General features: G+C 73.3%; 111 protein-coding genes, 1 tRNA gene and 2 pseudogenes (1 of these 114 cut by a window edge). 69 read left to right on the forward strand and 45 right to left on the reverse strand.

From position 1 onward, the window contains the following. The first annotated feature begins 248 nt into the window (after positions 1-248). Positions 249-1,556 (forward strand): acyltransferase family protein, encoded by a 1,308-nt coding sequence (locus tag O2W18_RS10755; RefSeq protein WP_269187521.1) that lies wholly within the window; start codon positions 249-251, stop codon positions 1,554-1,556. 51 nt (positions 1,557-1,607) lie between these two features. Here the strand turns inward: O2W18_RS10755 and O2W18_RS10760 are convergent, their stop codons facing one another. From O2W18_RS10760 to O2W18_RS10770, 3 genes are all read right to left on the reverse strand, one after another. After that, complete coding sequence (locus tag O2W18_RS10760; protein ID WP_269187522.1) at positions 1,608-1,781, reverse strand: hypothetical protein; 174 nt, start codon at positions 1,779-1,781, stop codon at positions 1,608-1,610. After that, the gene (locus tag O2W18_RS10765) at positions 1,778-3,058 is read right to left on the reverse strand and encodes a glycerophosphodiester phosphodiesterase (RefSeq protein ID WP_269187523.1); all 1,281 of its coding nucleotides are present in this window, start codon (positions 3,056-3,058) and stop codon (positions 1,778-1,780) included. Before O2W18_RS10765 ends, O2W18_RS10760 begins: the two co-directional genes overlap by 4 nt. A 64-nt stretch (positions 3,059-3,122) precedes the next feature. After that, positions 3,123-4,019: a MerR family transcriptional regulator gene (locus O2W18_RS10770; RefSeq protein WP_269187524.1), complete on the reverse strand. Its 897-nt coding sequence runs from the start codon at positions 4,017-4,019 to the stop codon at positions 3,123-3,125. 164 nt (positions 4,020-4,183) lie between these two features. On the opposite strand from O2W18_RS10770, the gene O2W18_RS10775 reads away from it, so the two are divergent. From O2W18_RS10775 to O2W18_RS21725, 3 genes and pseudogenes are all read left to right on the forward strand, one after another. After that, the gene (locus O2W18_RS10775; protein WP_269187525.1) at positions 4,184-4,984 is read left to right on the forward strand and encodes a tyrosinase family protein; all 801 of its coding nucleotides are present in this window, start codon (positions 4,184-4,186) and stop codon (positions 4,982-4,984) included. A 10-nt stretch (positions 4,985-4,994) separates the two neighbouring features. Beyond that, a complete protein-coding gene (locus O2W18_RS10780; protein ID WP_269187526.1) occupies positions 4,995-5,516 on the forward strand; it encodes a hypothetical protein in 522 nt (173 codons plus the stop codon). A gap of 301 nt (positions 5,517-5,817) precedes the next feature. Beyond that, positions 5,818-6,006: pseudogene (locus O2W18_RS21725) on the forward strand (helix-turn-helix domain-containing protein); the annotation flags it as partial. 143 nt (positions 6,007-6,149) lie between these two features. Here O2W18_RS21725 and O2W18_RS10785 read toward each other — a convergent pair. The 3 genes from O2W18_RS10785 to O2W18_RS10795 are packed head-to-tail and all read right to left on the reverse strand — an operon-like array spanning position 6,150 to position 6,929. Beyond that, positions 6,150-6,317: a hypothetical protein gene (locus O2W18_RS10785; protein WP_269187527.1), complete on the reverse strand. Its 168-nt coding sequence runs from the start codon at positions 6,315-6,317 to the stop codon at positions 6,150-6,152. A 28-nt stretch (positions 6,318-6,345) separates the two neighbouring features. Then, positions 6,346-6,546, reverse strand: coding sequence for a DUF6186 family protein (locus O2W18_RS10790; RefSeq protein WP_269179302.1), 201 nt, complete (start codon positions 6,544-6,546; stop codon positions 6,346-6,348). Beyond that, the gene (locus O2W18_RS10795) at positions 6,543-6,929 is read right to left on the reverse strand and encodes a hypothetical protein (RefSeq protein ID WP_269187528.1); all 387 of its coding nucleotides are present in this window, start codon (positions 6,927-6,929) and stop codon (positions 6,543-6,545) included. Before O2W18_RS10795 ends, O2W18_RS10790 begins: the two co-directional genes overlap by 4 nt. Positions 6,930-6,988: 59 nt before the next feature. Between O2W18_RS10795 and O2W18_RS10800 the strand changes: the two genes are divergently transcribed. After that, on the forward strand, positions 6,989-7,648 hold the full coding sequence (locus O2W18_RS10800; RefSeq protein ID WP_269187529.1) for a CPBP family intramembrane glutamic endopeptidase: 660 nt from the start codon (positions 6,989-6,991) through the stop codon (positions 7,646-7,648). A gap of 210 nt (positions 7,649-7,858) precedes the next feature. Here O2W18_RS10800 and O2W18_RS10805 read toward each other — a convergent pair whose 3' ends face one another. From O2W18_RS10805 to O2W18_RS10820, 4 genes are all read right to left on the reverse strand, one after another. Continuing rightward, positions 7,859-8,599: a LuxR C-terminal-related transcriptional regulator gene (locus O2W18_RS10805; protein WP_269187530.1), complete on the reverse strand. Its 741-nt coding sequence runs from the start codon at positions 8,597-8,599 to the stop codon at positions 7,859-7,861. 101 nt (positions 8,600-8,700) lie between these two features. Next, entirely contained in the window at positions 8,701-9,051 is a 351-nt protein-coding gene (locus O2W18_RS10810) for a DsrE family protein (RefSeq protein WP_269187531.1), read from the reverse strand. Between the two features lie 333 nt (positions 9,052-9,384). Then, on the reverse strand, positions 9,385-10,047 hold the full coding sequence (locus O2W18_RS10815; protein WP_269187532.1) for a response regulator: 663 nt from the start codon (positions 10,045-10,047) through the stop codon (positions 9,385-9,387). Further along, positions 10,044-11,183: a sensor histidine kinase gene (locus O2W18_RS10820; protein ID WP_269187533.1), complete on the reverse strand. Its 1,140-nt coding sequence runs from the start codon at positions 11,181-11,183 to the stop codon at positions 10,044-10,046. Before O2W18_RS10820 ends, O2W18_RS10815 begins: the two co-directional genes overlap by 4 nt. A 173-nt stretch (positions 11,184-11,356) precedes the next feature. Here O2W18_RS10820 and O2W18_RS10825 point away from each other — a divergent pair, with 173 nt between their 5' ends. Both O2W18_RS10825 and O2W18_RS10830 read left to right on the forward strand, forming a co-directional pair. Further along, positions 11,357-13,516 carry an MMPL family transporter gene (locus O2W18_RS10825; RefSeq protein WP_269187534.1) on the forward strand — a complete coding sequence of 720 codons (2,160 nt, stop codon included), beginning with the start codon at positions 11,357-11,359 and terminating at the stop codon, positions 13,514-13,516. A 432-nt stretch (positions 13,517-13,948) separates the two neighbouring features. Further along, on the forward strand, positions 13,949-15,166 hold the full coding sequence (locus O2W18_RS10830; protein ID WP_269187535.1) for an MFS transporter: 1,218 nt from the start codon (positions 13,949-13,951) through the stop codon (positions 15,164-15,166). Positions 15,167-15,951: 785 nt separating this feature from the next. Here O2W18_RS10830 and O2W18_RS10835 read toward each other — a convergent pair. Further along, entirely contained in the window at positions 15,952-16,623 is a 672-nt protein-coding gene (locus O2W18_RS10835; RefSeq protein WP_269187536.1) for an NADPH-dependent F420 reductase, read from the reverse strand. A 1,016-nt stretch (positions 16,624-17,639) separates the two neighbouring features. Here O2W18_RS10835 and O2W18_RS10840 point away from each other — a divergent pair. The 5 genes from O2W18_RS10840 (at position 17,640) to O2W18_RS21730 (ending at position 23,006) form a co-directional block, all read left to right on the forward strand. Next, the gene (locus tag O2W18_RS10840; protein ID WP_269187537.1) at positions 17,640-18,815 is read left to right on the forward strand and encodes an ABC transporter substrate-binding protein; all 1,176 of its coding nucleotides are present in this window, start codon (positions 17,640-17,642) and stop codon (positions 18,813-18,815) included. Between the two features lie 141 nt (positions 18,816-18,956). Continuing rightward, the gene (locus O2W18_RS10845) at positions 18,957-19,832 is read left to right on the forward strand and encodes a branched-chain amino acid ABC transporter permease (RefSeq protein WP_269187538.1); all 876 of its coding nucleotides are present in this window, start codon (positions 18,957-18,959) and stop codon (positions 19,830-19,832) included. Next, positions 19,832-21,643, forward strand: coding sequence for a branched-chain amino acid ABC transporter ATP-binding protein/permease (locus tag O2W18_RS10850; protein ID WP_269187539.1), 1,812 nt, complete (start codon positions 19,832-19,834; stop codon positions 21,641-21,643). Before O2W18_RS10845 ends, O2W18_RS10850 begins: the two co-directional genes overlap by 1 nt. Continuing rightward, on the forward strand, positions 21,640-22,362 hold the full coding sequence (locus O2W18_RS10855; protein WP_269187540.1) for an ABC transporter ATP-binding protein: 723 nt from the start codon (positions 21,640-21,642) through the stop codon (positions 22,360-22,362). Before O2W18_RS10850 ends, O2W18_RS10855 begins: the two co-directional genes overlap by 4 nt. Before the next feature lie 116 nt (positions 22,363-22,478). Further along, positions 22,479-23,006 carry an alpha-hydroxy-acid oxidizing protein gene (locus O2W18_RS21730; protein WP_442929134.1) on the forward strand — a complete coding sequence of 176 codons (528 nt, stop codon included), beginning with the start codon at positions 22,479-22,481 and terminating at the stop codon, positions 23,004-23,006. Here the strand turns inward: O2W18_RS21730 and O2W18_RS10860 are convergent. The 3 genes from O2W18_RS10860 to O2W18_RS10870 form a co-directional block, all read right to left on the reverse strand. Further along, entirely contained in the window at positions 22,915-23,934 is a 1,020-nt protein-coding gene (locus O2W18_RS10860; protein WP_269187541.1) for a hypothetical protein, read from the reverse strand. The two genes, O2W18_RS21730 and O2W18_RS10860, sit on opposite strands and share 92 nt — an antisense overlap. Next, a complete protein-coding gene (locus tag O2W18_RS10865; protein WP_269187542.1) occupies positions 23,931-24,539 on the reverse strand; it encodes a TetR/AcrR family transcriptional regulator in 609 nt (202 codons plus the stop codon). Before O2W18_RS10865 ends, O2W18_RS10860 begins: the two co-directional genes overlap by 4 nt. A 657-nt stretch (positions 24,540-25,196) precedes the next feature. After that, a tRNA-Leu gene (locus tag O2W18_RS10870) sits at positions 25,197-25,281 on the reverse strand. Between the two features lie 86 nt (positions 25,282-25,367). Here O2W18_RS10870 and O2W18_RS10875 point away from each other — a divergent pair. Both O2W18_RS10875 and O2W18_RS10880 read left to right on the forward strand, forming a co-directional pair. Beyond that, positions 25,368-26,690 (forward strand): M20/M25/M40 family metallo-hydrolase, encoded by a 1,323-nt coding sequence (locus O2W18_RS10875; RefSeq protein WP_269187543.1) that lies wholly within the window; start codon positions 25,368-25,370, stop codon positions 26,688-26,690. A gap of 4 nt (positions 26,691-26,694) precedes the next feature. Further along, the gene (locus O2W18_RS10880) at positions 26,695-27,519 is read left to right on the forward strand and encodes an SDR family oxidoreductase (protein WP_269187544.1); all 825 of its coding nucleotides are present in this window, start codon (positions 26,695-26,697) and stop codon (positions 27,517-27,519) included. Positions 27,520-27,525: 6 nt separating this feature from the next. Here the strand turns inward: O2W18_RS10880 and O2W18_RS10885 are convergent, their stop codons facing one another. After that, complete coding sequence (locus tag O2W18_RS10885; RefSeq protein ID WP_269187545.1) at positions 27,526-28,266, reverse strand: GAF and ANTAR domain-containing protein; 741 nt, start codon at positions 28,264-28,266, stop codon at positions 27,526-27,528. Positions 28,267-28,404: 138 nt separating this feature from the next. On the opposite strand from O2W18_RS10885, the gene O2W18_RS10890 reads away from it, so the two are divergent. After that, complete coding sequence (locus O2W18_RS10890) at positions 28,405-29,361, forward strand: NADPH:quinone oxidoreductase family protein (protein ID WP_269172809.1); 957 nt, start codon at positions 28,405-28,407, stop codon at positions 29,359-29,361. A gap of 61 nt (positions 29,362-29,422) precedes the next feature. Here O2W18_RS10890 and O2W18_RS10895 read toward each other — a convergent pair whose 3' ends face one another. Further along, the gene (locus O2W18_RS10895) at positions 29,423-29,626 is read right to left on the reverse strand and encodes a DUF5703 family protein (protein ID WP_036332716.1); all 204 of its coding nucleotides are present in this window, start codon (positions 29,624-29,626) and stop codon (positions 29,423-29,425) included. A 147-nt stretch (positions 29,627-29,773) separates the two neighbouring features. Here O2W18_RS10895 and O2W18_RS10900 point away from each other — a divergent pair, with 147 nt between their 5' ends. Then, positions 29,774-30,028: a hypothetical protein gene (locus O2W18_RS10900; RefSeq protein WP_269187546.1), complete on the forward strand. Its 255-nt coding sequence runs from the start codon at positions 29,774-29,776 to the stop codon at positions 30,026-30,028. A gap of 66 nt (positions 30,029-30,094) precedes the next feature. Here the strand turns inward: O2W18_RS10900 and rpsD are convergent, their stop codons facing one another. After that, positions 30,095-30,700: a 30S ribosomal protein S4 gene (rpsD, locus tag O2W18_RS10905; RefSeq protein ID WP_269187547.1), complete on the reverse strand. Its 606-nt coding sequence runs from the start codon at positions 30,698-30,700 to the stop codon at positions 30,095-30,097. A gap of 68 nt (positions 30,701-30,768) precedes the next feature. On the opposite strand from rpsD, the gene O2W18_RS10910 reads away from it, so the two are divergent. Then, positions 30,769-31,563 carry a DUF2470 domain-containing protein gene (locus O2W18_RS10910; protein ID WP_269187548.1) on the forward strand — a complete coding sequence of 265 codons (795 nt, stop codon included), beginning with the start codon at positions 30,769-30,771 and terminating at the stop codon, positions 31,561-31,563. 48 nt (positions 31,564-31,611) lie between these two features. On the opposite strand, the gene O2W18_RS10915 is transcribed toward O2W18_RS10910, so the two are convergent. From O2W18_RS10915 to O2W18_RS10925, 3 genes are read right to left on the reverse strand one after another with little or no spacing between them, the layout of a single operon-like run. Next, positions 31,612-31,878, reverse strand: coding sequence for a GlsB/YeaQ/YmgE family stress response membrane protein (locus tag O2W18_RS10915; protein ID WP_197058299.1), 267 nt, complete (start codon positions 31,876-31,878; stop codon positions 31,612-31,614). A gap of 57 nt (positions 31,879-31,935) precedes the next feature. Next, positions 31,936-33,876, reverse strand: a complete 1,941-nt coding sequence (locus O2W18_RS10920) for an AAA family ATPase (RefSeq protein ID WP_269187549.1) — start codon at positions 33,874-33,876, stop codon at positions 31,936-31,938. Positions 33,877-33,879: 3 nt separating this feature from the next. Continuing rightward, a complete protein-coding gene (locus O2W18_RS10925; RefSeq protein WP_269187550.1) occupies positions 33,880-34,860 on the reverse strand; it encodes an aldo/keto reductase in 981 nt (326 codons plus the stop codon). Between the two features lie 161 nt (positions 34,861-35,021). Between O2W18_RS10925 and O2W18_RS10930 the strand changes: the two genes are divergently transcribed. From O2W18_RS10930 to O2W18_RS10960, 7 genes are all read left to right on the forward strand, one after another. Continuing rightward, the gene (locus O2W18_RS10930) at positions 35,022-35,855 is read left to right on the forward strand and encodes an undecaprenyl-diphosphate phosphatase (RefSeq protein ID WP_269187551.1); all 834 of its coding nucleotides are present in this window, start codon (positions 35,022-35,024) and stop codon (positions 35,853-35,855) included. 106 nt (positions 35,856-35,961) lie between these two features. Beyond that, a complete protein-coding gene (locus tag O2W18_RS10935; RefSeq protein WP_269187552.1) occupies positions 35,962-36,663 on the forward strand; it encodes a histidine phosphatase family protein in 702 nt (233 codons plus the stop codon). Positions 36,664-36,673: 10 nt separating this feature from the next. Beyond that, positions 36,674-37,225: a DUF3090 family protein gene (locus O2W18_RS10940; protein ID WP_269158438.1), complete on the forward strand. Its 552-nt coding sequence runs from the start codon at positions 36,674-36,676 to the stop codon at positions 37,223-37,225. A 12-nt stretch (positions 37,226-37,237) separates the two neighbouring features. After that, positions 37,238-38,116 carry an SCO1664 family protein gene (locus O2W18_RS10945; protein WP_269187553.1) on the forward strand — a complete coding sequence of 293 codons (879 nt, stop codon included), beginning with the start codon at positions 37,238-37,240 and terminating at the stop codon, positions 38,114-38,116. Between the two features lie 69 nt (positions 38,117-38,185). Next, entirely contained in the window at positions 38,186-38,572 is a 387-nt protein-coding gene (locus O2W18_RS10950; protein ID WP_269187554.1) for a VOC family protein, read from the forward strand. A 68-nt stretch (positions 38,573-38,640) separates the two neighbouring features. Beyond that, a complete protein-coding gene (gene mshC / locus O2W18_RS10955; RefSeq protein WP_269187555.1) occupies positions 38,641-39,924 on the forward strand; it encodes a cysteine--1-D-myo-inosityl 2-amino-2-deoxy-alpha-D-glucopyranoside ligase in 1,284 nt (427 codons plus the stop codon). After that, a complete protein-coding gene (locus tag O2W18_RS10960; protein ID WP_269187556.1) occupies positions 39,921-40,970 on the forward strand; it encodes an HD domain-containing protein in 1,050 nt (349 codons plus the stop codon). The genes mshC and O2W18_RS10960 overlap by 4 nt, the downstream gene beginning before the upstream one ends. Positions 40,971-41,028: 58 nt before the next feature. Here O2W18_RS10960 and O2W18_RS10965 read toward each other — a convergent pair whose 3' ends face one another. Beyond that, the gene (locus tag O2W18_RS10965; RefSeq protein WP_269187557.1) at positions 41,029-41,160 is read right to left on the reverse strand and encodes a hypothetical protein; all 132 of its coding nucleotides are present in this window, start codon (positions 41,158-41,160) and stop codon (positions 41,029-41,031) included. A 269-nt stretch (positions 41,161-41,429) separates the two neighbouring features. Here O2W18_RS10965 and O2W18_RS10970 point away from each other — a divergent pair, with 269 nt between their 5' ends. The 5 genes from O2W18_RS10970 to O2W18_RS10990 all read left to right on the forward strand — a co-directional run bounded on the left by O2W18_RS10970 (position 41,430) and on the right by O2W18_RS10990 (position 44,800). After that, entirely contained in the window at positions 41,430-42,536 is a 1,107-nt protein-coding gene (locus O2W18_RS10970) for a Tn3 family transposase (protein ID WP_269187558.1), read from the forward strand. Then, positions 42,526-42,912, forward strand: coding sequence for a Tn3 family transposase (locus tag O2W18_RS10975; RefSeq protein WP_269187559.1), 387 nt, complete (start codon positions 42,526-42,528; stop codon positions 42,910-42,912). Before O2W18_RS10970 ends, O2W18_RS10975 begins: the two co-directional genes overlap by 11 nt. Positions 42,913-43,041: 129 nt before the next feature. Further along, a complete protein-coding gene (locus O2W18_RS10980) occupies positions 43,042-43,509 on the forward strand; it encodes a nuclear transport factor 2 family protein (protein WP_269187560.1) in 468 nt (155 codons plus the stop codon). Positions 43,510-43,605: 96 nt separating this feature from the next. Further along, positions 43,606-44,208 (forward strand): TetR/AcrR family transcriptional regulator, encoded by a 603-nt coding sequence (locus tag O2W18_RS10985; protein WP_269187561.1) that lies wholly within the window; start codon positions 43,606-43,608, stop codon positions 44,206-44,208. A gap of 127 nt (positions 44,209-44,335) precedes the next feature. Continuing rightward, a complete protein-coding gene (locus tag O2W18_RS10990; protein ID WP_269187717.1) occupies positions 44,336-44,800 on the forward strand; it encodes a recombinase family protein in 465 nt (154 codons plus the stop codon). A gap of 132 nt (positions 44,801-44,932) precedes the next feature. Here the strand turns inward: O2W18_RS10990 and O2W18_RS10995 are convergent, their stop codons facing one another. After that, entirely contained in the window at positions 44,933-45,793 is an 861-nt protein-coding gene (locus O2W18_RS10995; protein WP_269187562.1) for a PAC2 family protein, read from the reverse strand. A 213-nt stretch (positions 45,794-46,006) separates the two neighbouring features. Between O2W18_RS10995 and metH the strand changes: the two genes are divergently transcribed. After that, the gene (gene metH / locus O2W18_RS11000; protein WP_269187563.1) at positions 46,007-49,801 is read left to right on the forward strand and encodes a methionine synthase; all 3,795 of its coding nucleotides are present in this window, start codon (positions 46,007-46,009) and stop codon (positions 49,799-49,801) included. A 26-nt stretch (positions 49,802-49,827) separates the two neighbouring features. On the opposite strand, the gene O2W18_RS11005 is transcribed toward metH, so the two are convergent. Both O2W18_RS11005 and O2W18_RS11010 read right to left on the reverse strand, forming a co-directional pair. Beyond that, positions 49,828-51,189 (reverse strand): copper resistance D family protein, encoded by a 1,362-nt coding sequence (locus O2W18_RS11005; RefSeq protein ID WP_269187564.1) that lies wholly within the window; start codon positions 51,187-51,189, stop codon positions 49,828-49,830. Further along, a complete protein-coding gene (locus O2W18_RS11010) occupies positions 51,186-51,734 on the reverse strand; it encodes a copper resistance CopC family protein (protein ID WP_269187565.1) in 549 nt (182 codons plus the stop codon). Before O2W18_RS11010 ends, O2W18_RS11005 begins: the two co-directional genes overlap by 4 nt. A 353-nt stretch (positions 51,735-52,087) precedes the next feature. On the opposite strand from O2W18_RS11010, the gene O2W18_RS11015 reads away from it, so the two are divergent. The 3 genes from O2W18_RS11015 (at position 52,088) to O2W18_RS11025 (ending at position 54,429) form a co-directional block, all read left to right on the forward strand. Continuing rightward, positions 52,088-52,864 (forward strand): hypothetical protein, encoded by a 777-nt coding sequence (locus tag O2W18_RS11015; protein ID WP_269187566.1) that lies wholly within the window; start codon positions 52,088-52,090, stop codon positions 52,862-52,864. Positions 52,865-52,957: 93 nt separating this feature from the next. Then, positions 52,958-53,656 carry a class F sortase gene (locus tag O2W18_RS11020; RefSeq protein WP_269187567.1) on the forward strand — a complete coding sequence of 233 codons (699 nt, stop codon included), beginning with the start codon at positions 52,958-52,960 and terminating at the stop codon, positions 53,654-53,656. 35 nt (positions 53,657-53,691) lie between these two features. Beyond that, positions 53,692-54,429: an HAD family hydrolase gene (locus O2W18_RS11025; protein WP_269187568.1), complete on the forward strand. Its 738-nt coding sequence runs from the start codon at positions 53,692-53,694 to the stop codon at positions 54,427-54,429. 56 nt (positions 54,430-54,485) lie between these two features. On the opposite strand, the gene O2W18_RS11030 is transcribed toward O2W18_RS11025, so the two are convergent. Beyond that, positions 54,486-55,442 carry a RecB family exonuclease gene (locus O2W18_RS11030; RefSeq protein ID WP_269187569.1) on the reverse strand — a complete coding sequence of 319 codons (957 nt, stop codon included), beginning with the start codon at positions 55,440-55,442 and terminating at the stop codon, positions 54,486-54,488. 82 nt (positions 55,443-55,524) lie between these two features. Between O2W18_RS11030 and O2W18_RS11035 the strand changes: the two genes are divergently transcribed. Next, the gene (locus O2W18_RS11035) at positions 55,525-56,472 is read left to right on the forward strand and encodes a tRNA (adenine-N1)-methyltransferase (RefSeq protein ID WP_269187570.1); all 948 of its coding nucleotides are present in this window, start codon (positions 55,525-55,527) and stop codon (positions 56,470-56,472) included. Positions 56,473-56,614: 142 nt separating this feature from the next. Further along, the gene (gene arc, locus O2W18_RS11040) at positions 56,615-58,405 is read left to right on the forward strand and encodes a proteasome ATPase (protein WP_269187571.1); all 1,791 of its coding nucleotides are present in this window, start codon (positions 56,615-56,617) and stop codon (positions 58,403-58,405) included. A gap of 48 nt (positions 58,406-58,453) precedes the next feature. On the opposite strand, the gene O2W18_RS11045 is transcribed toward arc, so the two are convergent. Next, positions 58,454-59,302 carry a hypothetical protein gene (locus tag O2W18_RS11045; RefSeq protein WP_269187572.1) on the reverse strand — a complete coding sequence of 283 codons (849 nt, stop codon included), beginning with the start codon at positions 59,300-59,302 and terminating at the stop codon, positions 58,454-58,456. A 43-nt stretch (positions 59,303-59,345) separates the two neighbouring features. Here O2W18_RS11045 and dop point away from each other — a divergent pair, with 43 nt between their 5' ends. The 7 genes from dop to O2W18_RS11075 all read left to right on the forward strand — a co-directional run bounded on the left by dop (position 59,346) and on the right by O2W18_RS11075 (position 66,361). Further along, entirely contained in the window at positions 59,346-60,851 is a 1,506-nt protein-coding gene (gene dop / locus O2W18_RS11050) for a depupylase/deamidase Dop (RefSeq protein ID WP_269187573.1), read from the forward strand. Positions 60,852-60,947: 96 nt separating this feature from the next. Continuing rightward, positions 60,948-61,157 (forward strand): ubiquitin-like protein Pup, encoded by a 210-nt coding sequence (locus tag O2W18_RS11055; protein ID WP_269167072.1) that lies wholly within the window; start codon positions 60,948-60,950, stop codon positions 61,155-61,157. 238 nt (positions 61,158-61,395) lie between these two features. Next, positions 61,396-61,890, forward strand: a complete 495-nt coding sequence (locus O2W18_RS21735) for an endonuclease domain-containing protein (RefSeq protein WP_442929135.1) — start codon at positions 61,396-61,398, stop codon at positions 61,888-61,890. A 182-nt stretch (positions 61,891-62,072) separates the two neighbouring features. Then, complete coding sequence (gene prcB, locus O2W18_RS11060) at positions 62,073-62,915, forward strand: proteasome subunit beta (protein WP_269172783.1); 843 nt, start codon at positions 62,073-62,075, stop codon at positions 62,913-62,915. A gap of 3 nt (positions 62,916-62,918) precedes the next feature. Next, positions 62,919-63,836, forward strand: a complete 918-nt coding sequence (gene prcA, locus O2W18_RS11065; protein ID WP_269187574.1) for a proteasome subunit alpha — start codon at positions 62,919-62,921, stop codon at positions 63,834-63,836. A 59-nt stretch (positions 63,837-63,895) separates the two neighbouring features. Beyond that, complete coding sequence (pafA, locus tag O2W18_RS11070) at positions 63,896-65,254, forward strand: Pup--protein ligase (RefSeq protein WP_269187575.1); 1,359 nt, start codon at positions 63,896-63,898, stop codon at positions 65,252-65,254. A 363-nt stretch (positions 65,255-65,617) separates the two neighbouring features. After that, positions 65,618-66,361, forward strand: a complete 744-nt coding sequence (locus tag O2W18_RS11075) for an SDR family oxidoreductase (RefSeq protein WP_269187576.1) — start codon at positions 65,618-65,620, stop codon at positions 66,359-66,361. Between the two features lie 118 nt (positions 66,362-66,479). Here O2W18_RS11075 and O2W18_RS11080 read toward each other — a convergent pair whose 3' ends face one another. Then, positions 66,480-67,598 carry a DUF3866 family protein gene (locus O2W18_RS11080; protein WP_269187577.1) on the reverse strand — a complete coding sequence of 373 codons (1,119 nt, stop codon included), beginning with the start codon at positions 67,596-67,598 and terminating at the stop codon, positions 66,480-66,482. A 75-nt stretch (positions 67,599-67,673) separates the two neighbouring features. Between O2W18_RS11080 and O2W18_RS11085 the strand changes: the two genes are divergently transcribed. From O2W18_RS11085 to O2W18_RS11120, 8 genes are all read left to right on the forward strand, one after another. Next, the gene (locus O2W18_RS11085; RefSeq protein ID WP_269187578.1) at positions 67,674-68,651 is read left to right on the forward strand and encodes a helix-turn-helix transcriptional regulator; all 978 of its coding nucleotides are present in this window, start codon (positions 67,674-67,676) and stop codon (positions 68,649-68,651) included. Then, the gene (locus O2W18_RS11090; protein WP_269187579.1) at positions 68,648-69,613 is read left to right on the forward strand and encodes a helix-turn-helix transcriptional regulator; all 966 of its coding nucleotides are present in this window, start codon (positions 68,648-68,650) and stop codon (positions 69,611-69,613) included. The genes O2W18_RS11085 and O2W18_RS11090 overlap by 4 nt, the downstream gene beginning before the upstream one ends. A gap of 51 nt (positions 69,614-69,664) precedes the next feature. Beyond that, complete coding sequence (locus O2W18_RS11095) at positions 69,665-69,871, forward strand: hypothetical protein (RefSeq protein WP_269187580.1); 207 nt, start codon at positions 69,665-69,667, stop codon at positions 69,869-69,871. A 103-nt stretch (positions 69,872-69,974) separates the two neighbouring features. Next, complete coding sequence (gene tatA, locus O2W18_RS11100; protein ID WP_269172774.1) at positions 69,975-70,301, forward strand: Sec-independent protein translocase subunit TatA; 327 nt, start codon at positions 69,975-69,977, stop codon at positions 70,299-70,301. A gap of 43 nt (positions 70,302-70,344) precedes the next feature. Further along, entirely contained in the window at positions 70,345-71,256 is a 912-nt protein-coding gene (gene tatC, locus O2W18_RS11105; RefSeq protein ID WP_269187581.1) for a twin-arginine translocase subunit TatC, read from the forward strand. Between the two features lie 16 nt (positions 71,257-71,272). After that, the gene (locus O2W18_RS11110) at positions 71,273-72,229 is read left to right on the forward strand and encodes a diacylglycerol/lipid kinase family protein (RefSeq protein WP_269187582.1); all 957 of its coding nucleotides are present in this window, start codon (positions 71,273-71,275) and stop codon (positions 72,227-72,229) included. A gap of 9 nt (positions 72,230-72,238) precedes the next feature. Continuing rightward, positions 72,239-75,064, forward strand: a complete 2,826-nt coding sequence (locus O2W18_RS11115; RefSeq protein WP_269187583.1) for a DEAD/DEAH box helicase — start codon at positions 72,239-72,241, stop codon at positions 75,062-75,064. Between the two features lie 504 nt (positions 75,065-75,568). Next, complete coding sequence (locus tag O2W18_RS11120) at positions 75,569-75,838, forward strand: DUF4333 domain-containing protein (protein ID WP_269187584.1); 270 nt, start codon at positions 75,569-75,571, stop codon at positions 75,836-75,838. Positions 75,839-75,847: 9 nt separating this feature from the next. Here the strand turns inward: O2W18_RS11120 and O2W18_RS11125 are convergent, their stop codons facing one another. Then, positions 75,848-76,756 (reverse strand): 5'-3' exonuclease, encoded by a 909-nt coding sequence (locus O2W18_RS11125; RefSeq protein WP_269187718.1) that lies wholly within the window; start codon positions 76,754-76,756, stop codon positions 75,848-75,850. A gap of 75 nt (positions 76,757-76,831) precedes the next feature. Between O2W18_RS11125 and O2W18_RS11130 the strand changes: the two genes are divergently transcribed. The 4 genes from O2W18_RS11130 to O2W18_RS11145 are packed head-to-tail and all read left to right on the forward strand — an operon-like array spanning position 76,832 to position 79,979. Next, positions 76,832-77,983, forward strand: a complete 1,152-nt coding sequence (locus tag O2W18_RS11130; protein ID WP_269187585.1) for a M24 family metallopeptidase — start codon at positions 76,832-76,834, stop codon at positions 77,981-77,983. Continuing rightward, a complete protein-coding gene (locus O2W18_RS11135; RefSeq protein WP_269187586.1) occupies positions 77,958-78,440 on the forward strand; it encodes an Lrp/AsnC family transcriptional regulator in 483 nt (160 codons plus the stop codon). The genes O2W18_RS11130 and O2W18_RS11135 overlap by 26 nt, the downstream gene beginning before the upstream one ends. Before the next feature lie 56 nt (positions 78,441-78,496). Then, positions 78,497-78,832 (forward strand): cupin domain-containing protein, encoded by a 336-nt coding sequence (locus O2W18_RS11140; protein WP_269187587.1) that lies wholly within the window; start codon positions 78,497-78,499, stop codon positions 78,830-78,832. A 46-nt stretch (positions 78,833-78,878) separates the two neighbouring features. Further along, on the forward strand, positions 78,879-79,979 hold the full coding sequence (locus O2W18_RS11145; protein ID WP_269187588.1) for an Rv2578c family radical SAM protein: 1,101 nt from the start codon (positions 78,879-78,881) through the stop codon (positions 79,977-79,979). Positions 79,980-79,992: 13 nt separating this feature from the next. Here the strand turns inward: O2W18_RS11145 and O2W18_RS11150 are convergent, their stop codons facing one another. After that, positions 79,993-80,838, reverse strand: coding sequence for a hypothetical protein (locus O2W18_RS11150; RefSeq protein WP_269187589.1), 846 nt, complete (start codon positions 80,836-80,838; stop codon positions 79,993-79,995). Positions 80,839-81,005: 167 nt separating this feature from the next. Here O2W18_RS11150 and O2W18_RS11155 point away from each other — a divergent pair, with 167 nt between their 5' ends. Further along, positions 81,006-82,163, forward strand: coding sequence for a carboxylate-amine ligase (locus tag O2W18_RS11155; protein WP_269187590.1), 1,158 nt, complete (start codon positions 81,006-81,008; stop codon positions 82,161-82,163). Positions 82,164-82,207: 44 nt separating this feature from the next. Next, positions 82,208-83,074: a lysophospholipid acyltransferase family protein gene (locus tag O2W18_RS11160; protein ID WP_269187591.1), complete on the forward strand. Its 867-nt coding sequence runs from the start codon at positions 82,208-82,210 to the stop codon at positions 83,072-83,074. Between the two features lie 3 nt (positions 83,075-83,077). Here the strand turns inward: O2W18_RS11160 and O2W18_RS11165 are convergent, their stop codons facing one another. The 3 genes from O2W18_RS11165 to O2W18_RS11175 all read right to left on the reverse strand — a co-directional run bounded on the left by O2W18_RS11165 (position 83,078) and on the right by O2W18_RS11175 (position 86,543). Next, on the reverse strand, positions 83,078-84,514 hold the full coding sequence (locus O2W18_RS11165; RefSeq protein WP_269187592.1) for a lipase maturation factor family protein: 1,437 nt from the start codon (positions 84,512-84,514) through the stop codon (positions 83,078-83,080). A 13-nt stretch (positions 84,515-84,527) separates the two neighbouring features. Beyond that, positions 84,528-85,040, reverse strand: coding sequence for a GNAT family N-acetyltransferase (locus O2W18_RS11170; RefSeq protein ID WP_269187593.1), 513 nt, complete (start codon positions 85,038-85,040; stop codon positions 84,528-84,530). 135 nt (positions 85,041-85,175) lie between these two features. Further along, entirely contained in the window at positions 85,176-86,543 is a 1,368-nt protein-coding gene (locus O2W18_RS11175; protein ID WP_269187594.1) for a KamA family radical SAM protein, read from the reverse strand. 130 nt (positions 86,544-86,673) lie between these two features. Here O2W18_RS11175 and O2W18_RS11180 point away from each other — a divergent pair, with 130 nt between their 5' ends. The 8 genes from O2W18_RS11180 to O2W18_RS11215 all read left to right on the forward strand — a co-directional run bounded on the left by O2W18_RS11180 (position 86,674) and on the right by O2W18_RS11215 (position 95,525). Beyond that, positions 86,674-87,705 carry an L-erythro-3,5-diaminohexanoate dehydrogenase gene (locus O2W18_RS11180; protein ID WP_269187595.1) on the forward strand — a complete coding sequence of 344 codons (1,032 nt, stop codon included), beginning with the start codon at positions 86,674-86,676 and terminating at the stop codon, positions 87,703-87,705. Then, positions 87,702-89,207 carry an amidohydrolase gene (locus O2W18_RS11185; RefSeq protein ID WP_269187596.1) on the forward strand — a complete coding sequence of 502 codons (1,506 nt, stop codon included), beginning with the start codon at positions 87,702-87,704 and terminating at the stop codon, positions 89,205-89,207. The genes O2W18_RS11180 and O2W18_RS11185 overlap by 4 nt, the downstream gene beginning before the upstream one ends. A gap of 22 nt (positions 89,208-89,229) precedes the next feature. After that, positions 89,230-90,816, forward strand: a complete 1,587-nt coding sequence (locus tag O2W18_RS11190; RefSeq protein ID WP_269187597.1) for a lysine 5,6-aminomutase subunit alpha — start codon at positions 89,230-89,232, stop codon at positions 90,814-90,816. Then, complete coding sequence (locus O2W18_RS11195) at positions 90,809-91,591, forward strand: OAM dimerization domain-containing protein (RefSeq protein ID WP_269187598.1); 783 nt, start codon at positions 90,809-90,811, stop codon at positions 91,589-91,591. The genes O2W18_RS11190 and O2W18_RS11195 overlap by 8 nt, the downstream gene beginning before the upstream one ends. Further along, positions 91,588-92,016 carry a hotdog fold domain-containing protein gene (locus tag O2W18_RS11200; protein ID WP_269187599.1) on the forward strand — a complete coding sequence of 143 codons (429 nt, stop codon included), beginning with the start codon at positions 91,588-91,590 and terminating at the stop codon, positions 92,014-92,016. The genes O2W18_RS11195 and O2W18_RS11200 overlap by 4 nt, the downstream gene beginning before the upstream one ends. Before the next feature lie 522 nt (positions 92,017-92,538). After that, positions 92,539-94,149 (forward strand): apolipoprotein N-acyltransferase, encoded by a 1,611-nt coding sequence (gene lnt, locus O2W18_RS11205; RefSeq protein WP_269187600.1) that lies wholly within the window; start codon positions 92,539-92,541, stop codon positions 94,147-94,149. After that, a complete protein-coding gene (locus O2W18_RS11210; RefSeq protein ID WP_269187601.1) occupies positions 94,146-94,949 on the forward strand; it encodes a polyprenol monophosphomannose synthase in 804 nt (267 codons plus the stop codon). Before lnt ends, O2W18_RS11210 begins: the two co-directional genes overlap by 4 nt. A 36-nt stretch (positions 94,950-94,985) precedes the next feature. Beyond that, positions 94,986-95,525 (forward strand): FxsA family protein, encoded by a 540-nt coding sequence (locus O2W18_RS11215; RefSeq protein WP_269187602.1) that lies wholly within the window; start codon positions 94,986-94,988, stop codon positions 95,523-95,525. A 104-nt stretch (positions 95,526-95,629) separates the two neighbouring features. Here O2W18_RS11215 and O2W18_RS11220 read toward each other — a convergent pair whose 3' ends face one another. From O2W18_RS11220 to O2W18_RS11235, 4 genes are all read right to left on the reverse strand, one after another. Then, positions 95,630-95,974 carry an RNA polymerase-binding protein RbpA gene (locus O2W18_RS11220; protein ID WP_036332628.1) on the reverse strand — a complete coding sequence of 115 codons (345 nt, stop codon included), beginning with the start codon at positions 95,972-95,974 and terminating at the stop codon, positions 95,630-95,632. Between the two features lie 194 nt (positions 95,975-96,168). Next, entirely contained in the window at positions 96,169-96,927 is a 759-nt protein-coding gene (locus O2W18_RS11225) for a thymidine kinase (protein WP_269187603.1), read from the reverse strand. Beyond that, positions 96,924-98,297, reverse strand: a complete 1,374-nt coding sequence (locus tag O2W18_RS11230; RefSeq protein WP_269187604.1) for an MFS transporter — start codon at positions 98,295-98,297, stop codon at positions 96,924-96,926. Before O2W18_RS11230 ends, O2W18_RS11225 begins: the two co-directional genes overlap by 4 nt. A 102-nt stretch (positions 98,298-98,399) precedes the next feature. After that, positions 98,400-99,176, reverse strand: coding sequence for a glycerophosphodiester phosphodiesterase (locus tag O2W18_RS11235; RefSeq protein WP_269187605.1), 777 nt, complete (start codon positions 99,174-99,176; stop codon positions 98,400-98,402). Positions 99,177-99,516: 340 nt separating this feature from the next. On the opposite strand from O2W18_RS11235, the gene O2W18_RS11240 reads away from it, so the two are divergent. Further along, positions 99,517-99,702 (forward strand): hypothetical protein, encoded by a 186-nt coding sequence (locus tag O2W18_RS11240; protein ID WP_269187606.1) that lies wholly within the window; start codon positions 99,517-99,519, stop codon positions 99,700-99,702. A 734-nt stretch (positions 99,703-100,436) separates the two neighbouring features. On the opposite strand, the gene O2W18_RS11245 is transcribed toward O2W18_RS11240, so the two are convergent. From O2W18_RS11245 to O2W18_RS11260, 4 genes are all read right to left on the reverse strand, one after another. Beyond that, positions 100,437-101,048 (reverse strand): TIGR03086 family metal-binding protein, encoded by a 612-nt coding sequence (locus O2W18_RS11245; RefSeq protein WP_269187607.1) that lies wholly within the window; start codon positions 101,046-101,048, stop codon positions 100,437-100,439. A 9-nt stretch (positions 101,049-101,057) separates the two neighbouring features. Further along, complete coding sequence (locus O2W18_RS11250) at positions 101,058-101,909, reverse strand: ArsR/SmtB family transcription factor (protein WP_269187608.1); 852 nt, start codon at positions 101,907-101,909, stop codon at positions 101,058-101,060. Between the two features lie 43 nt (positions 101,910-101,952). Continuing rightward, positions 101,953-102,507 (reverse strand): isochorismatase family protein, encoded by a 555-nt coding sequence (locus tag O2W18_RS11255; protein WP_269187609.1) that lies wholly within the window; start codon positions 102,505-102,507, stop codon positions 101,953-101,955. Between the two features lie 77 nt (positions 102,508-102,584). Beyond that, a complete protein-coding gene (locus O2W18_RS11260) occupies positions 102,585-102,941 on the reverse strand; it encodes a TfoX/Sxy family protein (protein ID WP_269187610.1) in 357 nt (118 codons plus the stop codon). A gap of 266 nt (positions 102,942-103,207) precedes the next feature. On the opposite strand from O2W18_RS11260, the gene O2W18_RS11265 reads away from it, so the two are divergent. After that, positions 103,208-104,998 (forward strand): glycoside hydrolase family 15 protein, encoded by a 1,791-nt coding sequence (locus O2W18_RS11265; RefSeq protein WP_269187611.1) that lies wholly within the window; start codon positions 103,208-103,210, stop codon positions 104,996-104,998. Between the two features lie 41 nt (positions 104,999-105,039). Here O2W18_RS11265 and O2W18_RS11270 read toward each other — a convergent pair whose 3' ends face one another. Both O2W18_RS11270 and O2W18_RS11275 read right to left on the reverse strand, forming a co-directional pair. Further along, entirely contained in the window at positions 105,040-105,822 is a 783-nt protein-coding gene (locus O2W18_RS11270; protein WP_269187612.1) for a hypothetical protein, read from the reverse strand. After that, entirely contained in the window at positions 105,819-106,724 is a 906-nt protein-coding gene (locus O2W18_RS11275; RefSeq protein ID WP_269187613.1) for an ABC transporter ATP-binding protein, read from the reverse strand. Before O2W18_RS11275 ends, O2W18_RS11270 begins: the two co-directional genes overlap by 4 nt. Positions 106,725-106,863: 139 nt before the next feature. On the opposite strand from O2W18_RS11275, the gene O2W18_RS11280 reads away from it, so the two are divergent. Further along, on the forward strand, positions 106,864-108,171 hold the full coding sequence (locus tag O2W18_RS11280; protein WP_269187614.1) for a sensor histidine kinase: 1,308 nt from the start codon (positions 106,864-106,866) through the stop codon (positions 108,169-108,171). Then, positions 108,168-108,839, forward strand: coding sequence for a response regulator (locus O2W18_RS11285; protein WP_269187615.1), 672 nt, complete (start codon positions 108,168-108,170; stop codon positions 108,837-108,839). Before O2W18_RS11280 ends, O2W18_RS11285 begins: the two co-directional genes overlap by 4 nt. 6 nt (positions 108,840-108,845) lie before the next feature. On the opposite strand, the gene O2W18_RS11290 is transcribed toward O2W18_RS11285, so the two are convergent. Together O2W18_RS11290 and O2W18_RS21740 are read right to left on the reverse strand one after the other, a co-directional pair. Next, a complete protein-coding gene (locus O2W18_RS11290; protein ID WP_269187616.1) occupies positions 108,846-108,998 on the reverse strand; it encodes a hypothetical protein in 153 nt (50 codons plus the stop codon). A 307-nt stretch (positions 108,999-109,305) separates the two neighbouring features. Next, a pseudogene (locus tag O2W18_RS21740) lies at positions 109,306-109,503 on the reverse strand (antibiotic biosynthesis monooxygenase); the annotation flags it as partial. A gap of 107 nt (positions 109,504-109,610) precedes the next feature. On the opposite strand from O2W18_RS21740, the gene O2W18_RS11295 reads away from it, so the two are divergent. Then, positions 109,611-110,330: a M50 family metallopeptidase gene (locus O2W18_RS11295; protein ID WP_269187617.1), complete on the forward strand. Its 720-nt coding sequence runs from the start codon at positions 109,611-109,613 to the stop codon at positions 110,328-110,330. Positions 110,331-110,377: 47 nt separating this feature from the next. Here O2W18_RS11295 and O2W18_RS11300 read toward each other — a convergent pair whose 3' ends face one another. Beyond that, a protein-coding gene (locus O2W18_RS11300) for a glycoside hydrolase family 65 protein (protein ID WP_269187618.1) crosses the window boundary here: on the reverse strand, positions 110,378-112,585 show its 3' portion. It continues 165 nt past the right edge of the window; 2,208 of the gene's 2,373 nt are visible here — the last part of the coding sequence; the start codon falls outside the window, past its right edge; its stop codon occupies positions 110,378-110,380.

Genomic DNA, 112,585 nt, shown 5'->3' on the forward strand with positions numbered 1-112,585 from the left:
GCGGCGACGCGCAGCAGCCTGGCGCCGGCCGACCGCATGGTCCCGCCACGTCGAGGCGCCCACCGGTGACGGGACGTGACCTGGCCGGCTGGGACATCCGCTGTGTGACCGCGCTGCGAACGCTCGTCGTGCGCGGGACGACGACTCGGTCCTGGCACCGAGTCGGGATGCCCAGCCATGCGGAGAGTGAGCCAATGCCATCGTCACGCGACGTCAGGCCGGTGGAGCGGGAGAGGCCGGGATCGACGGTGACCGCGGCGCCGGCGGTGGTGCCGTCCGGCGGTGACCTGCCAGGGCTCCCGCACGCCTGTGACCCGGTCCCGGCGGGCGACGTGCCCGGGACGCCGTCGAGCACCGACCAGTCGGTGCGGTCGACGCCCCGGCTGGTCGGCATCGACGCTGCCCGTGGCATCGCCCTGGTGGGGATGATCGCGGTGCACGTGTTCGAGGCGACCGACGCGGACGGGACGGCGTCCCTGGCCTGGACCCTGTCGGCCGGCAAGGCGGCGGCGCTGTTCGCCCTGCTGGCGGGGGTGGGCATCGCCTTCGCCAGTGGCGGCCGCCGGCGACGGCCGACGGGACGGACGTGGACGGCCCAGGCGGCGGCGCTGCTGGTCCGCGCCCTGATCATCGGCGCGGTCGGGCTGGCTCTCGGCCACCTGGTCCCGACGGACTCGGCCGGGGTGATCCTCCCGTACTACGCCGTCCTGTTCGTGCTGGCCGTCCCGCTGTTGTCCCTGTCCAGCCGTGCGCTGGTGGCGCTGGCGACGGTGGTCGTGCTCGCCGTGCCCGGGCTCAGCCATCTGCTCCGAGCCGGCACGGAACCGGTGGTCGTCCCCAACATGACCGTCACCGACCTGGTCGACCACCCGCTGCAGGCGCTGGTGGAGCTGACCGTCACCGGTCAGTACCCGGCGCTGGCGTGGCTGGCCTACCTGTGCGTCGGACTCGCCGTCGGCCGCGTCGCGCTCTCCAGCCGGGCAGTCGTGGGGGCGGTGATCCTGGTCGGTACCGCCCTGGTCGTCGTCTCGCTGACCGTGTCCTGGCTGTTGCTCGACGTGGTCGGTGGCCGGTCGCGGCTCGAGCAGGTGGCCCTGCAGTCGATGACGGCGCAGGAGTACGCCGACGTCACGACGTCCGGGTGGAACGGGACGACCCCGACGGACACCGGCTGGTGGCTGGCCACGATGGCGCCGCACTCCAGCACGTCGCTGGACCTCGCGCACACGATCGGCGTGGCGCTGGTGGTGCTCGGCGCCTGCATCCTGCTCGGGCGCATGACGACCACGCTGCTGCGCCCCCTGGCTGCAGCCGGGAGCATGACGCTGACCCTCTACTGCATGCACCTGGTGATGCTCAGCGCGCCTGCCGTCCCCGGTGGGCCGATCGGCTTCCTCGTGCAGGTCGCGCTGCTGGTGGCGTTCGCCCTCCTCTGGAGCCGCGACCACGCCCGAGGCCCGTTCGAGGAGCTCGTCGCCGAGGCTGCCGGCGCCGTTCGCCGGAGGGTGTTGGCCGCGCCGACGACGGGGCACCGTGGTGCCCACCGCAAGGGCTGAGCGCGGGGAGACGTGCCGCGGCGTGCTCGCACACCCGGCCTCCCCGTGGCCTCAGGCGCGCTCGTCCGCCTCGGCGGAGACGACGGCCTCGTCGCGACTGCGGAACGGCCCGGCGGTGCGGCCGTCCGCGCGGCAGGTCCACCGGTAGCCGTCCAGGGTCCGTTCGATGAGGTAGCCCTCGGGGTCGGCGGGGCCGTGGCCCGGGCGTTCCTGCGGGTCGGTCATGTGAACACCAGGTTCCTGAAACGGGCCCCGGCGAACGCGCTGCCGAGGTGGACGACGGGTACGGGTCGGCAGGCGGCGTCCGCCACGGTCAGCTTCTCGCCCCCGGCGTCCGTGCGCGCGAAGGAGAGTCCCGAGCGGGTGACGGTGATCTGCAGCGGGACGTACGAGCCCGGTGCCGGCGCCGTTCCTCCCGGCGCGGACGCCAGCGTGGTGGCGACGCCGTCGACGACCCGATCGACGTCCAGGTCGCCGTCCCCTCGCAGGAGGAAGCGATATCCGTTGGCGCCGGGGGACGAGGCGGACGACGGCCGGTACCGGTGGTCGTCGGTGCTCAGGAAGACGAACGCACCGCCCCTGCGGCACGTCCGGTCCACCCGGACGTCGAGGTCCAGCGTGAACGTCTCGGGGTCCGGCGGTGCGAGGAAGCCCAGGAGCGTGGAGTGGAGGGTGTCGGAGACGTCGAGGCCCCAGGACGCGTCGTCCGGGTGGAACCGGCCGCGGCTGGTGTCCGGCAGCATCCCGGGCACCCAGGTCCGATGCGCGAACAGGTCCGAGCCGCTGCGGCCCACGTCTCCCGCGAGGTAGAGGGGGTCGTCGGAGAAGATCGCGTCCACGCCGGCCGCGACGACGGCGTCCCGCTCATGTCGCCGGTTCACCGTGTAGGTCGCCACCTCGACTCCTGCCGCATGTGCCGCCGTGCAGACCGCCGGGGTGATGCGGCCCGCGGGCGGGCCGATCCAGCCGATGCCCTCGGCGGCGGCCCGGGCCGCGTCGGTGCTGCCCAGCCAGATGACGCCCCACCCCCGCGAGCGCGCCAGCCGGCAGTCGTCGAGGGCGAAGGACTGGAGCAGCACGGACTCCGGGCTGAACCCGTGTCGTTCGAGCGCATCGATCATCGGCCCCATCGCGTCGCTGCTCTTGGCCTCGGCGCAGAGGAGGACGCGGCCGACGAACTCGGTGAGCACCTCCTCGAACAGCGGCGGGCGCAGGCCGTCGGACCAGCCTCCGCCGAGGATGACCGAGGCGTCGATGTCGAGCTGCTTCCAGGTCACCGACGTGTGGTCGGCGACGTTGCCGCTGGAGGTGGTCATGCGGTCCACGGTGCCGTCGTGCATGACGCCGAGGCCGCCGTCGGCGAGCGTCACCACGTCCTGCTCGATGACCTCGAGGCCCTGGCCCACGGCGAACCGGTAGCCCTCCATCGTGTGCTCGGGCACCTGCAGGGACCCGCCGCGGTGCGCGATGACGAACGGCCGGCTCAGGTCGGCGAAGTCCACGCGCGACCTTAAGCCTGCCGCTCGTCATCGCGCGCCGGCGGCACGGTCACCGCACCCTGCTGCGTCAGGCGTTCGGCTGGGCGTCGAAGACGGTGATCGGTGGCGCAGTCGGTGTGCTGAGCGAGGAACCGGCGACGACCTGGCGTGCCGACTTCCCGACCATGGTCAGTCCCTCGCGAGCGCAGTGGTGCGCGAAGGCGAGCAGCTGCTGATGGTCGTGCGCGGCCTCCTGCACCAGGGTGCGCTCGGCGAGGCCGTCCACCGGGAAGGTGATCTCGAGCCGACGGGGGAGGGTGCCGGTGACGACGCCGACCTCGACACCGGACTGCTGCCGGACGCATTCGGCGACGTGCCGCCGTCCGGCAGCCGACAGGTCGGTGGAGCAGGGGCGGGCGATCACCATGGCTGCCTGCTGGGCGGCTGCCGGGCCGGTGGTCTCGGGGACTGCTGTCCACCGGTGCGTCGCCGGGGCCAGGCCCAGGTCGGTCAGGGCTTCCTCGAACGCGGCGTCGACCGCCGGCAGGAGGAGGGCTTGTGCACCGAACACCTCGATGCGCTCCTGGGCCTCGCCGGGGACCGGGAACCCGTACGAGACACCCGCCCAGGGCAGGGGTTCGGCCGGCGTGCTCCGGGCAGCCAGGCGTGCGGGGTCGGAGCGGCTGATCTCCTCGGCCACGTCGAGGAAGAAGTCCTCCATCGCTCGGAGCAGGGCCAGCTCCTGCCGTCGTTCGACGAAGGGGTAGTCGGCCCATCGCGTCAGTTCGGTCACCGGCACGTTCGCGCGGCGGAGGAGGTCCACCGTGATGCCCTGGCGCAACTGCGCGGGGGAGTAGCTGCGGTAGTTGGTCTGCGGGTCGACGGCGTCGGGGGAGAGGACCCCTCGCTCCCCGTACAGCCGGAGCGCCTTGGCCGACAAGCCGGTCAGCGCGGTGAACTCACCGGCGCTCAGATGGGTGTGCACGGTTTCTCCTGGCCTGGGTCGGGGACTGTCCTCAGCACAGCGTGGCCCCGGCCCCTGGGGCGAGGTCAACGACCGTGCCGTCGGGACCCGGCAGGTGATGGACACCCCGGCCGCCAGCGGCGACGATGGCCGCAGGACGGGAGCGATGCGGCGGAGGTGTGCCCGTGGGGCTGCGGAAGAACGCGGAGAACCTGACGCCGGCCGAGGTTGTCGACCTGCGCGAGGCGTTCCAGGCGTTCTACGAGATCGACGACGACCGCGGCTTCGGGTTCTTCGCCGGGATCCACGGCCTGCCGCTCCCGGTCTACTGCGAACACGGGACCGCACTGTTCCTGCCGTGGCACCGGGCGTACCTCTACCACGTCGAACGGGCGCTCACCGCCGCCCTGCGCCGGGCGCGGGGGGACGAGACGGTCGAGGTGGCTCTCCCGTGGTGGGACTGGTCGTCGGCGGTCTCGCACGACCGAGGCCTGCCCACCGCGTTCAGCTCGTCCACGGACGGCCCGACGAACCCGCTGAGCGCCGGCCCGGTCGTGCTCGGCCCCGACGATCTCGAACTCGTGCGGGAGAACCTCCCCGGCGCGATCAGCGAGGGCCCGGACCCCATCACGTTGCGCGACCCCGAGGAGCCCGACGAACTGCCGCGGGACCCGACCGTGCAGCGCGCACTGCGCGCCACGACCTTCACCGACTTCAGCCGGATCCTGGAGAGCATCCACAACGGCGTCCACGGCTGGGTCGGGGGAGCGATGTCCGCAGCGCCGACCGCGGCCTTCGACCCGGTCTTCTGGGCGCACCACTCGATGATCGACCGGCTGTGGTACCTCTGGCAGCTCTCCCCGCGCAACGGCGACCCACCGGCCAGGCTGCTCGACCGCGCGCTGCCACCGTTCCCCACGACGGTTCGCGAGACCCTGGACATCTCCAGCCTGGGTTACGAGTACGCCGCCCAGGTCATCGGCTGAGGAGGCTGCGATGGCGACGCTCGAGCAGGCACGCACCGGACGGGACGACCAGACCCGCGTCATCGACCTCGCCTTCCCCGGCGACGTCCCACCAGCGCCCTTCAGCCGCGCCGACCTGGTCGTCACCGGCGTCGACCACTCGAGCACGTCCTACGAGGTCCGGGTCTTCCTCAACGACCCCGACGCCACCGCCGGCACACCCCGGACGGCCGAGCATGGCTACGCCGGCCGGTACACCGTCTTCGGCCACGGCGGGTGCTACGGCGGCGAAGGGCACTGCGACGCCCCGGCCCCCGGCGAGGACCTCCGGCTCGCGCCACCGCTGACGTCCTTCGACACCTACGTCACCATCACCGGAGCGCTCCAGCGCCTCCTCGCCGCCGGCGACGCGTTGCAGACGATCACCCTGGTGCCGGTGTCCCTGACCCCACGCCGCGCCGACCGCGGCCCTGCCCCGGAGCTCCTGCACTTCGACGACCTGACCCTGCAGACCTACCTCACGGCGACCGACGCCGACCAGGTCGCCACCTGATCCCGCCAGCCAACGGACCGCCCGGGCGGGGAGTGACCCGCCTACTGCGTGGCGCCGTAGACGGCACGGCCCTGGACGGCGGATGTCCCTGTACCTCGACCACGGCGACGTCCTCACATCAGCCGGCACCGCCTCGGGCCTGGACGCCTGTCTGCACGTGGTCCGCACTCGCCTCGGCAGTGCCGCGGCCAACACGCTGGCCCGGCACCTGGTGGTGGCACCGCACCGCGACGGAGACCAGGCGCAGTTCGTCCAGCGGCCCGTGCCCGATCCGGGCGGGGGAGGCCAGATCGGCGCGACCATGGACTGGGCGCTGGCCAACCTCGACCGGGACCTGTCGGTCGACCAGCTGGCCGACCACGCCCGGATGAGCGGGCGCAACTTCACCCGCCGGTTCACCGAAGCGGTCGGGACCACCCCTGCCCGCTGGGTCCTGACCCAGCGACTCGAGGAGGTCCGGCGGCTGTTGGAGACCACGACCTGGTCGATCGAGCGGACAGCGCGCGTGCGGCTTCCGCAGCGCCGTGACCCTCCGCCAGAACTTCACCGCGGCCTACGCCACCACGCCGACGTCCTACCGGCAGCGGTTCCGCCTCTCCGACGGTGCGTGACGCGCGGCAGGTGGCTGCGCTGTCATCCCGCGCGTCGCACGGTCCGCACGCCGACGACCACCGCACCGAGGACGAGCGCCGCTCCCAGCCCCTGGAGGCCCGGTGAATCGTCGGCCCCGCCGAGGACGACACCGGCGAGGCCGAGGGCGATGACCAGGAGGACGACGGCGGCTACGAGCAAGGGCTTCACGGCACCATCCTCCCGAACATCGTGCGCATCAACGGGCCAGGAAGTGCACGCCGAGCCAGAGCCAGGTGAGCAGGACGACTGCGCGGCCGGGCGTCGTCCGCATGGCGGCGCCGAGAGCTCGGCCCGCGGTGGCCGGACCGAGTCCGAGCCGGGCGCAGACCTCGATCGCCACACCGACGACGAGCAGCCCCAGGAAGCCGGCAGCGCTCAGGAGGACGCCGTTGGTCATCGCTGTGGCCGGCGGCGCGGACGATCGAGCAGCCAGGCCCCGACGGCCAGCCAGCACACGGTGGCGGCGCCGCGCAGCAGCGGTTCGGCGAGGAAGGGATCCGCGAGATCGCTCGCCGTCGGCAGCTGGTCGTCGGCGAGGGTCACGAGTTCCCAGGACACGGCGGCGGTCACGAGGGCGAGCCACGGCAGCCCTCGTCGCCCCACCGGTGGAGCGGTCCGGCCCGACTGCCGGACCAACGCCACGACGACGACGGCGGTCCCGGCGGTGCCGATCACGACGAGCGCCTCCACCGACAGCTCGCCCCAGACCATCACAGCAGCGACGCAGGACAGCGCCATGGCCGCGAAGGTGAGCCGGCGCGCGAACGGGGAAGACCTCACGCGTGCATGTTCGCCCAGCAGGCCGCCGGGGCGCGCTCCTGTTCGCCGCCTCCGTCGCCGTGCTCCTCGCCGCCTGGAACAACGTCGTCATCACCCGGACGCCGGGCTACCCGCAGTCCTACGTCCCGGTCAACCTGGCAGCGACGGGCCTGCTGCTCCTGGGGGCTCGGTCCGTCGGCTTGACCTGGAAGGAACTGGGACTCGATCCCCGGAGGGCGCGGGCCGGACTGCGATGGGGCGGAGCGTGCTCCGCCGTGGTCGCCGCCGGCTACGCGGCCGGCCTCACGGTCCCGGCGCTCCGCCCCCTCCTGGCGGATGCACGGCTCGCCGGTGCCAGCTCCGCCGAGGTCGCCTATCAGGCGCTGGTCCGGATCCCGCTCGGCACCGTCCTGTGGGAGGAGACGGCCTTCCGTGGCGTCCTGCTGGCGGCGCTGATGCGGATCCTCTCGCCGCGTGCGGCCGTCGCGGTCTCGGCGGTCCTCTTCGGGATCTGGCACATCCGTCCCACGCTGAGCGCGGCCACGGCCAACGCCCTGACCGACGGGCCCGCGGGACTCGTCGTCGCCGTGTTGCTGGGATGCGCGTTCACGGCGGTAGCGGGAGTCCTGTTCGCCTGGCTGCGCCTCCGGAGCGGCAGCCTGCTGGCCCCCGCCCTCCTCCATCTGGCGACGAACAGTCTGGGTGCGCTGGCCGCGACCGCCGCCCATCGTCTGGGATGAGCCGCAGGGGGGCGTCTGCTGCGGCTCCTCCCGGACCGACCGGACGTACCGCAGCGAGGAACGACTGCACCCCCGCGGCCCCGGCTGACAGGGTTCGATCTGGTCCGAGGGGCGACTCCCTGCCTACGCACACGGCTACGGCCGTGATCCGCCCCGACCGATCCACCGGACCGTCCGCACGACCGGAAGCGCAGACCCGGGAGCGAGTCCTCAGCAGATGGGATCGATCAGGCCGTGCTGGATGGCGAAGCGTGTCGCCGAGGCACGGTTGGTGACAGCGCTCTTGGCGTAGATGCGCTCGATGTGCGTCGCTGCGGTCTTGGGTCGGATGCCGAGCATGCGAGCCACCTGGTTCGCGGACGCGCCTGAGGCGATCAGCACCAGCACCTGAGTCTCCCGTGCAGTCAGGCCTGCCGGCGCAGACGCTCGGCTCGATCTCCGGCCCACCGCGCTCAGCACGATCTCCACGGCGCCACTGTCCAGCCGACCGGCTCGCGCGTCGGCCCGCAGGTCGGCGACGACGTCCGTCCGCCCAGCGCGGTGGCCTCGGGACCCCCGTGCCGCTTCGGTTCTCCGCTGGTACGCATCGCCGGCGGCGATGAGGTGGCTGTACTCCGAGGAGAAGTCCACGAGCACGCAGGGGTCGTCGCCCACGGTCCAGGCGTCGTGGCCCGGGTAGATCACGACGGCATCGCCCTCGGCGACCTGGAACTCGGCATCCGGCGTGACCACCTGCATCCGTCCGGACACGACGTACAGCCGGTGCCCGGCTGCGCAAAGGGCCGTGCCGACGACGGGCTTGACGTCCTCCGCCCAACGCCAGCCCGGCTGCATCACTTCGCGGGTGATGGTCGTGACCCCGAACGACACGTCGGTCAGAGCGGTCCGCCCGACGGAGCGCGCTCCGTCCGGGATCCCGGGCCCGAGTGGACCGACATGGTCCTGCGGCACTCGGCCATGGTGACGGAGGTGCGGATGGCCGCGGGAGGAGTTCGCGCGCCTCGCTGCCACCGCAGCCCTCACCACCGTGTGCCGCCCGGGGCTGTAGCCGCTCAGTAGCTGAACGTCGTGGCGCCCTCGTCGCCGATCCATGCCCACATCGGCACCGTTCCCTGGGCCTCGGCTGTGTCGAGCAAGGGCGCCTGGTCCAGCCGCTTGGCGTTCAGGCAGATGGGGCACACGTAGTACCTGCCGCCGGCCGCCTCGTAACGCTTCATGAGGTCCGTCAGGGACGGGCAACCGTCACACGCGACGGCGACTGCGACACCGTCGACGGCGAGTCGGACGGCCTCCTTGGTGAGGAACATCAAGGTCGGCCGCCCCGATTCGGCGGCGCCCACCGCCACCAGGAACGCGACCGTCACCTTCTCGCTGTCCTCGAGTCCGGTACTGAGGCTGATCACGGCTCTTCCGGCCATCGCCGTCTCCTGTCCGCTCGGGGTCGGCGTCTCTGGCGTTCGGGGCGCCTGTCCGACCCATCCCGGACGCTAGGCGCCGGGCACGACCGGGACATCCGGTGTTCTCCCTACGACTGCCACCGCGCGGAGGCCATGTTCCCGGTCCTCCACGAGCTCGTGGGGGAGTCCTCGGCAGGCACCAGCAGGGACCACGGCCACGTGGTACCGCCGGATGTGTTGCCCTGCGAGACCGGTGGGAAGTCGGTCACCCCTCGGTGGGGCGAGGTCTCACCGCACACAGTCGGCGCAACGCACGCCGGAGAGGGCGTCGCCTGGCGTTCAGGCGCCCGGCTCGACGAGCCCCGCCTCGTAGGCGAACACCACCACCTGGGCGCGGTCGCGCAGGCCGAGCTTGGTGAGCACGCTCGACACGTGGGACTTCACCGTCGCCGCTCCGATGTACAGCTCGCGCGCGATCTCGGCGTTGCTCCGCCCCCTCGCGACGGCGGTGACGACGTCGCGCTCCCGGGCGGTCAGGCTCCCCAGCCGTCCCGCGAGGGCGGTGTCGGGCGAGCGCTGCGCCGCGAACCGCTCGATCAGCCGCCGGGTGATCGACGGCGCCAGCAGCGCGCCGCCGTCGGCCACCGTGCGGACGGCGACGACCAGCTGCTGGGGCGGCAGGTCCTTGAGGACGAAGCCGCTCGCTCCCGCGCGCAGCGCCCGGTAGACGTACTCGTCCGGCTCGAACGTCGTGAGGATGAGCACCCGCACCGCGTCGCCGAGCTCGGCGACGATGCGCGCCGTGGCCTCCAGGCCGTCCATCTCCGGCATGCGGATGTCCATCAGCACGACGTCGGGCCGGTGCCGGCGGGCGACGTCGATCGCCTGGACGCCGGTACCGGCCTCCGCGACGACCTCGATGTCGGGCTGGTGGTTCAGCACCATCGCGAACGCGCCACGCACGAGCGCCTGGTCGTCGACGACGGCCACCCGGATCGTCATGCCGCCCCGCCGTCGAGCGGCAGGCGGGCCCGCGCGGCGAACCCGCCGTCCGGACGCGGGCCGACGTCGAGGCTGCCACCGAGCAGCTGCGCGCGCTCGCGCATGCCGACGATGCCGTGGCCGGCGCCGGGCAGCGACGTCCCGCCGCTGCCGTCGTCGCTCACCTCGACGACGAGCTCCCGTCCCTCGGCCGTCAGCCGGATGCCGGTGCGCGCGCCCGGGCCCGCGTGCTTGACCACGTTGGTCAGGCACTCCTGGACGATGCGGTACGCCGACAGCTCCACCCGCGCGGGCAGCCCGCAGGTCACGCCGTCGATGTCCAGGTCGACGTCCAGGCCCGCCTCGCGCATCCGCGCCACCAGCGCGGGGAGGTCGACCAGGCCCGGCTGGGGCGTGGTGTCGTCCGCGACGGCGGACGGGCGCAGCACGCCGAGCAGGTACCGCAGCTCGTCCAGCGCCTGCCGGCCGGCCTCCTCGACCGCGCCCATCGCACGCGCGGCTGCCACCGGGTCGTCGGCCGCGACGGTCTTGGCCGCCCCGGCCTGGACGGTCATCAGGCTCACCCGGTGCGCGACGACGTCGTGCAGCTCGCGCGCGATCCGGGACCGCTCCTCGGCCACGATGCGACCCTCCCGCTCCCTCAGCTCGCGCTCCTGCACCACGGCGCGCTCGGCGCGCAGCCGCAGCCGACGTCCGACGTACCAGACCGCGAAGAAGATGACGACGCCGAACCCGACCCCGCTCCACGGGACGTCGCCGGTGACCCCGTCGAGCACGAGCACGACGAGCGCGACGTCCACCCCGACGTGTCCCCACCGCTCGACCGACCCGTAGCGCCCGAGGGCGTAGAGGGCGAAGAGCGCATGGCCGCCGAGGTCGGCGTGGCCGGTCCCGAGGGTCAGCGCCCACGCGGCGAGGACGACGGCGAGGACGACGACGGGTGCGTGGCGGCGCCAGTACAGCGCGCCGCTGCCGACGGCGAAGAGCAGCACGACCCAGAGCGGGACGTCGCCGAGGTCGCGCAGCACCCACGAGTCGTCCGGCCCCGTCGTGAAGAGCAGCGTGAGCACGAACAGCACTGCGGCCAGGACGGCGTCGGCCGCCCGCGGCCAGCGCGTGAACGGGCCGGGTCGCATGCGCTGAACGTAGGCGCGCCCGGCGCTGCTGTCGCCGGTCCGGAGACGGGCACCCGTCTCCTCCTCCAGGGGGAGACGGCGCCGCCCCGAGCCCGTCCCGCGCCGGGCGACGGCAGCGCGGCTCGCGCGGACAGTCCGAGGTGACCGCCTTCCACTGACTCCCTGGAGCGACCATGAACGGCTGGATCCGACGCATCGGCACCGCGAGCGCCCGCCGCCCGAAGCGGACGATCGGCGCCTGGGCCCTGCTCGCCGCGCTCGTCGTCGCGCTCTCGGGCACGCTCGGCGGCGCGTACCTCGATGACTTGACCGTGCGTGGCAGCGACAGCGCCGCCGCCACCGAGCTGCTCGAGCAGGGCTTCCCCGAGGCGGCCGTCGGCTCCGCCGTCGCGGTGTTCGCCGCGCCGGAGGGCGAGCTCCTCACCGGCTACCGGGACGACGTCGGGGCGACGCTCGTCCAGCTGCGCGCGGTGGAGCGCGTCACCGCGGTGACCGATCCCTTCGCGAGCGGCGCCGTCTCGCCCGACGGGCGGATCGGCTTCGCCGACATCGTCCTGGACGCGCCGTCCGGAGAGCTCGGGCCGGAGCCGGCCGAGGCGCTCGCCGCGGCCCTCGCTCCGGCGCGCGACGCCGGGCTCGCCGCTGAGGTCGGCGGTGAGGCGGTGTTCCTCACCACCGAGCCTCAGCCGTCGGGCGCCGAGGCGGTCGGCGTCCTCGTCGCGCTGGTCGTCCTCGTCGTCGCGTTCGGCACGGTGGTGGCCGCGCTCGTGCCGATCGCGCTGGCGCTGGTCGCGGTGGCCGCCGGGCTCAGCGGCATCACCGTGCTCGCCGGCGCGATGGACGTCTCCACCTCCGGGCCCGTGATCGCCGCGATGGTGGGTCTCGGCGTCGGCATCGACTACGCGCTGTTCCTGGTGTCCCGCTACCGCGAGAACCGGATCGCCGGCCAGGACAACGCGACGGCCCTGTCGGCCGCGATGGGCACCTCCGGCACCGCAGTGTTCTTCGCCGGCGTCACCGTGGTGCTCGCCATGGCCGCCCTCGTGCTGACCGGCATGGGCGTGCTCGCATCGATCGGCCTCGCGACGTCGCTCGTCGTGCTGTTCGCCGTGGCGACGGCGCTCACCCTGCTCCCCGCGCTGCTGTCGCTGCTCGGCGACCGCATCGACGCCGGTCGGGTGGTCGGACGGCGGCGTCCCGCGCGTCCCGTCGAGGCGACCGTCTGGTGGGGGCTGTCCCACCGCATCTCCGCGCGGCCCTGGCCCTACCTGGTCGTGGCGGCGCTGCTGCTCCTGATGCTGGCCGCGCCCGCGCTGTCGATGAAGACCGGCTTCCCCGACGCCGGCGACGCGCCGGTGGGCGCCACGCACCGGCAGGCGCACGACCTGCTCGCCGACGGCTTCGGGCCCGGCATGAACGCGCCGCTGCTCGTCGTCGCCGACCTCTCGGGCTCCAGGCTGGGCGTGGACGACGTCCCGTTGCTCGCCGAGCGCATCGCGGCCGACCCCGGCATCGGCTCGGTCGCCGAGGCGAGGCTCTCCACGGACGGCGACACCGCCGTGCTGACGGCGCTGCCGACCACCGCGCCGGCCGACCCGGCCACGGCGCAGACGCTGGAGCGGATCCGGTCCGGCGCGCCCGACGGCGTGCACGTGACCGGCCAGGCCGCCCTGGCCATCGACCTGGACACCTCGCTCAGCTCGACCCTGCCGCTGCTCCTGGGGTCGGTCCTGGCCGCGTCGTTCCTGCTGCTGGTCGCGGTGTTCCGGTCCGTCACGGTCGCCCTCAAGGCCGTCGTCATGAACCTGCTGTCGATCGGCGCGGCCTACGGCGTCGTCGTCGCGGTCTTCCAGTGGGGCTGGCTCGGCGGCCTGATCGGGCTCGAGAGCACCTACCTCATCGCCTCGCCGCTGCCGGCCATCTTCTTCGCCGTGCTGTTCGGCCTGTCGATGGACTACGAGGTCTTCCTCGTCTCGCGCATCCGCGAGGCGTACGACGCCACCGGGGACAACGTCGAGGCGGTCGCGCGCGGGCTGGCGTCCAGCGCCCGCGTCATCACCTGCGGAGCGCTCATCATGACGGCGGTGTTCCTGTCGTTCGTCGCGACCCCGGACCCGTTCGTCAAGATGATCGGTCTGGGGCTCGCCGTCGCCATCGCGCTCGACGCGACGCTGGTGCGCATGGTGCTCGTGCCGGCGACGATGGCGCTGCTGGGCAAGGCCAACTGGTGGCTGCCGGGGTGGCTCGACCGGCTGCTCCCCGTGGTGCGGGTGGAGGGCGAGGTCGAGGCCGCTCCCGCGAGCCCTGCACCGGTGCCGGTGCCGGTCGGCTGAGCCGGCGCGACATCGCACGGACCACGTCGCGGCAGGCCCGCCGCGACGTGGTCCGGCGCGATGTCGACGATCATGTCCGCCTGGCCGCCGACCGGTGTCGCCCGTCACGGCAGCGGGCCGTTCGCGGGACGATCCTCGTGCTCGTCCGTGCCCGGTGCCTGCTCATCGTCGGGCGCCTGATGTGGCAGGGTCGAGAGGGTGCCCGCTCGCTCGGGACGTGGTGGTGGACGGTCAGGTTCCCCGCTTCGACGCCGGACGAGGGGGACCATGAGCGGAGAGGTCATCCGGCACGTCGACGAACGCTGCGATGAGCCGGGATGGACACCGGCCGCATCGGAGCCGGCCCCGCCACCCGAGGTGCCGGTACCGGCCGTCCCGGTCCCGGGGAAGACAGCCCTCCCGGTGCCACCGGAGACCTCGCCTCTCGGCGCGATGGCGATCCTGCGGATCGGCGGCTTCCTGGTCCTCTACCTCAACGCCGTCGCGGTCTTCCTGGGCGTCATGGCGCAGGCGATCGCCCGCGGCTGGCTGGCGTACGAGCTGACCGGGTCGAACGCTGCGCTGGGCGGGATCCTGCTGGCCTTCGGCGTGGCCCTGCTGCTGGCCACCCCGTGGGGTGGCGTGGCCGCCGACCGGCTGCCCAAACGGCTGGTGCTGCAGCTCTCGGTGCTGCTGCTGGCGGTGTCGAGCGCCTGGATCGGGCTGGCCGTCGTCTTCGACGTCATCGCCTACTGGATGCTGGTCGGCGCGAGCGTGCTGCAGGCCGTGGGTTTCGCCCTGTTCGGTCCCGCCCGGATGGCCTTCCTCGCCGAGCTGGTCCCCCGCGCGTCGGTGCCGCAGGCCGTCTCCCTGCTGCTGGTCAATGCCGAGGTGAGCCGGGTGGTCGGTCCGGCGCTGGCCGGCGTGGTCATCGGTTCGGTGGCCTGGGGCGTCGAGGCGGTCTTCCTGTTCAGCGCGGTCCTGGCGATCGTCGGGATGATCCTGACCGCCGCCCTCCCGGTCGGGCGGCGCGGGGAGGCCTCCGGCCGGTCCCCACTGGGCGAACTCGCCGATGGCCTGCACTACGTCCGGCGGCACCCCGAGCTCGGCGCCCTGGTGTGGTGCGGCATCGGCGTCACGATGATGGGGATGCCCTACCTGGCCTTCATGCCGACCATCTCCGGCGACCTGTTCGGCCTCGGCTCGGTCGGCTACGGGGTCCTGTCGGCGACGTCCGCGGTCGGCGGGGTCGCAGCAGGTCTGCTCCTGGGACGGCACAGCTCATGGGTCCGGCAGACGCGGATCCTGGTGGCCTCGGGCGCCGTCTTCGGCATCGCCCTCTGCTCGCTGGCGATCGCGCCCAACGTCTACGTCGCGGTGGCCGTGCTCCTTGCCGTCGGCGCGGCGATGCTCGCCTTCCAGACCACCAACCAGTCGCAGCTCCTCGCCCTGTCCGACACGGAGTTCCACGGGCGCGTGCAGGGCCTGGTCATGCTCAGCTTCGGTGCGTTCGGCATCGCCGCACTTCCCCTGGGCCTGCTCGCCGACGTCGTCGGCTTGCGCTGGACGCTCGCCGGGATGGGCGCCGCAGTGATCGCTTTCGTGGCCGGGTACGCGGTCGTCAGCCGGCGCAGGACGACGGTCACGCACCGGTTGCCCGACCTGGCCTGATCGGGCGCGCCGCGGCGCACGGCGATCCGGCAGGGGAGACCGTCAGCGTCAGTCGACGCCGGGCAGGGTGGCGCTCCAGGACTCGGCTGTCCGGGCATCGGCGACCCGGTGCACCGCCGACCGGGTGACCACCTGGGTCTGCCCCGGCGCCGAGGTCCACGCCGGTGGTCGTGCCCCTCGTCCACACCTGACCCCGTCGGTCACCTGGTCGTCGACGGTGGTCGCCGCATCTGCCGGGACCTGCCGCCATGAGCTGCGGACCTCCTGCGTGGACTGTGCTCGGCTCAGCGACCGGGTCCCGGCGGGGAAGTGCCGCACAGGGCGCTGCGATGAGCTCGTCCATCACCGACAGGTCGCGCCGGTTCCACAGCCCGTCCCAGTGGCCGCGGACGATCGAGGTCACTGACTGCTGGTGCACGGCGCGCGATCGTAGAGCCGCGACGCGACGGCACGGACGGCGGTGGCGGGGAGGACGAGACCGCCGTCGTCGGCGCGATCGGGGCAGTGCTGCGGTTGGGCAGATCACCGGTGCCCGCACGTCGAAGCCTGGCACCGACCTCGACAGAGTCCACGTACCCCGGGACCGCCTCGTCACGGACGGGGGACGGGCGGCTCATCCGACCCGGGAGCGCACTGGTGGTCCTCGGTCGTGCTCCCGACGCATCACCGACTGCGACCGGTGGTCCTCCAGGCCTCGAGCGGACGTGTCGACACCAGGAACAGCAGAACCCCCACCGGCCTGATGGACCCGCCGTCGGGCTCTCTGCCCTGCGTGGAGAAGGCCGTCACCGCCGGGCGGCGACGACCTCCCGGCCGCGGTCGGAGGTGGCGAAGCGGTCGATCATCGCGCGCAGCTCTTCGGCGTCGACGTCGGCGCCGAAGGGCTCGGTGCCCGGTTCGAGGCGCACCCCGTGCGCGAGAGGGCCGGCGACGACCGGGTCGAAGCCCAGGTCGGAGACGATCCGGGCGACCACGTCGAGGTCGGTCGCCTCGTTCCCGGCGATGGCGATCGCCTTCCGGCCGGGAGTGCCGGCGGGGAGGGCTCCACCCTCGAGGTCGTGGTAACCCATGTGGTTGAACGCCTTCACCACCCGGGCCGTCGGCAGGAACGCCTGCACGATCTCGCTGGTCGAGGTGCGCGGATCGGTGAGGTCGTCGCGGATCCCGTCGACCTCCCACCAGTAGTTCATGGCGTCGATGACCAGCTTCCCGTCCAGGGCATCGACCGGCAGCGTGCGGTGCTTGCCCAGCGGCAGGGCCAGGACGACGACATCGGCCTCGAGCGCGGCGGCAGCCGCCGTGGTGGCGGTCGCCCCCGGGACGAGCACCTCGACGGTCAAGGCGATCTTCGCCGGGGCGCCCGAGCCGGCGATCCGCACGTCGTACCCGGCCGCGACCGCGAGTCGGGCCAGCACGGTGCCCACCTTTCCGGCGCCGAGGATGCCCAGCGTGGTCATGCCCGCACCTCGTGTCCGGTGGCCGGCACGTCGTCGGCGGCTGGCGTGCTCCCGCTGGTGCAGATCATGTCGAACCGGCCGATGCCCCGCGTGCGGATCGCCTCCGTGGCCATGGGTGGTCCTCTCCTGACGAGTTAAGTTGAGCGTTCACCTTTCTCAACCGCTCGACGCCTCCGATGTTCCGGCAGGCCGGGGGACCGCCACCGGGTCGTCATGGCCGGCGTCGCTTCAGCTCGGTCACCGGAGAAGACCACTCAGCAGGTGACCGGGCGCCCGTGTTCGTCCGAACTGCAGATCACCACCGCCGGCTCGACGGTGGCATCGTGACTTCGGGCCGGCCGATGCATCGCCGTCACGAGCCCCCGGATGCCATCAGCGTCGCCGCCACCCAGGCCCTCAAGATCCTGAGCACCATGGCTCCCTCTCGTCGCACAGTGTCGGCGTCTCGGCAGGCAGCGTGTCGGCGCAGGCATCACCGGCAGGTCCGTGTCCTCGGGTCGCGCAGGCACCAGACCCCCGAAGGCGAACGGTCATGTCGAGCGCTGACCGAGGCCGAAAGCTACCGGGGGCCGGACAGACGCGCCCGAGACGACACTGGAATCCGAACGAGGGCGACACGGTCCTTCCGCACACGCCGTGAAGACGTCGGCTGACATCCGGTTCTCGCCAGGCGGGACCATCGGTCGTAGGCGTCAGCTCGGTGCGGGATGCGCACGACCCGCACGAGCACCTCGTCGTCGTGGACGGAGTGGACGACGCGGTACCGACCTCTGCTGGCGGACCAGCAGGCAGCGATGCGCCCACGTCTCACGGTCCTGGTGGGTCACGTTCTGCACACGCTTCGCCCGCCGCTGCGGAGGGGCGGGCAGCAGGTGCCTACTGTGACTCGCGTAACCGGCCGACCGTCTCGGTCGGCCCACGACGTCCGGGCGGCACGGGCACGCCCGCCCGCCCCGGGGGACGCGCGGTCGCCTCGTCGGGGCCGACGTGGTCGTCGTGCTCGACAAGGGAGAGACATGCGCACCAAGCTCCACACCGTTGCCGCGGCCGGCGCCGCGGTCGTCGTCCTCGCCTCCTGCTCCTCCGGCGGCGACGGCGGGGACTCCACCGCCTCCGGGGGGCTGACCGGCGAGGGCAGCGGCGAATCGTGCACCATCGAGGGCGAGGTGCCCATCGGCGCGGTGCTCAGCCTCACCGGCGCAGCGGCCAGCTACGGCGAGTCCCAGCAGCGCGGCCTGGAACTGGCCGCCGCGGAGCTCGCTGAGCAGGACGGCGTCACCTACGACCTCACGATCGAGGACGACCAGACCGACCCCCGGCAGGCCATCACCCTGTTCGACCAGTTCGTCTCCGACGACGCGAGCCTCATCATCGGGCCGACGCTGTCCAACGCCGCCGTCCAGGCCGACCCGATCGCCCAGGACGCCGGCGTCCCGGTGTTGGGCATCTCCAACACCGCCGCGGGCGTCACCGAGATCGGTGACTACGTCTTCCGCGACTCCCTCACCGAGCAAGCGGTGATCCCGCAGACGATCGCCCTGGCGACCGAACAGTTCGGGCTCGAGGACGTCGTCGTCATGTACAGCAACGACGACGCGTTCACCGAGTCCGGGTACGAGGCGTTCACCGCCGCGCTGGAGGACGAGGGCGTGAACGTCAGCGAGACGATCACCTTCTCCAAGTCGGACACCGATTTCCGCGCCCTGCTGACCCAGGCCCAGGAGAGCAACCCGGATGCGCTGGTCGTCTCCGGGCTGATCGAGGCCGCGGTGCCGCTGGTGACCCAGGCCCGTGAGCTCGGGATCGATGTGCCGATCATCGGCGGCAACGGGTTCAACAACCCGCAGCTGATGGCCGACGCCGGCGAGGCGGCCGAGGGTGTCGTCGTCGGCGCCGCCTGGAACTCGTCCTCCGACAACCCCGAGAACCAGGCGTTCCTCGAGGCCTACGAGGCCGAGTACGGTGCGCAGCCCGACCAGTTCGCCGCTCAGGCCTACACCGGGCTCAAGCTGGTCGACCACGCCGTGCGCGCCAACTGCTCTGCGGAGCGGGACGACATCCAGGAGGCGCTGGGGCAGATCGAGGGCCTGCCCACCGTCCTCGGTGAGTTCTCCATCGACGAGAACCGGGACGCCGACCACCCGGCCGTCGTGCAGGTGGTCCAGGACGGCGAGTTCACCGTTCTCGAATGACCCGGCACGCGGTGCCGGTCGGCTGACCGGCCGGCGCCGCGCTGCGACCCCGACCGGGGCCCCGGGTCCTCGGACCGGGGCCCCGGTCGTGCGCGTGTCGGCTACCGTGCCCGGGCACCCACGACGAGAACAGGCAACGCTGTGCAGCAGCTCCTCAACGGCATCTTCATCGGCTCGATCTACGCGTTGTTCGCCATCGGCTTCACGCTGGTCTTCGGCATCCTCGACCGGCTGAACCTGGCGCACCCCGCGGTCTTCGCCGCTTCCGCCTTCGTCGGCATCGAGCTGGTCGAGCGGGGTGGGCTGTCCCTCTGGGCCGCCCTGCCGATCGTGTTCGTCTTCGGCGCCGTGTTGGGCCTGGTCATCGAGCGGGTGGCGTTCCGGCCGCTCAAGGGCCGGGCCGACGCCCACTTCGCCGGGCTGATCTCCTCCATCGCGCTCGCCGGCATGCTGGTCGCGCTGTTGCAGTGGCGCTACGGTCCGGACACCCGCCGCTTCCCGCCGGGCTCGTTCCCCGACACCCGGTTCGAGCTCGCCGGCGCCCAGGTGACCCTCGTGCAGGTGGTGATCCTCGGGATCTCCCTCGCCCTCATGGTGGGCCTCACGTACATGGTCACCCGGACGCGGCTGGGTCGGGGGATGCGCGCGGTCGCGGAGAACCCGACGGCGGCGCGGGTGCTCGGCGTGGACGTCGACCGGGTCACCGCGGTCACCTTCGCGATCTCCTCGGCGCTCGGCGCGGTCGCCGGCGTGCTGTTCGCCATCAACGTGAACACCGCCCAGCTGGGCATGGGTTCGGCGATCGAGCTCAAGGGCCTGGCCGTCATCATCGTCGGCGGCATGGGCTCGCTGCCCGGTGCGCTCATCGGCGGGCTGCTGCTGGGCCTGGCCGAGGTGTTCGCCGTCCAGTACATCGGCTCGTCCTGGAGGGACGTCATCGCCTTCGGCCTGCTGTTCGTGATCCTGCTGCTGCGCCCGCAGGGGCTGCTCGGCGCGCGGAAGGTCCGGGAGGTCTGATGCTGGACCAGTACGCCACCACCCTGACCTTCATCGCCCTGGGCGCGATCTTCGCCTACTCCTTCTACGCCGTCCTCATCGCCGGGCAGCTCAGCCTCGGCCAGGCCGGCTTCGCGTCGCTGGCGGCGTTCTCCGGGGCCTCCCTGGCACCCAGCGGGGCCGACGTCGGCGAGATCCCTGCGCTGCTGATCGCCGTGGTGATCGGCATGTCGGTCGGTGCGCTCGCCGCCGTCGTCCTCGGCCTGCCGACCATGCACCTGCGCGGGGTCTTCCTGGCCATCGCCACCCTCGGGTTCGCCGAGGCGGTGCGGGTGGTGCTGCTCAACCAGGAGTGGACCGGTGGCGCCCAGGGCCTCGGGGTACCCCGGGTCCTCACCGTCGGCATGGCCTGGACGGCGCTTGCGCTGGTGGCCTACTGGTTCTGGCGGATGGGCCGTTCCCGGTACGGGCGCGCCCTGGAGGCCATCCGCGAGGACGAGCTGGCCGCCCGCTCCATGGGCATCGACGTGGGTCGCCACCGGCTCGCCGCCTTCGTCACGGCAGGGGCGGTCGCCGGGCTGTACGGCGTCCTCTACGCCTACTACGTCCGGCTCATCGCCCCTGGTGACTTCGACTTCATCGCCGCCGTCGAAGGTCTGGTCACCGCAGTGGTCGGTGGTTCCACGATGTTCCTGGGGCCGCTGCTGGGCAGCGGGTTCCAGACGATCGTCCCGGAGGTCCAGCGGGCGGTCGGGGTGGAGGCCGGCTGGATCCGGCCGTTCCTCGCCGGCCTGCTGCTGCTGGTCGTCATCCTGTTCCTGCCCGGTGGTCTGGCGAGCCTCATCCCGCGCCGGACGCGCATGCCGTCCGGGGCCGACGACGACGCCGCCGGCCTGGCCGGTCGCCGTCACCCGGCGGCGGGCGAACCGGTGGTCACCCTCGCCGGGCTGGGCAAGGAGTACGGCGGGGTGCACGCCGTCCGTGGCGTGGACCTGGAGATCCGGGCCGGCGAGGTGGTCGGCCTGATCGGCCCCAACGGGGCCGGCAAGACGACGCTGGTCAACATGATCAGCGGCCTGGTCCCGCCCAGCACGGGCAGCGCGACGGTGCTCGGGACGGCGATCGGCAGCACGCCGGTGCACCGCATCGCGGCGGCGGGGGTGAGCCGCACGTTCCAGCACTCGAAGCTGTTCAACCGGCTGTCGGCGCTGGAGAACGTGCTGGTCGGTGCCCACCTGGTCAGCCGGCCGACCTTCCTGCGGCGGCTGCTCTGGCTGCCGTCGGCGCGCCGGGACGAGCGGGCGGCGCTGCGGCAGGCGGCCCGCTGCCTGGAGCGGGTCGGGCTGACCTCGCTCGCCGCCACCCGCGCCGAGGCCCTGTCCTACGGCGACCAGCGCAGGCTCGAGATCGCCCGCGCACTGGCTTCCGACCCGTCTCTGCTGATCCTGGACGAGCCGGCCGCCGGGATGAACCACGTCGAGGCGGCTCAGCTGTCGCAGCTGATCAGGTCCCTGGCACAGGACGGCCTGACCATCCTGTTCATCGAGCACAACGTCGGCATGGTCCTGCAGACCTGCAGCCGGGTCGTCGTCCTCAACTTCGGTGAGGTCATCGCCAGCGGTGTGCCGGAGGCGATCGCCGCCGACCCCGCGGTCATCGAGGCCTATCTGGGCTCGGCCGACGACGACGTGGACGGCGACCTGCTCGCCGAGGGAAGCCGTGCGGACGGGACCCCGGCCGAGGATGCGCCACCGGATGCGGTCGTGAACCTACGGACCGGTGACGCCGGCACCCTGGACACACCGGACACCAGCCCGAGGGAGGCGACATGAGCGACCCCATCCTCACCGTGGAGGGCCTGCGGGTGACCTACGGACGGGTGGAGGCGGTCCGGGACGTCTCGTTCCGGGCGCAGCAGGGCTCGCTGGTGACGCTGGTCGGGGCGAACGGGGCGGGCAAGTCCTCGGTCATCAACGCCGTTTCCGGCATGCTGCGGCCGGCCGGCGGGCGGATCACCTTCGAGGGCCAGGACATCACCCGGACGCCGGCCCACAAACTGGTGGGCCGCGGGTTGGTGCAGGTGCCGGAGGGGCGTCAAATTCTCGCCACGCTCACCGTCGAGGAGAACCTCCAGATGGGCAGCTGGCACTCGGGGACCGGCGGCGCGCGCTCCGTCGACGCCATGTACGACCGGTTCCCGGTGCTGGCCGACCGGCGGGCGCTGCCGGCCGGAGCCCTGTCCGGTGGCGAACAGCAGATGCTGGCCATCGCCCGCGCCCTGATCGCCGGGCCGAAGGTGATGCTCATGGACGAGCCGTCGATGGGGCTGGCGCCCAAGATCGTCGCCGAGGTGTTCCGTGTCATCGAGGAGATCCGCGCCTCGGGGACCACGGTCGTGCTCGTGGAACAGAACGCCCGCCGGGCGCTGCGCGCCGCCGACCACGGTTACGTGCTGCAGAGCGGGGAGGTCGTGCACTCCGGCCCGGCCGGTGAGCTGCTCGCCGACGAGCGCGTCGTGCAGGCGTACCTGGGGGTCGAGAGCGGCAGTTGACGGCGGGCCGCGAGGGCCTGCCGCGCCCGTCCCCACCCTGCCGACGACCGCCACGAGCGTCGCGCAGGCCGCCGACATCGGCGATCTGCGGCTGCTCGCCCGCCGGCGCGCCCCGGATGGTCGTCGACTACGTCGATGGGGCTGCCGAGGGCGAGCGATCGCTCCGGGCGTCCGTCGAGGCGTTCGACCGGGTCACCTTTCGACCGCGTGTCCTCCGCGACGTCGGCACCGTGTCCACCAGCACGGACGCGCTCGGGCGCAGCATCGCTCTCCCGCTCGTGCTGGGCCCGACGGGCTTCACCCGGATGATGCACCGCGAGGGCGAGTCGGCCGTCGCCCGCGCCGCTGCAGCGGCCGGCATCCCCTACACGCTGTCGACGATGGTGCGCATGCGCCGCCCTGCGCCTGAGACCTCGCGACAAGGCTTCCTGCGCGCTGCTGGCGATCGCGTCCTGCCGGTTCGTCGACCGGATGAGCCCGACGTGCTGAGGGCCCCTGACCCCCCGCTGTGCTGTCCGGATCGGGTGCTGGCAATTGCAGCTCGTGCGGTGGTCATGAGACCTCGTAGACGCGTGCGAGAGCACGGAACGCGGCCTTCGGCTCCCAGCGGAGCGGACCTCCAGGGGCGCCGGGCAGCACCTTGACGATTCCGTAGCCAGACATGTCGAAGTCCGTGCGGGGATCGGCGGAGTGCGGCTTGTACGGCTCAGCGAACTCGAAGACGAACGTGCCGGCGACGCCTGCTGCGCGGTAGACGTCGAGCAGTGAGTGCAGGTAGTCGGCCTGCTCCTGCTCGTCGCGGACGTACCCGGGTGCCAGGTACGGCCCATCCGGCCCATACCGCAGGATCGTGTGACCGGCGGGGCCGAGTGCCGCCGCGCCGCGGAAGGTGGCGCAGCCGAACTCGGTGATCACCACTGGTCTGCCGTGCTGCACGTGCTTGCGAAGTCGCCGCGCATAGCCCAGCCGGTTCCATCGGAGGCGGTAGTAGTTCAAGCCGACCAGATCGAAAGGTCGCCAGTCCACCTGCTCCCACAGGCCCGCGGCGTAGGTCACAGGTCCGTGGAACTCATCGCGTGCGACCTCGACGGCTCGTGCAAGCAGTCGGTTCAACCGCCGGCTGTACAGGGGGAGCGCCGGCCAGGACCACGGGCGCCCCAGATGGGCGGCTCGTTCGGCGTAACTCCTACCGGGGATGAGGCCATGCGAGAAGATGCTCCACTCGCAGCCGATGTTCAGCACGACTGCGCCGTGTTCCAGTCGCAGCTGCTCCACCGCGCGTGCGGCGTCGAGCAGGTGGGCGAGGACTTCGTGCTGCGGCCTGTCGATCAGCCGCGGCTGGACCCACACATGGAGCCCGACGCGACGCGCGATGCCCGCTGCTTCGGCGAGCCGGCCCGTGTCGGTGCCGAAGAGGTTGACTGTCGTGCAGTGCAGCTCGTCGCGGATGGCGACCAGGTCTCGGATCACGTCGTCCCGATGCCAGAAGACCCGCGAGGGCACGGAGCCGTAGTCTGTTCCGACGTCGTAGTTGATCCCGCGCAGGGCAGGCACGGGCGGCGCAGCCGTCATGGCATCTCCGTCACGAGCGGCCGGACTGCCGCCTCGAAGATGCGGGCCAGCTCGTCGGCATAGGCTCGCAGGTCGATCTCGGGATTCGTCGCCCACTGCTCGAGCGCGCCGGTGATCGCTTTGTCCACGGTGACGGCCAAGGGGAGCGGGTCGAACGACTTCAGGTCCCCGCGCTCCTGGCCGTCACGAAGGAGGTCGACCAGCGCGCGCACTACGGACGGCTCAGCACCAGGTGGATAGCGCAGGGACCCGTCGGCGGAACGGTGGTTGACGACGATGCTGCCGACCGCCAGCAGCTGCTGCCGGTGCGAGCCGTAGTAGTCGATCTCGGCGTGCACGAAGCTCGCCAGCTTTTCCGTCGTCGTCCCGGCTCCTGTCACCCGCGGCTGAACCGCGGCCCAGCTCGAGGCGTACACGTGGTCGACGACGAGCTCGATGAGCCTGTCCTTGCTGGTGAAGTGGTAGGCGATGACGCCCTTGCTGACCCCGGCGCGCTGCGCGATTCGGGCCAGTGATGCCTGGCCGTACCCGAGCTCGGCGATCGTCTCGATGGTGGCCTGAAGCAGTTGTCGTTGCCGGGCCTCTTCGATGAAAGTCCGTTCCACGCCCGACCCGTCTGACCGCATGGTCAGAAATTAGCACAAGCGGACAGCCGCGCGTGCCGGCGAGGATGACCCCGTACGGCCATCCCTTGCCAGGCATGTGGGCACTTCCCTGTGCCGGTGCCTGTGGACGCCGACTCGGACCTGTCCAAGGCCGTGCGTCCCGACGGCAAGGGTCGGAACGCCGTCGCCGCCCGACCGGCGAGTGCCCAACGCGTGGCGCCAGCGACGTGGGGGTCGAACTCGACCAAGGCCACCCCGGCCAGCAGTTCGGCGGGAGCCGGCGCATCGATCGCGCAACGCCCCTCGAGCAACTCCCGTTTCCGGCTCCAAGCGGTCCGCCGTCCACCGGATGAGGTCGCGGACCAAGGTGGACGGGATGAAGGCCGGGTCCTCCAGGGCGCGCCCGATCTGCTTGAGCGAGAGTCCGAGGGACCGCAGGTCTCCGCGTAGGAGCTTCTGCGGAGGTCCTCGCTGGAGCACTCGCGGTAGACGCCGTAGGTGCGACCGGTCGGGCGAACCAGCCCGGGTCACGGGTTCCGGAGACGCAGCCGGTCCGGACCGGCTGCCGGCGACGGCAACTGCTCTGGGGGCTGCCCGGACGGCGGTCAGAAACGGGAGAACCCCCGCCGGCCTGAAGACCGTGGGGGCTCAACTCGGTGTCCGAGGGGGGACTTGAACCCCCACGCCCGATAAAGGGCACTAGCACCTCAAGCTAGCGCGTCTGCCATTCCGCCACCCGGACAAGGTGGGCACTCCGCGGAGCGCCTCGATGAGCATAACCGAGGCCGCTCCCGGTCCGGGACAGGGGCCGGTGGCACCATCGACCGCATGTCGCAGCCCACGCCCCTGGCCGGTGCCCAGTCCGAGGTCGCGGACCTGCTCTCCGACCTGATCCGCATCGACACCACCAACACCGGTGACTCCGCCACCAGCGCGGGGGAGCGGAAAGCCGCGGAGTGGGTCGCCGCCAAGCTCGACGAGGTGGGGATCGACAGCGTCATCCACGAGTCCGAGCCCGGCCGGGCCAGCCTGGTCGCCAGGATCGAGGGCACCAACCGCGACCGCCCGGCGCTGCTGGTGCACGGCCACCTGGACGTCGTCCCGGCCGACCCGGCCGAGTGGAGCGTCCACCCGTTCAGCGGCGAGCAGCGTGACGGCTATGTGTGGGGCCGCGGCGCGGTCGACATGAAGGACATGGACGCGATGACCCTGGCGCTGGTGCGCGACTGGGCCCGCACCGGCGTCAAGCCCGACCGCGACATCGTGCTGGCCTTCGTCGCCGACGAGGAGGCCGGCGGCCGCAAGGGCGCGCACTTCATGGTCGACCACCACGCCGACCTCTTCGAGGGCTGCACCGAGGCGATCAGCGAGGTCGGCGGCTTCAGCATCACCGTCCGCGACGACCTGCGCCTCTACCTCGTGCAGACCGCCGAGAAGGGCCTGGCCTGGATGAAGCTCACGGCCCAGGGCCGCCCCGGGCACGGCTCCTTCGTGCACGACGACAACGCCGTCACCCGGCTGGCCGCGGCGGTCGCCCGGATCGGCACCACCCGGCTCCCCACCGTGCTCACCCCGCCGATGCGCGAGTTCCTCGACGCGGTCAGCGACGCCTACGGGGTGGACATCGACCCGGACCAGCCCGATGAGGCGCTGGCCCGGCTCGGCAGCATCAGCCGGATGATCGGCGCCGCCCTGCGCAACACGGTCAACCCCACGATGCTCGACGCCGGCTACAAGACCAACGTCATCCCCGGCACCGCCAGCGCGACCATCGACGGCCGCTTCCTGTACGGCCAGGAGGCCGAGTTCGAGAAGCAGCTGGACGAGCTGATCGGCGAGGGCGTCACCCGGGAGTGGATCACCTACGACCAGGCCGTGGAGACGACGTTCGACGGCCCCTCGGTCGACCTGATGGTCCAGGCGCTGCAGGCCGAGGACCCGGGCGCCCGCGCCGTCCCGTTCACCATGAGCGGCGGCACCGACGCCAAGAGCTTCGAGACGCTGGGCATGCGCTGTTTCGGGTTCTCCCCGCTCAAGCTCCCCGCCGAGCTGGACTTCGCCTCGCTGTTCCACGGCATCGACGAGCGCATCTCGATCGACTCGATGCAGTTCGGCATCCGGGTGCTCGACCGGTTCCTGCGCCAGGCGTGATGTGATGCCGGGCGTGACCGACACCACTCCCACGCCCGGTTCCCCCGCCCCCGGCGACGTCGCCCTCGTCACCGGAGGGACCGGTGGGTTCGGCCGTGCCCTCGCCGGCCTGCTCCGCGAGCGTGAGGTCACCGTCGTCCTCGCCGACCTCGACAGCGCGGCCAATCGCGAGGTCGCCGCGGGCCTGGGGGCGCACTTCGTGGCCCTCGACGTCACCGACCGGGCGGCCAACGCCGCCGTCGTCGCCGGTGTCGAGGCTCAGCACGGCCGGCTGGATGCCGTCTTCCTCAACGCCGGCATCGCTGGGCAGTCCCGGCACGCCCTGGACGTCGACGAGTTCCTCAAGGTGGTCGACGTCGACCTGTTCGGCGTCGTCTACGGCACCGAGGCGGCGCTGCCGGCCCTGCGCCGCGCCGGTGGCGGGTCGATCGTGGTGACCGCCTCGCTGGCCGGCCTGTCGCCAATGGCCACCGACCCCGGCTACAGCGTGGCCAAGGGCGGGGCCGTGGCCTTCGTCCGGTCGATGGCCTCCCGCCTCGTCGACGACGGCATCACCATCTCCGCGATCTGCCCCGGGTTCGCCGACACCGCGATCATCGACCCGCTGCGCGAGGAGTTCGCCGCCGCCGACTTCCCGGTGCTGTCGGCCGGCGAGGTCGCCGAGGCGATGGTCGCCGCCTGGGCCGGCGCCGAGCCGGGCGCCGCCTACGTCGTCCAGCCAGGCGTCGGCGCCGTCCCGTACAAGTTCAAGGGCGTGCCGGCCGCCCGGACGACGAACGGCGAGACCGCCGCCGTCCCGGCCGCGCTGCGGCCACCCTCGATGCGCTGAGCCGGGTCAGAGCTCCAGCGAACCGGTGTGCACGATCTGCTCGGCGACCACCCGGAGCTTCCGGTTGGTGCGCTGACTGGCCTCGATCAGCCACCGGTGGGCCTGCTGCTCGGTCACCCGCAGGCGAGTCATCACCACGCCGATGGCGGTGGCGATGGTGCGGTTGGTCACCAGTGCCGTCTCCAGGTGGGCGACGCGCTCCTCGGCCTCCGCCTGCGCGGCGAGGGCCGACACGACCACCGCACGGTCGAGCTCGCGCGCCGCGGCCACGGTGACCAGGTCAGCGGCCGCCCCCAGGACCGCCAGCTCCGCAGCACCGAACTCGGGGCGGGTCCGGGAGCCCACCGACAGGGTGCCGAGCACGGCCGGTCCCGCGGTCAGCGGGAAGCTGGCGTACGCGGTGGCGTCCAGTTCCCGGGCCAGGGCCAGCCGCTCGTCCGGGTCGGCGTCCACCCGGGCGTGCGCCTCCGGGCGGCGCCGTTCGGCGACCATCCCGCAGACCGCGACACCGAGTGGGACCACCGCGAGGTCCGGTCGGTGCTGCTCGGCCACCCCGATGGTGGTGTGCAGGCGAAGCTCGTCGGCCGCCGGGGGGAGCTCGTACCGGATGGAGAAGTCGAGCCCGAACGGCCGGTTCAGGTCGTCGACGAGGCGTTCGACGAGGTCGTGGGACGGGCTGCCGGCAGCCAGGTCAGCGCCGAGCCGGCCCAGGGTGCGCACGGCGACGGGGTCGATGGTCGAGCTCACGGTGGTTCGTCCTCCGGTGTCCGGCGACGCCGTCCTCTCGACGCCAACCGTTCCAGAGTACGAGGCGCCCGGTTGCGTGCAACGAGTCCCCGGCCCCCGGGTGACCGGCGTCACCGCCGCTCTGGCAAGGTGCCGGGCATGCGTGCATGGCGAGTCCACTCCCTGGGGAACCCGGCTGAGGTCATGTCCCTCGACGAGGTCGAGCAGCCCACGCCGGCCGACGGCCAGGTGCTGGTCAAGGTGCGGGCGGCCGGGTTGAACTTCCCCGACGTGCTGATGGCGATGGGGCAGTACCAGGAGCGGCCGCCGCTGCCGTTCACCCCCGGCGTGGAGCTGTGCGGCGAGATCGTCGAGACCGGCCAGCGGGTGCTCGGCTCACCGTCCGGCGGACCCGGCGCCTTCGCCGAGTACGCGCTGATGGACGCCGCTGCGGCCTGGCCGGTGCCCGACGCGATGTCGGATGAGCAGGCCGCCTCGCTGTACCTGACCTACCAGACCGGCTACGTCGGCCTGCACCGTCGCGCGGCGCTGCAGGCGGGGGAGTGGCTGCTGGTGCACGCCGGGGCCGGTGGCGTCGGGACGGCGGCGATCCAGCTCGGCAAGGCCGCCGGCGCGAAGGTGATCGCCACCGCCGGTGGGGAGCGCAAGACCGAGGTCTGCCGTTCCCTGGGTGCCGACCACGTCATCGACTACACCGCCGAGGACTTCGTCCCGCTGGTCAAGGAGATCACCGGCGGGCACGGGGCCGACGTCGTCTACGACCCGGTGGGCGGTGAGGTCTTCGACAAGTCCCGCAAGTGCATCGCCTTCGAAGGGCGGCTGGTCGTCGTCGGCTTCACCAGCGGCACCATCCCGCAGGCGCCGGTCAACCACGCACTGGTCAAGAACTACAGCATCGTCGGGCTGCACTGGGGCCTGTACCGCAAGCACGACCCGGCCCGGATCGGCATGGTGCACGAGGCGCTGTGCGAGCTGTTCGACGACGGTGCGATCGCCCCACTGGTCGGTCAGTCGCTGCCGCTCACCGAGCTGCCGCAGGCGATGGCCGCCATCGCCGACCGCAGCACCGTCGGCAAGGTGGTCCTCACCCCCTGATGGCCCCGTCGCAGGGCCCCGCCGCGAGCCTGCGAGGGGTGAGGGGCGACGGGGTCCTTCTTCAGACCATGGGGCGGGGGAGGTAGGACAGCCGCATCCGGCGCCGCATGATCACCTTGCGGGTGCCGTCGGCGTGCAGCTGGAGCCGGGCGAGCTCCCAGCCGCCGGTGTCGGACTGCATGCTCATCAGCTGCGCGGCCGCGGAGCGGGAGATGCCCGCCGGGATGCGCAGCGGGGCGTACTCGTACTCGCCGGGTGCTGACACCTCGTCGATTGTGCCTGCCGGACGCCGGTGGGTCATGTGGTGGTCACCACGACGCCACCGGAGCGGGTGTCGCACCGGCGGAGTACGGGCAGGGGAGGACGGCGCGGCCCGGCACCCGGCCAGGCCCCCGACCGGCGAGGAGCCCCCATGACCGACCCCGAAGCCACCGACGCCGACCGCCTGGAGCAGCAGCGGAGCGTCGCCCCGGCCGGCCCCGAGCTCGCCGACGAGGTGACCCCGCCGGGCGCCGACGTCCCGGAGGCCGACGCCGTCGAGCAGCAGCTCACCGCCACCCCGGGCACCTCGACCGCCCTGCGGGACGCCGACCCCGAGGCCGATGAGTACGACGTCCTGGAGCAGCAGGCGGCCGTCCCCGATGACGAGGACGAGCAGCGGGGCTGACCCTCGGACGCCCTCGGTGGGCGCCGCCCGACGGCCGGGGCCGGATCGGCCCCGGCCCGGCCCGGCTCAGCGGGAGTAGTACTCCACGACCAGCTGCTCCTCGCAGACCACCGGGACCTCGGCGCGCTGCGGTCGGCGCAGGACCACGCAGCGGAGCTCGGAGAGCTGGACCTCCAGGTACACCGGGGCGGCCGCGTGCGCGCCGGAGGCGGCGACCTGGAAGGGCAGCTTCGCCTTGCTCCGCTCGGCGATCTCGACGACGTCGTAGGGCTGCACCTGGTAGCTGGGTCGGTCGACCCGCTTGCCGTTCACCGTGACGTGCTGGTGGCTGACCGTCTGCCGGGCCTGGTAGATCGTCCGGGCGAACCCGGCGCGCAGGACCGTGGCGTCCAGCCGCGCCTCCAGCTGGTGGGTGATCAGCTCCTCGCCGGTCTTCCCGCCGCTGCGCCGGGCCCGGTCGAACGCCGAGCGGAGCTGGGTCTCGCTGATGTCGTACTGGGCGCGCAGCCGCTGCTTCTCCAGCAGCCGGGTCTTGTAGTCGCTGGTGTTCTTGCGCTTGCGGCCGTGCTCACCGGGCGGGTAGGGGCGCCGCTCGAAGTAGCGGACGTCCTTGGGGGTGAGCGGGATGCCCAGCGCACGGGAGCGCCGGACCTTGGGGCGAGAGCTGTTCACACGGTCCTCCGGGTTCGGTTAGGCTCACCTTACCGCGATGTCGAGTCGTCCTGAACCCGGAGTGCCGCATGACACGATCGACCCGCCCCGCAGCCCCGGGGCCCTCGTCCGATGCAGTCCGGCCCACCGGAGCCGAACGGGCCCGCACGGTGGCCGGCAGGCCGGCCGCCGCGGTGTGCGCCGCCGGCATCGACGGGAGCCGCGTGCTCGGGCACGCGATCACCGCCGAGGGCCAGGTGCTGGTGGTGGTGCCGACCGACGGTGAGGTGTGCAGCGCGGTGCGGTCGTCCGCCGACGGAGACCTCGCAGCGCTGCTGATGGTCACCGACCACGCGCCGGTGCCGCTGCGAGAGCCGGTGCGCGCCCAGGTCTGGCTGTCCGGGTGGCTCACGCCGTTGCTCGAGACCGACCAGCGGGACGCCGCGCTGGCCTTCGCCGACGTCGCCCCGGTGGGGGCGCTGCTGGACGTCGGGCGCAGCGCGACCCTGCTGCGGCTGGACCTGGCCGAGGTGGTGCTGGGGGAGTGTGGCGCGGTCACCGAGATCGACCCCGACGACTTCCTCGCCGCCGTCCCCGACCCACTGGCCGCGGTGGAGGGGCAGGCGCTGCAGCACCTGGACGTCGCGCACCCCGAGGAGCTGGACCTGCTGTGCTCGCGGGTGCCGGCCGCCTGGGTGGGGAAGGGCGACGTCGTCCGCCCGCTCGGCCTGGACCGCTACGGCTTCCGGCTGCGGATCGAGCAGCGGTCCGGCCACCGGGACGTGCGTGTCCCGTTCGCCGACCCGGTCACCGGCGCCGACGACCTCGGGCCGGCCGTGCACCGGTTGATCTGCGCCGTGAGACGCGCCTGCCCCGGGCGCTGACCGCGCAGGTCAGCGCCCGGGGCAGGGCAGTGGTGCAGCTGGGCGAGGTCAGTGGACCTTGCGCCGGCCGCCGCTCATGCCCTCGGCGACACCGATCAGCAGGACCGCGGCGACGATCGCGACGATGCCGCCGATGATGTTGAGCTCGCCGAAGTCACCGGTGCCCAGGAGGGTGGCGACGACGCCACCGATCAGGGAGCCGACGACACCGAGGGCCAGGGTGGCCAGGATGCTGAGGTTCTGCTTGCCCGGCTTGATCAACCGCGCCAGCGCACCGACGATCAGGCCGAAGACGAGAAATCCGATGATGCCCATGGGCTCGTGTTTTCCCCCAAGATCAACGCGGCAAACGCACGCCGGCTGACGGGTGGGTCACTCCGCCAGCTCGGCGAGCAGGGCCGCCAGCCGGGTCCGCCGGGGCCGGACGTCGACCTCCCGCACCGCGCGGGCCAGGGCGGCGCCGCTGGCGTGCACGATCGACAGGTGCCGCTGGGCCCGGGTGAGCGCGGTGTAGACCAGCGGCCGGGACAGCATCCCGCCGGCCTCCGGCGGCAGCACCACGACGACGCCGGGCCACTCCGAACCCTGGGCCCGGTGCACGGTGATCGCCCAGCCGTGCCGGAGGTCTCCCAGCGCCTTGCCGATCACCGTGACCGGGCCGGAGCTGAAGTCGACGGTGAGCGAGCCCTCGCCGGTGCCGGTGACCACACCGACCTCGCCGTTGGCGAAGCCGATCGGCTCCAGCTCCAGGTGGTTGGCGGTGGCCACCACCCGGTCGCCGACGTCGAACCCGAACACCGTGCCCTCGCCCGGGTTGAGCTGTGCCTTGAGCGCCTTGTTCAGCTCGATGGTGCCGGCCGGACCGCGGTGCACCGGGGTGACGACCTGCACCGTCGACGGGTCGATGCCCAGCGCGCGGGGGATCGAGTCGGTGACCAGCTGGACGACCCGCTTGGCCGCCTCGGCGCTGCCGGTGGCCGGCACGATGACCACCTCACGGTCCGGGGACTCCACCTGCACCAGCTCGCCGCCGCGCACGCCGGTGGCCAGCCGGGCGATCGCCCCACCGGCGGCCTGGCGGTGCAGCGTGGTCAGTTCGGTCACCGGCACCACGCCGGAGTCGATCAGGTCGCCCAGGACGTGGCCCGGCCCGATCGAGGGCAGCTGCGCCGGGTCGCCCACCAGCAGCAGGTGGGTGCCGTCGGGGCAGGCCTCCAGCAGCGCCGCGGTCAGCTCGACGTCCAGCATCGAGGCCTCGTCGACCACCACGACGTCGGCGTCCAGCGGCCACTCCTCGTTGCGGGCGAACCCGCCCGTCATGCCCTGGGCGCCCAGCAGCCGGTGCACCGTCACCGCCGGGTGGTCGGTCAGCTCCTCCAGCCGCTTCGCCGCCCGGCCGGTCGGCGCCGCGAGGGCGACCTCGGTGCCCTTGGCCTGCAGCAGCTTCACCAGTGAGGCCACGGTCCGGCTCTTCCCGGTGCCCGGCCCGCCGGTCAGCAGCGAGACGCCGGCGCCGAGCACCTGGGCGACGGCCGCCTGCTGTGCCGGGTCCAGGCCCTTGGCCACCGACCGCACCGACGCCGGGTCGGCGATCCGCCCGCTCGTGGCCGCCAGCCGGTGCACGTTCTCCGCCACCGCCTCCTCCGCCATCCCGTACCGGGCCAGCGACAGCGTGCGCAGCGCCGGGTCCGGCTCGGGCAGCTCGTCGGCGTCCTCGGCCGGCTCGACCAGCGGCGGTTCGTGCTCCAGGACCTCACCGGACTCCACCGCGGCCACCACGGCGGCGGCCGGGTCCGCGATCCCCTCGGCGCGCAGCGCCGCCACCACCAGGTCGGCGGGGAGCACGGTGTGCCCGTCCCGGGTGGCGGTGCGCAGCGTCAGCGCCACGATGGCCCGGCCGCGGCGGGTGTCCTGCCGGTCCGCGCCGGACAGGACGGCGATCGCCAGCCGGTCGGCCTCGGCCAGCGTCACGCCGGTCAGGCCGAGCAGCGCCCAGGGGTCGTCCCGGAGCCGGCGGGCGGCGTCCGGGCCGAGCGCGTCGGCGGAGTTGACGGCCAGCCGGGCGTTCAGGCCGGCGCCGACGAGCAGCTCGACCACCTCGTAGGTCGACCGTGCGGCGAGGAAGGAGCTGAACAGCCGCTCGGCGCGCTGCCGGCCCACCCGGGGCAGCTTGAGCAGTCGGTCGGCGCTGACGTCGTCCGGGCCGGTGATGCCGGCGGCCGGCAGGTCGGCCGCCGTCCGCTTGCCCAGGCCCGGCCACAGCCCGGCGGTGCAGAAGGCGGCGAAGACGGGGTCGCCGGCGGGTGTGCTCATGACTCAGTGCTCCCGACGCTGCTCGGGATAGGAGAAGTGCGGTGCGGACACGTCGTCCAGCGCAGTGGTGATCGCCGGCGGCAGCCGGACTCCCTCGGCGTCGAGGGCGGCCTGCAGCTGCTGGGCGGTCCGGGCGCCCACGATCGGGGCGACCACGCACGGCCGGTCGCGCAGCCAGGCCAGCGCCACCCCCAGCGGCGTGGTGCCCAGCCCCTCGGCCGCGGTGATCACCGCCTCCACCACCCGGTCCGCGGTCGCCGAGCGCAAGCCGTCGATGAACCCCTGCCACTGCGCCGATGCGCCGCGGGAGTCGGCGGGCGTGCTGTGCCGGTACTTGCCGGTGAGCAGCCCCCGGCCCAGCGGCGACCACGGCAGGATCCCCAGCCCCAGCGCCTCCGCGGCCGGCTGGACCTCGCGCTCGACCCCGCGCTGCAGCAGCGAGTACTCCACCTGGGTGCTCACGATCGGGGTGCGCCCGGGCCAGGCGCGCTGCCAGGTGGCCGCCTGGGCGGTCTGCCAGCCGGAGAAGTTGCTCACCCCGACGTAGCGGGCCCGGCCGGAGGAGACCGCCAGGTCACAGGCGGCCAGCGTCTCCTCCAGGGGCGTGGCGTCGTCCCAGGCGTGCAGCTGCCACAGGTCGACGTGGTCGATCCCCAGCCGCTCCAGGGACGCGTCCAGCGCCGCGAGCAGGTGCCCGCGGGAGGCGCCGCGGCCCATCGGCCCGGGCCCGGTCCGGCCGACCGCCTTGGTGGCGACCAGCACGTCGTCCCGCGGGACGACGTCGGCCAGCAGCCGCCCGAGGGTCCGCTCGCTCTCCCCGTCGGCGTACACGTCGGCGGTGTCGACCAGGGTGCCGCCGGCGTCGACGAACGCCGTCAGCTGCATCGCGGCCTCGTCCTCGTCGGTGTCCCGGCCCCAGGTGAGGGTGCCCAGCCCCAGTCGGGAGACGACGAGCCCACTGCGCCCGAGCGCCCGCTGTTCCACGACGGGTCAACCTACCGTTGCCCACCGACGTCCCCCGGCAGCGACGAACCTCTCGTGCCGGGGTGCCGGGCCCCGGTGTCCCTGCCACCTAGGGTGCCTGTCGTGTGCGAGCCCTCGACCTGCCCTGACCACCGTCCGGCCGAGCAGCGGGGGCGCTGACCGTGGGCTGGTGGGAAGCCGTCGTCCTCGGCGTCGTCCAGGGCCTCACCGAGTTCCTGCCGATCTCCTCCAGCGCGCACCTGCGGGTCGTCGGTGAGGCGTTCGGCTGGGGTGACCCGGGCGCGGCGTTCACCGCGATCACCCAGATCGGCACGGAGCTCGCCGTGCTCATCTACTTCCGGCACGACATCTGGCGGATCATCACCGCCTGGGTCCGGGCGCTGTCCGACCGCTCGGCCCGCAGTGACCCCGACGCCCGGATGGGCTGGCTGATCATCATCGGCAGCCTGCCGATCGTCGTCCTCGGGCTGCTGTTCCAGGACTCGATCGAGACCACGTTCCGCGACCTGCGGATCATCGCCGTCGCGCTGATCGTCTTCTCACTGGTGCTGTACTGGGCCGACCGGGTGGGCAGCACCGAGCGGGACCTGCCCGACCTCACCGTCAAGCACGGCCTGACCTTCGGCTTCGCCCAGGCGATGGCGCTCATCCCCGGGGTCTCCCGCTCCGGCGGCACCATCACCGCCGGCCGGTTCCTCGGCTACAACCGGGCCGCGGCCGCGCGGTACTCGTTCCTGCTCGCCGTCCCCGCCGTGCTCGGCGCCGGGTTCTTCCAGGCCTACGAGTCCCTGACCGGGGACACCGAGGGCGGAGCGCTCTCCTGGGGCCCGACGGTCCTGGCCACGGTCATCGCCTTCGGGATCGGGTACGCGGTCATCGCCTGGCTGCTGCGCTATCTGGCCCACGGCAGCTTCGCCCCGTTCGTGGTCTACCGGATCGCGCTCGGCGTGCTGGTGCTGGCGCTGGTCGGCACCGGCGTCCTCGAGCCGACCTGATGCAGGGCCCTAGAGTCGGTCCGGTGCGGAAGGACCCCCGAGCCCCCCACCGCTCGCGGGCTCGCGCCGGGCCCCTGCTCGCGGGCCGATCGAGGAGGCAAGCCCCATGACGACGGTCATCCTGCTCCGACACGGCCGGACGACGGCCAACACCGCCGGTGTGCTCGCCGGCTGGACCCCCGGGGTCCAGCTGGACGACGCCGGCCAGGCCCAGGTCCAGGCGGTCGCGCAGCGGCTGTCCGGCGTCCCGCTGGCCGCAGTGGTGAGCAGCCCGCTGGAGCGCTGCCAGCAGACCGCCGGCACGGTCGCCGAGGGCCGACCGCTGGACGTGCAGACCGACGACCGGTTCGGCGAGGCCCGGTACGGCGACTGGACCGGGCGCCCGATCAAGGAACTGGTCAAGGAGCCGCTCTGGAAGGTCGTGCAGCAGCACCCCTCCGCCGCGGTCTTCCCCGGCCCCGAGGGCGAGGGGCTCGCCCAGACCCAGGCGCGCGCGGTGGCCGCCGTCCGGGAGTGGAACGCGAAGCTCGGCCCCGACGCCGTCTGGCTGGTCTGCAGCCACGGCGACGTGATCAAGTCGATCCTGGCCGACGCCCTCGGGCTGCACCTGGACTCCTTCCAGCGCATCGTCGTCGACCCGGCGTCCCTGTCGGTGGTCACCTACACCGACACCCGGCCCTTCCTGGTCCGGGTGAACGACACCGGCGGCGACGTGTCCGCCCTGATCCCGCCGAAGAAGAAGCGCGGCCGGCGCAAAGCCTCCTCCGACGCGGTCGTCGGCGGCGGCGCGGGCTCCGGCGCCGCGTAACCTGATCGCCGTGCCTCGTCAGGTCTTCCTCTTCGACCGTCCCTCCCGGTTCGTCGCCGGCACGGTGGGCCAGCCCGGCGACCGCACCTTCTACCTGCAGGCCTCCGACGAGGCCGGCCGCACGATCAGCGTGGCGCTGGAGAAGACGCAGGTCCAGGTCCTGGCCGACCGCATGAGCGAGCTGCTCGACGAGGTGGCCAACCGCGCCGCCGTCGTCGTGCCGCCCGACGCCGACGTCGACGACCTCGAACCGCTCACCGCCCCCGTCGACGAGGAGTTCCGCGTCGCCGCGATGGGCCTGGCCTGGGACGGCGAGGAGGACGCCGTCGTCGTCGAGGCCGTCGCCGCCGGCGAGGAGCCGATCGAGGAGGATGCGATCCTCTCCGACAGCGACGAGGGCCCAGACGCGCTGCGGGTGACGATCACCCCGGTCGCGGCCCGCGCGTTCGTCGCCCGCGCCCGCCGGGTGATCGCCGCCGGCCGGCCCTCCTGCCCGCTGTGCTCCCTCCCGCTGGACCCGGCCGGTCACGTCTGCCCCCGGCAGAACGGCTACCGCCGCTGACCCGGCGCAGCGATGACGGCGCCTGATCCCCGCGACGACCGGCTGGAGCACCCGCTGACCGACGAGCCCCTCGAGCTGGACGACGAGCTCTACGACGACGAGCTGGACAGCGACGAGCTGGACGGCGACGTCGTCGAGCTGGACCTCGCCGGGTTCGACCACGGCGACCGCCGGCCTCCCCGCGGCGCCGACGAGGTCGCCACCCTGCTCCGCGAGGGCGTGCTGGACATGGAGGGCCGGCTGCTCGACGCCAGCAACGTCACCCTCATCGGGGCGATCCGCACCGAGGAGCTGGCCGCCACCTGCGTGTACAAGCCGGTGGCGGGGGAGCGGCCGCTGTGGGACTTCCCCGACGGCACGCTCGCCGGCCGGGAGATCAGCGCGCACCTGGTGTCGGAGGCGACCGGCTGGTCGATCGTGCCGCCCACCGTCCTGCGCGAGGGTCCGTTCGGCCCCGGCATGGTCCAGCTGTGGATGGACGCCGACCCCACCGTCGAGCTCACCGAGTTCGTCCGGCTCGACGTACCCGAGCTCCGCCGGATGGCCGTCTTCGACGCGGTGGTCAACAACGCCGACCGCAAGGGCGGGCACATCATCCCGATGCCCGGTGGCCACGTGTACGGCGTCGACCACGGCATCTGCTTCTCCGCCGAGCCCAAGCTGCGCACCCTGCTCTGGCGCTGGGCCGGCAAACCGCTCACCGCCGAGGCGGTCGCCGTCCTGCACGAGCTGGACGAGCAGCTGCGCGGTGAGCTGGGCGAGCAGCTGCACGAGCACCTCACCCGGCGCGAGGTGCGGCGCACCCAGCAACGGGTGGCCGAGCTGCTCCGCACCGGCATGCACCCCCAGCCCAGCGGGGAGTGGCCCGCGCTGCCCTGGCCGCCGTTCTGAGCTGAGCGCCGTGGTGGTGCCGTCGGCCGGGCGTTGCTCTCCCGCCGCCGTCCCTGCCAGGGTGGGGGAGTGCCACACCGGAGCCGACTCGCGATCCTGTTGATCGACCTGCCGCCGCACCTGCACGACCGGGGGCAGTCGTTCTGGTCCGCTGCCACGGGCCACCCCGTGGAGCCCGACACGATCGACGACGCGTGGTCCTCGCTCGGCTCCTTCGCCGACGGGTTCCACCTGGAGGTCCAGCGCACCGGAGTGGGCACCCCGCCGCGCTGGCACGTGGACATCGAGACCGACGACGTGCACGCCGAGGTGGCCCGGCTCGAGGCCCTCGGGGCGATCCGGATGGTCGACATGGGCGGGTTCTGGCAGATGAAGGACCCCGCCGGGTTGGTGTTCTGCGTGGTCGGCATCCAGACCGGGGAGGAGTTCGAGCGGCACGCCACCACCTGGCCGTGACGGCGCGGCCGGACCGGGAACGGCGGGTGGCGTGCCGCCCTGTCGGTGGCCGGATCTAGGCTCCTGCCGTGCTCTCCTGGCCTGCCCCGCTGCTCCCCACCCTGCCCGGGTCCGGCCCCGCCCTGCGGTTGTACGACACCGCCCGCGGCGAGGTGGTCGAGACCTCCCCGGGCCGCACGGCCCGGATGTACGTCTGCGGCATCACGCCCTACGACGCCACCCACCTCGGCCACGCCGCCACCTATCTGGCCTTCGACCTGGTCAACCGGGTCTGGCGCGATGCCCGGCACGCCGTGCACTACGTGCAGAACGTCACCGACGTCGACGACCCGCTGTTCGAGCGGGCCGACCGCGACGGCGAGGACTGGATCGTCCTGGGCATGCGCGAGACGGCGCTCTTCCGCGAGGACATGACCGCGCTGCGGGTGCTGCCGCCGGAGGACTTCGTCGGCGCGGTCGAGTCGATCCCGCGGATCGCCGCCCACGTGGAGACCCTGTGGGACGCCGGCCTGGCCTACCAGCTGGACGACGGCACCGGGGACGTCTACCACGACGTCGCCCAGGCGCCCGGGTTCGGTTCCGAGTCCGGCTACGACGAGGAGACCATGCTCCGGCTGTCCGCGGAACGGGGCGGCGACCCCGACCGGGCGGGCAAGCGGCACGCGCTGGACCCGCTGCTGTGGCGGGGGGCTCGCGAGGGTGAGCCGTCCTGGCCCGGTCCGCGGGGCGTCGAGGGCCGCCCGGGCTGGCACGTCGAGTGCGCGACGATCGCACTCGACACGATCGGCATGGGCTTCGACGTCCAGGGCGGCGGGAGCGACCTGGTCTTCCCGCACCACGAGTACTCCGCCGTCCACGCCGAGGCGCTCACCGGCAGCAAGCCCTTCGCCCGGGCCTACGTGCACGCCGCGATGATCGGGCTGGACGGCGAGAAGATGAGCAAGAGCCGGGGCAACCTGGTCTTCGTCTCCCGGCTCCGCGGCGACCGCACCGACCCGATGGCGATCCGGCTGGCCCTGCTGTCCGGGCACTACCGCACCGACCGGGCCTGGACCCCCGACCTGCTGGCGCAGGCGCAGCGGCGCTTGGACACCTGGCGGCGCGCGGCCGAACTGCCCGTGGGCGCCCCGGCCGGCCCGGTGCTGGCCGCCGTCCGGGAGCGGCTGGCCGACGACCTCGACACCCCCGGCGCGATCGCCGCCGTCGACCGCTGGGCCGCCGCGAGCCTCGCCGAGGCAGCCTCCGGTCCGGGCGTGCCCGCCGCGCAGGCCAGCGACGACTGGGACGAGCAGTCCCCGGCCGTCGTCCGCGACCTCGTCGACGCGCTGCTCGGCGTGGCCCTGGCGCCGTGACCGGGCCGCCGTCGGGGTTCCGGCTCGCCGACCGCGGTACCCGGGAACGGGCCGAGGAGCTGCTGGCCCCCGGCGCGGCCCGGTCGGTCGCCACCCGCGGCCGGGCCCGCCCCGAGCCCGAGGATGCGCTGCGGACGGCGTACGAGCGCGATCGGGACCGGATCCTGCACGCCAAGGCGTTCCGGCGGCTCAAGCACAAGACGCAGGTCTTCCTGCACCCCGACGGCGACCACTTCGTCACCCGGTTGACCCACACCCTCCAGGTCACCCAGGTCGCCCGCTCACTGGCCGCAGCGCTCTCGCTCAACGAGCCGCTCGCCGAGGCGATCGCGCTGGCCCACGACGTCGGTCACTCGCCCTTCGGCCACATCGGCGAGGAGGCGCTGGAGCCCTACGTCGAGGGCGGCTGGCACCACGCCGCCCAGGGGGTGCGGATCGTCGAGGTGCTCGAGGACCTCAACCTCACCTGGGAGGTCCGGGACGGCGTCCGGGCGCACAGCTGGAAGATCAGCCCGCCGCCGGCCACCCGCGAGGCCGAGTGCGTGCGGTACGCCGACCGGATCGGGTACCTGTCCCACGACGCGCTGGACGCCGTGCGGGCCGGTGTCCTGCGTGCCGGCGACCTGCCCGCCCGCACCCGCAGCACGTTCGGCGCACCGGGCAGCGCGATGGTCGGTGCGATGATCGAGGCGGTGGTCGAGGGCACCCTGTCGGCGGCCAACACCCCCGGCACCGTCGTCATGGCCCCCGATGCGCTGGAGGCCATGCAGGAGCTGCGAGCCTTCATGTTCGCCCGGGTGTACGAGTCCGACACCGCCGCCGGGCAGAAGCACGTGGCCATCGAGGTGATCCGCCGGCTCGTCGACCACCACCTGGCCCACCCCGAGCTGATCCCGGCCAGCTACCGGGACACCGAGGCCGACTCGGTCACCCAGGTCGTCGACTACGTGACCGGGATGACCGACCGGTTCGCCCTCACCACCTACGACCGGCTCTTCGACGACACGGCCACCATCCGGATGCGCCCGCTGCTGGTCAACCCCTGAGCGGGACCGCCACCACGAGAACGGGCTGAGGGTCGTCATCCCGTGGAGATGACGACCCTCAGCCCGCGCTGATCATCGGGTGTGGGGGGCCGGCGACCGAGAACGGGGAGCTGGTCTCGGTCGCGCAGGCGTGGACCGCGATCGAGCAGGTCGTCTCGCGCGAGAAGTTGCCGGCCGCGGTGGCCACCATCGGGGCGTTCGTGCCGGACGGGGAGGCTGACGGGGACGTCGACGCCGAATGGCGGGGGCAGCTGGTGGCGCGTTACGGCACCGTGCGGGGTTTCGTGCGGGAGCTGGTCGAGGTGATCGATTTCGAGGCGGTCGAGGCCGGGCAGTCCGTGTTGGAGGCGGTGCGGGGTGTGCCCGATCTGATCGGCCGTAAGAAGATCACGGCAAAGGATGTCGATGCGGACCTGGCGGCTGCTGTCCGGGCCGGCCTGGGAGCCCACCAGTTCTACGGTGCTGACCGCGCTGGGCCTGCACGAGGAACCGGCCGGCCACCTGAGCGAGCTGACGTCAGCCCTGCATGCCGCCTACGTGCAGACCGTCGACGGGCTGCCCGCCAACACCGCGGCACGGGTTGAGGACGGGCGCCTGATCATGGACCGGCTCGGGCCGACCGCTGAACCCCCGCTGATGCCGGTGCTGCGGGCTCAGGTCCCCGCGATGCTGCCACGAATCGACTTCCCCGACCTGCTGTTGGAAGTCGCCCAGCGCACCAGTCTGGCCTCGGCGTTCACCCACGTCTCGGGCGCCGATGCGCATCTGGAGGGATTCGGGACCAGCCTGTGTGAGCTGATCCTGGCTGAGGCGTGCAACGTCGGTCTGGTCCCGATCACGACCCCCTCCGTGCCTGCGCTGACCCGCGCCCGGCTGCTGCAGGTCGACCAGGGCTACTTCCGGGCCGAGAACATCGCGACCGGCAACGGCCTGTTCATCGAGGCCCAGGCCAGGATCGACACGGTCCAGGCGTGGGGCGGCGGGTTGGTCGCCTCCGCCGACGGGATGCGGTTCACCGTGCCGGTGGCCAGCCTCCACTCACGCCCGAACCCGCACTATTGCGGGCGCAGGCGCGGGGCGACCTGGCTGAACGTGGTGAACGACCGCGTCATGGGCCTGGGCGGGGTGGTGGTGCCAGGGACACTGCGCGACTCGCTGTTCATCCTGGATGCCCTGCACGCACGCGACGGCGGCCCGAAACCCGAGATCGTCATCACCGACACCGCGTCGTACTCCGACATCGTGTTCGGCCTCTTTGCGGTCTGCGGGTACCAGTTCGCGCCCCGGATCGCGGACCTGCCCGACACCCGGCTGTGGCGGGCCAACCCCACCGCTGACTACGGGTCGCTGCAGCAGACCTCCCGCCACCTGGTCCACACCGACCGCATCGCCCAGCACTGGCCCGACATGCTGCGGGTGGCCGGTTCCCTGAGCCTGGGCGAGGTCCGCGGCTACGACCTGATCCGGATGCTCTCGCGCGAGGGACCCCCCACCGGCCTGGGGCGACGCGTTCGCGCAGTACGGGCGGATCTTCAAGTCCCTGCACGTCCTACAGGTGATCGCTGACGGCGGCTTCCGGCGGATGCTCACCGCCCAGCTGAACATCTCCGAGGGCCGCCACACCCTGGCCCGGCGGATCTTCTTCGGCCACCGAGGCGAACTGCGCCAGCACGACCGCCAGGGGATGGAAGACCAGCTCGGCGCCCCCGGCCTGGCCCTGAACGCCGTCGTGCTGTGGAACAGCCTCTACATCGATGCAACGGTCAAGACCCTGGTGGAAGAGAAGTTTCCCGTCACGGACGAGATGATCGCCCGCCTGTCGCCCCTGCAGTTCGAGCACATCAACTTCCTCGGCAGGTACGCCTTCACGCAACCCGACATCACCACCCTGCGATCACTTCGCGAGCCGGACACGTCCGCTGCCGGCCCGGAACCTTGGTGACCTTCGGTCCTGATCGCCATGCGGACTGCCCACGTCTGTCTTGGCTGCGCCGTGACGGTCCTCACCCTTGCTCCTCGGCGACCCCCTGGTTAGGTTTGTTATTGTTCAACCACTAACCAAGGAGCGACCATGAACGCCAACCTGGACCGCGAACTCACCCCCGCACAGCACGCCCTGGCAGAGCACCTGCGGCTGGTGTCCTCCGGCCAGATCGACGAGTGGATCGAGCTGTACGCCGCGGACGGCACGGTCGAGTTCCCCTTCGCTCCCGCCGGTGTGCCTACCCGGGTGCAGGGACGCGAGGCGCTGATCGCCCACATGCGCGGCTTCCCGCAGACCTTCGATGTGAAGTTCGTCGATGTGAAGTTCATCGAGACGACCGACCCCCGCACCGCGGTCGCCGAATACCGTTCGGAGGGAAGCGTCCTCAGCACCGGCAAGCCGTATGAGCAGACGGTCATCACGGTGATCCGCCTCGACGAGGCGGGCCTGGTCGAGCGGTTCGTCGACTACTGGAACCCTCTCGTGGTCATCGAGGCCATGACCCCCGACCAGGCGGCCAGTGGCCAAGACGTGTCGTGGCCCGCAGGGCGCTGATCCCGATTCGACAGGGTGAGAGGGGGGCAAGACGGTCGCCCACCCGTCTTGCCCCCCTCGAACCCCGTCTCACCCCGCAGTGAAAGCCTGGCAGACATGCCCGCCCCCGGCTCCAGCGTGAAGAGCGATCAACGCCGTCGAGTCGTGCTGGACGCTGCCGTGGCCTGTTTCGCGCGCAAGGGTTACTACGGCACGACAACCAGTGAGATCGCCGAACGGGCCGGAATCTCTCAGCCCTACGTCTACCGCCTCTTCGCCAGTAAGGAGGCGCTGTTCGCCGGTGCCGTCCTCCACGTGTCCGAGCTGCTCTCGGATGCTCTGACCGGAGCCGGCGCCGGCACCGATGAGGCCGGGCCGCCCCGGCAGGCGGAGGGGGTGATGCGTGCGATCCGGTCCGCCTACAGCACCCTGATCCAGGACCGGGACGTCATGCGGTTCCTCATGCAGGCCAGTTGCGCAGCTGATGAGCCGCTCGTGGCCGAGGCGGTGCGCACGTGCTATGCCCGGCAGGTCGAACTCGTCAGTGAGCTCCTGAACCACGACGACGCTGCGGTCCGGCACTGGTTCGGCGCCGGCATGCTCGACAATGTCACGCTGACCCTCGGCCTGGCCGACGTCGACGAGCCCTGGGCGCGGACCCTCAGCGGGCAACGGTCTCGATCGGAGAGCGGTCACTTCACCGACCAGGTTTCGCCCTAGCTTCTACCGCAAGGGCGGGATATGCAGGCGGCCTGCCGGGCCGTCCCACGTCCTTGGAAGTGGGACACCGGCGGCCAGCTTCGGCGCCGATCACAGACGCCCAGGTCGAGCCCGTCACGGCGACGTCATCCACACCCTCGACCGGCTCGGGCGGACCGTGCGCGACACCCTGAACCTGATCCACGACCTGGCCGAGCGCGGAGTCGGCATCCGCACCCTCGCCGACCCCATCAAGGTCGACTCCGCCAACCCGGATGGTCCGATGGCCCAGCTGGCCGTCGTGCTGCTGGCGCTGTTCGCCCAGATGGAACGCACCTACAGCCTCGAACGCGCCGCCGGTGCCCGCGCGGCCGCGACCGCGAAAGGCCGGCGGATCGGGCGGCCCACCGTCGTCGACCCCGACAAGCTCACCTACGCCGCGCACCTTCGCGACACCGGCAGCACGATCGCCGAGATCGTCACCAAGACCGGGATCACCCGCACCAGCCTCTACCGGCACCTGCCACCACGCCCCGCAGCCCAGGTCACCGCCGCCGAGCATGAACTGCACGCGCCTCCGACGACCGAGGCAGAGCCAGAACCAGCGCTGTGAACACTTCATCTCTGCTGGGGTCTTCGCCGTCAGCAGAGATGGCCACCGCCAAGAACCGTTCCGATCCTCCTCGGACCCCATCATGAAGCGGTCGAGCTCAGCTCGCGGCGGGCCCCTGCGACGGGGCCGTGCTCAGCTCGTGCCGCCGCGGCGGCGCAAGTACCGCTCGAACTCGCGGGCGATCTGGTCGCCGTTGGCCTGGCTGAGGTCGGTGGCGGTCTGCCGCTCCTCGAGCGAGCGCACGTACTCCACGACCTCCTCGTCCTCCTGGGCCATCTCGTCGACGGTCTTCACCCACTCGTCGGCCTGCTCGGGCAGGGTGCCGAGCGGGACGGTGACCTCCAGGACCTCCTCGACCCGGGTCAGCAGCGCCATCGTCGCCCGGGGGGCGGGGGGCTGGGAGACGTAGTGCGGCACGGCCGCCCAGAAGCTCACCGCCGGCAGCCCGGCCTGCACGCAGGCATCGGCGAAGACGCCCAGGATCCCGGTCGGGCCCTGGTAGGTGGACGTCTCCACCCCCCACTGGCGTGCCGACTCGGCGTCGTAGGCCGACCCGGTCACCGGGGTGGGGCGGGTGTGCGGCGTGTCGGCCAGCAGCGCCCCGAGCGCGACCACCGTCTGGGCGCCGAGCTCCTGGCACAGCTCGATCAGCTCGTCGCAGAAGCTGCGCCAGCGCATGTTCGGCTCGATGCCGCGGATGAGGACGACGTGCCGGGCACTGCCCGGCGGCTTGGCCACCGAGAGGCGGGTGGTGGGCCACTCGACCCGGCGGCTGACGCCGTCGACGAGGGAGACGGTGGGCCGGTTGACCTGGAAGTCGTAGTAGTCCTCGGGGTCCAGCGCGGCGAGCGGGGTGGCGTCCCAGATCAGCTCCAGGTGCTCCACGGCGCCGGTGGCGGCGTCCCCGGCGTCGTTCCATCCCTCGAACGCGACCACGACCACGGGGTCGTCCAGCTCGGGCAGGTCGTCAGCGTCGGACTTCGGATCGATCACCCTTCGAGCCTACGTCGATCTCGCCAGCCGGCCCGGCCACGCGTGGGGTGGCTGGGGCGGCCCGGACCCCCGAGGTGCACGCGGGCAGGGGAGCGGAGTGAGACGATGGGGGCGCTGTTCGAGGACGACGAGGTCGCTCGCCCGTCGGAGTTGCCAGGGCCCTGGCGCCGGACGCCTCCGTGACCGTGCCCGATCGACGACCGAGGACTGCCCGTGCCTGTCTCCCCGCACGTCCGCCCCGACGCCACGTCCGCGCTGACCACGCTGCTCACGCAGCGGATCCTGGTGCTCGACGGGGCGATGGGCACGGCCATCCAGCGGGACCGGCCGGACGAGGCCGGGTACCGCGGCGAGCGGTTCGCCGACTGGCCCAGCGACGTCCAGGGCAACAACGACCTGCTCAGCATCACTGCGCCGGAGCTCATCAGCGGCATCCACCGGGAGTACCTCGAGGCCGGCGCCGACCTGATCGAGACCAACACCTTCAACGCGACCCGGATCTCGCTGCTCGACTACGGGATGTCCGACCTGGCGTACGAGCTGAACGTCGCCTCCGCCCGGCTGGCCCGCGCCGCCTGCGACGCGGTCAGCACGACGGAGAAGCCGCGCTACGTCGTCGGAGCGCTCGGCCCGACCAGCCGGACGGCGTCCATCTCACCCGACGTCAACGACCCCGGCGCCCGCAACGTCAGCTACGACGAGCTGGTCGAGGCCTACCTGGAGCAGGCCAACGGGCTGGTCGACGGCGGGTCGGACGTCCTGCTGATCGAGACCATCTTCGACACGCTGAACGCCAAGGCGGCGGTCTTCGCGCTGGAGACGCTGTTCGAGGAGCGCGGGCGCCGCTGGCCGGTGATGATCTCCGGCACGATCACCGACGCCTCCGGGCGCACCCTCTCCGGGCAGGTCACCGAGGCCTTCTGGCACTCCGTCCGGCACGTCAGGCCGCTGCTCGTGGGGCTCAACTGCGCGCTGGGCGCCGCGGAGATGCGGCCCTACATCGCCGAGATCTCCCGGATCGCAGACACCTTCGTCTCCTGCTATCCCAACGCCGGGCTGCCCAACGCCTTCGGGGAGTACGACGAGTCGCCGGAGGAGACCGCGGCGGTCGTCGGCGAGTTCGCCGAGAGCGGCTTCGTCAACGTGGTCGGCGGCTGCTGCGGCACCACGCCCGCGCACATCGCCGCCATCGCCGGCGCGGTCGCCGGCCGGCCGCCGCGGACGCCGGTCCAGGTTGCCCAGGCGCTGCGGCTGTCCGGGCTGGAACCGCTGACCGTCACCGAGGACAGCCTGTTCGTCAACGTCGGCGAACGGACCAACATCACCGGCTCGGCCCGCTTCCGCAACCTCATCAAGGCCGGCGACTACCCGGCCGCCCTCGCCGTCGCCCGCCAGCAGGTCGAGGCCGGTGCCCAGGTCATCGACGTCAACATGGACGAGGGGATGATCGACGGGGTCGCGGCGATGGACCGCTTCCTGAAGCTGGTCGCCACCGAGCCCGACATCTGCCGGGTGCCCACGATGATCGACTCCTCGAAGTGGGAGGTCATCGAGGCCGGGCTCAAGTGCGTCCAGGGCAAGGCGATCGTCAACTCCATCTCGCTGAAGAACGGCGAGGAGGAGTTCGTCACCCAGGCCCGGCTGTGCCGCAAGTACGGGGCCGCGGTCGTGGTGATGGCCTTCGACGAGGACGGCCAGGCCGACAGCCTGCAGCGCCGCCAGGAGATCTGCCGGCGGGCCTACGACGTCCTCACGACCGAGGTGGGCTTCCCGGCCGAGGACATCATCTTCGACCCCAACGTCTTCGCCGTGGCCACCGGCATCGAGGAGCACGCCACCTACGGGGTCGACTTCATCGAGGCCACCCGGTGGATCAAGCAGAACCTGCCCGGCGCGCTGGTCTCCGGTGGCGTCTCGAACGTCTCGTTCTCCTTCCGCGGCAACAACCCGGTGCGCGAGGCGATCCACGCCGTCTTCCTGTTCCACGCCATCGCCGCCGGCATGGACATGGGGATCGTCAACGCCGGCGCCCTGGAGGTCTACGACGAGGTGCCGGCGCTGCTGCGCGAGCGGATCGAGGACGTCGTCCTCGACCGCCGCCCGGACTCGACCGAGCGGCTGCTGGAGATCGCGGCCGACTTCGCCGGCGACGGGGTGGCCAAGGAGGTCGCCACCGAGGAGTGGCGGTCGCTGCCGGTGGGGGAGCGGATCACCCACGCCCTGGTGAAGGGGATGGACGAGTTCGTCGAGGACGACACCGAGGAGCTGCGCGCGGAGATCAGCGCCCGCGGCGGCCGGCCCATCGAGGTGATCGAGGGGCCGCTGATGGCCGGCATGAACGTCGTCGGCGACCTGTTCGGGCAGGGGAAGATGTTCCTGCCGCAGGTGGTGAAGTCCGCGCGGGTGATGAAGAAGGCCGTCGCCTACCTGATCCCGTTCATCGAGGCGGAGAAGCAGCCCGGCGACGTCGAGCGCAGCAACGGCAAGGTCGTGATGGCCACCGTGAAGGGCGACGTCCACGACATCGGGAAGAACATCGTCGGCGTCGTCCTGCAGTGCAACAACTACGACGTCGTCGACCTGGGCGTGATGGTGCCGGGCCAGCGGATCCTGGACGCCGCCAAGGCCGAGGGCGCCGACGTCATCGGGCTCTCCGGGCTGATCACCCCCTCGCTGGACGAGATGGTGAACCTGGCCACCGAGATGGAGCGGCAGGGGTTCACCATCCCGCTGCTGATCGGCGGGGCCACCACCTCTCGCGCGCACACCGCGGTGAAGGTGGCGCAGAAGTACTCCGGCCCGGTGATCTGGGTGAAGGACGCCTCCCGGTCGGTGCCGGTGGTCGCCGCGCTGCTGTCGGACGAGCAGCGCCCGGCCCTGCTCGCCCAGACCGACGCCGACTACGCCGCGCTGCGGGAACGGCACGCCGCCCGGACCGACACCCGGAAGCTGCTCCCCCTGGCCACCGCCCGCGCGGCGGCGACCCCGATCGACTGGAGCGCCCACCACCCGCCGCGGCCCCGGATGCTGCTGCAGCAGACCAAGGACGTCTGCGCCGGGCCGAGCTGCGACCACCGGCACGGGGTGGCCACCCAGTTCGTGCGGAGCTTCGCCGACTACCCGCTCGCCGAGCTGCGCGAGTACATCGACTGGCAGCCGTTCTTCAACGCCTGGGAGATGCGCGGCCGCTTCCCCGACATCCTGCACAACCCGACCACCGGCGAGGCGGCCCGGCGGCTGTACGAGGACGCCCAGGCGATGCTCGACCAGATCGTCGCCGAGCGCTGGCTGCGCGCCAGCGGCGTGTTCGGGCTGTTCCCGGCCAGCCAGGTGGACGGCGACTCCATCGAGGTCTACACCGACGAGTCGCGCACCGCCGTCCGGGCGACGCTGCACCAGCTGCGCCAGCAGACCGAGGGCCGGGACGGGTCGCCGCGCAAGTCGCTGGCCGACTTCGTCGCGCCCAGGGCGACCGGGCTGCGCGACCACGTGGGCGCGTTCGCCGTCACCGCCGGGCTGGGGTCGGCGGAGAAGGTGGCCGAGTTCAAGAAGGCGAACGACGACTACAGCGCGATCCTGCTGGAGTCGCTGGCCGACCGGCTCGCCGAGGCGTTCGCCGAGCGGCTGCACGAGCGGGTGCGCACCGAGTTCTGGGCCTACGCCCCCGACGAGCACCTGGACGCCGACGGGCTGCTCGCGGAGAAGTACGCCGGCATCCGCCCCGCCCCGGGCTACCCGGCCTGCCCCGAGCACACCGAGAAGCAGGCGATCTGGGAGCTCCTCGACGTCGAGGCGGCCACCGGCATCCAGCTCACCGAGAGCATGGCGATGTGGCCGGGGGCGGCGGTCAGCGGTCTGTACTTCGCCCACCCGGAGTCGCGGTACTTCGTGCTGGGCCGGATCGGCCGCGACCAGGTCGAGGACTACGCCCGGCGCAAGGGCTGGACCGTGGCCGAGGCCGAGCGGTGGCTCTCACCCAACCTCGGCTACCGCACCGAGGACGAATGAAGGACCCCGGTGCAGGAGCCGGGGGTTCACTCGACGACGAGGACGTCGGTGTAGGTCGCTGAGTGGGCACTGCTGAACCGGTACTGACCCGGCTGGCCGGGGGCCGGGAAGGTCAGCAGCGTCCCGGCGGGGACGTCGACGTCGAACGAGCCGTCGTCCGCGGTGATCGTCACCGGCTGACCGCTGGCGTTGTGCACGGTCACCCGCGACCCGGCGGCGACCGGGCCGGCCACGTGGAAGCGGTCCTCGTCGACCAGGACGCCGACGGAGAGCTCGCCGTGGTCGTGCCCGGCCATCGGGTCGGCGGCCGCCGCGGGACCCGCCGCGGCGGGCGTCGGCGACCCCACCCCGGCTGCGACCGGGGGAGGGGAGGCAGCCAGAGCCACCGCCAGGGCGACCGTCGCCAGCAGCACGGCCGCCTCCACGACGGCCAGCCGTCGGAAGGCGCCCGGCCGCCCCGCCCGCAGCTGCGGCAGGGTCCTGCGCCGGTGCTGCCAGCCCAGCAGGCCCACGACGGTCAGCCCCAGCGTCTTGCCGAGCAGCAGCACGCCGTAGCCGGTGCCCAGGGCGGCGACCACGGCCCCGGCGCCGCCCAGGACGACCCCCGCCGCCAGCACCCCGGACACGGCGGTGGCCCCGAAGCACCACAGCGCGACTGCGCTGTACCGGCCGGCGGCCGCCGGCATGGTTCGGCCGTACCGCAGCAGGGCGCCCAGCCCGCCGACCCACAGGCTGGCCGCGACGACGTGCACGGCGAGGGTGGTCACCGCCACCAGGTGGCCCTCGGCGGCGGAGGAGTGTCCGCTGAGCACCACCGGGACGACCAGTGCGGCCAGCGCACCGGCCAGCAGCAGCCGTGCACCCCCGCGGCCGGTGCCGGCGCGGGCCGCCACCGCGAGCGCTGCGGTGAGCGCGGCGACGAGCAGCACGGCACGGCCGGCGCCGGTGTCGAGGAGGAACACCCGGACCGAGGACCCGTCCAGCGCGGTCGGGGCCACGCCCACCAGCCGGCTGACGGTGAGCAGGCCGCCGAGCAGGGTCGCCACCGCCCAGGCCAGCGCCCATGCCGACGCCGACGCCACGGCGCGCCTGGCTTGTCGGGCCGGCTGCCCGGCGCCCGCCGGCAGCAGGACGGCGGCGAACAGCAGCGTGCCCACCGTGCCCACCGCGGCGATCCGGCCGGCCAGCGTGACCACCGGCGCTCCCCACTCGACCAGCAGGCCTGCCTCGCGCAGCCCGGAGGCCGCGGGACCCGCCGGACCGCTGCCCACGGCGATCGCCCAGCCCAGGACCGCGAGCAGGCCGACCACCGCAGCCGCCGGCACCAGCCGGCGGACCTGCTCCGGTGCGCGCTGCCCCTGGTCCGGGCGGACCACGGTGCTGGTCACCGCCGGCTGCGCAGCCGGCCGAGGGCCAGCGCGGCTGCCGCGCCGAGCGCCAGGACGCCACCGACCAGCCAGCCGACCGGGAGGGCGGGGTCGGCCGTCGCTGCTGTCACCGACCCGGGTGCCGCGTCCGGGGCCGGCGTGCTCCCCGCGGCGACGGTGAAGTCCCAGCTGCCGGTCAGCAGGTGCCCGTCGGAGGAGGTGCTGCGCCACTGCACGGTGTAGCCGCCCGCAGGGAGCCTGGCCGACAGCGGCTGGACGACGGTCGTGTCCTGGATCTCGGCGGCGCCGGTGGACACCACGGCGCCGTCCGGGCCGAGCACCAGCACCTCGGTGCCCAGCGGCAGCGGCGTCCCGCTGAACTCCAGCTGCACCGAAGACGGGGCCGTCGGCACGGCGGCACCGGCTGCCGGGCTGCTGCGCACGAGGGCGTCGTGCGCCCGGGCGGGCGGCGCCCCGACGCCCAGGAGCAGCACGGTCAGCAGCCCCACCAGCAGCACCGGCCCGGGGCGCGGACCGGCGATCGGGCGGGCGCGCAGAACAGTCATGCCCGTTGTTCGTCCGCGACCGCTGTTCCGGTTGGTCCGGCCCCCGCCGAACGGCACCCGCTGATCGCCGTCCCTCCCGTACGAGGCGGCACTCCCACCCGCTGCACAGCCCGGGATCAGGAATTCCTGGGAGGCAGTGAACCGATCCGGCACCGCCTCCCGAATGTCGGGTGGTCAGCGCGGCAGCGGGGAGATCCCCGCTGGGGGATCCGCCGGCTGTCCGGGGTCGTCAGACCTGTTTCGCGGCGGGGGCAACGGTGCGCCCGCCGACAGACCGGACGAGCGGTGTCAGCCGCCGTCCGCCGCGCCCACCTCACCGGTGGGTGCGGCACTCCGATCACGAGGAGCACACCTTGCGCAAGGCACACGCACTCCCGGCCATCGCCATCGCCGCCGCAGCGTTCCCGCTGCTCACCATGAGCACCGCCTTCGCCCACGAGGGGGCCACCAGCTACCAGGCCGACCTCGGCGCGGTGAACCAGTCCGGCGTCAGCGGCACCGGCATGGTCACGCTGGACGGCAACACGGCCACGGTGATGGTCGAGGCGTCCGGGCTGCTCGCTGGTTCGCCGCACGCCCAGCACTTCCACATCGGCGCCCTGGGCGAGTGCCCGACCAACGACCTCGCGGACGACGCGGACGGCGACGGCTTCGTGAGCGTCACCGAGGCGGCCAAGTACTACGGCGCCATCGGCACCTCGCTGACCACCACCGGCGACACCAGCCCGGACAGCGGCCTGGCCATCGACCGCTTCCCGACCGCGGACGACGGCACGATCAGCTACGAGCGGACCTTCGAGGTCACCGACGACGTCCACGCGGCGTTCGAGGCGGGCACGGCCGTCCTTGTCGTGCACGGCATCGACAAGGACGGCTCGGGTGCCTACGACGGTGACGTCATGAGCGACCTCGACCCGTCGCTGCCGATGGAGGCCACCGCCCCCGCCGCCTGTGGCGCGCTCGAGGTCGCGCAGATGGGTGCCACGCCGGCCGGTGGCGCCGAGACCGGTGCCGGCAGCACCTCCGGTACCGAGAACACCGCCGTGATCGGCGTCGGCGTCCTGGCCGCCGCCGGTGCCGCGGGTGCCGGTGCGATCGCCTACCGCCGTCGTCAGGCCGAGCAGGCCTGATCCGGCTCCGGGTCGCGCGGGGAGGGCTGACCTCCCCCCCCCCCCCCCCCCCCCCCCCCCCCCGGCCCTCCCACCCTCTTGGAAGGACCCCCTGTGAGCGAGCAGAGCAGCCGTCGGCCCGGCCCCCGGACGTGGACGGCGCTGGCCGTCGCGCTCGTCGTGGTGGCCGTCGTCGCCGTCGTGGTGGCGGTGACCGGACAGCAGCGGGCCCCGCAGCCGGCGGCCGCTCCCAGCCAGGCCGAGGGCTCGACGGCCACGGCGACCCCGGCCCCGTCGCCGCCCGGTGCTGCGCCTGCTGATCCGGCGGTCCCGGCGTCCGTCGAGCAGGTGGCCCAGCCGGTGTCGGTCAGCATCCCGAGCATCGAGGTGACCAGCGACCTGCTGCGCCTGGGTCTCAACGACGACGGCACCGTCGAGGTGCCGCCGCTGGGCCCGGACGACCAGGCCGGCTGGTACGAGCGGGGACCGGCGCCCGGGGCCATCGGCCCGGCGGTCCTCCTCGGGCACGTCGACTCGGCCGAGCACGGGCCCGGTGTCTTCTTCGACCTCGGTGCGCTGCAGCCCGGCGACGAGGTGGAGGTGGCCCGCGCCGACGGCACGGTCGCCGTGTTCGCCGTCGACCGGGTGGAGCGTCACCCCAAGGACGACTTCCCGACCATCGCCGCCTACGGGGACACCCCCGACGCGCAGCTGCGGCTGATCACCTGCGGTGGCGACTTCGACGCCTCGGCCCGCAGCTACGAGGACAACGTCATCGCCTTCGCGACCCTGGTCCGCACCGAGCCGGCCTGATCGGTCCCGCCACCCCTCCTCCCTAGACTCGAGGGGTGGCGGTGACCGCGGTGGGCAACCCGTCCGATTCGATGCAGTCGCTGCAGGCGGTGCTGTTCGACATGGACGGCACGCTGGTGGAGACCGAGGAGCTGTGGGGCGAGGCGATGGCAGCCCTCGCCGGTCAGCTGGGCGGCGTGTTCTCCGCCGCCGCGCGGGAGCAGACCGTCGGCACGTCGATGCGGGTCGCCATGGGCGTGCTCTACGCCGACCTGGGCATCGAGCGCAGCGAGGAGCAGCGCCGCGTCGACGCCGGCTGGGTCGAGGAGCAGACCGCCGTGCTGATGACCAGCCGCGGGATGCCGTGGCGGCCCGGCGCCCGGGACCTGCTCGTCGAGGTACGGGAGGCCGGCCTGGCCACCGCACTGGTCACGACGACGCCCCGCCGGATCGCCACCCTGGTGATCGACCAGATCGCCGGGGACCTGGGGGGCTCGCCGTTCGACCTGACCGTCTGCGGCGACGAGGTGCCCGCCCGCAAGCCCGATCCTGCGCCCTACCTGCAGGCGATGTGGTCGCTGGGCGTGGACCCGCCCGGTTCGGTCGTCATCGAGGACTCCCAGGTCGGGGTCGCCGCCGGGCTGGCCTCCGGCGCCACCGTGCTGGGGGTGCCGTCGTTGCAGTCACTGGAACCACTGCCCGGACTGGCCTTGCGGTCGTCCCTCGTCGACCTCACCGTGGCCGACCTGCGTCGGCTGGTCGAGCAGCGGGAACTGGCGCCTACGGCGGCCTGACCTGGTGTGGCGCCCGCCGTTACAGCGACTGCATCGAACGGCAGTGGGACGCTCGGTCAGTCGCCGGCGAGGGGCAGGGCCGTGCGCCAGCCCGCGGCGGCCGCGGCGCCGGCCGGGAACGGCGGGGGAGTGCCGCCGAACGCCGGGCAGAGCGCCTGGTGGTCGCACCAGCTGCACAGCCGGCTCTTGTTCGCCCGGAAGTCGCCGGTCGCGACCGCACGCTCGATGGCGGCCCAGATCGCCTGCAGGGTGCGCTCGAAGCGCAGCAGCTCCGCCTCGTCGGGGGCGTAGGTGAGGGCGTCGCCGTCCTTCAGGTACAGCAGCTTGAGCTGGGCGGCGACGACGCCCCGGGTGCGCCAGAGGACCAGCGCGTAGAACTTCATCTGGAACAGCGCCTTGGCCTCGAAGGCCTCCCGCGGCATCCCGCCGGTCTTGTAGTCGACGACCCGCAGTGCACCGGTGGGGGCGACGTCGAGCCGGTCGACGTAGCCACGCAGCAGCAGCCCGTCGGGCAAGGTGACTTCGACCAGCTCCTCGCGGCCGCGCGGCTGGATGCGGGTCGGGTCCTCGAGCCGGAAGTAGGTCTCCACCAGCTCACCGGCCGAGGCGAGCCACGCCTCCAGACTCTCCTTCTCCGCCGGCTGTCCCTCCGCTGCGGCCTCGAACAGCTCGGCGACGCCCGGCTCCTCCCGCAGCTCGTCCCAGGCCGGCGCCACCAGCGTCTGGGCGGCCGCGACGGTGCGCTCGGCGGCGGGCAGGTCGTAGAGCTTCTCCAGCACCGTGTGCACCAAGGTGCCCCGGACCGCGGCCCGGGACTTCTTCTCCGGCAGCCGGTCGATGGTGCGGAAGCGGTAGAGCAGCGGGCAGGACTTGAAGTCCGCGGCCCGGGAGGGCGACAGGGACGGCCGCCGGGGGGCGGAGTCCGCGGACGTCGTCCGTGCAGGTGCGGCACCGGGGGTGGCCTCGGCGGACTCGTCCGTCGCGCGCGCTGCCGTCTCGGCCGTCAGTGACATGGCCCCGAGGTTAGGTCGTGCCCCCGACAGTTCCGAGTGCGCGCGCCGAGGGCGCCCGCTGCCGTCCGTACCCTCGTCCCACGTGGACGTACAGCAGCAGCAACCCGCCGACGAGACCCCGACCGCGACCGAGGTGCTCGCCGACGTGCCGCTCGAGCCGGTGGTGGTCGAGGGCGAGGCGGCCCCGACCGAGGCACCCGAGCCGGTGGACGGCGCCTTCCGGGTCGGGGACCGGGTGCAGCTGACCGACCCCAAGGGCCGGCACCACACCGTCGTCCTCGAGCCGGGCAAGGAGTTCCACACCCACCGCGGTGCCATCAGCCACGACGAGCTGATCGGTGCGCCCGAAGGGTCCGTCGTCCACTCCTCGGCGAACACCGGCTACCTGGCCCTGCGCCCGCTGCTGGCCGACTTCGTCCTCTCCATGCCGCGCGGCGCCCAGGTGATCTACCCCAAGGACGCCGCCCAGATCGTCGGCTTCGGCGACGTCGGCCCCGGGATGCGCGTGCTGGAGGCCGGCGCCGGCTCCGGCGCGCTGACCTGCTCGCTGCTGCGCGCCGTCGGGTCGACCGGCAGCCTGACCAGCTACGAGCGGCGCGAGGACTTCGCCGACGTCGCCCGCGGCAACGTGGGCGCGTTCTTCGGCGAGGTGCCCGAGAACTGGTCGCTGCGGCTGGGCGACCTGGCCGACCACCCGGCGGCGGAGGTCGTCGACCGCGTCGTCCTGGACATGCTCGAGCCGTGGGCCGTGCTGCCCACCGTCGCCGCCGCCCTGCGCCCCGGCGGCGTGCTGATCGGCTACGTCGCCACCACCACCCAGCTGTCGACCTACGTGGAGGCGCTGCGCGCCCAGGGCGTGTGGACCGAGCCCCACGCCTGGGAGACCATGCTGCGGCCCTGGCACGCCGAGGGCCTGGCGGTCCGCCCGGAGCACCGGATGGTCGCCCACACCGCCTTCCTGGTCACCGCCCGCCGGCTGGCCGAGGGGGCCGTCGCACCGATGCGGCAGCGGCGCAAGAAGCTCGCCTGACGCCTCGGCCGACGCGCCGGCACGTGTCGGGGGGATGACGTCCGGGCGCACCGCGCGCACCGGTTCCGAGCGTGCGGCGCCGTCAGCTCCCGCGTGTATAGATTGGCGTCCTGGCTCCCCCCGATGTGTGTGGAGGTGCGCGATGGGCCCCGGTACTGGCACTGGCCCCGACGAGTTCCGAGCGCGGCGTGAGCGTGACGTCGCCTCCCTGGTCAAGCAGATCTCCTACCTCGAGGAGGAGATCGGCCTCCTTCGACGGAAGGTCACCGACAGCCCGCGCCAGGTGCGCGCGCTGGAGGAACGGCTCGCCGAGGCGGAGGGCCGCGCGGCCTTCCTCTCCGAGCGCAACGACAAGCTGGCCGGCACGCTGCGCGACGCGCGCGAGCAGCTGGTCACGCTCAAGGAGGAGGTCGAGCGGCTGGGGCAGCCCCCGTCCGGCTACGGCGTCTTCCTGGAGCGGTTCGAGGACGGCACGGTCGACGTGTTCACCAGCGGCCGCAAGCTGCGGGTGTCGGTGTCGCCGGCCGTCGAGGTCACCGAGCTGCAGCACGGCCAGGAGGTCATGCTCAACGAGGCGATGAACGTCGTCGCCGCCCGCGGGTTCGAGCGCGCCGGTGACGTGGTGATGCTCAAGGAGCTGCTGGAGCCCGTGCCCGGCCTCCCGCGCCGCGCCCTGGTCATCGGGCACACCGACGAGGAGCGGGTGGTCCACCTCGCCGACTCGCTGGAGGGGCAGCCGCTGCGCAGCGGTGACTCCCTGCTGCTGGAGTCCCGCTCGGGCTACGTCTACGAGCGCATCCCGAAGAGCGAGGTCGAGGAGCTCATCCTCGAAGAGGTCCCCGACATCGACTACTCCGACATCGGTGGCCTCTCCCGGCAGATCGAGCAGATCCGGGACGCCGTCGAGCTGCCGTTCCTGCACGCCGACCTGTTCCGCGAGTACGAGCTGCGGCCGCCGAAGGGCATCCTGCTGTACGGCCCGCCCGGTTGCGGGAAGACCCTGATCGCCAAGGCGGTGGCCAACTCGCTGGCCAAGAAGGTCGCCGAGCTCAACGGCGACTCCGACCGGAGCCAGGGGAAGTCGTTCTTCCTCAACATCAAGGGCCCCGAGCTGCTGAACAAGTACGTGGGGGAGACCGAGCGGCACATCCGGCTGGTGTTCCAGCGGGCGCGGGAGAAGGCCAGCGAGGGCACGCCGGTCATCGTCTTCTTCGACGAGATGGACTCGATCTTCCGCACCCGCGGGTCGGGGGTCTCCTCCGACGTGGAGAGCACGATCGTGCCCCAGCTGCTCAGCGAGATCGACGGCGTGGAGGGGCTGGAGAACGTCATCGTCATCGGCGCCTCCAACCGCGAGGACATGATCGACCCGGCGATCCTCCGCCCGGGGCGCCTGGACGTGAAGATCAAGATCGAGCGGCCGGACGCCGAGGCCGCGCGCGACATCTTCACCAAGTACCTGACGACGACGCTGCCGATCCACGCCGACGACCTGGCCGAGCACGGCGGCAGCCGCGAGGCGACCATCGCCGGGATGATCCAGAGCACCGTCGAGCGGATGTACACCGAGACGGAGGAGAACCGCTTCCTGGAGGTCACCTACGCCAACGGTGACAAGGAGGTCCTGTACTTCAAGGACTTCAACTCCGGGGCGATGCTGCAGAACATCGTCGACCGGGCGAAGAAGATGGCGATCAAGGACCGCCTGGAGACCGGCGTCGGCGGTCTGCGGGTGGGGCACCTGATGAACGCCTGCGTCGACGAGTTCAAGGAGAACGAGGACCTGCCCAACACGACCAACCCCGACGACTGGGCGCGGATCTCGGGCAAGAAGGGCGAGCGGATCGTCTACATCCGCACGCTCATCAGCGGCAAGGGCGCCGACAGCGGCCGCGCGATCGACACCGCTACCAACACCGGCCAGTACCTGTAGCAGCTGCGTCGGCGGACCGGGCCCGGAGACGGGCCCGGTCCGCCGACGTCAGGTCAGGCGTGCGACCAGCTCGTGCAGGTGTGCACCACCCGCAGCCTCGTACCGCGCACCGGGGACGGTGTGCACCCGGTAGGGGCGGTCGAGTGGAGGCCGCGGGCCGACGTCGACGTGCGTGACGTGCGCGCCGAGCCCGTGGAGGTGGTCGGCCATCGCGTAGTCGGAGCGGGAGTCCCCGACGGTGTGCCAGCTGGTGGGCAGCGGACCGTCCTCCCGGAGCAGGTCCAGGGCGCGGCCGGCGCCGAGCGCCTTGCCCGACCGGACCGACTCCACGTCGGTGGCGATCACCGAGGGGTCGATCCGCCACGGCGTCCGGCCGTCCGCGTCGGGCAGCAGCTGGTCTCCCCGCTGGATGCCCAACCCGGCCGCCGACAGCCGTGCGGCGAGTTCGGCGTCGAAGCGCTGCTGCCACGCGGCGAAGGAGGCGGTGGGGACGTCGGTCCGGGCCTCGACCGTGGCCATCGTCCGCTTGCCGGTGTCGACGAACATCGCCGTGCCGTACTCGCCGCCGACCAGCTCGGCCAGGACGGCGTGGCAGACCTCGGGGACGGCGAGACTCGGGTCGACGTGGACCTCCCCGGCGCCGGCCGTGGTCCACAGCCCGCCCTTCTCGCAGACGGCGTGCAGCCGGGCGCCGTCGGGCAGCCCCGCGGCGACGAGCGGGCCCAGCAGCCGCTCGCCGACGAAGTCGACCGACCGGCCGGTGTTCAGCACGACGGGGACGCCGGCGGCCAGCAGCCGCCGCAGGTCCTCGAGCAGGGACGGGTCGACGGTGCGTGTCTCCGGACTGGCCAGGGGGCCGTCGACGTCCAGCAGGAGTCCCACGGGTGGCGTGCTCACCGGGCCATCCTGCCGACGAGCGGCCGCGGCCTAGGGTTGGGGCATGAGCGTGCGTCGGGTCATGGGCACGGAGCTCGAGTACGGCATCTCGGTGCCGGGGCAGCCAGGGGCGAACCCGACGACGCTGTCGAGCCAGGTGGTGAACGCCTGGGCGGTGGCGGAGGCGCCGACGCCGCGCCGGCCGCGCTGGGACTTCGAGGAGGAGTCGCCGCTGCGTGACGCCCGCGGCTTCGACCTGTCCCCGGCGCAGGCGCTGGACCACAACGACCTGGACGACGACTCGGGGATGGCCAACGTCATCCTCACCAACGGGGCCCGGCTCTACGTCGACCACGCCCACCCGGAGTACTCCACGCCAGAGGTCACCAGCCCGCGCGACATCGTGCTGTGGGACAAGGCGGGGGAGCAGGTGATGGCCGAGGCGGCGCGCCGTGCCGCCCGCGTGCCGGGCACCCAGCCCATCCAGCTCTACAAGAACAACACCGACGGCAAGGGCGCCTCCTACGGGGCGCACGAGAACTACCTGATGAGCCGGTCGACGCCGTTCATCGACATCATCCGCGGACTGATCCCGTTCTTCGTGACCCGCCAGGTCTTCGCCGGTGCCGGCCGGGTGGGGATCGGCCCCGAGGGCCGCACCGACGGCTTCCAGCTGTCCCAGCGCGCCGACTTCTTCGAGGTCGAGGTGGGCCTGGAGACGACGCTCAAGCGGCCGATCATCAACACCCGGGACGAGCCGCACGCCAACCCCGAGGACTACCGCCGGCTGCACGTGATCATCGGCGACGCGAACCTCGCCGAGCTGTCGACCTACCTCAAGGTCGGGACGACCTCGCTCGTCCTGGCCATGATCGAGGCGAAGGCGCTCAGCCAGGACCTCACCATCGAGGAGCCGGTCGAGGCGCTGCAGGCGATCAGCCACGACCCCTCGCTGACCCATCGGGTGCGGCTGCGCGACGGCCGCCGGCTGACCGCGATCGAGGTGCAGCGGGAGTACCTGGCCCAGGCGCAGAAGTTCGTGGCCGAGAACGGGGACGACGACGAGCAGACCGCCGACGTGCTGGCCCGGTGGGCCGAGGTGCTCGACGAGCTGGCCGTCGACCCGATGCGGCTGGCCGACCGGCTGGACTGGCCGGCCAAGCTCCGGCTGCTGGAGGGGTACCGGCAGCGCGACGGTCTCAGCTGGGGCGACGCCCGGCTCAAGCTGGTCGACCTGCAGTACTCCGACGTGCGCCCGGACAAGGGGCTCTACCACCGGCTGGTGGCCCGCGGCTCGATGCAGCGGCTGCTCACCGACGCCGAGGTGACCGACGCGATGACCCACCCTCCGTCGGACACCCGGGCCTACTTCCGGGGCGAGTGCCTGCGCCGCTACCCGGGTCAGGTCGCCGCGGCGTCGTGGGACTCGGTGGTCTTCGACGTCGGCCGGGAGAACCTGGTGCGCATCCCGACCATGGAGCCGCTGCGCGGCACCCGGGAGCACGTCGGCGCGCTGTTCGACTCCACCTCGACCGCCGCCGAGCTGGTCGACCGGATCACCGCCCGCTGACCACCCGCGCCACCGGCTCGCGTGTGCGGCGGACTGTCGCACCTCGCGGGTAGCTTCTGCCTCAGCACGACCCAGCAGCGAGCTCTGGAGGGTGAGATGGCCACGAGGGACACCGGCGGGCAGCAGAAGGCCACGCGCACGCGCGAGGAGACCGAGGAGGTCGAGGCGTCGGTCGACGCCGAGGCCGCCGAGCGGCGTCAGGAGATGACCGACGACGTCGACTCCATCCTCGACGAGATCGACGGCGTCCTCGAGGAGAATGCCGAGGAATTTGTGCGTTCTTACGTACAAAAGGGAGGGGAGTGATCACTCTTCGCTAGTTGATAGTCACTGAGCGCAACGGCCGACCGCGAATGCAATGCCTGCCGGCTCTGCTGCCCGACGACAGCTTCTACTTGGTCGGTCGTGACAGTCGAAGGCGTCGGGGGCAGTGCAAAGACTGCATGCGAATGCGGAGGGCACAGCAGCGCTCGCGTGACTGGCGGCCCTCCTGCAGTCGGTGCGGTGCTCAACTCATTCAACGGGTCGGCTCTGGGCGCAGGCTGTGCGCCGCTTGCTTCTCAGCGTCGTACGAGGAAGCGGTCGCCGTGGCAACGGCTCTCATCGACTTCGACTGCGCCCCTGCTCGCTGTGCGGGGGAGAGAAGGAGCGTTTCGAGCGGGGCAAGGTCTGTTCCTCGTGTCGACCGTGGGTCGGATATGCAGCTTCGCTGCGTCGCTTCGGTCTCACGCCGGGCGATTACATGGCACTACTGGACGCCCAAGGCGGTCGGTGCTTCATCTGTGGCACAGCCCCGGGCGCTGGTCGGTTGCGAATAGACCACGATCACGGACTCCCTGTCGGACGAGGCTCAGTCCGGGGCTTGCTGTGCAATACGTGCAACTACCAGCGCCTGCCCTTGTTCGAGGAGGCCGAAGCCATGCTGCTACGCGCCCTCGACTACTTGCGAGACCCGCCGGCTGCGAGGGTGCTGGATGGCCAGGAGGGGCTGGACAGCCCAGGCATGGCGCGGTGGCGTGCGATGCAAGCGTCTGGCTGACGAGTGAGGGCTCGCGGGGCCGGGTCCGGACGACCGGCGCGCATCCGTCGCGCCAGCGTCCGTCCGGTGGCCGACCCCCGTGCTGTCCCGCCGGTAGGGTCGCACCGACGTCCGGTGGAGCAACGCCGGACAAGCCAGTGCAGTCGAGGCCGCGCACTCCTGGCGGCGAGAGAGGCGGATGGGTGACCGAGACGTCAGCTGGTCGGAGCGGGTTCCCGCCCGCGTACCTGGACCGGGTGGGCTCCTCGTTCACCGACTTCCTGGGCACCACCGCCCCCGACCTGCTGCCCGGCCGGCGCACCGTCCCGACGATGTCCGTGGCTGACCTCGCCCCGCACGCCACCACCATCGTCGCCGCCACCTTCGACGGCGGGGTGCTGATGGGCGGCGACCGCCGGGCGACCATGGGCAACCTGATCTCCAGCCGGGACATCGAGAAGGTCTACGCCGCCGACTCCTGGTCGGTGATCGGCATCGCCGGCGCTGCGGGCATCGCGATCGAGATGGTCCGGCTGTACCAGGTGGAGCTCGAGCACTACGAGAAGATCGAGGGGATGACGATGTCCCTCGACGGCAAGGCCAACCGCCTCGCCGCGATGATCCGGGGCAACCTCGGCGCCGCCATGCAGGGCCTCGCCGTCGTCCCGCTGTTCGCCGGCTACGACCTCGACGCAGCCGAGGGGGTCAGCCCGGGCCGGATCTTCAGCTACGACGTCACCGGCGGGAACTACGAGGAGCGCGGCTACTCCTCGGTCGGCTCCGGCTCGCTGTTCGCCCGCAACTCGCTGAAGAAGACCTGGCGCCCCGGCCTCGCCGCCGACGCCGCGACCCGCACCCTCGTCGAGGCCCTCTACGACGCCGCCGACGACGACTCCGCCACCGGCGGGCCCGACACCGTGCGCCGGCTGTACCCGATCGTCTACCGGGTCGACGCCGAGGGCGCCGTCCGGCTCCCGGACGACGAGGTCGCCGCCATCGCCACCACCATCGTCGCCGAGCGCTCGGCCGCAGACGGGCAGGGCTGAGCCATGACCATGCCGTACTACGCCTCGGCCGAGCAGGTCATGCGCGACCGCTCGGAGTACGCCCGCAAGGGCATCTCCCGCGGTCGCAGCGTCGCCGTCCTCACCTACGCCGACGGCGTGCTGTTCATCGCCGAGAACCCCAGCGCCACGCTGCACAAGGTCAGCGAGCTCTACGACCGGATCGGGTTCGCCGCCGTCGGCCGCTACTCCGAGTTCGAGAGCCTGCGGGTGGCCGGCATCCGGCTCGCCGACGTCCGTGGCTACTCCTACAACCGGCGCGACGTCACCGGCCGGGTCATCGCCAACGCCTACGCCCAGACCCTGGGCGCGGTCTTCACCGAGCAGATGAAGCCCTTCGAGGTCGAGCTCTGCGTGGCCGAGGTGGGCGAGGACTCTGCCTCCGACCAGCTCTACCGGCTCACCTTCGACGGGTCGATCGTCGACGAGGCCTCCTTCGTCGTCATGGGCGGGCAGGCCGAGGCGGTCAGCAACCACCTGCGCGAGCACTTCACCGCTGGCATGAGCCTGGAGCAGGCCCTGCGGGTCGGTGTCCGCGCGCTGTCCGCGGTCAGCCCGGTCACCGCGGCCAACGGCGGCGCGCACGACCAGCTGCCCGCCGAACAGCTCGAGGTGGCGGTCCTCGACCGGCGGCGTCCCAAGCGGGCGTTCCGACGGGTCGTCGGCGCCGCGCTGGCCAACCTGCTCTCCGACCAGCAGACGGCCACCGAGCCCGCCGAGAGCCCGGCCGAGGCCGCCGCCACCCACGCGCCCAGCGCACCGGCGCCGGGCACTCCGGCCGGCCTGGGCGACCCAGCGGCCGTCGACACCGCCGGCGGGACCGAGCAGGCCTCCGCCCAGCCCAGCACGCAGGACGGCGTGGGCGGCGGCACCGACGGCGAGACCCCGGACAGCGAGCAGTGAGCGGCGCGGCGCACTCGGGACACGAGCCGAGTGCGCCGCGGACGCCTACGCTCGGCGAGGTGGAACGACGGATCTTCGGCATCGAGACCGAGTACGGCGTCACGTGCACCTTCAAGGGGCAGCGCCGCCTGTCACCTGACGAGGTCGCCCGCTACCTGTTCCGCCGGGTGGTCTCGTGGGGCCGGAGCTCGAACGTCTTCCTGCGCAACGGCTCCCGGCTCTACCTCGACGTCGGCAGCCACCCCGAGTACGCCACCGCCGAGTGCGACGACGTCACCGAGCTCGTCGTCCACGACAAGGCGGGCGAGCGGATCCTCGAGGGGCTGCTGATCGACGCGGAGCAACGCCTGAACGAAGAGGGCGTCACCGGCGACATCTACCTGTTCAAGAACAACACCGACTCGGCCGGCAACAGCTACGGCTGCCACGAGAACTACCTGGTCGGCCGGCACGGTGAGTTCAGCCGGATGGCCGACGTGCTGATCCCGTTCCTGGTCAGCCGGCAGATGGTGGTCGGCGCGGGCAAGGTGCTGCAGACCCCGCGCGGCGCGGTCTACTGCGTCAGCCAGCGGGCCGAGCACATCTGGGAGGGCGTCTCCAGCGCCACCACCCGGTCGCGGCCGATCATCAACACCCGCGACGAGCCGCACGCCGATGCCGAGAAGTACCGCCGGCTGCACGTCATCGTCGGCGACTCGAACATGAGCGAGACGACGACGCTGCTCAAGGTCACCATCACCGACCTGGTGCTGCGGATGATCGAGCAGGGCGTGGTGCTGCGGGACATGACCCTGGAGAACCCGATCCGGGCCATCCGGGAGATCAGCCACGACCTGACCGGCCGGCGCAAGGTCCGGCTCGCCAACGGCCGGGAGATGTCGGCCCTGGAGATCCAGCAGGAGTACCACGACCGGGCCGCAGAGTTCGTCGACCGCGAGGGCTACGGCCCGGTGCACCGGCAGATGCTCGAGCTGTGGGGGCGCACGCTCAAGGCCGTCGACAGCGGTGACCTCTCCTTGATCGACCGGGAGATCGACTGGGCCATCAAGCACCAGCTGCTCCACCGGTACATGGCCAAGCGCGACCTGTCGCTGTCCAGCTCCCGGGTCGCGCAGATGGACCTCGCCTACCACGACATCCGCCGCAACCGCGGCCTGTACTACCTGCTGGAGAAGGCCGGCCAGGTCGAGCGGGTCGCCCACGACCCGGCGATCTTCGAGGCGAAGAACGTCCCCCCGCAGACCACCCGGGCCAAGCTGCGCGGTGAGTTCATCCGCCGCGCCCAGGACAAGCGCCGGGACTTCACCGTTGACTGGGTGCACCTCAAGCTCAACGACCAGGCCCAGCGCACGGTCCTGTGCAAGGACCCGTTCAAGTCCGTCGACGAGCGCGTGGAGAAGCTGATCGCCTCGATGTAGGCAGCCGGTCACTCCGCCTCGGCCACCCGCCGGGGCGGGGGACCAGTCACGCCCGCTCACGGACGGCCCCAGAGAGGCACCCCGGTCGACGAGCGGCGTCCCGGCGGCACGCCATGGGTGGCTGGCTCGCAGTGCGGGGCTCTGGACGGATGGCCACGTCGGTCGAGGTCGGGAACGCACAACGGTCCGGCCATCGGCACCCATGAGTCCAGTACGACCGTTATCCCCAACTCGGCGCAGCGAGGACCAGGGGAAGACGGACAGCAGCGCCAACGACCAGGGGAGTCGCGGCAGGCCGGCTGCGCCCGTCTCCGGCCCGACAAACAGGTCGCCCGCTCCCAGCTCACCGAGCAGACTGCCGCGGTGGGCACCGCACTCGTCACCGGCGTCAGTCGCCGCAGCTCCATCGGCTTCGCGGTCGCCCGGCGGCTGCTGGACCGCGGGGACCGGGTCGTCGTCCAGTCCTGGGCGCCGCACGACGCGGAGCAGCCCTGGGGCGGCGACGACCAGGCCGCCGTCCTCGCCGAGCTCGGCGACCCGCCGCACGTCGTCGCGGACCTGGCCGACCCGGCTGCCGCTGCGGAGCTGGTCGCGGCCGCCCGGGACGCCGTCGGGCCGCTGACCACGCTGGTCGCCGCGCACGCCCGCAGCGCGAACGCCCGGCTCGCGGAGGTGACCGCCGCCGAGGTCGACCTCTGCTTCGCCGTCAACGCCCGCGGCAGCCTGCTGCTCACCCAGGCCTTCGCCGCCCAGTACGAACCGGCCGCCGGCCCGGGCGCCGTCGTCCTGTTCACCTCCGGCCAGCACCGGGGGCCGATGTCCCGCGAGCTGCCCTACGCGATCAGCAAGGGGGCGATCCAGGCGATGACCCTGTCGCTGGCCGACGAGCTCATCGACGCCGACGTCACCGTCAACTGCCTGAACCCCGGGCCGACGGACACCGGCTGGGCCGACCCGGCCGAGCAGGAGACCGTCGCCCGGCTGATGCCCCGGGGGCGCTGGAACCGCGCGGCGGAGGCGGCCGCCGTCGTGGCCTGGCTGACCGGTCCGGACGCCCGCTCGGTCACCGGCCAGACCATCGACGCCGAGGGCGGCTTCCGCCGCTGAGCCGGCCAGCGGCCGCAGCGAACCCGTGCCGTGACAAGACCGTTATCCCCAACTCGGCCGCAGCACCCGGTCAAACGGCAACTGCCGGCACCGACGGCCCGGACCCGGGCGACTGCCTTCAGGCCGGGGGCGGCCCGAACAGCGTGAGCTGGGCGGCGAACCGCCCAGCTGCGGCCGCGGCCAGGAAGTAGGCGCGGTCCTCGGCGAGGCCGCGGCCCATCGTCGACAGCCGAACCGGCGAGGCGGCCAGGGCATCGTCCAGGCCGACCGAGTCGACCCACTCGACCGGGTTCCGCTCGGGCTGCCCGGCCAGGTCCTCCTCGACCTGGGTGCCCAGGTCCGAGCCCAGCCCGCGGGGCGCGACGAGGGTGACCCCGCCCATGGCGACCCGGCCGAAGGCGGTCAGCGAGTGGTGGGAGACGCCGCGGTGCCGGGGGCGCGGGTCGGCGTCGGAGATGCGCAGCGCGCCGACGGCCCGCCCGCCCAGCACGTGGACCGCGTTGCAGGCCTCGCCCGCAGCGACGCCGGAGAAGCCCCACGGCGTCCCGGTGCCCAGGTTGCCCGGGCCCTGGGTGACGATCGTGACGTCGGCCCGCAGCACGTGCCGGGCGGCCAGCAGCCCGGTGTGCACGGTGACCGCCTCCACGTCGCCGCCGAACGCCTGACCGACGGTGACCACCCCGGCCAGCGAGCCGGCCAGGGTGTCCAGGGTCCGGGAGAACGCCGCGGGGAGCGCGCCCCCGTCGGTCATCACGTAGGCCACCCGCAGCGCCGGGTCGGTGACGTGCACACCGGCCAGCACCGCAGGCAGGGCGGAGTGCAGGTCGGCGACGACCACCGGCATGCCGTCGAGGTCCTCGGCGCCGGCGATCGTCTCGTGGTGCGGGGTCTCCTGCTCGTCCACGCCCTGCACGGTCACCTGCAGCGGCGTGTACCGGCCCTTGACCAGGTGCCCGGGGCCGGTCGGGTCCGGCGGCAGCCGGTCGGGGACGGCGACGACGAGCGCGTACCCGCCGGTGCCCAGCCGCTGCGCCCACGCGGTGGTGTTCAGCAGCACTTCGTCGCCGACCTGGGGCAGCCCGACGAGCGAGGGGTGCGCCAGCGCCCGCAGGGTGCCGTCCTCGGGCACCTCGACGGTCAGCTCCTGCGCGTCCCGCCACGACCGGCCGAGTTCGGTGACCCGGCCGCGGCGCCAGCGGATCCGGGGGCCAGGGGCGGGAGACGGTGCATCGGTCACCGGGGGAGGCTAACCAGCGAGGCCGCCGGCGGCTGTGCACCGAGGCCCCTGGCCGCTGAGCACTAGCCTGGTCCCGTGGCAGCCAAGCGGGCAGAACGACTGGTCAACCTGGTCATCGCCCTGCTCGGGACCAGGCAGTACGTCTCGGCGGCGAGGATCCGCTCGATCGTGCCCGGCTACGAGCCCGACGACGGCACCGATCGCGCCGACGAGGCGTTCAAGCGGATGTTCGAGCGGGACAAGGCCGAGCTGCGGGAGATCGGCGTCCCCCTGGAGACCGGGCGCACCAGCGCCTTCGACACCGAGGACGGCTACCGCATCGCCCGGGCCGACTACGAGCTGCCCGAGATCACCCTGACCGCGGAGGAGGCGGCCGCCGTCGGGCTGGCCCTGCGCCTGTGGCAGTCCGCGCAGCTCGCCGGCGCCGCGCAGAGCGCCCTGGTGAAGCTGCGCGCCGCCGGGGTGGAGGTCGACCAGTCCCGCGGCCTGTCCATCCAGCCGCGCCTGGACGCCGGTGAGCCGGCCTTCGAGCCCTGCTACGCGGCGGCGCGCGACCGCCGTGCGCTCGCCTTCGACTACCGCCGTCCCGACGAGGAGACCGCCAGCCGCCGCCGGGTGCAGCCGTGGGGCCTGGTGGCCTGGCACGGCCGCTGGTACCTGGTCGGCCACGACCTGGACCGGCAGGCGACCCGGGTGTTCCGGCTGTCCCGGGTCACCGGGACGCCGCGGGCCAGCGGACCGGCCGGTGCCTTCGAGCCGCCGGCCGACCTCGACCTCGCCTCGGTGGTGGCCGGCTCGGAGCGGCGGGAGGAACAGCTCGTCGTCGTCCGGGCCCGGCCGGGCACCGCGATCGGCCTGCGCCGGCACGCCACGCCGCTGGGGCCTGCGGACGACGGGGACGACCGGCTGGAGCTGCGCACCACCGCGCCCTGGGCGCTGGCCGACCAGCTGGCCGCCTACGGCCCGGACGTGCTCGTCGAGGCCCCGCAGCGGATGCGCGAGGCGGTCGTGGAACGGCTCAGCCGGCTCGCCGCCGTGGGGGAGCGGGCATGACGGCCCCCAGCACCGCCGAGCGGATGACCCGGCTGCTCGCGCTGGTGCCCTACCTGACCGCCCGCCCCGACGGGGTCCGGCTGGCCGACGCGGCCGCCGACTTCGGCGTCACCGAGGCCCAGCTGCGCCGGGACCTGGACCTGCTCTGGGTCTGCGGCCTCCCCGGGCACGGCCCGGGCGACCTCATCGACCTGGCGTTCGAGGGCGACCGGGTGCGGATCACCTTCACCGCCGGGATGGTCCGCCCGCTGCGGTTGTCCACCGACGAGGCGGTCGCGCTGATCGTCGCGCTGCGCACGCTGCTGGAGCTGCCCGGGCTGGCCGAGGGCGAGGCGGTGAGCCGGGCGCTGGCCAAGGTCTCGGCCGCGGCCGGGCACCCGGCGGAGGTGCGGGCGCCGGTCGCGGTGAGCGTCGACGCCCGTGCGCAGTCCCTCGCCGTCGTCCGGGACGGGCTGGAGCGGCACCGCGCCCTGCACCTGCACTACTACGTGCCCAGCCGGGACGAGCGCACCGAGCGCACCGTCGACCCGATGCGCCTGCTGCTGGTCGACGGCCACTGGTACCTGGAGGCGTGGTGCCGGAACGCCGAGGGCGTCCGGCTGTTCCGGCTGGACCGGATCGACGACGTCGCCGTGCTCGACGAGCCGGCCGCGCCGCCGCCCCAGGCGCACGAGCGGGACCTGGCCGACGGGCTCTACCAGCCCGGCCCGGCGGAGCCGCTCGTCCGGCTGCGGCTGGCCCGCACCGCCCGCTGGGTCGCCGACTACTACCCGGTGGAGGAGCAGACCGAGGTGACCGACCCCCCGGGTGGGCTGGCGGTCACGGTGCGCACGTCGGACCTGGGCTGGGCCCGCCGGCTGGTGGCCTCGCTGGGCGGGGCGGCCGCGGTGGACGAGCCGGTCGAGCTCGCCACCCAGGTCGCCGAGGAGGCCCGCGCCGCGCTGGCCCGGTACGCGGACTGACCCGCAGCGCACCCGGCGCCCGGGAGGGCTGCGCCGGTTAGGCTCCGCCCCGTGCTGCTGATCGTGTGGATCGTCGTCCCCGTGCTGGCCCTGCTGGTGCTCGGCGTGCTCGGGTACGGGTTGTTCGGCGCCGCCGGGCGGCTCGACGGCGAGCTGCGGGCGCTGGAACGTGACGTCCGCCCCGTGCTGGTCGAGGTCCAGGCCGCCGCGGAGAAGGCCGCCGCCCAGCGCGCGGACCGCTCGGGAACCGACGACTGAACCGGAGGTGGACGGCGTGGGTACAGCCGTCCGCAGCCCTGGACCGACGGGGTTCCGGGCGTAGAGTCAGCCCGGCACGCCCCCCACGACTCGGAGGAGTCCGATGAACCTCGGCCCCATGGAGATCGGCCTCATCATCCTGGCCGTCCTGCTGCTCTTCGGCTACAAGAAGCTGCCCGACGCCTCCCGCTCGATGGGCCGGTCGATGCGCATCTTCAAGAGCGAGATGAAGGGCATGAAGGACGACGACGTGCGCGCCAAGGACGAGGCCCGCACCTCCCCGGTCACCGGCGAGATCGTGGCCCCCGCCGTGAACCCGGGCGCCGTCGACTACGAGGCCGAGGCCGCCGCCGCCGAGACCCGGGCCGCCGAGATGCGGGCGCGCGCGGAGCAGGTGCGTTCGTCGGCGGCCGCCGACGGCACGCGCTGACCCGCACCACCGACCACTGCCGCCCGTGACCCTGGCAGGGCGAGTGCGTGACCGCCGCCCGCGGCGTCCCGAACGGGACGCCGCGGCGACGATGAGCCTCATCGGCCACCTCCGCGAGTTCCGCAACCGCGTGGGCATCGCGCTGCTGTTCGTGCTGATCGGCACGGCGGTGGCCTTCTGGTGGTACGAGCAGGGCCTGGGGGAGTTCATCCGGGCGCCGTACTGCGGCCTGGACACCGACCTGCGCGCGCTCGGCACCGGCGGCGACGGCGACTGCGAGCTGCTGATCACCGACGTCTTCGGGGGCGCGCTGATCCGGCTGAAGATCGCCTTCCTCGTGGGTGTGGTGATCTCCGCGCCGTTCTGGCTCTACCAGGTGTGGGCGTTCATCACCCCGGGGCTGAAGCGGAACGAGAAGCGGTACGGCCTGTCCTTCGTGGCGGTGTCCAGCAGCCTGTTCGCGCTGGGGGCCGCGCTGGCCTACATCGCGCTGTCCAAGGGCCTGGAGCTGTTGCTCGGCCTCGCCGGCGACGGCGTGGCGATCGCGCTGACCGCCCAGGACTACCTCGGCTTCGTCATCTCGCTGCTGATCGCCTTCGGGGTGAGCTTCGAGCTCCCGCTCGTCGCCGTGGTGCTCAACCTGGTCGGCGTCCTCTCCTATGAGGCGCTGTCGAAGAGCCGGCGCTGGCTGTACTTCCTGACCATCGTCTTCGCCGCGTTCATCACGCCCACCCAGGACCCGTTCACGATGCTGCTGATGGCCGCACCGATGTGCGTGCTGTTCGAGATCGCGATCCAGATCGCCCGGGTCGTCGACAAGCGGCGGGCCAAGCGCGCCGAGGCCGAGGGCCTGGCCGGGCTGGACGACGACGACGCCTCGCCGGGCATCGAGGCGGCCAGCCCGCTGGACACCACCCCGAGCCCGATCGACGAGCCGGAACACCTCCGAAGCTGAGCCGGCCGGTCACGGCGTGACGCGGCCCGAGGTCGCCGTCCTGGTCAACGCCGCCGCCGGGCGGGGGCGCGCCGCCCGGTCGACGGCGGCGGTCATCGCTGCGCTCACCGACGGCGGGGTGCGCCCGCGGGTCCTGGCGGCCGCCACCCGGACCGCGGCGGAGCAGCAGGCCGCTGCCGCGGTGGCCGACGGGGTCGCCGCGGTCGCCGCCCTCGGAGGTGACGGCGCCGCGCACGCCGCCCTCCAGGCGGTGGTCGGCACCGCCACCCCGCTGGCGCTGCTGCCCGCCGGCAGCGGCAACGACCTGGCCACGGCCCTGGGCGTACCGGCCGACCCGGTGCAGGCCGCCCACGCGCTCACCGCGGACCTGCACGCCGGCCGCAGCCGGCAGATCGACGCCGCCCGCACCGGCGAGCGGTGGTGGGGCACCGTGCTGTGCTGCGGCTTCGACTCGGCGGTCACCGACCGGGCCAACCGGCTGCGCTGGCCCCGCGGCCCCCGCCGCTACGACCTGGCGATCCTGCTCGAGCTGGCCCAGCTGCGGCCCCGCGCGGTGACGCTCACCGTCGACGGCGCCGTCCGCGAACGGGAGGTCACCCTGGTCGCGGTCGGCAACACCTCCTGGTACGGCGGCGGGCTGAAGATCGCGCCCGGCGCCGACCCGGCCGACGGGCTGCTGGAGGTCGTCGTCATCGGGCCGGTCAGCCGCCGGGAGCTGGTGCGCACCCGCCCCCGGCTCGCGGACGGCAGCCACGTCGGCCACCCCGCCGTCACCGTGCTCCGCGGCCGCGAGGTCGGCCTCGCCGGTGCCGGCCTGACCACCTGGGCCGACGGCGAGCCGATCGGCGCGCTCCCGGCCACGACGGTCTGCGTGCCCGGCGCCGTCACCGTCCTCGGCACCGCCCCTCGCCACCACAATGGCCATGTTGGTGGTGGCGGGGGACGAGCGGTGGCGCGGGGGAAGAGCGCCTAACGTGGGGGCATGTCGAGCCCGGCTGAGCGTTACGCGGCTGCCCGCCGGCGGAACGCACACCCCATCCTCTCGGACTTCACCGCCGACCTCGGCTTCTCCCTGGACCCGTTCCAGGTGGAGGCGTGCGAGGCGCTGGAGGAGGGCTCGGGCGTGCTGGTCTGCGCCCCGACCGGAGCCGGCAAGACGGTGGTGGGGGAGTTCGCGGTCCACAAGGCGCTGCAGGAGGGCCGCAAGGCCTTCTACACCACGCCGATCAAGGCGCTCAGCAACCAGAAGTACCGCGACCTCTGCGACCGGTACGGGTCGGCGAAGGTCGGGCTGCTCACCGGGGACAACGCCATCAACGGCGACGCCCCCGTGGTCGTGATGACCACCGAGGTGCTGCGCAACATGCTCTACGTCGACTCCCCGGCGTTGACCGACCTCGGCTACGTCGTGATGGACGAGGTGCACTACCTGGCCGACCGGTTCCGCGGGGCGGTCTGGGAAGAGGTGATCATCCACCTCCCCGAGCACGTCCGGCTGGTCTCGCTGTCGGCCACGGTCAGCAACGCCGAGGAGTTCGCCGACTGGCTGGTCACCGTCCGCGGGGACACCCGGGTCGTGGTCAGCGAGGTGCGGCCGATCCCGCTCTGGCAGCACATGCTGGTCGGCGGACGGGTGTTCGACCTCTTCGCGCTGCGGCCCGCGGCGCACGCGGCGGAGTGGGAGCAGACCCCGCGCGGGCTGTCCACCCGCGAGCGCGGCCGCGCGGTCGTCGACCCGGAGCTGGTCCGCTACGTGCACGAGCAGGAGCGGCGCTACGACAGCTGGTCCGGTGGCGGGGGCGGCACCCGGGGCGGGTTCAGCCACAAGCCCCGCTACCGGCCGCCCTCCCGGCCGGAGGTGATCGAGCGACTCGACCGCGCCGGGCTGCTCCCGGCGATCACCTTCGTGTTCAGCCGCAACGGCTGCGACGCCGCGGTGCACCAGTGCCTGGGCTCGGGGATGCGGCTGACCGACGAGACCGAGCGCCGGGCGATCGCCGAGATCATCGACCGGCGCACCGGTTCCCTGCCCGAGGAGGACCTGCACGTCCTGGGCTTCTGGGAGTGGCGGGAGGGCCTGCTCGCCGGGTTCGCCGCCCACCACGCCGGGTTGGTGCCGGCGTTCAAGGAGACCGTCGAGGAGTGCTTCGTCCGCGGCCTGGCCAAGGCGGTGTTCGCCACCGAGACCCTCGCGCTGGGCATCAACATGCCGGCGCGCACCGTCGTCCTCGAGCGGCTGGTGAAGTGGAACGGCGAGGCCCACGCGGACGTGACCCCGGGGGAGTACACCCAGCTGACCGGCCGGGCCGGCCGGCGCGGCATCGACATCGAGGGGCACGCCGTCGTCGTGTGGGCGCCCGGCGTCGACCCGGCAGCCGTCGCCGGGCTGGCCAGCACCCGCACCTACCCGCTGCGGTCCTCCTTCCGGCCCAGCTACAACATGGCCGTGAACCTGGTCGGTGCCTTCGGCCGGGAGCGCGCCCGTGAGCTGCTCGCCTCCTCCTTCGCGCAGTTCCAGGCCGACCGGTCGGTGGTCGGCCTGGCCCGTTCGGCCGCCCGGCACGAGGAGGACGCCGCCCGGCTGCTCAAGGAGATGAACGCCGGCCTCAGCGCGGCCGTGCTGGACGTCGCCGGCTACGCCAGGCTGCGGATGGAGATCTCCGAGCGGGAGAAGGCGCTGTCCCGGGACACCCAGGCCAAGCGCCGGATGGAGGCCGCCGAGTCGCTGGCCGCGCTGCGGGCCGGGGACGTCATCCGGGTGCCGAGCGGACGACGCCAGGGGCTGGCCGTCGTGCTCGACCCGGGGGTCACCGAGCTCACCGACCCCCGCCCTCTGGTGCTGACCGAGGACAAGTGGGCCGGTCGGCTCGCCTCGGGCGACTTCCCGTCCCCGGTGAGCGCCCTGGCCCGGGTGAAGGTGCCGAAGAACTTCAACCACCGCAGCCCGCACGCCCGCCGGGACCTCGCCTCGACGTTGCGCAACGCCCGTGCGGAGAACGGTCTGGGCGCCCGGCGCGCCAAGGGCAGGTCCGCGGCCGACGACGACCCGGTGCTCGCCGACCTCCGGCACGCGCTGCGCGTCCACCCGGTGCACGGGCTCCCCGACCGAGAGGACCGGGTGCGCGCCGCTGACCGCTGGCTGCGCGAGCTGCGCGACGCCGAGCGGCTGCGCCGGCAGATCGCCGACCGCACCAACTCGCTGACCCAGCAGTTCGACCGCACCTGCGACGTCCTCACCGAACTGGGCTACCTGCAGCCCCGGACGGCGCCGGACAGCGGGGACGCGGCAGTGGTCACCGACGCCGGCCGGCGGCTGGGCCGGATCTGGTCGGAGACCGACCTGCTGACCGCGGAGTGCCTGCGCGCCGGTGCCTTCCGCGGGCTCACCCCCGCCGAGCTCGCCGGCTGCGTCTCCGCGCTGGTGTTCGAGGCCCGCCGGGACAGCGCCGCCCAGCCCTCCGTGCCCGCCGGGAAGGTCGCCGGGGCCCTCGCCGAGATGCGCAGGGTGCACACGGCGCTCTCCGACGTGGAGCGGGAGCACGCCGTCCCGGTGACCCGCGACCTGGACCTGGGCTTCGTCTGGGCCGCCTACCGGTGGGCCGACGGCCAGAGCCTCGACCGGGTGCTGGCCGGGGCGGAACAGGCCGGGACCGAGCTCTCCGGCGGCGACTTCGTCCGCTGGGCCCGGCAGCTGATCGACCTGCTCGACCAGCTCGCCAAGGTCGCCGACGACCCGCTGGCCGGGGTGGCGCGCGCCGCCGTGGGCCGGGTCCGCCGCGGGGTGGTGGCGGTCGCCGTCACCGACTGAGCCGGGGTCTGCGGCCGGTGGGACACAATCGGCCCGCCCCGGGGTGCCGGGCCCGATCGAGGAGCGACGATGAGCCAGCCGCCACAGGGCGAGGACCCGCAGTCCCCGTGGGCGCGCCCGACGGGTGCTGCGCCCGGCTCCCGGCCGCCACCGGGAGGCAGCGGCGCGCAGGGCGACTGGGGGCCGCCCCCGGCCGCCCCGGGACGGCCGGCGGAGCACCAGGGCTGGGCTGGGTCTCCCCGGCCGGACCAGCCGGGCCCTTACGTCCAGCCGGGCCCGTTCGGGACGCCCCCTCGGTACGGGCCCCCGCCCCCGTACGGCCAGCCGCATCAGCACGGGCCGTCCGGCGGTTGGGGCCCGCCGACCGGCGGGCCCGGTCGGCCGGGTGGCTGGGGCCCGCCGTCGGGGCAGTTCCCCGACCACCAGGGGTTCCCCGGCGGCTGGGGTCCGCCCGCGCCCCCGGCCCGGACCCCGTCCCGGCGACCTCGGCGGCTGGGCCTGCTGGTGCTGGCGGTCCTGCTGGTGGCTGCCGCGCTCACCCTGCCGTCCCCGTTCGGCTCCACCCGGCTCGACCCGGCGGCGGTCGAGCGCGCCGTCGCGGGCCAGTTCGAGGACCGGGAGGGCGTCGCGCTGGACCTCAGCTGCGGCGAGGAGCTCCCGGTCCGCGACGGCGCCACCTACTCCTGCGCCGGCCGCACCACCGACGGCGAACCGGTCACCGTCACGATCACGCTCCGCGGCGAGGGCGGCGACTACACCTGGGACGCGGGCTGACGGGGCCGTTCAGCCCCGGTCCCACCCCAGCGCCGACCCCAGCCGGCGGACCGAGGACTCCAGGCCGTGCTCCTCGGCCAGCGCCGCGAGCGCCTCGGCGTCGGCCGGCTCGCGGGGCAGTGCGCCGTCCACCGGGGGCAGGTCGATGGTGGTGACGACGGCGACCACCTCGGGGGCGGCGTCGAGGTAGTCCGCGGCCGCGTGCAGCTTCTTCAGCACGGCGGCGGTCAGCGGCGCCCTCGGGACGGCGGTGCGGGCGGCCGCCTCCCGGATGCCGGCCAGGGAGCCGAACTCGTTGATCAGCGCGGCGGCCGTCTTCGCCCCGACGCCGGACACCCCGGGGAGCCCGTCGCTGGGGTCGCCGCGGAGGACCGCGAAGTCGGCGTAGGAGCGGCCCGGGATGCCGTACTTGGCCGCGACCGCCGCCTCGTCGACGAACTCGAGGTCGTTGATGCCGCGGTTGGTGTAGAGCACCCGGACGTCGCGGGCGTCATCGACCAGCTGGAAGAGGTCCCGGTCGCCGGTGACCACGTCGACCGGCCCGCGGGCCCGGGTGGCGAGGGTCCCGATCACGTCGTCGGCCTCGTAACCGGGGGCGCCCAGCCGGGTCAGCCCGGCGGCGGCGAGCACGTCGGCCAGCACCGGCACCTGCGGCCCGAGCTCGTCGGGCACCTCCTCACCTCCTGCGGGCGCCACCCGGTGCGCCTTGTAGCTGGGCAGGGCCGCGACCCGGAACGCCGGGCGCCAGTCGTCGTCCCAGCAGGCGACCAGCCGTTGCGGCCGGTGGGCGACGACCAGCCGGGCGGTCATGTCCAGGAACCCGCGGACGGCGTTGACCGGCCGGCCGTGCGGCCCGGTCACGCTCGTCGGCACCCCGTAGAAGGCGCGGAAGTACAGGCTCGCCGCGTCCAGCAGCATCGTCGTCACGCCGGGCACGGTAACGGTGCGGTGACGACGGCCGGACCTGTCGTGCTCCGTGGATAGTCTGCGCACGTGGTCGCCGTCTCTCCTCCTCCCTCCTCCCCGCTGGTGTCCATCGACCGGGTGCACGCGGCCCGCGCCGTCGCCGACGAGCTGGGCATCGACGTCGTCGTCGTCACGCCCGGCTCCGACCTGCGCTACCTCTGCGGCTACGACGCGCACGCCATGGAGCGGCTGACCGCCCTGGCCGTGCCCCGCCGAGGCGAGCCGCTGCTGGTGCTGCCCCGGCTGGAGGCGCCGATGGTCGCCGCCTCCCCGGCCGGTTCGCTGGGGCTGGAGGTGCTGGCCTGGGACGAGACCGACGACTCCTTCGCCCGGCTGGCCGAGGCGGTCACCGCCCGGCTGGGCAAGGCGCCGGCCCGGGTGGCCGTCGGCTCGCGCACCTGGGCCGAGCATGCGCTGGGCATCCAGCGGGCGCTGCCCGGTTCCGCGCTCGAGCTGGCCAGCCCGGTCATCGACCGGCTGCGGATGGTCAAGACACCGGCCGAGATCGAGGAGCTGGCCATCGCCGGTGCGGCGATCGACCGGGTGCACGCCCGGATGGGGGAGTGGCTGCGGGTCGGCCGCACCGAGGCCGAGGTGGGCGCGGACGTCGCGGCGGCGATCCTCGCCGAGGGCCACGTCGGCGTCGACTTCACGATCATCGGCTCGGGCCCCAACGGCGCCAGCCCGCACCACGAGGTCTCCGACCGGGTTGTGGAGGCCGGGGACATGGTCGTCGTGGACATCGGCGGGGAGACGGCGACCGGCTACCGCTCCGACTGCACCCGCACCTACCTGGTCGGCGGGCACGCCGCCCGCGGCCTGATCGAGTGGTTCGCCGTCCTGCAGCGGGCCCAGGCGGCGGCCGTCGCCGCGGTGCGCCCCGGCGTCACCTGCGCCCAGGTCGACGCCGTCGCCCGCGACGTCATCACCAAGGCCGGCTTCGGTGAGCACTTCATCCACCGCACCGGGCACGGCATCGGGCTGGACACCCACGAGGCGCCCTACGTCGTCGCCGGCAACGACCTGCCGCTGGAGCCGGGGATGGCCTTCTCGGTCGAGCCCGGCATCTACCTGCCCGGCCGCTACGGCGCCCGGATCGAGGACATCGTCGTCTGCACCGACGACGGGGTCCGCAACCTCAACAACGGTCCACGTGAGCTCGTCGAACTCCCCGGCTGAGCCGGGCGGGCCGGCGGCGGCCCAGGACGTCGACCGCGAACTGCTGAGCGCCCTGGCCCGCGACGGGCGGGCCAGCTTCACCGACCTGGCCGAGCGGGTCGGGCTGTCGGTGTCTGCGGTGCACCAGCGGGTCCGCCGGCTGGAACAGCGCGGGCTGATCACCGGCTACGCGGCGCAGCTGGACGCCAAGGGGCTGGGGCTGCCACTGACCGCCTTCGTCTCCATCACCCCGATCGAGGCCGCGCAGCCCGACGACGCACCGACCCGGCTGGCGCACCTGACGGCCATCGAGGCCTGCCACTCGGTGGCCGGGGTGGAGAGCTACATCCTCAAGGTCCGGGTGGCCTCACCCGATGCGCTCGAGGCGCTGCTGCACGAGATCCGGTCGGCAGCCAACGTGACCACCCGGACCACCGTGGTCCTCTCCACCTTCTACGAGGACCGCCCGCCGGTCTGACCGGGCGGCGGGCACAGGACCGGACCGGACGACGTCGGCCGGCGCTACGTTGGCCCATGGACCTCGACCCGATCAGCAGCAACCCCGACAGCTACCGCGTGGTCTTCGAGAACGCCCGCGTCCGGGTGCTCGAGTACGAGGACGCGCCGGGCCACCGCACCACCCCACACCGGCACCCGGACAGCGTGATGATCACGCTGAGCTCGTTCCGGAGGCGGCTGTCCACCGGCGGTCGGGAGGTCGACGTGGAGCTCCCCGCCGGAGCCGCCCGGTGGCTCCCCGCGCAGGAGCACGCCGGGGAGAACATCGGCGCGACGCCGACGCACACCCTCTTCGTCGAGCTCAAAGACGGGGACGCCACCGCACCGTCCGGGGGCCTCGGACCGGACTGACCCGAGGTGGCTCGACAGCCGATCGAACATGTGTTCGGATGGTCGCATGCGGTGGGACGCCCAGCGGCTGGACTTCGACGAACCGACCACCCTGCCCGGGCTGCCCGACGTCCGTGGCCTGCTGCGCAGCGTGCAGGTGCCGGAGTTCCCGGGCCTGACCTTCCACGAGGTACGGGCCAAGAGCGCACTGAACGCGGTGCCGAAGGGCTCCGCGATGCCCTTCGGTCACACGGTCAACCCCTACCGGGGCTGCTCCCATGCGTGCGTGTACTGCTACTCCCGGGGCACGCACGAGTGGCTGGAACTGGACAGCGGCGCCGACTTCGACCAGCAGATCGTGGTCAAGACCAACGTCGTCGAGGTGCTGCGGCGTGAGCTGGCCCGGCCGTCGTGGCAGCGGGAGCACGTGGCGCTGGGCACCAACACCGACCCGTACCAACGGGCCGAGGGCCGCTACCGGCTGATGCCCGGGATCATCGACGCGCTGGCCCGGTCCGGCACCCCGTTCTCGGTGCTCACCAAGGGCACGCTGGCCCGTCGCGACATCCCCCGGCTCGCTGCCGCATCGCGCGACGTCCCGGTGGGGATGGGCGTGTCGATGGCGATCTGGGACGACGACCTGCACGCCGCCCTGGAACCCGGCGCCCCCACGCCCCGGGCGCGGCTGGACCTGGTGCGGGCGATCACCGACGCCGGGCTGCCCTGTGGGGTCTTCCTGGCGCCGGTGCTGCCCGGCCTCACCGACCGGATGGACCACCTGGAGGCGGCGATCGGTGCCATCGCCGCGGCGGGGGCCACCGGGGTGACCGTGTTGCCGCTGCACCTGCGCCCGGGTGCCCGGGAGTGGTTCACCGCCTGGCTGTCCCGGGAGCACCCCGGGCTGGTCGGCCGGTACCGCCAGCTCTACGGCCGCGGCGCCTACGTGCCGGCCGAGTACCGCAGCTGGCTCGTCGGCCGGGTGGCACCCGTGCTGGCCCGGTACGGCCTGGACCGGCAGAGCGGGGGAGCGGCACGGGGCGTCGACACCGGCAGCGGCCTCGGGCTCCCCGGGGACGAGTCGGCCGGCTTCCCGGCCGGCAGCCTGCCGACCCGGCGACCTCGGCCGGCGGTCGTCGACGAGGCGCCCGAGCAGCTGTCGCTGTGTTGAGGCGGGTGGGTGCTCAGCCGGCCAGCCGGGCGCGACGGCCCACGACCCGGAGTGCCCGCACCGCCCCGCGGGGGCCCACCGGCGGCGCCCCGCCGGCCAGCGCCAGCCGACGGTAGGAGTCATAGGAGAGCGTGAGGTAGTCGGCCGCCAGCTCCTCGACCTGCTCCCGGCGGCTCGGCGGGGCCGTGGCGCGCATGACGGTGGCGGTACGGACGGCGTGCTTGGCGAACGTCACCTGCAGGGCCTGGGTGGAGAGCTGCCCACCGACGTGCGAGCTCGGGCCCGGCCCACGCCGCAGGGCCGGCAGCACCCAGGGGCTCGCGGCCAGGCCGGGGAACCGGCTGCGGACGGCCTCCCAGGCGTGCCAGGCGGTGAGCGCACCGGGCACGGACCACTCACCGTCCTCGGTGCACACGTGGAGACGGCGGGTCGTCGCGTGCACCTGGTCGCGGCGCAAGGCCCGGAACTGCGCCACCGTCCCCGGCCAGCCCAGGGCGAGCGCACACCAGGCGACCGAGCGCAGGTGCTCCGGCGCCTCGCCGCGCACCCGGGTCAGTTCCCGCAGGTCGAGGGTGACCGGGTCGGGCTCGGGCGTGGTGGCCCGGGGGACCCCGATCCCGCCGTAGCGGGCGACCTTGCTGTACAGGGCGATGGTGGCCGGCTTCCACTCCCGAGCCGCGGCCAGCGGCTCTAGCCCGGTCTCGGCCAGGGCATCGGGCCCCAGCCCCAGCTCCAGAGCCGCCTCGACCAACCGCCGCCACTGCGGCTCGTACCCCGGCGGCCCGGGCAACCGGGCCCAGGCGCGCACTGGGGGTGGGGCCGGCATGTCCGGCAGCGGCGGCTGCCATGCACCTGACATGGCGAGATACTACCGTTATCCCCAACAATGTCGCGACTCATCGTCGTCGTCACCTGACATGGACACCCGGCGCACCCTCCGGGTGCGCATCACCAACCGGGTGATCTCGACCGCACTCGGCCGGGCCCAGCCAGCAGGGTCACCCCGGTCCCGGTGACCATGGGTCGATGCGCACCGTGGGAGTCGAGGAAGAGCTGCTCGTCGTGGACCCGGCGGGCACGCCCGTGCCACTGGCTCCGGAGGCCCTCGAGGTGGCCGCCCGCCGCGGCGAGGGGGAGACGGTCCAGGAGCACGACCGGGCCGAGCAGTCGGATGCGGCGCCCGACCCCGGCGGCGCCTCGGGTGGTCCGCGGCTGGTGCCCGAGTTGAAGGAGCAGCAGATCGAGCTGGGCACCCGGGTCTGCCACGGACTGGACGAGGTGGCCGCGGAGCTGCGGCACTGGCGTTCCCGTGCCGATGCGGCCGCTGCGACGGTGGGCGCCCGGGTGGCGGCCCTGGCCAGCTCGCCGGTGGCGGTGGAGCCGGAGACGACGCCGGGGGAGCGGTACGCGCGGATGGTCGAGGTGTTCGGCCCGACCGCCGCGGAGGTCCTCACCTGCGGCTGTCACGTGCACGTCTCCGTGGACGGCGACGAGGAGGGGGTCGCGGTCCTCGACCGCATCCGGGTGTGGCTGCCGGTGCTCACCGCGCTGACCACCAACTCACCGTTCTGGTCCGGGCGGGAGACCGGCTACGCCAGCTTCCGCTCCCAGGTCTGGAACCGGTGGCCCTCGGCCGGCCCGAACGCCGTGTTCGGCACCCCGGCGCGGTACCACCAGCTGATCGCCGACCTGGTCGCGACCGACACGGTGCTCGACGAGGGGATGGTCTACTTCGACGCTCGCCTCTCGGCGACCTGGCCGACGGTGGAGGTCCGGGTGTCCGACGTGGCCCTGCGGGTGGAGGACGCCGTCCTGCTGGCCGGGCTGGTGCGCGGCCTGGTGGAGACGGCGGCCCGGGAGTGGCGGGCCGGCGTCGCGGCGCCGGAGGTGCGGACCGAGGTGCTCCGGGTCGCCGGCTGGCGGGCCGGCCGCTCGGGCCTGACCGGGGACCTCGTCGACCCGCGGACCGGCCAGCCCGCCCCGGCGGCCGAGGTGGTGGCCGCCCTGGTCGAGCACGTCCGCGCGGCCCTGCGCGACAGCGGGGACGCCGAGCGGGTGGAGGAGGGCGTCGCCGCCGTGCTGCGCCGCGGCACCGGGGCGACCCTGCAGCGCGCGGTCTTCGGCGAGACCGGTGACCCGACCGCCGTCGTGCGGGCCGCGGTCGCCGCCACCCACGGCGACTGAGGCCGGGACGCCGCTCTTCCACCCGGGTTGGTTAGGGTCCGCTCATGTACACGGCCAGCTGGGGCGACGTCGCCCGCCGGGACCTGTTCGGGCCGAAGCCGGACCCCCGGGACCGCCCGTACCGGTCGGTGATCCGGGTCGTCCTCGTCGTCTTCCGGCTGTTCCGCTTCCGCTTCGACCTCCGCGGGCAGGAGCACGTGCCGGCCACCGGTGGGGCGGTCATCTGCAGCAACCACGTCTCCTACTTCGACTTCACCTACCTCGGGCTCGCGGCGCTGCCGCAGCACCGGCTGGTGCGGTTCATGGCGAAGGCGGCCATCTTCGGGCACTGGTTCGCCGGGCCGTTCATGCGCGCCATGCACCACATCCCGGTCGACCGCAAGGCCGGGGCCTCGGCCTTCGACGCCGCCGTCCTCGCGCTGAAGGAGGGCAACGTCGTCGGGATCTTCCCCGAGGCGACGATCAGCACGTCGTTCACCGTCAAGGACGTCAAGGCGGGCGCGGCGCGGATGGCGGTCGAGGCCGGGGTGCCCGTGCTCCCCGCCGCGGTGTGGGGTGGGCACCGCGTCGCCACGAAGGCGCACAAGTTCGTGCTGCGCCGCGACGTGCCGGTGACGGTGATCATCGGTGAGCCGCTCTACCCGGAGCCGGGGGAGAAGCCGCAGGCCCTCCTGCGCCGGATCAAGGCGGCGATGGTGGAGCTGCTGGACGAGGCGCAGCGCACCTACCCGGACCAGCCGGCCGGGGACGACGACCGCTGGTGGCAGCCGGCCCACCTGGGCGGCACCGCGCCGACCCCGGAGATCGCCGCCGTCAACGACGCCGACTACGCCGCAGGGAACCGGACCAAGGTGAAGGCCCCGCACCCGCTGGCCCGCGCCAAGCAGCTGCTCGCCCGCGCCCGCCGCTGACCCTCAGCGCACCCGCGTGGCGACGTCGTCCGCGGTGAGCGGGGCGACCATCTCCCGTTCGTACGTGCGGTGCCACCAGGCACCCGTCTCCCGCCGCTCCTCCCGGGTGGTGAACCGGTAGCGGTAGACCAGCACGCGCACGGCAGCCGGGCGGTCGGCGCCGAAGGGCGCCGACCGCAGCAGCCGCAACGTGGCCCGGTCGGCGGCCAGCAGCTTGTCCAGGAAGGGCAGCAGCCAGGCCCGGCCGTAGGCGGGGGAGAGGGCCACGAACCACATCAGCCAGTCGAGCCGCAGGTGGTAGGGCGCCCACTGGGGCGGACGGCGGTGGACGTCGCCGGGCTTGCCGCGGAACTCGTACTCACGCCACACCGCGTCGGGCACGGGGTCGTCGGTGGCCTCCACGACCAGCTCCCGGCGCACCTTGGTCACCGAGCCGAAGGCGCCGTAGCTGTTCACCAGCCGGAGCGGGTCGAAGCTGGTGTTCATCCGCTGCGCGGGCGACAGCAGGTTGCGCACCGGCGCCACGCTGAGGGCGGCGACCAGCACCGCCAGCCCGAGCACCACCGCGACGAACCAGGTGGGGGAGGCGAGCTGGTCGGGACGGTCGACCGGCAGGACGGCGGCCAGCCAGCGCCCGTCGACCACCGACAGGGCCAGCACCAGGGTGAGCGCGTTGAGCCAGGCGAAGTTGCCGCTGACCAGCAGGTACCCCTGGGTGACCACGATGACCAGCGCCACCACCCCGGCGATCGGCTGCGGCGCGAGCAGGCCGAAGACGACGACCAGCTGGGTGACGTGGTTGGCCAGCGTCTCCACCCGGTGCAGCCGCGGGCTCAGCCGGTGGAACCACCAGCTCAGCGGGTTGGGCATCGGCTGGGTCTCGTGGTGCCAGTTCAGGCACGTGAGGTCGCGCCAGCACCGGTCGCCGCGCATCTTGATCAGCCCGGCCCCGAACTCCAGCCGGAAGAGCAGCCAGCGCAGCAGCCACATGCCCAGCGTGGGCGGGGCGACGTGCGCCGGGCCGAGGAAGACGGCGAGGAACCCGGCCTCCAGCAGCAGTGACTCCCAGCCGAAGCCGTACCAGATCTGGCCGACGTTCACGATCGACAGGTAGAGCGCCCAGAGCACCCCCCACAGCGCCATCCAGCCCGCCAGGGGCAGGCGGTCGGCCAGCCCGCCGAGTGCGGCGAGCGAGAGCACGATGCCGGTCCAGCAGCAGCCGGCGAAGAACCGGTCGGACCAGTACAGGTGGAACAGGCTCGGGGCCCGTTTCCAGGAGGCCCACGCCAGGTACCGGGGGACCGGGGTCAGGCCGTCGGTGCCCAGCAGCGCCCGCCCCTGGCGCAGCGCGGCTACGAAGGCGATGAGGTAGACCAGCGCGAGACCCCGGGTGAAGACCCAGCGGCCCGCCCAGGCGCCCGGGTCGGCGAACCAGTCCACGCTCCGCCTCGACTCACTCCGCCGGGGCCTCGAGCCGGAATGCCTCCAGCTCGGTGCCGTACCAGCGGGTGGTGCGCCCCAGCGGCTGCATCCCCAGCTTCTCGCAGACCCGCAGCGATGCCTCGTTGCCCGGCCGGACGACGGCGTAGACCTCCAGCAGCCCGTCGTCGAACGCCCGGTCGACGACCGCCCGGGCCGCTTCGGTGGCGTAGCCGCGCCGCCAGCTGTCGGGGTGCAGGTGCCAGCCGACCTCGACCTCACCGACCCCGTGCGGGAGCGGCTTGAGCAGCACCGTGCCGGCCGGTGGACCCCCGCCCCGGGGCTCGATGGCCCAGCACCCGTGCGCCGGGTCCAGCTCGTGCACCAGCCGCCAGCGCTCGACCAGCTCGGCGGGCGGCACCGTCGGTGCCCCGCCCAGCCAGCAGGTCACCTCGTCCCGGCTGTACAGGTCGGCGAGGCGGGCGAGGTCGGCGTCGCCCGTCGTCCAGGCCCGCAGCCGCAGCCGGTCGGTGCACAGCAGTTCCACCCACGGGGAGCTACCGCCGTCCGCGGCGGAGGAAACGCCTCCGCGGGTTCGCCGTCCTCACGTCCGGGGTGCGGACCGCACGCCCCGGGGTGAGGTCCGCACCCCGCACGTGAGGCTCGCGGGCAGCGGAGTCCTTCAGCAGCCGGCGGGGGTCAGCTGGCGGTCGCGGTGTGCGGCCCACCAGGCGCGGCCCTCGGCGGGCAGGCCGGCGATCGGGTCGTAGTAGGCATGGCGGCGGTCGAGGGCGTCGGCGTCGGTGCGCTCGATGCCGGTGCGGTAGTTCTTCGTCCAGTAGGAGATGCCGCGCTCGCGGTCGTACTCGGCGACCTGGTGCACCCAGCGCTTGCCGACGTAGGGCACGTCGCACACGATCCGCGGGGTCGCGAAGCCCGGCAGGTAGCCCATGACGTCGTGCTGCAGGGTCTGCGCGGTGCCCAGTGAGACCCGCCAGTGCTCGGCGCTGGGGATCATGTCGCACATGTAGAAGTAGTAGGGCGTGATCGAGGCGCCGTCGAGCAGCGCGAAGCACAGGTCCAGCAGTTGCCCGGCGGTGGCGTTCACCCCGGCCAGCAGCACGCCCTGGTTGCGCACGTCGCGCACCCCGGCCGCCAGCAGGGCCCGGGTGGCCTCGGCGACCAGCGGGGTCACCGACTGGGCGGCGTTGACGTGGGTGTGCACCGCCAGCGAGACGCCCCGTGCCCGCGCGATGGCCGCGAGCCGGCCCATCCCGTCGACGACCTCGGGCTGCAGCCAGTGCTGGGGGAGGCCCATCAGCGCCTTGGAGGCGAGCCGGACGTCGCGGATCGAGTCGATCTCCAGGAGCCCCTCGACGAAGGCGGCCAGGTTCTTGAACGGCAGGTTGGCCACGTCGCCACCGGAGACGACGACGTCCCGGACGCCGGGGGTGCGGCGCAGGTAGGCGAGCATCTCGGCCTGCCGGTCGACCGGCTTCAGGTCGAAGCGGAGCTTGTCCACCGCCGGGGTGGAGTTGCCGACCAGGTCCATCCGGGTGCAGTGCCCGCAGTACTGCGGGCAGGTGGACAGCAGCTCGGCCAGCACCTTGGTCGGGTAGCGGTGGGTGAGGCCCTCGACCGCCCACATCTCGTGCTCGTGGAGGGAGTCCCGGGCTGCGTGCGGGTGGCTTGCCTCGTCGCCGGGCAGCCGGTCGGAGGCGACCGGGAGCATGTAGCGACGCACCGGGTCGGCCAGCATCGCGGCAGCGTCGGGGGCGCGGCCGGGGACCATCGTGTTCAGCATCTGCGGCGGCAGCAGCAGCGACATCGTGGCCCGGCCGGCCTGGTCGGCCTCGACGTCGGCGTAGAAGGACTCGTCCAGCAGGTCGCCGTAGACCCCGCGGAGCTGGCGCAGGTTCTTCACGCAGTGCGCGCGCTGCCACTGGGCGCTGCGCCAGTCCTCGTCGGTGACCTCGGCGAAGCCGGGCAACCGCCGCCAGTCGGGCTCGATGAGCTCTCGGGCGGTGTACTCGTAGGGCTGCTCCAGCACCGGAACTCCTGTCCGCGCGGTGTCTCCAACTCCGACACCGCGACCCTACGGGAAGAAGTTCGGCATCTGGGTCGAATGGCGATAGGTTCTCCGGTATCTCGTCAGGGAAGACGAAGGGACGACGGTGGTGATGGACGTGCTGCGCCGCAGCCTCGGCGTGCACCGGGTGCTCGAACCGGCCGGTGTGCTGCCCCAGGCCGCCCATCGGCTGGACGCGGACCCCCGGATCGGCCCGGACGAGGTGCGCATCGCCGTCCACCGGCTCAACCTCGATGCCGCCTCCTACCGGCAGCTGGCCGAGGAGCACGGCGGGGACGGCGACCGGGTGCGTGCCGCCGTCCTCGGGATCGTCGGGAGCCGGGGCAAGATGCACAACCCGGTCACCGGCTCGGGCGGGATGCTCATCGGCGTCGTCGACGAGGTGGGCGACGACTCCCCGCTCGGCCTGGAACCGGGCCAGCGGGTGGCCACCCTGGTCTCCCTCACCCTCACGCCGCTGCGGATCACCGACGGACTGGCGCGGTGGGACGGCCGCAGCGAGCAGGTGCCGGCCGCCGGGACAGCGGTGTTGTTCTCCCGCTCGATCGCCGCCGTCCTCCCCGACGACCTGTCCCAGGAGGTGGCGCTGGCGGTACTGGACGTCTGTGGCGCCCCGGCGGCCACCGAGCGGGTCGTGCACCGGTCGGGCCACCGGCCCTCGGTCGCCGTCCTGGGTGCGGCCGGCAAGTCGGGCTGCCTGAGCCTGGCCGCCGCCCGGGACGCCCGCGCGGGCCGGCTGGTCGGCGTGGTCCGCGACGAGCGGGAGGCCACGGCGCTGCGGGCGGCGCGGCTGGCCGACGAGGTGGTCGTGGCCGACGCCACCGACCCGCTCGCCGTCGCGGCCGCGGTCGGGGCGCCGGTCGACGTCACGGTCGTCTGCGTCGACACCCCCGGCGCCGAGCACGGGGCGGTCCTCGCGACGGCCGACGGCGGCACCGTGGTCTTCTTCTCCATGGCCACGTCCTTCTCGGCGGCGGCCCTGGGAGCTGAGGGGATGGCGGCGGACGTGACGATGCTCGTGGGCAACGGCTACACGCCGGGGCACGCAGCCCTGGCGATGGACCTCTACCGGCACTCGCCGGGGGTGCGGTCCCTGATCGAGCCGCGGGTCCACACCTCGTGAGCGAGCTGCTCATCCGGGACGTGACGGTCGGGGACCGGCCCGGCCGGGCCGTGCACGTCGTCGCCGGGCGCATCGCCTGGCTGGGCGCAGCGGCCGACGCACCCAGGGCCGGCCGGGTGCTGGACGGCGGGGGAGCGCTGCTGACCCCCGCGTTCGTCGACGCGCACGTCCATGCCACCGCCACCGGCCTGGCGCTCACCGGCCTGGACCTGCACGGCGCCGACAGCCTGCGCTCCGCGCTGACCGGCGTCACCGCCCAGACCACCGCCGCTCCCACCGGCACGGTGCTCGGCACCGGCTGGGACGAGACGGCCTGGCCCGAGGGCCGCGGGCTCACCCGGCACGACCTGGACTCGGTGGTGGGGGAGCGGCCGGCCTACCTGGCCCGGGTCGACGTGCACTCGGCCACCGTCTCCACCGCGCTGCTGGACCGGGTGCCCGGCATCACGGAGCTGCCCGGGTACAGCCCCGACGGCCGGCTCCGGCTCGACGCCCACCACGCCGCCCGGCAGGCCGCCTACGGGTCGGTGCCGCCGGACCAGCGGCGCAGCGCCCAGCGGGCCACCCTCGCTGCCGCGGCGGCGCTGGGCATCGGCAGCGTGCACGAGATGGCCGGCCCGGAGGTGTCCAGCGCCGAGGACCTCGCCGGGCTGCTCGCGCTGGCCGCCGAGGCGCCCGGGCCGCGGGTGGTCGGCTACTGGGGCGAGCTGTCCGAGCGCGGCGGGCTGGACGTCGTCCGGGAGCTGCGGCTGGCCGGCGCCGGTGGCGACCTGTTCTGCGACGGCGCGTTCGGCTCGCACACCGCCGCGCTGAGCACCCCGTACGCCGACCGGCCGGAGACCACCGGGGCACTGCGCTTCGACACCGCCGCCCTCGTCGAGCACGTGCGCGCCTGCACCGCGGCAGGTCTGCAGGCCGGGTTCCACTGCATCGGGGACGCCGCCGTCGACCAGGTGCTGGCCGCGGTCGGCATCGTCGTCGACGAGCTGGGCCGGGACGCCGTCCGGGCCTGCCGGCACCGGCTGGAGCACGTGGAGATGGTCGGCGACGCCGCGATCGCCCAGCTGCGCCGGTGGGGGATGGTCGCCAGCGTCCAGCCCGCCTTCGACGCCGCCTGGGGCGGGCCGGCCGGCATGTACGCCGAGCGGCTGGGCGTCGAGCGGGCCGCCGGCTGCAATCCGCTCGCCGACCTCGTCGACGCCGACGTGACCGTCGCCCTCGGCAGCGACGCCCCGGTCACCCCGCTGGACCCGTGGGGCGGCGTGCACGCCGCGATCGACCACACCACCCCCGGCTCCGGCCTGCGCCCCTTCGACGCCTTCGACGCGGCGACCCACGGCGGCTGGGTGGCGGCCCGCGCCGAGCACCCGGAGGGCCCGCTGGCCGTCGGCGCGCCGGCGGACCTCGCGCTCTGGGCGACCGAGCTGACGCTCTCCGCCGTCCTGGCCGGCCGCGCCCGCCCCACCTGCCGCCAGCTGATCGTCGGAGGCCGGCCGTGCTGACCCGGCGAGGAGGAGTTCGGGGATGAGCAGGCTGCAGCTGGACCAGGCGCTGGTGGCGCGGGCGCGGGAGCTCGCCGCCCGGGCGGCGGCACCGGTCGTCGACCTGGCCGCCACGCACACCACGATCTCGGTGGAGCGGGCCCAGCTGCGGCTGGCCGGGCTGACCGGCACCGACCCGGTCCTCGGCGACGGCCTCGAGCAGCAGGACCGGGTGCCCTGGGTCAACCGGGTGGTGGACGCCGTCCGCGACCAGGTGGGCCTGGAGCACGGGGTGGCGCTGCCGGTCTGGCACGCGCTGGGCTCCGGCGGCACGCTGCAGGAGCTCGCCGAGCAGGTCGGTGCCGGCACCGCCCGGTTCACCGTGCCCGAGGGGGCCGCCGCCGACCAGGCCCGGGAGGCCGCCCGCACCGCCGTCGGCGCCGGGATCGCCCGGATCGACGCGAACCGGGCCCACCGGGAGGAGCTGGTCGCCACGCACGGCGACCCGCCCCGCCGTCCGTGGATCTACCTGATCGTGGCCACCGGCGACATCCACGAGGACATCCCGCAGGCCCAGGCCGCCGCCCGCGCCGGGGCCGACGTCATCGCCGTCATCCGCTCCACCGGCCAGTCGCTGCTGGACTACGTGCCCGAGGGGGCCACCCGCACCGGCTACGCCGGCACGTACGCCACCCAGGAGAACTTCCGGCTGATGCGGGCCGCCCTGGACGACGTCAGCGCCGAGCTCGGCCGCTACGTCCGGCTGACCAACTACGCCTCCGGGCTCTGCATGCCCGAGATCGCCGTCCTGGCCGGGCTGGAGCGGCTGGACATGATGCTCAACGACGCGATGTACGGGATCCTCTTCCGCGACATCAACCCGATCCGGACCTTCGTCGACCAGCGGTTCAGCCGGATGGTGCACGCCCGCGCCGGGATCATCATCAACACCGGCGAGGACAACTACCTCACCACCGCCGACGCCGTCGACGAGGCGCACACCGTCACCGTCAGCCAGCTGCTCAACGAGCGGCTGGCGCACGAGGCCGGGCTCGCGGACTGGCAGCTGGGCCTGGGGCACGCCTTCGAGATCGACCCGGGCGTCCCCGAGTCGTTCCGGCTGGAGCTGGCGCACGCGCTGCTGGCCCGCGGGCTCTTCCCGGACGCGCCGCTGAAGTGGATGCCGCCGACCAAGCACATGACCGGCGACGTGTTCCGCGGCTACCTGCTCGACGGCTTCTTCAACCTGGCCGGGGCGCTCACCGGTCAGGGCATCCTGCTGGTGGGGATGATGACCGAGGCGGTGGTCACCCCGTGGCTCTCCGACCGGGACCTGGCGCTGCGCAACGTCCGCTACGTGCTCGAGGCCGCCGGGAACCTGCACGAGGACTTCGCGCCCCAGCCGGGTGGGTTCATCGACCGCCGGGCGCACACCGTGCTGACCGAGGCGGTCGACCTCCTGGAGCGGATCGCCGCCCACCCGCAGGGGCTGATCCAGGCGGTCGCCGACGGCACCTTCGGCATCACCAAGCGGGCACCGGACGGCGGCAAGGGCCTGGACGGCGTCGTCCGTAAGGCCGCCGACCACTTCGACCCGGCCACCGAGCTGCTGGAGCGCATCCATGCCTGAGACCCACCAAAATGGCCATTTTGGTGGAACCGGGGCCGGGAGCGTGGTGCGGCCGTACGGGGACACCACCGGCGACGGGATGGTGCAGACGTCGTTCACCCTGCCCGTCCCGCCCGGGCCGAGGGCCGAGGGTGCGGCGCTGCAGCTGGCGCAGAAGATGGGCATCGAGCCGGCGATGGTGGTGCACAGCGCCGGGATCGGAGAGGGCTTCACCTTCTTCGTGGTCTACGGCAGCGTGCGGCACCTGGTGGACCTGGACGCCGTGCAGGTCGAGGAGCGGGCCTATCCGCTGCTGTCGCCGGGTGAGGTCAACGCCGCGGTGAAGACCCGGCTCCGGCGCAGCCTCGTCGTCCTGGGGGCCTGCATCGGCACCGACGCGCACACCGTGGGCATCGACGCGATCCTCAACCTCAAGGGCTTCGCGGGGGAGAAGGGCCTGGAGTACTACCGGGAGCTGCAGGTGGCCAACCTCGGCGCCCAGGTCAGCGTGCCGGAGCTGGTGCACGCCGCCCGCGCCCGCAAGGCCGACGCCGTCCTGGTCTCCCAGGTGGTCACCCAGAAGGACGCCCACCTGCGCAACACCCGCGAACTGGCCGCCGCGTTCCGGGAGGCGATGGGGGAGTCCCGCCCGCTGCTGGTGGTCGGCGGCCCCCGCTTCGACCCGGCGATGGCCGCCGACCTCGGGGTGGACAAGGTCTTCGGCCGGGGGACGACGCCCGGCGAGGTCGCCAGCTACCTGGTGCACGCACTCGTCCCCGAGGAGGAGCCCGCATGAGCGACCCGCGCCCGCCCGACCCCCGCCTGGGGCTGATCGTCACCCACCGCCGCTACGTGCCGTACGCCCACGCCCACTACGGCGGCGCGCTCGTCGACGGGGCGTACACCCTCGGCCTGTTCGGCGACGTCGCGACCGAGGTGGCGATCCGCAGCGACGGCGACGAGGGGCTGCTCGCCGGGTACTCGGAGGTCTCCTTCCTCGCCCCGGTGCAGGCCGGCGACGTGCTGGAGGCCTCCTGTGAGGTGGTCCGGGTGGGCCGCCGCAGCCGGGAGCTGCGCTGCTGGGCCGACGTCGTGGCCCGCGCCGACCCCTCCCGCGGCGCGTCGGCCGCTCAGCTGCTCGACCCGCCGCTGCGGGTGGTCGAGGCGGTGGCAACGCTCGTCGTCCCCGTCCCCGTCCCCGCCCCCGACGCCCCGGCCTGACCCGGGCGGGTCGCCGTCCCGTCATCGCCACGCCACCGGGTGTTCCGCGCCGGTGACGCTCCGAACCACTGGTCCCCAGGGGTTCCCCGGCGTCCGATCGGTGCCTAGGGTCGGGGTCGCCCCATCCCGGGAGACCGGGGTGTGCTTCCCCCTCGGCACAGTCGCGCGCTCGTCCCTCGGTGACGCAGTCCGGTGACGCACCTCGCGTCGCTGCCTGCGCACACCGCCAGGCCGAGGGGGAACCGCGGACCCGAGGGTGCACGTCCCACTCCCGACGTCCGCTCCGGCGGGGCCCCGCGTCACCAGACAACGGAACGGCGACCGCAGCCAGCGGCCGGTGTCCCGGCCCGAAGGCGCGGGGTGCCCCGGTGCGGACGCCGGTCGGGTGCAGCTGCGGCGGTCGCCAAGCCGGGAGTGGGATGCTGGGAGCTGGTCACGGCATCAGCGCCACGACCGGGTCCGAGCGGCATGCCGGGCCCAGGGTGTCCCGGGCAGCGACCCGGGCCAGCGCGGAGGGCGGCGGTGCCGACAGTGGTGGCGACCGGCACGGTGGAGTCAGCCACCCCGAGCACCCCGGCGGAGCCCGCGGCCCCGCGCCGCCGCTGGCCGTGGCGCACCGTCCTGGCGGCCGCCGGGGGCGTGGCGCTGTACCTGGCCTTCCCCGGGCACGACCTGTCCGTGCTCGCCGTGCTGGGCCCCGCGGCCCTCGCGCTCGCCGTCCGCGGCGAGCGGGTCCGCGGCGGGGTGTGGCTGGGGTTGGTGCTGGGCCTGGTCTTCCTGCTGCCCCTGCTGTCCTGGACCGGGATCTACGTCGGCTCCTTCCCCTGGCTGGTGCTGGCCGTGGTCGAGGCGCTGTACTTCGCGGTCCTCGGGGGTGCCCTGGCCGTCACCTCGCGGCTGCCCGCTTGGCCGCTGTGGTCCTCCGCGCTCTGGGTGGGCGCGGAGGCGCTGCGCGGCCGGTGGCCGCTGGGCGGGTTCCCGTGGGGCCGGCTGGGGTTCAGCCAGGCCGACGGGCCGTTCACGTCGCTGGCCGCCTACGGCGGCGTTCCCTTGGTGAGCTTCGCCGTTGCGCTGACCGGCACCCTGCTGGCCGCCGGCGTCGTCGGCCTGCACCGGGCTCGGCGCGGGCGGGACGGACGGCGTGCGGCCGCCCTCGCGCTCGTGGGTGCGCTCGCCGTCCCCCTGGTGGGCCTGCTGGCGGAGCTGCCGCTGGCCGGGTCGTCGCTGACCGAGGGCGGCCCCACCCGCACGGTGGCGGTCATCCAGGGCAACGTGCCCCGGGCCGGGCTGGACTTCAACGCCCAGCGGCGGGCCGTGCTGGACAACCACGCCGCCCAGACCGTCGAGCTGGCCGCGGCCGTCGCACGTGGTGACGCCGCGCAGCCGGACCTGGTCATCTGGCCGGAGAACAGCTCCGACATCGACCCCTACATCAACGCCGACGCCGCCCGGGTGATCACCCGCGCGGCGGTCGCGATCGACGCGCCCATCCTGGTCGGCGCGGTGGTGCAGGCCCCGGGCGACTTCGTCGCGAACACCGCCATCGTCTGGGACCCGGTGACCGGCCCCGGCGACACCTACGTCAAGCGGCATCCCGTGCCGCTGGCGGAGTACGTGCCGGCCCGGCCCTTCTTCCGCTTCTTCAGCCCGCTGGTCGACCGGGTCACCGACTTCCTCCACGGCACCGAGGTCGGCATCCTGGACATCGGCGGGGCCCGCGTCGGTGACGTCATCTGCTTCGAGGTGGCCTACGACGGACTGGTCGCCGACGTCGTCGATGCCGGCGCCGGGATGATCGTCGTGCAGACCAACAACGCGACGTTCGGGTACACCGACGAGAGCGCACAGCAGCTCGCGATGAGCCGGCTGCGGGCCGTCGAGTACGGCCGGACCGTGGTGGTCGCGGCGACCAGCGGGATCAGCGCCGTCGTCGCCCCGGACGGCTCCCTGGTGCAGCGCTCCGAGCTGTTCACCGCCGACACCTTCGTCGAGGAGATCGCCCAGCGGGACTCCTCGACCGTCGCCGAGCGGCTGGGCGCAGCCCCGGAGTGGGTGCTGACGGCGCTGGGCGTGGGTGCCGTCCTGGCCGCGGCGTCCCCGGCGCTGGCCCGGCGACGGGCGGTCGGCCGGTGACCGGCCCGGAGGTCCCCGGGCCGGTCCTGGTGGTCATCCCGACGTACGAGGAGGTCGGGAATCTGGCGGCGGTGCTGGACCGGCTGCACGCGGCGGTGCCGACGGCGCACGCCCTCGTCGTGGACGACGCCTCGCCCGACGGCACCGGCGAGCTCGCCGATGCCCGGGCGGCGGCCGACGAGCGCGTGCACGTGCTGCACCGCACCGCCAAGGCGGGGCTGGGCGGCGCCTACGTCGCCGGCTTCCGGTGGGCGGCGCAGCACGGCTACGGCGTGGTGGTCGAGATGGACGCCGACGGGTCGCACCCGCCCGAACGGCTCCCGGCGCTGCTGGCCGCCCTCTCCGACGCCGACCTGGTGCTGGGGTCCCGGTACGTGCCCGGGGGAGAGGTGCTCGACTGGCCACCGCACCGGCTGGCGCTGTCGCGGCTGGGCAACCTCTACACCCGGTGGGCGCTGCGGCTGCCACTGGCCGATGCCACGGGCGGGTTCCGGGCGGCGCGGATGGAACTCGTCACCCGGCTGCCCTTCGACTCGGTCGCCAGCCAGGGCTACTGCTTCCAGGTCGACTGGGCCTGGCGGGCGGTCCGATCCGGCGCTCAGGTGGTCGAGGTGCCGATCGCCTTCAGCGAACGCACGGCCGGGCGGAGCAAGATGAGCGGTTCGATCGTTGGAGAAGCACTGGTACGGGTGAGCTGGTGGGGCATCCTGGACCGGCTGGCCGATCGGCTGCCGGACCGGGTGACCCGTCCCGTGCCAGGACGAGCCCGGGACGGGCGGCGGCCCAGGGTCCTCCGGTAGGGAGGACCCACCGCCCCGCGGGCGGAGGGAGAACGCATGGCCACCAGCCACACCGCCCCACGACGCAGGTCGTCGGGCCTCCGGACGGCGATCGGGCTGGGCGCGCTGGCCGAGGTCGTCGTCTACGTCCTGGTCGTCTCCTGGATCGGGCTGGGCTGGACGATCCTCGCCACCCTGGCCACCAGCGCCCTGGGCTGGGCGCTGCTGGCCCGGCAGGGCACCAAGGCCCTCGGGGAGCTCCGGATGCGCGCCGAGGAGCACCGGGCCCCGGGCCGCGCCCTGGGCGATGCCGGCCTGGTCGCACTGGGTGGGCTGCTGATGGTGCTGCCCGGCTTCCTGGGCGACCTGCTCGGGTTGCTCTGCCTGCTGCCGGCCACCCGCGCCCTGCCCCGCGCCCTGATCACCCGCGGGCTGCTCCGGCGACTGCCGGACCGGCTGGGCGGGCCGGTGTACGTGCGTTCGACGCGCACCGAGCCGGTCACCGGCCCCGACCAGCCGTTCCGGGCCGGGCCGGCCACCCGTGGGGAGCACCCGGTGATCGAGGGCGAGGTCGCCGCGGACCGCACGGACCCCTGACCAGCTGGTCAGGGGCGCTCCCAGGACACGGAACGGCCCCGGTGGGTACTCCCACCGGGGCCGTTCCGTGTTCAGGTCAGCTGAGGCGTCTCAGCTGGGGGAGCTCAGGACGCGCGAGTGCGGCGACCGCGGAGCACCTCGAGGCGCTCGGCGAGGACCTCCTCGAGGTCGTCGACCGAGCGACGCTCCAGGAGCATGTCCCAGTGCGTGCGCGGGGGCTTGACCTTCTTGGGGGCCGGCTCCGCGCCCCCGACCAGCTTGGCGGCCGAACCGTCGTACTTGCACTCCCAGGTGTCGGGGAGCTCGGCGTCATCGGCGAAGGGCACCGTGACGAGGTGCCCCTGGGCACACCGGTACTCGGCGTACTGCCGCTCGATGGGCGCGGTGTTGCGCTCGGTCTCATAGCTCACGCTGCCCAGTCGGCTTCCGCGTAGCGAACGCTCGCCCATGGCACACCGTCCTCTCGTGCTGATGTCGGTCAGATCTGGACTTCCCGGGCAGCCGCATGCTCACGCATCCGGTGCGGGTGTCGCAGGGGTCAACGACAGATGAAGGAAATGGATTCCAGGTCGCCAGCAACACATCATCGCACGGGGTGATGTATCAGCGCTCAACCACCCTTAGGAGGGAGCTCCCGGCCCGGTCAGCGCAGGGCCAGCTGCCCCGGTCCGGTCGGTGCCGGTCCCAGCTGACCGCGGGAGAAGTGGCGCCGGCACAGCACCTGGTACCGGACGGCGGCGGCCTCGGCGGCGGACTCGGCCGCCGCCGGCTGCAGCGCCGGCGCGGTGTCGGCGACGACGACGGTGGCGCCCTCGCGCACCACGGCGTCGCCGACGACCCGGGCGTTGAGCAGACCGGGGAGGCCGCACCAGCAGAGCACCTCGACCTGCACCCGCTGCACGTCGTCGGCCAGCTCGAACAACCGCTGGGTGCCGGGGAACAGCCGGGTGCGGAAGTCGGTGGTCAGTCCGAACGCGTAGACGTCGACGTGCGACTCGTCGACCAGCTCTGCCAGCTGCTCCGCCTGTTCACCGGTGAGGAACTGCGCCTCGTCGACGATCAGGTAGTCGACCCGGTGCCCGGCAGCCCAGCGGTCGCGCACCAGCAGCCGGACGTCGGTGTCGGCGTTCAGCTCGATCGCCGCCCGCTGCAGACCGACCCGGGAGCTGATCTGCGGGGTGCCGGACCGGTCGCCCTGGGTCAGGAGCAACCCGTGGCGGCCCTGCCGGCTCTGGTTGTGGTCGACCTGGAGGGCGAGGGTGGACTTCCCACAGTCCATCGGGCCGTGGAAGAAGACCAGGTGGGCCGGGGCCGGGTGCCGGCGGCGGTCACCGGCGGCCGGGACGACGCCCAGCGATGCGTCGAGGGCGGCGAGCTGGCCGGCGGGGGGAGTGGGGGTCACAGACGCTCCGGGGGTGTGTTGCCGGCTTCCACGATCGCGCGGCGCATGTCCAGCCGCGCCAGCAGCCAGCCGCCGGCGACGAAGAAGAAGACGAGGCTGAAGATCGCGTACCGGTAGGACTCGGTGAGCTGGTAGGTCAGGGCGAACAGGAACGGGCCGAGCCAGCTGGTCCCACGATCGCTGATCTCGTAGAAGCCGAAGTACTCGGCCTCCTTGCCCGGCGGGATCAACTGGCTGAACAGCGAACGGGACAGCGCCTGGGTGCCCCCGAGCACGAAGCCGATGCAGACGGCCAGCAGGTAGAACTGGACGACGGCGCCCGACTGCACGAAGTAGGCAGCCACCAGGACGCCGACCCACAGCACCAGGCTGCCCAGCACCGTCCGCTTGGCCCCGATCGCCATGGCGATCCGGCCCATCGCGATGGCGCCGAAGAACGCGACCACCTGCACCAGCAGGATCGCCGAGATCAGGGTCGACTGGTCCAGGTCGAGCTCCTCGGCGCCGTACTGCGCCGACACCCCGATGATCGTCTGCACGCCGTCGTTGAACAGCAGGTAGGCGCCGAGGAACCACAGGGTCAGCCGGTACCGCCGCAGGTCGCGCAGCGTCGCGGCGAGCTGACGGAACCCCCCGGAGAGCGCCCCCTGCTCAGGTCCGACCACCACGGCGGACTCCCGCGGCCGCCGGTTGCGCAGCAGCGAGACACTGACCAGGGTGAACCCGGCCCACCAGATGCCGGCCGAGGCCAGGCAGATCCGGACCGCCTCCCCCTCGGTCAGGCCGAGCGACTCGTACTGGGAGAAGAGCGCCAGGTTGCCGGCCAGCAGCACCGCCCCGCCCAGGTAGCCGCAGGCCCAGCCGCGGCTGGACACGGCATCTCGCTCCTCCGGGCCGGCCAGGTCGGGCAGCCAGGAGTAGTAGACGACCGTCGCCGCACCGAAGGAGAGGTTCGCCGCGATGAACAGCACCGCGCCCAGGAGGTAGCGCTCGCCGGCGACGAAGAACAGCGACATGGTGCACAGCGAGCCGAGGCCGGCGAAGGTGGCCAGCAGCTGCCGCTTGGCTCCGCTGCGGTCGGCGATGGCCCCGGTGATCGGCAGCACCAGCACCTGGAGCACGACCGACAGCGACAGCACGTACCCGAAATAGCTGCCGGTCGGGACGCTGATGCCCAGCGGGTGGATCCGGCCGTCGGCGTCGGCGGCCACCTCGGCGATCGAGGTCAGGTACGGCGCGAGGAAGACGGTCGTCACCGAGGTGCTGAAGACCGACATCGCCCAGTCGTAGGAGTACCAACCGGCGCGCTCCCGACGCAGCGCCCGGTCGGGCGGCGGCGGTGCGGGGTCGACCTGCGGGGCGGCGCTCACCGGCGCAGGGTGCCAGTCTCCGGGGCGGCGGTCCAGCACCGGCCCGGCTGCCCGGCCGCGCCGTTCACCGCAGGCCCGGGTCGAGCCGCGGGGCGAGCGTGCTCACACGCCCGTCCACTGCCCCCGGGACACCAGCAGGTCGCGGAGCATCGACGGCCGGTCGGTCATCACGCCGTCGACGCCCAGGTCGAGCATCTCGGCGGCCTCGGCCTCGTTGTCGACGGTCCAGACGTGCACCTGCAGGCTGCGGGCGTGGGCGGCGGCGATGAACCGCTCGTCCACCAACGGGCGGCCCCCCAGGGCCAGCGGCACCTGCGCGCAGCCGGCCTGGATCCGCACCAGCCCCGCGGCGCGGGGCGAGTACGAGGAGAGCCGGAGCGCGGCGACGCCCTTGGGCCCCAGGGAGGTGCAGACATCCGGGCCGAAGAGGCGCCGCGCCGCGGCGATCCGGGCGTCGGAGAACGAGCCGAGGCAGATCCGGTCCTCGACGTTCAGCCGACGGATGGAACGCACCAGGGGCGCCAGCACGCCGGCGGCCTTGATGTCGAGGTTGAAGCGGACGTCGGGCCACGCGCCCAGCAGGTCCTCCAGCCGCATGATCGGTTCGCGGCCGCCGATCAGCGCCGTGCGGACGTCCCGCCAGTGCATGGCGTCGACCCGCCCGGTCCGGTCGGTGACCCGGTCCAGCGTCGGGTCGTGGAAGACCACCAGCTCGCCGTCGTAGGTGACCCGGACGTCGGTCTCGATGTACCGGTAACCCAGCGCCACGCACGCCTCGAAGGCCGGCTGGGTGTTCTCCAGGTGCTCGATGGCCCCACCCCGGTGGGCCATCGCCACCGGGGTCGGCCCATCGAGGAAGGCGTAACGCGAGCCCGGCACGCCCCCACGCTAGTGCGGTGCGCCACGGCCCGTCCGAGGAGGTCCTGGTCACCGGGCAGTTGCTCTCGCGCACCGGCTCGGGCGTGTCCGTGGCGGGCGGCCCGACCGGGCGTCTACCGTCCGTGCCGTGGCGGTAGAGCAGGGCGTCGAGGCCCCTCCGGTCCCTCGGTCACGGCGGGCCGAGGGTGAGGAGCGACGGTGCGGTTGGTGCCGCAACGTCCTGCCGGCGCAGGAGTCGGTTGGCCGGCCTCGGCTCTACTGCGGCCAGGCCTGCCGCCAGCGGGCGTACGAGCAACGATCGGCGACGGCCAAGGCGGGTCTGTCCGCGGACGTCGTCCTGGTGACCCGGGCAGAGCTCGACGGCCTGCAGGACCGGCTGTACCAGCTGCGCTGCGCCATCGAGGACGTCCAGACGCTGCTGACCGAGAAGCCCACCAAGGCCGAACTCGAGCGGTCCCTGGCCGACCTGGTCCGGTCGACCGGTCGGCTGGACCGGCTCTGGCTGAGCGGCAAGGCCGCCGGCTGAGCCACGGGCGGCCGACACCCGGTGCTGGCCGCGGATGCGTCACTGTGACGCATCTCACCATGGGTGGGTGGACCTCGGGGGAGCGGCTCGGGGTCGTCGACGCGCGTCCGACCGGTGTCCACCTCGAACCACCCCCGGCGAACGCCCGTCGCCCACGAGGGTGGTCACACCCCGACCTGGAGCCGGCCACACACGACGCGGGCTCGCGCACGGGTCAACGCGGTTGCCCGGACCCGCCAGAGAGGCTTCATTTCGTCATCGTGACGTTTTGACGACGATCCAGGGAGACCGGGGGGAGTTGGGCCGGGTGATCGATCGAGCGCTGTGGACGACAGCGACCCGCGAGGAGCATCGGCCGTCGGTCACCGATCGGCCGCCGCGGCAGGCCAGCAAGATCGTCCGCCGATGGTCAGGTCGAGATGGGCCACGCCGGTCGCCATGATCACCGCCGGGTCGCGTCGACGCGGTGCGCGGGGCGCGTGTCGGACCGAACGGCTCGTGGAGCACCACGCATTCGCCGCGGACCCGGCGGACGTGTCGACGTGCCACGACCTGAGACGCGACGACCTGAGACGCGACGACCTGAGACGCGACAACCTGAGAGGCGACGGTCGACGCACACGTCGTCGAGCGGCGGTTCATCGTCGGTGAGAAGGGGCTCCGACCAGCCTCATCCAGTCCGCCGATAATCGACATTATGTCAAGTAGTGGTGATCGGGCCCGCTCTTGTCGACTCACGACGCCACCCTGGCACCGGCCGTCCGGGTCCATTGCGCCGCGTCTCGCCCGAGGAAGGTCACCAGCCGCTCGACCGGCGAGGCGTCCGCCCCGGGATCGACCCTGGCGGCGAACGACGTCCCGCGGGACGCGTCGTCGAGCAGCTCGCTCGCCAGGGCCAGCACGTCCTCGGCCAGGTCCGGCGGCAGCTGGCACGCCCGGCCTCGTGCTGCGGCGACGTCCCAGCCGTGGACGGTGAACTCGATGGCGGCCGCGTGCGCCGCAGGGGCCGCCCCGTCCGCCTGGAGGTCGTGACTCCCCCGCCGGCCGGCCGTCTGCAGCTGCTCGAGCAGGTCTTGGACCCGCTCGCGGGTCCGGGCGACCGGGTCGCCGACGGGCCAGCCCGGTGGCCCGGGGAGGTTCAGCTGAGCGGTGGCGAGCAGGCCGGTGAGGGCGTCGACGACGTCTGCCAGGTGCGTCACCACGGACGCCACGTCCCAGTCGGTGCAGGGAGTCGGCCGGTCGAGGTCGCCGACGACGAGGCCGCCGAGCTCGTCCAGGGCGTACCGCCCGGCTCGGCCGGCCAGGGCGACGGCAGCTGCGAGCCCGTCCTCACTGGAGTCGGTCACGTCGGCGGCTCAGACGTCGGCGTGGGGGCGGCCGCCACGCACGGGCGCCATGCCCCAGGGCTCGGCCGGCAGCACCTGGCCGGTCTCCAGAAGCGACTTGAGGTTGGCCAGCACGGCCGGCCAGCCGTGCGAGACGCCGTCGTGGCTGGCCTGGTCGGCGAGGCGCTCGTGCGTGACCGTGAGCCGCACGATGTCCTCGTGCGGCTCGACCAGGAAGGTCACGATCGACGGCTCCCCTGCCGGCTCGGCGTCCGGATCGGCCGTCGGCTCCTGGAACGTGATCACCAGACGGGTCGGCGGAGACGACTCCAGCACCCGCCCGGCGACGTCCACCTGCCCCGAACCGTCGGTGCGCCGGTGCTCCCAGGTCGACCCGGTCTGCCAGTCGGAGACGTTGGCGTGCCCCCAGTAGCGTGCCGTCAGATCGGCGTCGGTGAGGGCGTGCCACACCTGATCGGCGCTCGCGCGGATGTAGGTGACGTACACGTAGTCGGGGACGCGTGCGGTGCTCGTGGCCATGGCCTGCTCCTCTGCCTGCTGCGTGATCGCGCTGATGGCGGAAAGCCGGGGCCGGTCGAAGGCCGAGATCCAGCGCTCCTGGATCTGGTGGATCGGCACCGGGTTGAGGTGGTGCAGCCGTTCCCGTCCCCGCCGGACGACGGTGACGAGATTGGCGCGGCGCAGGACGTCGAGGTGCTGGGTCGCCGACTGCCGGGCCATCTCCAGGTGTGCACAAAGCTCACCGAGGGTCTGCCCGTCCCGCTCCCGCAGCTGGTCGAGCAGCAGCCGCCGGGTCGGGTCGGCGAGCGCCTTGAAGACCGGGTCCATCCCGCTCGCCTCGGCGTCCACGAGCAAAATCATGCAGGCATTTGCCTGCATGTGTCAACGGGTCAGCCGGGGCAGCTCATCCCCGGAACGACACGTCCGTGGTCTCCACGACGCCGGCGGTGCGACCCGGCGCGGCCTGGAACTGCCAGTAGAGGTTCGTGTGCGCGATGACCTGCTCGACCGGTGGCGCACCCCAGGCGGTCTTGTCGCCGGCGGTGTGCGCATCGCCGACGAGCGTGACGTCGTAGCCGCGGGTGAAGGCCCCGTGGATGGTCGACCGGATGCACGCATCGGACTCCGCCCCGGCCACGACCAGCCGGCCCACGGCGAGGTCGGCCAGCACGTCCGAGAGGTCGGTGCCCTCGAAGGAGTCGCCGTAGGACTTGTGCACGAGCGGCTCTGACTGCTGGCGCACGAGCTCGGGGACGTACTGCCAGGCGTCGCTCCCCTGGACCAGCTCCTCGTCGGAGTGCTGCACCCAGACGACCGGGACGCCGTCACCGCGGGCCTTCTCGACCAGGGCGCTGATGTTGCCGACCACCTCGTCACGGCCGGGGGCCTCGCCCACCACCCCCTGCTGGACGTCGATGACGACGAGGGCGGTGTTCGGTCGGTCAGGGAGCGTGCTCATGGCGGTCTCCTGCGGTCAGCGGCCGGTGCGACAGCGGGGACGCTAGAGCGGACCCCCGACAGGAACACCGTCGGCGTTCACCGCTCGGCTGCCTTCACGGCTGTCCGCTCGGCGTTGTGCTCCAGGACGGCGTCCATCCAGAACTGCAGGTCGCCGTCGTCCCTGAGCGCCTCCTCGTCGACGGCGATCCAGCCCTCGCCCATGGACCGGCCCGTGCCCATCTCCGCCCGGCGGGTCCCGGCCACCGCGAGGTACTCGGCATCTCGGCTGCGCGACACCCGCACGAGCAGGGCTCCCCCACCGGCCGAGACGCAGGCGATCATCTCGTCGTCGACCATGAACGCGAGGCCACCGAACATCCGCACCTCGCGAACGGTCCTCTCCCCCGGGACAGCCCTGCGGACGCGGTCGGCGAGTTCGGCGTCGTGGGCCACGGACCGTCTCCTTTCCGGACGAGCTGAGCGGCGTGCAGCCGCCGGTCGTTCCTAGCACCGTCCAGGGCCATCCGGGCCCCTGTCTTCGCTGTTTGTGCCGTTGTTCTGTTCTTCTTCCTCGCCATCAGGGCGGTCTGTTGGGCATAACGGATGATCATCACCCAGTCGCGGGGTTTGCCGGGCGGAGCAGGACGGTAGGGCCTGCTGGGCGCCTTCGTGCCACGACGCGGCCCAGCCCCGGCCGACCCACTCGAGAGGAACCGCCCGTGCCGAGCAGGATCGAAGACTACGGACTGATCGGGGACCTGCAGACCGCCGCGCTGGTCGGCAAGGACGGCTCGATCGACTGGCTGTGCCTGCCGTCCTTCGACTCCGCTGCCTGCTTCGCCGCCCTGCTGGGCGACGAGCGCAACGGCCGCTGGCGGCTCGCCCCGGCCGACGGCAGCAGCTGCACCAGCCGGCGCTACCGGGGCGACTCGCTGGTCCTGGAGACCGAGTGGGAGACCCCGACCGGCACCGTCCGGGTGGTCGACTTCATGCCCCCGCGAGGTGACAGCCCGGACGTCGTCCGGATCGTGGAGGGCGTGTCAGGTCGGGTGCCGATGCGGCTGGACCTGGTGCTCCGGTTCGACTACGGCCACCTGGTGCCCTGGGTGCGCTCGGTGGACGGCGACCTGGTCGCCGTCGCCGGCCCGGACGCGGTCTCGCTGGCCACGCCGGTGCAGCTCCACGGGGAGGACCACACCACCTCGGCCGAGTTCGAGGTCACCGCCGGTGAGCGCATCCCGTTCGTGCTCACCCACCACGCCTCGCACCTGCCCCGACCCGAGCCGGTCGAGGCCGAGGAGGCGCTGGTCACCACGGAGGCGTTCTGGGCCGAGTGGATCGGCCACTGCACCTACGACGGCGAGTGGGGGCCGGCGGTCCGCCGCTCGCTGATCACCCTCAAGGCGCTGACCTACCGGCCCACCGGCGGGATCGTCGCCGCCGCGACCACCTCCCTGCCCGAGGAGCTCGGCGGCAGCCGGAACTGGGACTATCGGTACTGCTGGCTGCGCGACGCGGCCTTCACCCTGCAGGCCCTGCTGGGCACGGGTTACCTCGAGGAGGCGCGGGCCTGGCGGGAGTGGCTGCTGCGCGCCGTCGCCGGTGACCCCGCCGACCTGCGGATCATGTACGCCCTCGACGGGTCCCGGCGGATCCCGGAGTACGAGCTGCCGTGGCTGCCGGGCTACGAGGGCTCCGCCCCGGTACGGGTGGGCAACGCCGCCGCCGGGCAGTTCCAGCTCGACGTGTGGGGCGAGTTGCTCGACGGGCTGCACCTGGCCCGCGAGTCCGGCCTCTCCCCCACCGCGGACGCCTGGGCGGTGCAGAAGGAACTGCTGGCCTACCTGGAGGAGATCTGGGAGACCCCGGACAGCAGCCTCTGGGAGGTCCGCGGCAAGCCCCGGCACTTCGTCCACTCCAAGGTGCTGGCCTGGGCCGGGGTCAACGGCGCGATCGAGGCGGTGGAGCGGCACGGGCTGGACGGGCCGGTCGAGCGCTGGCGGGAGCTGCGGCAACGGATCCACGACGACGTGTGCGCCCGCGGCTACGACCCCGAGCGCCGCACCTTCACCCAGTTCTACGGCTCGGAGGGGCTGGACGCCGCCCTCCTGCTCATCCCTCAGGTCGGCTTCCTGCCCTGGGACGACGAGCGAGTCGTGGGCACCGTGGAGGCGGTGCAGCGCGAGCTCACCTCCGACGGCTTCCTGCTCCGGTACCACACTCACGCCGACGGCCGGGTCGACGGCCTGCCGGGCGACGAGGCCCCGTTTTTGCTGTGCAGCTTCTGGCTCGCCGACGCCCTCAACGGCATCGGCCGCACCACCGAGGCCCGCGAGCTCTTCGAGCGGCTCCTCGGCCTGGGCAACGACCTCGGCCTGATGAGCGAGGAGTACGACCCGCGCACCGGCCGGCACCTGGGCAACACCCCGCAGGCGTTCAGCCACGTCGGTCTGGTCAACACCGCCCGGCACCTGAGCGGGGCGCTGCGGGTCCCCGGCGAGCACGCCTGAACCGGTCGGCGGCGGGATGACCCCCGCCGCCGACCGTCGGATCAGGCGATCTCGGACCGCTGGATGCGCACCCAGCCGATCACCATGGGCAGCAGCACCCACAGCCCGACCGAGGTGCCGAACTGGAGCCAGCCCTGCGCGTCCACCCCGTCCTCCAACAGGGGCAACGAGGTGGTCGACAGGTCCAGCCAGTCCCGCACCCAGTCCAGCGCGGCGACCAGGCTGACCAGGATGGTGAACACCGTCGGCAGCACGAAGTACAGGACGATCGCCAGCGGCGAGCTGAGCAGCAGCATGCCGAACGCGACACCGGCCAGCACGGTCACCACCTGGACGACGAGCACCTGACCCACCAGCGCGGCGGTGATGTCCCAGTCCCGCTCCGAGTCGGAGAAGACCGGGGTCAGCACCGTCGCCAGCACGGAGGCGAGGGCCGCGACGACCACGCCGAGCACCGCCAGCACGGTGGCCGCGAGCACCTTGGCGACGAGCACCCGGGACCGTCGGGGCACCAGGGTGAACGTCGTCATCGCGGTGCGCTGGGACCACTCGCTGGTGACCAGCAGGATGCCCAGGACCGGCAGCAGGATGCTGATCGGCAGCTGGGTGATCCCGAAGTGGTCGGTGAACCGCTTGGGCGCGTCCTCGACGAACAGGGAGATCGCCACGACGCCGAGCACGGCCAGGCCGATGACGATGAGCAGCCAGCGGCCGGCGCGGGTGTCGGCGGACTTGCGCAGCTCCACCCGGACGAGCTGGAGCAGGGACGGCGCCGGGTGGTCGACCAGCGTCCGCGGCTGGTCGGCGAGGGTCGCGGTGCTCATGCCTGCACCTCCTGGACCTCGTGCGAGGAACCGGTGAGGGAGCGGAAGAGCTCTTCCAGCCCCGCTCCCCCGGCGGCCCGCAGCTCGGTGAGGACGACGCCCGCCGCCGCCACCGCCTGCCCGACGGCGAGGGCCTCGGCATCGGCCACCAGGGCGTCGTCCGGGCCCGCGGACACGCCGATCCCGGCGGCCTCCAGGGCCTTGGCCAGCAGGGCCCGGTCCGGGCCGCGCACCAGGGTGCCGCCCGTGCCGGCCAGCAGCTCGTTCTTGCTGCCCTGCGCGACGATCCGCCCGCCGGCGATGACCACCAGCTGGTCGGCGACCGCCTCCACCTCGTGCAGCAGGTGCGAGGAGAGCAGCACCGTGCCCCCGCGGTCGGCGAAGTCCCGCAGCAGCCCGCGCATCCAGAAGATGCCCTCGGGGTCCAGCCCGTTGGCCGGCTCGTCGAGGACCAGCACCTGGGGGTCACCGATCAGCGCCGTCGCCAGACCCAGCCGCTGCCGCATCCCGAGGGAGTACTTCCCGACGCGCTTGCCGGCCGGCCGCCCGGCCAGCCCGACCCGCTCCAGCGCCTCGTCCACCCGGTGCCCCTCGACGCCGAGGACCCGGGACGCCAGGGTGAGCACCTCCCGCCCGGTGCGCCCGCCGTGCTGTGCACCGGCGTCGAGCAGCACCCCCACCGCCCGCCCGGCGTTGGGCAGGTCCCGGTACCGGCGTCCGCCCACGGTCGCCGTGCCGCTGCTCGGCTCGGCCAGCCCGACCAGGGCCCGCATCGTGGTCGACTTGCCGGCGCCGTTGGGGCCGAGGAAGCCGGTGACGGTGCCCGGCGCGCAGGAGAAGGAGACGTCGGAGACGGCGACCTGTGCGCCGTACCTCTTCGTCAGGTGCTCGATCGTGATCATGACCGCGATCCTGCCCGGGCCACCCGGCCGCGCACATCGGCCGGAAGTAGGTGATCACCTCCGCGGTCCGACCGACGGCGACGGCGAGGTAGACCTTGGTCGGTTCCAGCGGCAGTCTCCCGTCCGTAACCTCCGGTGGGTGACAGTGTCCTTCCGCCCGGGGGCGGCCGCGGACGACGGCGTCGAGCACCCCTCGCTGGTGCCGGCCCAGCTGTTGGCCGACCTGGGTGCCGCACCCGAGCGGGCCCCGGACACCTCCACGGGCACCGGCCGGCGGCGCCGGGTCCGCCGCTCGGTCCGTGACTGGGTCGTCGACGTCACGGCCTTCGTCGTCTCGGTGCTGCTCGGGCTGGTGCTCGTGGGCGTCGCGCTCAGCCAGCCCGTCCCGCCGCCGGACGGCCTGCTGATCGCCGACGTCGTGCTGGGCTCGGTGGGCTGTGCTGCCCTGTGGCTGCGGCGCCGCTGGCCGGTCGGCGTCGCGGTCGGCCTCTCCCTGCTCGCGTCCTTCTCCGACATGGTCGCGATCGCCTGCCTGTTCAGCCTCTTCGCCGTGGCCGTACACCGCCGGTGGCCGACCGTCACCGCGGTCACCGCGGTCAGCCTCGGCTCCTTCGCCGTGTACATCGTCGTCCGACCCGACCCGGAGCTGCCGGCCTGGGTGTTCGCCGTGCTGGGTGTCGTGTGCACCGCCGCCGCCGTCGCCTGGGGCATGTTCGTCCGCGCACGTCGCCAGCTGGTGCTCTCGCTCCGCGAGCGTGCGGTGCGCGCCGAGAGCGAGCAGCAACTGCGGGTCGAGCAGGCCCGGCACACGGAGCGCACCCGGATCGCCCGCGAGATGCACGACGTGCTGGCGCACCGGCTGTCGCTGCTGAGCATGCACGCCGGCGCACTGGAGTTCCGCCCGGATGCCCCGGCGGCCGAGGTCGCGCAGGCCGCGGGGGTCGTCCGGTCGAGCGCCCGGCAGGCACTGGAGGACCTGCGGGAGGTGATCGGGGTGCTGCGCCATGGTGGGGACGGCGGCGGTGACCCGGGCACCCGCCCGCAGCCCACGCTCGCGGACGTCCCGGCGCTGGTCGAGGAGAGCCGGAGAGCCGGCGTCCGGGTGCGGGTGCGCTACCGGGTGCCCGAGCTCGCCACCGTTCCCAGCGGCGCCGGCCGCAGCGCCTACCGCGTGCTGCAGGAGGGGCTGACCAACGTGCGCAAGCACGCGCCCGGCACGGTCGCCAGCGTCCTGGTCGAGGGCGGTCCGGGCGCCGGGCTGGTGGTGGAGCTGCGCAATCCCACACCGGCCGGCGGCGAGATCGTGCCCGCGCTGCCCGGTGGCGGCACCGGCCTGGTCGGCCTGCTGGAGCGGGTCAGCCTGAGCGGCGGCCACCTGGAGCACGGCTGGACCCCCGACGGGGAGTTCCGGCTGCGCGCCGAGCTGCCCTGGCCGGGGTCCGCGTGAGGGAGCCGGTCCGGGTGCTCGTGGTGGACGACGACCCGCTGGTGCGCGCGGCCCTGGCGATGGTGCTCGGTGGGGTCGTGGACCTGGAGCTCGTCGGCGAGGCCACCGACGGCGACGAGGTGCCGGCCGCCGTCGCGGCCAGCGCCCCGGACGTCGTCCTGATGGACATCCGGATGCCGCGCACCGACGGGCTGACCGCCACCGAGCTGCTGCAGGCGCGGCCGGACGCCCCCCAGGTCATCGTGCTGACCACCTTCGACGCCGACGATCAGGTGCTCCGGGCACTCCGGGCCGGCGCCAGCGGCTTCCTGCTCAAGGACACCCCGCCGGCTGCGATCCTGGAGGCCGTGCGCCGGGTCGCCGCCGGGGAGCCGATGCTCTCCCCCACGGTGACCCGCCAGCTCATCGCGCACGTCTCGGCGGACCGGCCGGCCGGACCGGGCGAGGACCGGCAGACCCGTGCCCGGGCTCGGCTCGACCTGCTCAGCGACCGGGAGCGGGAGGTGGCGCTCGCCGTCGGGCGAGGGTTGTCGAACGCCCAGATCGGCGCCGAGCTGTACCTCAGCGTGGCCACCGTCAAGGCGCACGTCTCCCGGCTGCTGGACAAGCTCGAGCTGGCCAACCGGGTGCAGATCGCCCTGCTCACCCACGACGCCGACCTGGTGTGACGCCCGTCAGCGGTCGCGCCGGTTCGGCCCCGTCCGGAGGGTCGCCCCGAGCTTGCGAGAGGTGAGGGGGACGGGGTCCTTCCGGAGCCACCAGCCCAACCGCCGGGTCATCCAGGGCAGCAGCAGGTAGGTCATCAGCGGGGTGAGGGTCAGCGTCATCACCGCCACCCGCAGGACGACGTGGGCCTCGGTCAGCAGGGCGCCCAGGGTGACCGTGGCCAGCAGGTTGAGCGGGAAGAAGACCAGCCAGATGGTGACCGCCTGCTTCCACCGCGGAGGTGCGGTGGGCGCGGGCAGCTCCGTCGCGGCGTCCAGCGGTGCGTCGAACCAGCCCTCGATGCCGGTGCGCCGCTCGGTGCGGGTGACCTCGGCCAGCCCCTGGGCCGACCCGAGCCACCAGCGTCGCTCTCGGACTGGCCTCCCAGGCCGTCATCGTCGCCGGTGAGTCGAAGCGGCACAGCATGTGCCACTCGTGGGCGTCGTGGCGGGGGCGGACCCAGCCACCGCCGAGGAACCCGGGGAAGGCCTCGGCCATCGTCAGTCCCGCCCGGATCCAGGCGGTCATCTCCACCGCGTGGGCCGGGTCGGCCCGCCGGGTGAAGGAGACGGTCACCGGCAGCTGCGGGGTCTCCGCGAGCGCCGGCACCGGCACAGTGCTCTCCATGGCCCCAGCATCCCCGGCGCGGATGTCGCGGGGATGTCGGGTCTGTCACCGGCGTCCGGCGGCGTGGCGCTGACCTCGTGCACAGGTCCACTGGCGACGATGCCCGGGTGGACGTCGTCAGCTCGCTCTGGGAACAGGTCTCCGCGACCTCTCCCCCGCTGCCGCTCTGGCTGCTCGTCCTGACCGCGGCGCTCGCCGCTGCCCTGGTCCTCTCCCCCACTCTGTGGCAGCGGGCCCGGCACTCGGTGACGATCGCGCACGAGGGGGCGCACGGCCTGGCCGCCCTGGTCACCGGCCGGCGGCTGGCCGGCATCCGCCTGCACTCCGACACCTCCGGCGTCACGGTGTCGGCCGGCCGGCCCAGCGGCCCCGGCATGGTGCTGACCGCGGCCGCGGGCTACACCGGCCCGGCCCTGTTCGGGCTGGGCGCGGCGGCGCTGCTGGCCGCCGGGTTCGCGATCGGCCTGCTGTGGGCCCTGCTCCTGTTGCTGGCTCTGCTGCTGGTGCAGATCCGCAACTGGTACGGCCTCTGGTCGGTGCTCGTCACCGGCACCCTGGTCTTCGCCGCCACCTGGTGGCTGCCCGCGGCGGGCCAGTCGGCGTTCGCGGCCGGCATCACCTGGTTCCTGCTGCTGGCGGCGCCGAAGACCGTCCTGGAGCTCCAGGCCAAGCGCCGCTCGGGCACGGCCCGGGACTCCGACGCCGACCAACTGGCCCGGCTCACCGGGCTGCCGGGGATCGTGTGGGTCGCCGCCTTCCTGCTCGTCGACGGTGGCGCCCTGCTCCTCGGCGGCTGGTGGCTCCTCCGCGACACCGCCCCCCTCTGACCCCCTCACCACCAGAAGGGCCATCTCGGTGGTGGCGGGGTCCTCCCTCAGTCGCTGGTGGGGCGGTTGCGGCGGCGAGGGGCGGCGTGCGGCGGCTGGCGCACCGGCTCCACCTCCGGAGCGGGCGGGATCTCCCACTCCACCGTCTCGCCGGTGACCACGATCGGCTTCCCGTGGTGCGCGGTCTCCAACGCCCCCTCGCCGTAGACCAGCCGGTAGCTGGCCTTCTCCTGGGTCACCGTGACCGACAGGCACTTCCCCTGGAACACCACCCGGAAGCGCAGCCGGCGGATCCGGCCGGGCAGCCGCGGGGCGAAGGTCAGCCGGCCACCGTGGTCGCGCATCCCGCCGAAGCCGGCGACCGCGACCGTCCAGCCGCCGGCCAGCGAGGCGATGTGGAGCCCGTGCCCGCTGTTGCCGTGCAGGTTCTGCAGGTCGGTCAGCGCGGCCTCGGCCCAGTAGTCGTGCGCGAGGTCCAGGTGCCCGGTCTCGGCGGCCATCACCGCCTGCACCGACGCCGACAGAGAGGAGTCACGCACCGTCCGGGCCTCGTAGTAGGCGAAGTCGGCGATCTTCTCCTCGAGGGTGAAGGCGTCCCCTCGCAGGTGCAGGGCCATCACCAGGTCGGCCTGCTTGATGACCTGCTTGCGGTAGATGTCGAAGTAGGGGAAGTGCAGCAGCAGCGGGTACTGGTCGGGCCGGGTGCCCTCGAAGTCCCACTCCTCGTGGTGGGTGAACCCCTCCGACTGCTCGTGCACCCCGAGGTCGGCGTTGAACGGCACCCGCATGGCGTCCGCGGCGGAGGACCACAGCTCCAGCTCGTCCTCGCCCACCTGGAGCCGCGCCGCGGTGTCGGGCTGGCGGCGGGCGGCGGCGACCGCCTCGCGCAGGTTCCGCTGCGCCATCAGGTTCGTGTAGACGTTGTTGTCCACCACGGCGGTGTACTCGTCGGGCCCCGTGACGCCGTCGATTCGGAAGCCCCGGCCGTCGTCGAAGTGGCCGAGCGAGGCCCAGAGCCGGGCCGTCTCGACGAGCAGCTCGGTGCCGTGGTCGCGGTCGAATTCGTCGTCCAGGGTGGCGGCGGTGTAGCGGGCGACGGCGTCGGCGATGTCGGCGTTGATGTGGAAGGCCGCCGTCCCGGCCGGCCAGTAGCCCGACGTCTCCTCCCCGCGGATGGTCCGCCACGGGAACGCCGCACCGGCGTGACCCAGCACCCGGGCCCGCTCGCGGGCCAGGTCCAGCGTCGAGTGCCGCCACATCAGCGCGTCGCGCACGGCTGCGGGAGCGGTGTAGGTGAGCACCGGCAGCACGTAGGTCTCGGTGTCCCAGAACGTGTGGCCGTCGTACCCGTCACCGGTCAGGCCCTTGGCCGGGATCGGCTGCCGCTCGGCGCGCAGGCCGGCCTGCAGGACGTGGAACATGCCGACCCGCACGGCCTGCTGCAGCTCGTCGTCGCCCTCGACCTCGACGTCGGCCTCGTCCCAGTGCCGGTCCAGCAGCTCGCGCTGCTCCCGGACCAGCCGGTTCCAGCCGGCGAGCTTCGCGGTGGCCAGCGCCCCCTCCACCTGGTCCCGGACGGCGGCCGAGGAGCGTCGGCTGGACCAGCCGTAGGCCAGGTACTTCACCAGCCGCAGCTTCGAGCCGGCCGGCAGCCGGGCGGCCAGCGTGTAGCGGGCCAGGTCCGGGGAGACCTCCAGGTCCTCGGTGGCCGAGTCCGGGATGTCGACCTCGTGGTCCATCCCGGCGGCCATCCGCAGCCGGCTGCCGGGGGTCTGGTGCACCAGGACGGCGTGCCGGCCGCGGCCGACGTGCAGCTCCGACTGCAGCGGCCGGGTCATCGCCGAGGCCGCGCGCGGGTCGTCGGACTGTGTCGTGATCACGAACTCGTTGGCCAGCAGGTCCGACTGCAGCGCGATGTAGAGGTCGCCCTGGTCGTCGGTGCACTCGACGGTGTACTCGATCGCGGCGATCGACCGCCGGGTCAGCGAGACCAGCCGGGTGCTGGTGACCCGGACCTGACGCCCGCTGGGCCCCCGCCACTCGGTGGCGCGGCGCAGCACGCCGTTGCGCAGGTCGAGGGTGCGGCGGTGGTCGATGACGTCGCCGTACTGCAGGTCCAGCGGGGTGTCGCCGACCAGCAGCCGGATCAGCTTGCCGTCGGTCACGTTGACCACGGTCTGGCCCTGCTCCGGGAAGCCGTACCCGGCCTCCGCGTAGGGCATCGGCCGCTCCTCGAAGAAGCCGTTCAGGTAGGT

The organism is Modestobacter sp. VKM Ac-2983, from assembly GCF_026967885.1.
GTDB lineage: Bacteria > Actinomycetota > Actinomycetes > Mycobacteriales > Geodermatophilaceae > Modestobacter.

What these genes read in the sequence shown, in the direction of transcription:
- O2W18_RS10760 (WP_269187522.1), bottom strand. Translation starts at nt 1,781, where the DNA reads ATGACCGACCCGCAGGAACGCCCGGGCCACGGCCCCGCCGACCCCGAG.
- O2W18_RS10780 (WP_269187526.1), top strand. Translation starts at nt 4,995, where the DNA reads ATGGCGACGCTCGAGCAGGCACGCACCGGACGGGACGACCAGACCCGC.
- O2W18_RS10790 (WP_269179302.1), bottom strand. Translation starts at nt 6,546, where the DNA reads ATGACCAACGGCGTCCTCCTGAGCGCTGCCGGCTTCCTGGGGCTGCTC.
- O2W18_RS10815 (WP_269187532.1), bottom strand. Translation starts at nt 10,047, where the DNA reads ATGACGATCCGGGTGGCCGTCGTCGACGACCAGGCGCTCGTGCGTGGC.
- O2W18_RS10820 (WP_269187533.1), bottom strand. Translation starts at nt 11,183, where the DNA reads ATGCGACCCGGCCCGTTCACGCGCTGGCCGCGGGCGGCCGACGCCGTC.
- O2W18_RS10825 (WP_269187534.1), top strand. Translation starts at nt 11,357, where the DNA reads ATGAACGGCTGGATCCGACGCATCGGCACCGCGAGCGCCCGCCGCCCG.
- O2W18_RS10830 (WP_269187535.1), top strand. Translation starts at nt 13,949, where the DNA reads ATGGCGATCCTGCGGATCGGCGGCTTCCTGGTCCTCTACCTCAACGCC.
- O2W18_RS10835 (WP_269187536.1), bottom strand. Translation starts at nt 16,623, where the DNA reads ATGACCACGCTGGGCATCCTCGGCGCCGGAAAGGTGGGCACCGTGCTG.
- O2W18_RS10840 (WP_269187537.1), top strand. Translation starts at nt 17,640, where the DNA reads ATGCGCACCAAGCTCCACACCGTTGCCGCGGCCGGCGCCGCGGTCGTC.
- O2W18_RS10850 (WP_269187539.1), top strand. Translation starts at nt 19,832, where the DNA reads ATGCTGGACCAGTACGCCACCACCCTGACCTTCATCGCCCTGGGCGCG.
- O2W18_RS10855 (WP_269187540.1), top strand. Translation starts at nt 21,640, where the DNA reads ATGAGCGACCCCATCCTCACCGTGGAGGGCCTGCGGGTGACCTACGGA.
- O2W18_RS21730 (WP_442929134.1), top strand. Translation starts at nt 22,479, where the DNA reads ATGGTCGTCGACTACGTCGATGGGGCTGCCGAGGGCGAGCGATCGCTC.
- O2W18_RS10860 (WP_269187541.1), bottom strand. Translation starts at nt 23,934, where the DNA reads ATGACGGCTGCGCCGCCCGTGCCTGCCCTGCGCGGGATCAACTACGAC.
- O2W18_RS10875 (WP_269187543.1), top strand. Translation starts at nt 25,368, where the DNA reads ATGTCGCAGCCCACGCCCCTGGCCGGTGCCCAGTCCGAGGTCGCGGAC.
- O2W18_RS10880 (WP_269187544.1), top strand. Translation starts at nt 26,695, where the DNA reads ATGCCGGGCGTGACCGACACCACTCCCACGCCCGGTTCCCCCGCCCCC.
- O2W18_RS10890 (WP_269172809.1), top strand. Translation starts at nt 28,405, where the DNA reads ATGCGTGCATGGCGAGTCCACTCCCTGGGGAACCCGGCTGAGGTCATG.
- O2W18_RS10900 (WP_269187546.1), top strand. Translation starts at nt 29,774, where the DNA reads ATGACCGACCCCGAAGCCACCGACGCCGACCGCCTGGAGCAGCAGCGG.
- O2W18_RS10910 (WP_269187548.1), top strand. Translation starts at nt 30,769, where the DNA reads ATGACACGATCGACCCGCCCCGCAGCCCCGGGGCCCTCGTCCGATGCA.
- O2W18_RS10915 (WP_197058299.1), bottom strand. Translation starts at nt 31,878, where the DNA reads ATGGGCATCATCGGATTTCTCGTCTTCGGCCTGATCGTCGGTGCGCTG.
- O2W18_RS10920 (WP_269187549.1), bottom strand. Translation starts at nt 33,876, where the DNA reads ATGAGCACACCCGCCGGCGACCCCGTCTTCGCCGCCTTCTGCACCGCC.
- O2W18_RS10935 (WP_269187552.1), top strand. Translation starts at nt 35,962, where the DNA reads ATGACGACGGTCATCCTGCTCCGACACGGCCGGACGACGGCCAACACC.
- O2W18_RS10945 (WP_269187553.1), top strand. Translation starts at nt 37,238, where the DNA reads ATGACGGCGCCTGATCCCCGCGACGACCGGCTGGAGCACCCGCTGACC.
- O2W18_RS10965 (WP_269187557.1), bottom strand. Translation starts at nt 41,160, where the DNA reads ATGGTGGCCACCGCGGCCGGCAACTTCTCGCGCGAGACGACCTGCTCG.
- O2W18_RS10980 (WP_269187560.1), top strand. Translation starts at nt 43,042, where the DNA reads ATGAACGCCAACCTGGACCGCGAACTCACCCCCGCACAGCACGCCCTG.
- O2W18_RS10985 (WP_269187561.1), top strand. Translation starts at nt 43,606, where the DNA reads ATGCCCGCCCCCGGCTCCAGCGTGAAGAGCGATCAACGCCGTCGAGTC.
- O2W18_RS11010 (WP_269187565.1), bottom strand. Translation starts at nt 51,734, where the DNA reads ATGACTGTTCTGCGCGCCCGCCCGATCGCCGGTCCGCGCCCCGGGCCG.
- O2W18_RS11030 (WP_269187569.1), bottom strand. Translation starts at nt 55,442, where the DNA reads ATGTCACTGACGGCCGAGACGGCAGCGCGCGCGACGGACGAGTCCGCC.
- arc (WP_269187571.1), top strand. Translation starts at nt 56,615, where the DNA reads ATGGGCCCCGGTACTGGCACTGGCCCCGACGAGTTCCGAGCGCGGCGT.
- dop (WP_269187573.1), top strand. Translation starts at nt 59,346, where the DNA reads ATGAGCGTGCGTCGGGTCATGGGCACGGAGCTCGAGTACGGCATCTCG.
- O2W18_RS11055 (WP_269167072.1), top strand. Translation starts at nt 60,948, where the DNA reads ATGGCCACGAGGGACACCGGCGGGCAGCAGAAGGCCACGCGCACGCGC.
- prcA (WP_269187574.1), top strand. Translation starts at nt 62,919, where the DNA reads ATGACCATGCCGTACTACGCCTCGGCCGAGCAGGTCATGCGCGACCGC.
- O2W18_RS11090 (WP_269187579.1), top strand. Translation starts at nt 68,648, where the DNA reads ATGACGGCCCCCAGCACCGCCGAGCGGATGACCCGGCTGCTCGCGCTG.
- tatA (WP_269172774.1), top strand. Translation starts at nt 69,975, where the DNA reads ATGAACCTCGGCCCCATGGAGATCGGCCTCATCATCCTGGCCGTCCTG.
- O2W18_RS11115 (WP_269187583.1), top strand. Translation starts at nt 72,239, where the DNA reads ATGTCGAGCCCGGCTGAGCGTTACGCGGCTGCCCGCCGGCGGAACGCA.
- O2W18_RS11125 (WP_269187718.1), bottom strand. Translation starts at nt 76,756, where the DNA reads ATGCTGCTGGACGCGGCGAGCCTGTACTTCCGCGCCTTCTACGGGGTG.
- O2W18_RS11140 (WP_269187587.1), top strand. Translation starts at nt 78,497, where the DNA reads ATGGACCTCGACCCGATCAGCAGCAACCCCGACAGCTACCGCGTGGTC.
- O2W18_RS11145 (WP_269187588.1), top strand. Translation starts at nt 78,879, where the DNA reads ATGCGGTGGGACGCCCAGCGGCTGGACTTCGACGAACCGACCACCCTG.
- O2W18_RS11150 (WP_269187589.1), bottom strand. Translation starts at nt 80,838, where the DNA reads ATGTCAGGTGCATGGCAGCCGCCGCTGCCGGACATGCCGGCCCCACCC.
- O2W18_RS11155 (WP_269187590.1), top strand. Translation starts at nt 81,006, where the DNA reads ATGCGCACCGTGGGAGTCGAGGAAGAGCTGCTCGTCGTGGACCCGGCG.
- O2W18_RS11160 (WP_269187591.1), top strand. Translation starts at nt 82,208, where the DNA reads ATGTACACGGCCAGCTGGGGCGACGTCGCCCGCCGGGACCTGTTCGGG.
- O2W18_RS11180 (WP_269187595.1), top strand. Translation starts at nt 86,674, where the DNA reads ATGGACGTGCTGCGCCGCAGCCTCGGCGTGCACCGGGTGCTCGAACCG.
- O2W18_RS11190 (WP_269187597.1), top strand. Translation starts at nt 89,230, where the DNA reads ATGAGCAGGCTGCAGCTGGACCAGGCGCTGGTGGCGCGGGCGCGGGAG.
- O2W18_RS11195 (WP_269187598.1), top strand. Translation starts at nt 90,809, where the DNA reads ATGCCTGAGACCCACCAAAATGGCCATTTTGGTGGAACCGGGGCCGGG.
- O2W18_RS11200 (WP_269187599.1), top strand. Translation starts at nt 91,588, where the DNA reads ATGAGCGACCCGCGCCCGCCCGACCCCCGCCTGGGGCTGATCGTCACC.
- O2W18_RS11215 (WP_269187602.1), top strand. Translation starts at nt 94,986, where the DNA reads ATGGCCACCAGCCACACCGCCCCACGACGCAGGTCGTCGGGCCTCCGG.
- O2W18_RS11220 (WP_036332628.1), bottom strand. Translation starts at nt 95,974, where the DNA reads ATGGGCGAGCGTTCGCTACGCGGAAGCCGACTGGGCAGCGTGAGCTAT.
- O2W18_RS11250 (WP_269187608.1), bottom strand. Translation starts at nt 101,909, where the DNA reads ATGATTTTGCTCGTGGACGCCGAGGCGAGCGGGATGGACCCGGTCTTC.
- O2W18_RS11255 (WP_269187609.1), bottom strand. Translation starts at nt 102,507, where the DNA reads ATGAGCACGCTCCCTGACCGACCGAACACCGCCCTCGTCGTCATCGAC.
- O2W18_RS11270 (WP_269187612.1), bottom strand. Translation starts at nt 105,822, where the DNA reads ATGAGCACCGCGACCCTCGCCGACCAGCCGCGGACGCTGGTCGACCAC.
- O2W18_RS11275 (WP_269187613.1), bottom strand. Translation starts at nt 106,724, where the DNA reads ATGATCACGATCGAGCACCTGACGAAGAGGTACGGCGCACAGGTCGCC.
- O2W18_RS11290 (WP_269187616.1), bottom strand. Translation starts at nt 108,998, where the DNA reads ATGACGCTGACCCTCACCCCGCTGATGACCTACCTGCTGCTGCCCTGG.